This window comes from Ignavibacteriota bacterium, from assembly GCA_016708125.1.
GTDB lineage: Bacteria > Bacteroidota > Ignavibacteria > Ignavibacteriales > Melioribacteraceae.
Map to the genome: position 1 here is coordinate 2540829 of JADJGF010000001.1, position 115343 is coordinate 2656171.

Genomic DNA, 115343 nt, shown 5'->3' on the forward strand with positions numbered 1-115343 from the left:
GGGTTGTTTTTAGCATTCTATGTTGGACCAAAGATTATTACTTACTTAAGAAGAAAGCAAATTGGTGAAACTATAAGAGAATTAGGTCCGCAAACACATAAGCTTAAGGCTGGAACACCAACAATGGGCGGAGTAATAATAATATTTTCAGTAGTTGTACCAGTTTTACTTTGGGCTGATATAAATAGTTCATACATTATTCTTGTTTTAATTGGAACATTATGGCTGGGGATAGTTGGATTTGTAGATGATTACCTAAAAGTTGTAATGAAAAAATCAAAAGGATTAATTGCAAGATATAAACTATTAGGTCAAGTAATAATAGGGCTTGTAGTTGGATGTGCAATTTATTTTTTACCAGAGTTTAGTGAATATAATACTCAAACAACTTTGCCATTTATGAAAAATCTAAATTTCGATTTTTCATTGTTTTATATCCCTATGGTAATTTTTATTATTACTGCGACATCAAATGCCGTAAACTTAACAGATGGTTTAGACGGATTAGCAATCGGATCAATGGTAATAGTAATGCTTGCAGTTGCTATACTTAGTTACGTTTCTGGAAACAGAATTTATGCAGATTATTTAAATGTAATATACTTGCCAGGTTCCGGTGAACTTACAGTTTTTATTGCAGCCTTTATTGGTGCTGGTTTGGGATTTCTCTGGTTTAATTTTTATCCAGCGCAAGTATTCATGGGCGATACAGGCTCTTTGGCTTTGGGTGGAGCTTTTGGAATTATAGCTATCTTAATAAAAAAAGAATTACTAATTCCCTTACTGGGCGGTGTATTTTTTCTTGAAACAATATCTGTAATAATTCAAAGACTTTATTTTAAGTACACAAAAAAGAAAACCGGAGAAGGTAAAAGAGTTTTTAGAATGGCTCCAATACATCACCACTACGAGCTTATGGGATGGGCAGAACCAAAGATTGTAATTAGATTTTATATCATAACAATAATTTTAGCAATTGTAAGTTTAGCATCATTCAAAATACGTTAATGGATATACTAAATAAAAAAATAAGCATTCTTGGTGCTGTTAGAAGTGGAATAAGTGCTGCAAAATTAGCACAAAAAAAAGGTGCTATTCCATTCGTTAGCGATATGAGCGATAATTCTGAAATTAGAAAAAATATTTCTGTCTTAGATGAACTTAATATTGAATATGAACTTGGGCAACATTCAGAAAAAATATTTGATTGTGATTTTATTGTAACAAGTCCTGGAGTTCCGTCAAATTCAAAAGTAATTGTTGAAGCAAATTTGCGCGGGATAAAAATTGTAAGTGAAATAGAATTTGCATATTGGTTTTGCAAAGCAAAGATTATTGCAATTACTGGAACAAATGGAAAAACTACAACAACAAGTTTGTGTGAGCATGTTTTGAATAATTCCGGACTCAAAGCTTATGCAGCCGGTAATATAGGTTTGCCTTTTTCAGAAATTGTTGATGATCTGGGAAAAAATGATTTTGTGGTTTTAGAAGTTTCAAGTTTTCAGCTTGATTTTATTGACCTATTTACACCTGACTTTGCAATAATGTTGAATATTACTCCAGATCATTTGGATAGATATGAAAACAGATTTGATCTTTACATAAAATCAAAAATGAGAATTATTAAGAATCAAAATGAACAACATACTTTTATCTATAACGGTGATGATGAAAATATTCCTGTGGGTTATGTATCAAGCAAAGTTAATCTATCAGCTTTCTCAATTGAAAAAAACATAAGTAATGGTTGCTTCCTTGATGATGATTGGATTGTTTATGCTCAAGATGATTATGAAGAAGACATTTGCCAAGTTGAAGATTTGTTGCTTAAAGGCGACCATAATTTAATGAACTCAATGGCAGTAATTAATGTTGCAATGAAAATTGGAATCGATAAAGAATTAATAAAAACTTCACTTGGAACGTTTAAAGGTGTTGAACATAGATTAGAGTTTGTAAAGGAAATTAATGGAATCAAATTTATAAATGATTCAAAGGCAACAAATGTTGATTCTGTTTGGTATGCATTAAGAAGTTTTGAGGAGCCAATTTATTTAATATTAGGCGGTAAAGACAAAGGCAATAATTATAACGATATTAAAGAAGAAGTTAAAAAAAGAGTAAAAAAAATATATGCAATCGGTTCTTCTTCACAAAAAGTTTTTGATTTTTTCAAAAATATTAAGCCGGTAGAAATAGTTGATTCCCTTAATACTGCTGTTAAAAATGGATTGAGTGAAGCTTCAGACGGTGATATTGTATTGCTATCACCGGCTTGTGCAAGTTTTGATATGTTTAAAAATTATGAAGATCGCGGATTTCAATTTAAATCAATTGTGAATAGTATAGAATGAAGAATTTAGCTAGAATACTTATTGGTATTGTATTGTTTCTAATCGTACTTGGAGCAATAGTAATTTTCTCCGCAAGAGGATATACATTTTTTATTTCTCATATAGGAAAAGTTGTTTTCGCAACTGCTGCTTTTGTTTTATTTGCTGTAATTCCTTACAAGAATTATAAAAATATTAGTAAATATATGCTTGTTGGAATTATTCTAGCTCTAGTTTACACACTTTTCTCACCGGCAGTAAAAGGTGCATCAAGATGGATGAATTTGGGTTTTATGAGCTTTCAACCTTCTGAGTTTGCTAAAATATTTTTACTTATTCATTTGGCAGTACTTATTGAAAAAAAAGGCGATACAATAAAAGATTTTAACAATGGCTTAAAGTATATGCTGCTTTGGATCGGGGCTGTATGTCTTTTAATTTTTGTTCAGCCGAATGTTAGTACAACAATTATTGTTGCTTCAACTTCTTTTGTATTACTTTATGTTGCCGGGGCAAAAGTTTTACATTTAGGCGGAATAATTGGCGGTGTTGGAATAATTGGCGGTGTTGGTGCAATGGCATTTCCGCATTCTAGAGGAAGAATTTTAAGTTTCATCCATAGCATTACCGAAGGTGGAAGTATAAATCTGCAAGTTCTGCAGTCAAAAATTGCACTAGGCAGTGGCGGACTTTTTGGATTGGGAATTGGAAAGAGCAGACAAAGTGATTTATTCCTTCCGGAACCCCATAATGATTTTGTGTTTTCAGTCGTTGGCGAGGAACTTGGTTTTTTTGGTGCGTTAGCAATTTTATTCGCTTATATGGCAATATTTTTTGTTGGACTTTTAATTGCAAAAAAAGCAAAAGATGATTTTGGTCAGCTTTTGGCTTTTGGCATTTCATTTACAATTGTAATGAGCGCATTCATTCATGTTGCTGTTGGGCTTGGACTTTTACCAACAACCGGTATAACATTACCGTTTATAAGTTTTGGCGGAACATCCATAATAATATTTTCAATCTCATTAGGGATACTAATTAATATTGCTTTAATATCTGATAAATTCAGAGAAACCAGACGGGCAAGAGCATGAGCAGTAAAAATTATAATTTTATTTTTGCTGCCGGCGGAACCGGTGGACACTTATATCCCGCGGTTGCTGTTGCTGAACAATTAAAATTACTGATGCCAAATTCTAATATTCTTTTTGTAGGGACAAAAAATAAAATTGAAGCAAAAGTTATTCCGCAGCTTGGTTACAAGTTTAAAACAATTTGGATAAGTGGATTTAGAAGAAATTTAACAATTAAGAATTTATTATTTCCAATAAAGTTGGTAATTGGTTCTGTTCAATCGTTCATAATTAATTTTAATTATAAACCTAAAGTTGCAATTGGTGCTGGAGCATATGTTTCAGGTCCAATTATAATAATGGCAAAATTATTTGGAGCTAAAGTTATCTTACTTGAACAAAATAGTTTTCCGGGTGTAACAAATAGAATGCTTGAAAAAAGAGCGGATCAAATACATTTAAGTTTTGAAGATTCAAAAAAATATTTTAAGTATCAAGAAAAATTAAAACTAAGCGGAAACCCAATACGTACAACGTTAAAACTATTTGGTAAAAAAAAATCTTTGCAACATTTCAAATTATCTGAAAATAAAAAAACTTTGCTTGTATTGGGCGGAAGTCTGGGTGCAGCATCAATAAATTTTGCAATAAAAGAAAATTTAAATTTTCTATCAAACAATAATGTCCAGATAATTTGGCAAACTGGTGAATTGTATTATGATGATTATAAATCTCTTACAAATGAAAATGTAAAAATATTTCCCTTTATAACAGAAATGGAAAAAGCATATTCCGCATGCGATTTAATAGTTGCCAGAGCAGGTGCAACAACAATTGCAGAAATTGCATATTTAGGATTACCAGTTTTATTTATTCCTTCTAAAAATGTTGCTGCAAATCATCAATATAAAAATGCTAAATCTTTATCTGATAATTATGCTGCATTGTTAATTGAAGATTCCGAATTGAATCTGAAATTAGGCAGTTTAATTTTAAAATCAATTACGGATGAAATTTTGCTAAATAAATTAAGCAAGAATATAAAAAGTTTTTCGAAACCTAATGCAGCAAAGGTAATTGCAGAAGAAGTAATAAAATTAGCTGAATTAAATAAAAATTAAGAGTGCGTGAATGTTAAAAAATATTATTAAAAAAATTCATTTTGTTGGAATTGGCGGAATAGGAATGAGCGGGTTAGCAGAAATTTTAGTTAATCAAGGATTTAAAGTTTCCGGATCTGATTTATCATTAACAGAAATTACCGAAAGATTGCAGTCAATTGGTGTGGAAATTTTTCAAGGGCATTCCAAAGAAAATATTAAGGATATCGATTTGGTAGTTTATTCATCGGCAGTTAATAAAGAAAATCCGGAAGTTAAAGAAGCAATTGACAGAAAAATTCCAACAATAAAAAGAGCGGAAATGCTTGCTGAAACAATGCGAATGAAAAACGGAATCGGCATTGCGGGAACTCATGGTAAGACAAGTACAACTTCAATGGTTGGATTGGTTTTAACAGAAGGCGGAATTGATCCAACAATTATTGTTGGCGGAAAATTAAGCAGTCTTGGTGGAACCAATGCCAGATTGGGAAACGGTGATTATATTGTTGTAGAAGCTGATGAATTTGATAGAACATTTCTTCAACTTACACCAAGCATTGCAGCTATTACAACTTTAGAGAAAGAACATTTAGATACTTATAAAGATTTGGATGATATCAAATCTGCATTTATACAATTTGCAAACAAAGTTCCTTTTTATGGTTTTGTTGTTTTGTGTTTAGATGAACCGGCACTGCAAGATATCATTCCCCATATTAACAAAACTATTATTACGTATGGCATTTCTCCGCAAGCAGATGTGAAAGCTGTTGATATTAGCTTTGATAAAAACCAAAGTAGCTATACAGTTATTTACAAAGGTGAGGAATTAGGAAAAATAAATTTAAATTTGCCGGGATTACACTACGTTAAAAATTCTCTTGTAGCAGTTACTATTGCAAAAGAAATGGGAATAAGTTTTGAAACTATAAAAAAAGCTCTCGGTGCTTTTTCCGGTGTTTATAGAAGATTTGAAAAAAAATATGATGAGAAAATTTTAGTAGTTGATGATTATGGTCATCATCCAACTGAAACAACCGCAACATTGTTGGGAATAAGAAGCGGATGGAAACGAAGAATAGTTGCAGTATTTCAGCCGCACCTTTATTCAAGAACGAGAGATTTTTACGCAGAATTTGGAAGATCATTTTTAAACTCAGATATTTTTATTTGTACAGATGTTTATCCGGCAAGAGAAAAACCAATTGATGGAATTTCTGGAAAATTAATTGCAGATGCCGCAAAAGATTTTGGTCATAAAAATGTTATTTACGAATCGGATAAAAATAACATACCAAAGTTACTTAACAGCATTGTAAAAAATGATGATATTGTTATTACTCTTGGTGCCGGCGATATTTGGAAATATGGTGAAAAGTTTATTGAAGAATATAAATTAAAACTAAAAGATGAAAACAATAATTAGAATAAAACATTCAATATTATTATTTCTGCTAATTTCAATTGTAGGATTACTTGCATTTTCATTAGAGAGCAGTGATTTAAACTCCATCAATAAATTAGAGATAGAAGGAGCAAATTACTTAACAATCAATCAATATCTTGAAATTGCTAATCTTACTAATTTTAAGAAAGATCCCAATATTAATATTACAGTTATTCAAGATCGTTTGGAAAAACATCCATATATAAATAATGCAGATGTATGGCAGGCTGAACGCGGTGTTATAAAAATTATTTTGTATGAAAAAAAATTGGAAGCTTTACTTTTAACAAATACCAAACAGTTTTTGATAACAAATAAAGCAGAAATAATTCCATTTTTTGCATCCACAAAAAACATTGATCTGCCTGTAATAGTTAATCTTAAAAATGCAAATAACATTTTAGCTTTTCGTAATGCCGGAAAGTTTGAGAATTTAATAAAAGCATTAAATATAATTTCTGCGTCTGAAATTTATGATGAAGAATTAAATAACAGAATTTCTGAAATAAATTTTAACGAAGGGAACGGAATTACACTGACAATTTCCGATTTAGAATTTCCAATTTATCTAGGAGATGACTCAGAAATAGAAAAGACAATTTATTTATCAAAAATCATAAAACACATTCGACGAAATAGATTATTTGAATATATGGATTATCTTGACTTAAGATTTACAGATTTAGTTTACTTGGGTTTTGATAATAAAATAGTTGCTACAGAGGAAACAATATGAAAAAAAATATTATTGCGGGATTGGACTTGGGAACAACAAAAGTCGGTGCTGTTATTGCTGAACAACTTGATAACAAAATTGATATTCTTGGTTTTGGAGTTGCACCATCGGATGGATTAAACAGAGGACTTGTTGCCAATATTGCAAAAACTGCAGAAGCAATAAAACAAGCTATGACTATTGCTGCAAACCGCGCAGATATTGATGTTAGAGCAGTAAACGTTGGTGTTGCAGGCGAACATATTACAAGTTTAAGACATAGAAATTATATTACAATAAATAACCAGGATAAAGAAATAACTCAAGCTGATATTGACAGACTGAAAGCAGATGTTAAAACTATCAGAATTCCGGCTGATCGACAAATACTTCATATAATTCCTGAAGAATTTTATATTGATCATCAAGGCGGAATTGAAAACCCAATTGGAATGTGCGGAAGCAGATTAGAAGCACTCAATCACGTTGTACTTGCTTCAATTCCCGCAATGCAAAACATAAAAAAATCTGTTGAACGAGCCGGATATACCGTTCAAGATTATATACTTCAACCAATTGCATCAAGCGTTTCTGTATTAGAAGAAAATGAAAAAGATCTTGGAGTTGCGCTTATCGATATTGGAGGAGGCACAACTGATATAGCGGTGTTCCATGAAAAAAGTATAAAATATACAAAAGTTATTGGCGTTGCCGGAAATCAGGTTACAAATGATATTAGAGAATCACTTGGAATTGTAACAGAAGAAGCCGAAAAGCTAAAAAAAGAACATGGCTATGCTTTAGAAGAAGCAATTATTAAAGATGAAGATATTTATATAAAGGGTGTTGGTGCGCGCGGAAATATTAAAATTCCGGTTTCACTTCTAACACAAATCATTCATGTAAGAATGAAAGAACTTTTTACTTTGATTGATAATGAATTGCGCCAAGCCGGATTTAAGAATAAAATAAAAGCTGGAATTGTATTGACCGGCGGCGGTTCATTATTAAGTGGTGTAACTGAATTAGCTGAATCTGTATTTGGATTACCAACAAGAATTGGTGTTCCCTTGGATTTAGGTGCTGGATTATCAAACGAAATTGAAAGTCCGGAATTTGCAACTGTTGCAGGTTTAATTAGAGGAATGCCCGGCACAACAAGTTCACAAGCAATGTTCACAATTAAAAATAAAACAAATGTAAAGGATTTAGGAATTTCCAAATTCTTTAAAAAAGTTCAAGAATTTTTTGACGAATTATAAATAAAAATACAACAAGGAGGAATCATGCCCAGTTTTGTAACACTCGATAAGGAAGATATGTTATCAGCCAAACTTAAAGTTGTTGGAGTTGGCGGCGGTGGCTGTAATGCTATTGAAAGTATGATGCAGCGCGGCTTAAAAGGAGTTGAGTATGTTGCTGTAAATACAGATGCTCAAGTTCTTAAAATGAGCAGTGCAAATCATAAAATTCAAATTGGTAACAATATTACAAGAGGGTTAGGCGCAGGAGCTGATCCTAATGTTGGCAGAAAAGCTATTGAAGAAGATAGAGAAAAAATTACAAAAATTCTTGAAGGCAGCGATATGGTTTTCGTTACTGCCGGAATGGGCGGTGGAACCGGAACAGGTGGTGCTCCTGTAGTTGCATCAATTGCAAAAAGTTTAGGTGCATTGGTAATTGGAATTGTTACAAAACCATTTAAGTGGGAAGGTAAACGCAGAATGCTCAATGCTGATGAGGGAATTCATGATTTACGAAGAAGTGTAGATAGTTTAATTGTTATTCCGAATGATAGATTATTAAGCATTTTAGATAAAACTGTTTCCGCAAGAACAGCATTTGAAAAACCAAATGAAGTTTTATACGAAGCCACAAGAGGAATTGCCGATATTATTACAATCCCCGGAATTATAAATGTTGACTTTGCTGATGTTAGATCGGTAATGAATTCGAGCGGTGAAGCTTTAATGGGTGCCGGAACTGCAAGCGGCGAAAATAGAGCAATTGAAGCAGCACAAAAAGCAATTTCATCACCTTTGTTAGATGGAATTAGTATTAAAGGTGCAAAAAACATTTTATTAAATGTCACAGGCTCCGATGATCTTACAATGCAGGAAATTGATGAAGGTAATAAAGTTATTTATGAAGCGGCAGGTGAAGAAGCTAATGTAATATTTGGCTGGGTTGCAAAAGATGAAATGAATGACAGCGTTTCATATACTGTAATTGCAACAGGATTTGGAGCAAGTGCTAAAAAGGAAAGTAAAATAATTAACGAGAAAAAAGAACAAGTCGAAGAAAAAGATAAAAAATTTGCGGGTTATACAGTTGAGAATTTTGAAATTCCAACTGCGTCTGAAGAATTAGATACACCAACAATATTTAGAGTGAAAGGAACCAACAGAATTCTATCTGAAGAAAATCTTGTACCAAGAAGCGGATTTAAAATTGATCAGTTGGATGCATTTGACGGAGTGAAAGTTGAAGATAATAAAGATGAAAAGAAAAACAGAGGTGGTTCATCATTTTTAAGAATGATGATGGACTAATATATTTTTCAAGTTTCAAATAATTAAAAAAAGGCTGTCGTTGATTTCATCCTTGTTGTGGTAATCTCGTCAATTACCATCCGAAATCAGTACAGCCTTTATTTTTTGCGAAATTATAAATAATTTAACAATTTTTAATTACGTCAAATTTCGGTAAATTTATCGCTTAAAAGAAATCAATTTTATGAAAAAAACGATTTTAATATATATTTTTGCAACAATCAGTTATTTTGCTCAGTCAGAATCTCAAGTCGGGTGGATTGCAAAATTTGGCGGAGCCGGAGGTTTTTCTCCAGTAATTTTATTCCCAAATTATGATGAAGTAAATCTTCAAATTTCAAAACTTGGAATGAATAATTTGAGCGGTCCTTTGTATGCTTGGGGCGGAAGCGGCTATGCTTATGTAATGATTATAGATAATTTGAGATTTGGTGGAATTGGATATAGCGGATTTCAAACAGAACAATCAAATGTTAATTCATTTGAAAATGAAGTTGAATATTCTTTAGGCGGCGGCGCAGCAACTATAGAATATACAATGCCTTTTGTAAAAAATATCGCTCTTTCTGTTGGGTTAATGATTGGCGGAGGCAGTTTGGAAATTGATATTTATCAAAATAGAAATGATAATAATTGGGATAATATTTGGGATTTGGCAGCTAATAATGTTGTTGATCAAAACAAAAATTATCAAATTTCAAATTCGTTTTTTCTGTTGGCTCCAACAATAAATGCAGATATTCCGGTTACAAGATTTTTAGCAGTTAGAGCTGGTTTAGGATATCAAATTGCAATCGGTGACAATTGGGAAATTGCAAATCAACAAAAAATAATTAACGTTCCTTCTGGATTAAACGGAAATAGTTTCTTTATTCAAACTGGAATATTTATAGGACTTTTTGCTTTCTAAAAAATTATGAAAAACTTGTTAGTTACCGGCGGTGCCGGATTTATTGGAAGTAATTATATCAATTCACTACTTGGTGAAAGAGATGATTTAAGGATTGTAAATATTGATAAACTTACTTACGCGGGAAATCTTGAAAATCTGCAAAAGGTAGAAAAAAATCCAAACTACACTTTTGTAAAAGGTGATATCGCAAATAAAGAATTGATTGATTATCTTTTTCAAAAATATAAATTTAATTACGTTATTAATTTTGCAGCTGAATCTCATGTAGATAGAAGTATTTTGGGATCGGAAATATTTTTTACGACAAATGTAATTGGTACAAATGTACTTTTAGAAGCAGCAAAAAGATATAATGTTGAAAAATTTCTTCAAATATCAACGGATGAAGTTTATGGAAGTTTGGGCGAAACTGGATTATTTACTGAGCAGACACCGCTTTCTCCTAATAGTCCTTATTCTTCAAGCAAAGCTTCTGCTGATATGATGGCACTTTCTTTTTATCATACCTATGGATTACCAGTTGTTATCACTAGATGTTCAAATAATTACGGACAGTTTCAATTTCCGGAAAAATTAATTCCTTTGATGATAATAAATGCTTTGAATAATAAAAAACTTCCGGTATATGGTGATGGCTTAAATGTTAGAGATTGGATTTATGTTATTGATCATAACAAAGCAATTACACTTGTTTTAGAAAATGGAAAAATAGGAGAAGTTTATAATATTGGCGCAAGTAGAGAAATGAAAAATATCGATATTGTAAAATTGATATTAAATAAATTGGGAAAGGATGAAACGCTTATTGAATATGTTAAAGATAGGCTTGGTCACGATAGAAGATACGCAATAGATTCAACAAAAATTCAAAGTGAATTAGGTTGGTCACCAAAATTTGACTTTGAAAATGCGATAGAAAATACAATAGATTGGTATATTGAAAATAAAAATTGGTGGGAAAAAATTATTTCAGGAAATTATAGAAATTACTATCAAACACAATATGGAACTAGATAAAAAATATGTATAGAAATTTAACTAAGATTTTATTCCTAATATTATTTGTAAATTCATTAGAAGCTCAAATTTCATTAAATGATGGTGGATCATCCAGTTCTAATTCAATTTTAACACTTCAGCAAATTTCTGTTACAATAGGTGGAGAGTTTATTGTTAATGGTACTTTCCCTGCATCCTCAACAGAAAGAGTAGATCATTTTTTATCAAGATTATATAACGAAGCTAAAGTTAGATCTATTTCTTCTGTAAGCGAAGTTTATCAAAAACAATTGTTAGAAGAAGAATTTGCTAAGTTTGCTTGGAGAGGTATTAAACTAATAAGGGTTAGTGGTGATGAAATATTCCTTGACTTAGCAAAATTTAGATTAACAGGGGATTTTAAATATAACCCTTATTTAAAAAATGATGATGTGATTGTTTTCCCGGCACTGGATCTAAGCAGAAACTTTATAGAAATTACTGGAGCAGTTAATAAAATTGAATTAGAAAATAAATTTGAACCATTTAGATTTCAATTTTTGGAAGGTGATAAATTATCTGATGCAATTCAATTTGCTCAGGGAATTAATCTTGCATATGAAAATGTAAAATTTGCTGAAATTTCAAGACTCAATTATAATGGTTTATCAGAAGAAATTATTTTAGTAAATATTTCGGATGATACGAATCTGCATGCTGGGGATAGAATAAGAATTTTAGCTGATGATACTCAAAAGAAAAATTTCAAAATTTTAATTGAAGGAGAAGTAAACCAACCAGGTTATGTTTACATTACTAAAGATAATACTACAATCAAGGAAATTATTGAAAAAGTAGGTGGCTTTAAATTAGGTGCAGATCTTGATAGAGCGGAATTAATACGTGGGGCAAATATTTATAACTCTCCAATTTTTTCCGAAAGGTTTGAAACTATTATGATGCAAAGAATGGCAAATATTGAAATTGAAGATTCACTATCATTTTTGGTTGACAATGAATTAAGATATTCCAGAGGAAACTTATCAATTGATTTCAAGAATATATTAGACAGTAATTCATTAGATAGTAAGTTTATTGTAAAAGACAGAGATTATATTTTTGTTCCAGAAAAAGTAAACTTAGTATATGTATTTGGACAAGTTGCAAGTCCAGGATATATTGAATTTGTTGATGGCAAAAACATTGATTATTATATTGAAAAAGCAGGCGGTATTGGTAAAACAGCCAAAGGAGAAATTTATTTAATTGAGGGTACTACCAGGTCTTGGATAGAAATTGATGAAGATGTATCGTATGACATAAAACCTGGGGATTATATTTGGTTACCTAAAGAACCTCACAGGAGTTTCAATTATTATCTGAATCAAATAGGAAGTATAGCCGGTATTGTTGGAGGTGTTGCAACAGTTATTGTATTGTTGTTACAACTTAAGAAATAAATTTAATTTTTGACAAATAAATAAGGCAATTAATCAATTATGAGTGAATCTAGAGGTTTAGATTTGTTGGATTATCTGGTGTTTATTTTAAAGTGGAAAAAGTTGTTGATATCATTAACAATTTTTACAATTATTTTTTCTTACGTAACAATTTATTTTCTAATAGATGAACAGTTTGAATCAACTTCTGTTGTTATAACTTCTGAAAATGAAAATACTAGTGGATTAGGTTCACTTATGAAGAGTTTTTCAAATCTCCCTATTGGAATACCTGGACTTAGTTCATCTGGTGCTGATACGGATCTTTTTACAACAATAATTTATAGTAGAACCAATTTGCTGAAAATAATTGATCGGTTTGATTTGTATAAAGCATATAAAGAAAAAACAATGGAAGAAACTATAAAGGTTTTAGCTGGAATAATAAATGCTGAGGAAACAAAAGAGGGTGCATATGAGATTAAAATTAGAGACAAGTCGCCACAAAAAGCTGCTGATATGGTTAATTATATTGTGAAACAACTTAATGAAACACTTATTGAATTAAACATTGCTAAGGCTAAAGATAATAGATTATTTATGGAAAAGAGATATGAAGAAATTAAGAGTAGTTTAAAAATTGCAGAAGATTCTTTAGTTATTTATCAGAAAAATAGCGGAATTTTATTAGCCGAAGATCAGTTACAAGCAAGTTTTGAAGCTTATACCAAACTTGAAGCAGAATTAGCTTCGAAACAAGTTGAATATAATATTTTAAAAAAACTATATGGCGAAAATTCCCCGCAAATTGAAGCAGCAAAAATTTCGCTTGAAGAATATCAAATTAAACTAAATAAAATAAAAAATGGAAAAGACGGTTCTAATTTAATACTGTCTTTAACAAACTTGCCACAAAAATCAATGACCTATCTTAGATTCTATCGAGATGTTGAGATATATAACGCAATGTTAGAATTTATTATTCCAGTATATGAACAATCCAGGTTTGATGAACAAAAAAATATACCTCTTTTGCAAGTTATAGACAAAGGTATTCCAGCCGAAAAAAAAGCCTTTCCTCAAAGAGCTTTATTATCAATTTTAATAACAGTTATAGTATTACTAATGGTGCTTTTCATTATTATCATTCGTGAATTATTAGATAAAACAACGAACGATAAGGTTTTATTGATTAAAAACGAGATTTTTAAATTTAAGAAGTACTAAATTTTGAGCACTCATTGGGAACAATAATCGAGAACAATCTAAGATTTTGGGAATTAGATTTTAAATGGAAATTATTTTTATTGAGTTTATTATCTGCAAGTTCTCTTATTTTTTTAATGCAAATAGGTAATGAGTTTCTAATTTTATTTTCAGTTTTAGGTTTAATCACATCTTTAGTTTTTATTTTTAACTTTAAAATTACTTTTGTGTTTTTGCTTGTTTTACTATTTACCCCGTTTCATTTTTTTAGTTTACATTTAATAATATATTTCACTTTTATTCTTTTTATTTCGCTCCTAATCACGCATGAGAAAATTGTATATTCCGAATTTAGAAATACTTATTTATCTGCAATTTTAATTTACGTCATTTTTTGTATTCCTTCTTTTCTTAATACAATTGATCCAATAATGAGTTTATTTAAAGCAAATAACTTAATTGCTATGATTCTAGTTATGACTTCCATACCAATAGTCCTAAAAAGAAGAACTGATCTCTATTTTATTCTTTATATATATCTTTTACTTACAGCTATTGATAGCATTTATGTTATAGTAAACGGGATAATAACCGGTGGGCGTGTTTTTGGATTTTCAGGAGTTTTTTACGTAGATCTAAGTGGAATTGGGGCATTAATTAGTATAATTCTATTTATTTATGAAAGACATATGAAGAAAATTATATTTGGTCTGCTTATGATTTTAATAACTACAGGACTTATATTTACTCAAACAAGAAATGCTTGGCTATCAACAGGTCTCTCATTATTTATAATAATACTTTTATTACTTATAAAGTCTGTTAAATTCTATGTGAAAAAATCTAAAATAATAAAAATATTAACAGTTATTATTGTAACAATTATAGGAATTTATTTTATATCAAGTCAGGCAAGCGCAGGAATAGAAGATAGAATTTCCTCAGAAGAATCATCCCAAGTAATTACAGATGATCCGGGTTCTGTTTCCAGTTCTTATGTTTCTAGGTTATTTATTTGGCATACTGCTTACAATGCCTTTGCTCAACACCCGTTTATTGGTATTGGTTTTTATTCATTTTCTTTTTCATCTCATTTATATTATACTATTCCCAAATCATTTTATAAGACATTTGTTATGGAGCGTACACCACATGTTACTTGGATTGCCGTTTTAACTGAAACTGGAATTGTCGGTTTAATTGGGTTTATCTTTTTAGTTTTTACAATTATTAAAATTGGTATAAAAGAGCTGAACTTGGTAAGTAAACCTGACGATGCTAAAATTACAGTTGTTATTATCGGCATACAACTTTATATACTAATTTCTATGTTTATGACTGATGCGTGGCTTTGGGGACAGCAGGTTGTTCTATGGGGAATAACTTTAGGAATGTCGGTATCAAATTACAATTTATTACTTGCCAACATGAAGCATGCTGAATGAACAGTGAAAGTAAAAATTCTATTTGGTTATCAATTCAATATATAGTCACACTAATTTCGTCTTTAATAATGCTTAAGTTGAATATAACTCATTTCGGTAGTGAAATATTCGGAATCTGGCTATTATTTGCATCAATTTGGGGAACAGGCTCTGCTATAGATTTTGGATTTGGGACTGCTATTATAAAATTTACCGCTCAATTAAAATCTGATGAGAGGAAATTAAACGGATTATTATCATCGAGCTTCTATTTATTTTTAACTTTGGGTATTATTTTATTAGTACTAATAAATTTAATAGGACATATTTTTATAATTTCGGAAGTAGTTCGGTCAGTAGGAAATAACAATTCTGAGCTTATCAATATTTTTACTTTATTAGGTTTTTCCTTTTTAATACAATACGTTTCAATTTTTCTAAAATCAATATTTGAAGGAATGAATGATTTTAAATTAGTAAGTAAAATAACTATTTTTCAATCTCTAACAACACTTTTATTTGTTACAATTATTTACATATTTAACTTATCAATAATTTGGCTTGCTATTGGTTATTTATCCACTTGGTTTATTATTTTATTAGTTTACATTTATTATCTTAAAAATATTCACAAAAGTATAAAAATTAAATTGTCATTTTTCGATTTAAACAATTTGAAAGGAATAGTTGGATTTAGTGTTTCAATACAATTCACTTCCATTTTTACAGCTCTGATAGATCCAGTAATAAAATTTTTAATAGGTAATTATTTAGGTACAAGCCATATTTCCTTTTATGAAATAGCAAGAAGATTTGCCCAAGCAATGTCTGGCTTATTTTTTAACACTTTTAGAATTATACTACCCAAAGCTAGTATTTTAAATACAACGGATGAAAAACTTAATTTTTTAAGAACTGATGGAAAGAAATTTTCAAAACTTGGGATTACATACTCAGGAACAGCATTTGGTTTATTTCTTGCTCCACTTACAATTTTGATTAAATTATTGTTTGGTATTGATGAACCTATAATAATTTTTTTAATTCTGGCTTTACCTGAATCTGTAAATAGTTTTGGATATACAATCTATATCTTTTTGATTGGTATTGGTAAGGCACATTTTATTGCGTTGGTGCAATTGACAAATGTACTTTTAATATCTAGTTCATTGTTCATTGGTTTTTATATCTATAATACGGTTCTTGGTTTGTTTGGTTATTTTATTACGGTTGTTTTGGTGAACATTGGTATGTTTTTATTTGTTCAAAAACTAACTAAGATAGATTTAAAAGAATTTATTTCCTCTACGAAGGTTTTTAAACTTGTTTTTCTTGTTTCTTGTATAATCATTTCAACATTCTTAATATATTTTAAATTTGTACCTTTCTATGTACCAACAATTTCAATTTCTTTTATTATGTCATTTGTTTTCTACAATGACATAAAACTTTATATCAATTTTTTCTTAAACAAGACGGAAGTAGAAGTATGATTAGAAGAATTATTTTAAATATTGTTAATTTTTTTGGTTATACAATAACAAGAATACCAACAATTGATCTTAAAATAGAAAAGGGTGACTATTTATGGCTGCAAAATATGAATATCAACACTATTATTGATGTTGGAGCAAACAATGGAGAATTTGCTCAAAAAATAAATAAGATTCTACCTGAAGTTGAAATACATTCTTTCGAACCATTAAAAGAATGTATAGAGGAACTTAAAGAAAATCTTGTTGGGATTAAAAAGATAAAATTCTATAATTACGCGCTTGGAGAAAAAGATGAAGAAAAAATTTTTTATCATAATCAGTTTGCCCCCAGTTCCTCTTTTTTGGAAATGAAAGATTTGCACAAAAATGCATTTCCTTATACAAGTACTGTATTTGAAGAAAAAGTTAGCGTTAAAAAATTGGACAATTTTATAAATGAATTAATTAAATCAAAAGAAATTCTATTAAAAATTGATGTTCAAGGTTATGAGTTGAATGTATTAAAAGGCGGTTATAAATTTCTTAATGAAGTTAAAATTATTATACTTGAAGTGAGTTTTCATGAATTGTATAAAGACCAGCCTCTATTCAATGATATTTACACTTACTTGGTTGAAAAAGGATTTAATTATTACGGCAATTTTGAACAATTAATAGATCCGCATAACGGTCAGATTTTACAAGCTGATGCAATTTTTATTAAACAATAATCTAAATTAAAATGATAGTAAAAAAGTATTTAGTTTCAGCAATCGTTTCAACTTATAATTCAGAGAAATTTATTAAGGAAAAATTAGACGATTTATTAATGCAGACAATTGCAGATAAGTTAGAAATAATTATTGTTAACAGCGGCTCACAGCAGAATGAGGATAAAATAATTGACATGTATTTGAAGAAGTATTCGAATATTAAATATATAAAAACAGAAGAACGTGAAACCATTTACAAAGCATGGAATAGAGGAATTAAAATTGCCAAAGGTGAGTTTATTACTAATGCTAATACTGATGACCGATTGAAAAATGATGCTTATGAAATATTGACTAATTTTCTTTTGCAAAATAATGAGTACGCTCTGGTTTATGCTGATCAATATTTAAGTACTAAAGAAAACGAAACATTTGAAGAAGCAAAATTTAATAAAGTAATTAAATTCCCAGATTATAGTCATGTTTATATGCTTGAAAGGTGTATTATTGGTTCACAGCCAATATGGAGATCATCATTAAATTTTAATGATAATTTTTGGTTTGATGAACAATATGAAGTTAGTGGTGATCATGAATTTGAATTGCGCGTTTCAGAAAAATATAAAATATACCATTTGAGAAAGTGTCTTGGTGTTTTTTATAAATCACCTAATAAAACAAATAAAGAAACTGAAAATTTAGAAAGAACCAGAGAAGAAGTTAAAAAAGTTACAAGTAGATATATTAATAGATTTATTTCTTCTGCTTCTATTGAAGAATTGACCAGAATAAAAAAAAAATACAGAATTAATCTTTTAATCCCCATATTGTTTTATGAAGCATTTATAAGGTTAGAAAGAATAACAATTAAATCAATTTATCCCAGATTGACGAAACATTCTATTGAGTTTATTTACTATTTAAATATACTTGTTTATCAAAAATTTGAAGATCAAGAAAGAGTTTTAAAATTGAGTAAAAAATATTTAAGATTTAAAAAATCGGATAGAATAAAAGAAAAATATTTGGACCTTATTAATGCGGAGAGATAGTTGGGAAATAAAATAGGAATAGGAATTATTACATGTAATAGAAGTCATTTCTTCAAAGAATTAATTTCTTCCATACCGGAAGTAGATAAAATAGTTGTAGTAAATGATGGAAACCCATATGAAAATAATTTGTATCCTTCTAAAATTACCGAAGTTATTCAACATAAAAACAATAAAGGTATTGCAAAGACTAAAAACGATGCACTAAAATATTTATTAGATCATGAATGTGAACACATTTACTTGTTTGAAGATGATATAGCTATAAATGATTCTTCAATAATTGAGAAATATATTAAAGCAAGTGAGATTTCAGGAATTCAGCATTTTAATTATGCATATCATGGTAAATGGAATAAGACAACAACAGGAAACCCCAATCCTAAAAAAATAATTAGATATTCTGATAATGTTAATATTACTTTGCACGATATGTTAACAGGTGCACTTTCTTATTTTAGAAGTACTGTTTTGAAAAATGTTGGTTTAATGGATACTCGTTATAAAAACGTTTTAGAACATGTTGATCATACATATCGAATAATTAAAAGTGGTTTTCATCCCCCATTTAGATGGTTTGCAGATATTGAAGAGAGTTTTTATTTATTACGTGAATTAGATGAAGATTTAAAAGAAAGTATAAATGCTCAAAATATGTTTTCGTTAAAAATTCGTGCAAGAATCTTTGATACATACTTTAAATTTAAGAATGGATTCAAACCATCGGATGTTCCAATTGATATCGAAAGTGACGTTGAGGAAATTCTTAGGGAAATTAAAAATAAATTTTCTACAAAATAGAAATTTTTTTTAAAAAATCTAAGAACTAACTTATTAAATTTTTTGCAATACAAAAATGAATACAAAAATCTGCGCAACAGTAATTCTATACAATCCTGATGAGAATATATCTGATAATATAATGACTTATATTAATCAAGTTAATCTTATTATTATTATCGATAACTCTGATAAATTGAATAATAGCCTATTTGATAAGTTTAAGATTAATGAGAAAGTAATTTACGTAGTTAATGGTAATAATATTGGAATTGCGGCAGCATTAAATATAGCTGCAAGAAAAGCCAGTCAAAAAGGATTTTCGTTTCTCTTAACAATGGATCAGGATAGTAGAGCTCCTAAAAACATGGTGGAAAATTTATTAAATATCTATGAGAAAAAAGAAAATGTTGGCATAGTTTCTCCATTACATTCAAATAGGTATAATACTCATCTCAAGTTCGAAAATGAAATTGATGAAGTAAAGATTGCAATGACATCTGGAAACTTACTTTCACTTGAAGTTTTTAAAAAAGTTGGAGAATTTAGGAGTGATTTTTTTATTGATTATGTTGATATAGAGTTTTGCTTTAGGTTACAATTAAATAATTACAAAATAATTAGAGCGAATAGAATTATTTTGGAACATAATGAAGCAGACTTATCTTCAAAAAAGATTTTTAACAAAACATTTTATCCACTTAATCATAAACCATTTAGACTTTATTATAAAACGAGAAATTTACTATATCTTAGATCAATGTATAAAAACTCACTTCCTCATTTGCTGAAAATTGAATATGACTCATATTTTCGAACAATAGTAAAAATTATTCTTTTTGAAAAACAAAAGTTTAGAAAATTTACATCGATTCTGCTTGGTATTTGGGATTATTTAATTGGAAAAAGTGGAAGTAAATTTTAATAAAATTAATTTGATTCAAAAGTAAAAGAGTTAATAAAGTCTCAAAAAAAATATTTGTATAAAATGAAACCCAAAATCACCATAATAATATTGAACTGGAATGGTTTAAATGATACTCTTGAATGCTTGGAATCATTAAAGAAAATAGATTATGAGAATTATGAAATAATTGTTGTAGATAATAATTCCTCCGGAAATGATGTTGAAATTATTGAAGAAAAATTTGGTGCTTGTATAAAAAAAATAATTGTATCTTCAGAGAATATTGGCTTTTCCGGTGGTAATAATTTAGGAATTAAATATGCTTTAGAAAATGGGGCTGATTTTATTTTATTATTAAACAATGATACAATTGTTGAATCTGATTTTTTGGTAAATCTATCTGATACTTTAAATAAATATGAAAATATTGGAATTTCTGCTCCTCTGATTAATTATTTTGATAAAAAAAGTATTGTTTGGACAGTTGGTGGGAAAATTAGTAAAATTCGCGGATCCGGTTTTGCCTACTCTAATGAAAACGAAAATCAAATAGAAAAAAAAAATAGAGAAGTTACTTTTGCTTCTGGTTGTTGTTTATTGATTAAGAAAGAAGTATTTGAAAAAATTGGTATGCTTGATGAAAAATTTTTCTTGTATGTCGAGGATACGGATTTTTGTTTTCGCACAATAAAAGCTGGTTTTAAAATTATTATTAATCCCAATTCTAAAATTTATCATAAGGTCGGTAATTCTACTTCTATGAATTTAAAGCAAATTCCACTATACTATGAAACAAGAAATCGACTTTATTTTGCAAAAAAAAATTTCAATATTTTTTTCATTGTAACTTTTTTATACATATTTGTAACTATGTTATATAAATCTATTATTTGGTTTTTTAATGGTAAATCAGAAAATATAACTTCAATAAAACTTGCATTTAGGGATTTTGTAGAAGGCAATTTGGGTAAATTAAATAATGAAAAAATTTTAGCAGGCAAATGAGAATTGGTATTGATGCTCGTTTGTTAAGCACGAAAATTAGGGGAACCGCAAGATATTTATCAAATCTTATTGAATATTTACCTCAATTTGATAATAAAAACAAATACTTTATTTTTCAATACGAAGATTTGGGACAAAAAGATAAATACTACACTTATATTCCAATAAAAAAAAGCAAACTACCACGACAGATACATGAACATTATTGGCTGAATTTCAAACTTCCAAAACTAATTTTAGAAAATAAAATCGATATTTTTTTTACACCATACATTTTTGTTCCGTTAATTAAAAAAAAATGGAAAAATGTTATCGCGATTCATGATACTTTAACAAAAGTTTCAAAAGAATATTATACTTTTTATTATAGAAAATATATGGATTTGCTTGTACCATTATCTGTTAAAAGAAGTGATGCAATAATTACAGTTTCAGAATCTGCAATGAATGATATAATCAAATTTTACAAAGTTGATCCAAATAAAATTCAATATTTACATTTATGGACTGACGACAAGTATAAACAGATTAAATTAAGTTTAGACAAAAAAAAATATTTAATGGAAAAATATAATCTCCCGCAAAAATTTATTCTTTTTGTTGGTGTTTTAGAGGAAAGAAAAAATATAATTGGAATTTTAAAAGTAGCTGAGATTTTACTAAAACGCGGAATTGATATAAATTTTGTTTTTGTTGGAAGGGAGGGATTTGGTTTTCATAAAGTATCTGATAAATTTAAAAATAGCTCAAAAAGATTTCTTCATCTTAAAGAGGTGGATGATAGCGATCTTGTTAGTATTTATAATATTGCAACTTTATTTTTTTTCCCGACTTATTATGAAGGATTTGGACTTCCACCACTTGAAGCTATGAAATGCGGATTGCCGGTTATAGCTTCAAATAATTCTTCAATTCCGGAAGTTGTTGGAAATGGTGGAATTTTAGGTGATGCGGAAAATTATGATTTTTTCGCTGATAAAATAAGTTTATTGTTGAATGATGAAAATTTATATAATAACATGAAACAAAATGCATTAAAGCAAGCAGAAAAATTTACGGCTGAAAATCATATAAGAAAACTTCTTGGAATTTTTAATAATTTAAATAATCATTGACGAGTAATTTATAATTTTATAAAGAATATTTTTACTTAATGAAAATAGTTCAAACAAATAAAGCATATTATCCTAAAGTTGGTGGAATTGAAACAACAATTACAACTCTTTCCGAAGGGTTGGTTAATTATTTTAATGCTGATGTTCAAGTTTTAACTTGTAGCGGAACAAGAACTTTACAATCTGTAGAAAAAATATTAAATGGTGTAAAATTAAAGTATTTATCAACATTTGAATTTCTTGCATCATTACCAATAAGTCCAGGTTACTTCAAAGAAATTGCAAAATATTCCGGGGATATTTTACATATTCATGAACCTTTTCCATTAGCTGATATTGCTTTACTTACTAACAGTAAATTAAAAAATAAATTTTCAAAAATTGTTGTTTCATGGCATAGCGATATTGTACGTCAAAAATGGGTATTATCAATCTATAAGAAATATCTTTTTGAGTTTCTGCAAAATGTTGATAAAATAATTGTTAGTAATCCAAATCTTATAAAAAATTCTGATTTTCTTCCTTACTTTAAAGATAAGATTGAAGTAATACCTATTGGTGTTGATCTTAATTGGGTTGACTCTTGTCAAGAATCAAATGAATTATCAAAACAAATTCGGAAATCCAATAAAGGACCAATTGCATTGTTTGTTGGCAGATTAGTTTATTATAAAGGATTAGAATACCTAATTGATGCAGTTAATTTAGTACCCGATATTTCACTGATAATTATTGGCTCGGGTCCGTTAAAAAGTTATTTGAATAAAATGATAAATAAGCTGAACTTATCATCAAGAATAAAAATAATTCCTGAAGTTGATGAAGTTACTTTACATAGTTATTACAAAGCTTGTGATTTATTTATTCTTCCATCGGTTGAAAAAAGTGAAACTTACGGAATCGTACAAATAGAAGCTATGGCGTGTGGAAAACCAGTTGTTTGTACAGATTTAGGTACAGGCACAACATTCATTAACCAAAATGAAATAACAGGTTTTGTTGTACCGCCGCGTAATTCTAAATCTTTAGCTGAAGCAATTTTAAAGCTTGTTCAGAATGTAGAGCTAAGAGAGATTTTGGGGAATCAAGGAAAAGAAAGAGTATTTAAAGATTTTACTTCCAAAAAAATGGTTACTGAAACATATAGAGTTTACCAAAATCTATTAAAAAAGTAAGATGTTTTTACAATTAAATCTTACTCAAAACATTAACTTGATATTTACTAAAATGCATATTAGATATTTTCATAAAATTAACTGAAAAGAAAATTCACTATTTAATAATTTTTTACAAAATAATAGAAATTCCAGAAAACCTTTAAAATAATGTATTGTTGCTAAATTAATTTAAATACTGTCTCAAAATCTCACAATTTCTTTCGAATATAAAAATGCTAATAATAAAATGATTTTTTAAGTCACTTTTATAATTTATTTTACTTAAATAAAAATTTTGTGTCTTGTTTTAAATCACAATTTATTTATTTGTCCATTTTAGTTGACTTTTTTCTTGGTTTGTAAATGTAATTTCTACTTATTGAACATATAAAAATATTTTATCTCACTCTTAGGAGGCTAATTTTATGAAAGTTCCGTTTCTCGATTTGAAAGCTCAATATAATAGTATTAAGGATGAAGTTTTACCGGCAATCCATAATGTTCTTGAAAATACAGCATATGTTTTGGGAAAACCGGTTTTTGATTTTGAAACTCGTTTTGCTAGTGAACATGGTGCAAAACATTGTGTTGCTTTAAGTTCCGGCACAGATGGAAATCACGTTGCTTTATGGACATTAGGCATTGGACCAGGAGATGAGGTAATCATTCCTGCAAATACATTTATTGCAACAGCTTGGGGAGCAACTCTATGCGGCGCAACTCCGGTTTTTGCAGATTGTCATCCAGAAAGTTATAATATCGATCCCGCAAAAGTTGAAGCTAAAATTACTCCCAAAACCAAAGCTATTGTTGCTGTTCATTTGTATGGTCAGGCAGCCGATATGGATCCGTTAAAAGAAATTGCAAAAAAGCATAATTTATATTTATTAGAAGATGCTGCCCAATCACACTTTGCAGAATATAAAGGCAAAAGAATTGGAGCACTTTCAGATATTGCTTCTTATAGTTTCTATCCCGGTAAAAATCTTGGCGCATACGGCGAAGGCGGTGCAATTACAACTAATAATGATGAACTTGCTGTAAAATCTAAAATGCTTAGAGATCATGGCGGTAAAGAAAAATATAACCATGAAATTTTAGGACATAATTATAGAATGGAAGGAATTCAAGGGGCTGTTTTAGGTGTAAAGTTAAATCATTTAGATAAATGGACAAATGGACGTAGAAAAGTTGCAGCAAAATATAAAGAATTACTTTCTGATATTAGTGGCATTATTCTTCCTCAAGAAATGGAATACGCAAAACATGTTTATCATCTTTTCGTAATTCAAGTTATCGGAAATGATGGAGAAGTTAGAACTGCAAAAAGAGATAGATTACAGAAATTCCTTGGTGAAAATGATATTGCAAGCGGATTACATTATCCGTTACCATTACATCAACAAAAATGTTTTGAAGGATTGGGATATAAATATGGAGATTTTCCGGTAACCGAGCAATTGGCAGAACAAGGTTTATCATTACCTATGTATCCTGAATTAACCGATGAACAAATAAATTATGTTTCAGAAAAAATTCATGAATTCTTTAAATAATATAAATTTTAGAAAGAGGTTATAATGAAAGTTGGCATAATCGGCTTAGGCTATTGGGGACCAAATCTTGTTCGTAATTTTATGTCGCATCCGGAAATTTCCCAAGTGTTTGGTTGTGATTTAAGTGATGACAGATTGAATTTTATTAAATCAAGATTTCCATCAGCAGAAGTACTTAAAGATTATAACGAATTATTAAGAAAAGATCTAAATATTATTGCAATTGCTACTCCGGTTGATACTCATTTCAAGTTTGCAAAAATGGCTCTTGATGCTGGTAAAAATATTTGGGTTGAAAAACCTTTTACCGCAACTTCGGATGAAGCAGTTAAATTAATTGAGTTAGCAGATAAAAATAATTTAAAAATTTTCGTTGATCACACTTTTATATATACGGGTGCAGTACAAAAAATGCGTCAGCTTGTTGATTCAGGTGAAATGGGTGCAATTAGATATTTTGATTCTGTCAGAATAAACTTAGGTTTATTCCAGCATGACGTAAACGTTATTTGGGATTTAGCTCCGCACGATTTATCAATAATGAATTATCTTCTTCCAAACAATAAAGTTGTTGCGGTTTCAGCTCATGGAATTGCAAATTATTATGATCACGAAAATGTTGCACATCTTTCTGTTTATTTTGAAGACAATTGCTTCGCTCACTTTCACGTAAATTGGACATCTCCCGTAAAAATTAGGAAAATGCTTGTCGGCGGCGATAAAAAAATGTTAGTCTTTGATGATATGGAAAACTTTGAAAAAATTAAAGTTTACGATGCCGGCGTTCAAATGTCTTCTAAAGAAAAAATTCATGAAGCTTTAGTTCAATACAGAATGGGTGATATGTATTCTCCAAAAGTTAAGGCAACAGAAGCATTAACTTTAGGTGCTGCTGAATTTATTTCTGCAATTAAAGAAAACAGAACTCCATTAACAAGCGGAATTGACGGTTTAAATGTTGTGAAAATTTTGGAAGCAAGCGAAAAATCAATTAAAAATAAAGGTAAACTAATTGAAATTGATCAGTTAGAATTAGCAAAATAATTTTGGATTTTTTTATGGAAAAGAAAAATATCAATAATGTAAAATTAGGTAAAGATGTTAAAATTTTTGATTTCGTAAATTTATACGGTTGCTCTATTGATGACGGAACTAAAGTTGGAACTTTTGTAGAAATTCAAAAAGGTGCTTCAATCGGTAAAAATTGTAAAATTTCTTCTCACACATTTATTTGCGAAGGAGTTCATATTGGTGATGGTGTTTTTGTTGGTCACAATGTAACATTTATAAATGATAAATATCCTCGCGCTGTAAATCCGGATGGAAGTTTACAAACTGAAGCTGATTGGAAATTAATTGAAACTTTTGTAAAAGACAAAGTTTCAATCGGATCTTCTTCAACAATTATGGGTGGAGTTACAATCGGTGAAAATTCAATAATTGGTGCAGGCGCAGTTGTTACAAAAGATGTTCCGGCAAATGTGGTTGTTGCCGGTGTTCCCGCAAAAATTATCAAAAAATTATAATCATTTCATAAAAAGCCGTTTAAATTGAGCGGCTTTTTCTTTAATATCTCTTCATTTTAGATAAAAATATCATTTACAAATACTATATTTAAAAGTTTATATAAAACATATTCTTTAAAAGTATTTGCTTCGGCGTGCATAAAAAATTAGAAAAAATATTTGTCGTAGGAATTGATTTTTTAACCATAAATCTAACTTGGTTAGTTTATTATTTTGTTAGAGTTCAGTCTGGGCTTTTCAATATTTTTACATCTCCAGAATTTTTTCTCAGCATGATAATTATTTATTTCTATTGGCTGTTGATTTTTACTTTTGTTGGAATGTATAGAACTTGGTTTGCAAGCTCAAGATTTGATGAATTAACATCTCTGTTCAAAGCTACTTTTGCCGGGATTTTTATTTTATTTACATTAATTCTTTCAGATGATATACTTCATAATGAGCAAAGCGGAAATAGATTTTTAATATTTTTTTATTGGGGAATGTTTCTTCTTTTTGTTGGATTTGGACGTCTATTTGTTCGAAGTCTTCAGAGAAAATTATTAATAAATGGAGTTGGCAGACGAAATGCAATAATTGTCGGGTTTAATTCTAAGGCAAAAGAAATTCACAGAAAAATTCAAAAGTATAAAGGATTAGGTCTTGATGTTGCAGGTTATGTTGCAGTTCTTGATAAAAATATTGGGAAAAAATTTGACGGCGTTGAAGTAATTGATAGTGTTCACAATATTGAAAAAGTTATACATCAATTAAATGCGCAGGAAATAATTCTTTCGCTTGATAAGCACGAAGACGAAATTTTAATTGAAGTTATTTCTAAATGTGAAGATGAAAAAGTTAATCTTAAAATCGTTCCGGATTTGTATGAAATAATTAGCGGACAAGCTAAAACAATGCAGATTTACGGATTTCCGCTCATTGATATTATGCCGCAATTAATGCCCGAGTGGGAAAAAAAAGTTAAAAGATTTTTAGATATTATTTTTTCACTTTTAGTATTAATTGTATCTCTTCCAATAATAATTATTATTACAATTTGGATAAAACTTGATAGCAAAGGTCCAATTATTTTTAAGCAAGAGAGAACCGGAATGAACGGAAAAGTGTTTAAGGTTTATAAATTTCGTTCAATGGTTAACGATGCAGAAAAAAAATCCGGTCCGGTTTGGTCATCTAAAGATGATCCAAGAATTACAACCGTTGGCAAATTTATTAGAAAAGTTAGGATTGATGAAATTCCGCAAATGTTTAATGTGTTAAAAGGTGAAATGAGTTTAGTTGGACCAAGACCGGAAAGACCATTCTTTGTTGAAAAATTATCCAAAGAAATTCCACTTTATAAAAGAAGATTAAAAGTAAGACCCGGAGTAACCGGCTGGGCGCAAGTTAAACATAAATACGATGAAAGCATTGAAGACGTTAACACAAAATTAAGATTTGATTTATTTTATATTGAAAATATGTCGCTTAGAATGGATTTTAAAATTTTATTTAGAACTATATTTGTAGTACTATTTGGCAAGGGACATTTCGAGTGAAATCAATAGTAATAATTCCAACATATGATGAATTAAACAATATCAAAAAACTTATCACGGAGTTGATAAATCTTTATCCGGATTTGGATATTTTAGTTATTGATGATAATTCACCGGATGGAACCGGAAAATACGTTGAAGAATTAAGTAAACAAAATTCAAAAGTAAAATTAATTTCCAGAACCGGAAAATTAGGATTAGGAACAGCTTACGTAGAAGGTTACAAATATATGCTGAATAACGGCTATGATATTGCGTTTCAAATGGATGCTGATTATTCGCACGATCCAAAGGAAATAGCAAATTTCAAAAAATATATTGATGAATATGATTTGATAATCGGAAGCAGATATATTCAAGGTGTAAACGTAATTAACTGGCCTATGAAAAGATTATTGCTTAGTTATTTTGCAAATTATTATACAAAAGTTATAACCGGTTTGCCACTTAAAGACAGCACCGGCGGATTCAAATGTTTCAAGAGAAAAGTTTTAGAATCAATAAATCTTGATGAAATAAAATCAAACGGTTATGCATTTCAAATTGAGATGAATTACAAAGCTTGGATAAAAGGATTTAAGTTGAAAGAAGCCTCAATAATTTTTATGGATAGAGTTGCCGGAACTTCTAAAATGTCAAAAAAAATTGTAAAGGAAGCAATCTTCAGAGTTTGGAAATTACGATTTAGACACATGCTTGGAATTTTAAAATAATACATGATTGATTTATCAATAATAATTGTTAATTATAATGTTAAAGAGTATTTGCTTAATCTCCTTGATTCTATTAAGCAAGCTTCAAAAAATATAATTACGGAAATAATTGTTGTTGATAATAATTCTGATGACGGAAGCATTCCCGCAATAAATGAAAAATTTCCTCAAGTAATAACAATTCAAAATTTAACTAATGTTGGATTTGGAGCCGCAAATAATCAAGCTTTAGAAATTTCCAAAGGAAAAAATATTTTACTAATAAATCCGGATACTTTAGTTAGAGAAAATACTTTTGAAGAAATGATAAAATTTCTTGATCAAAATCCAAAAGTTGGAATTGCCGGATGTAAAGTTTTAAATCCCGATGGAACTTTGCAACTTGCTTGCAGAAGAAGTTTTCCAAAACCTTGGGTTTCGTTTACAAAAGTTATGGGATTGAGCAAACTTTTTCCACAAAGTAAATTATTTGCAAAATATAATCTTACATATTTGGATGAAAATAAATCTTATGAAGTTGATGCAATTTCCGGTTCGTTTATGATGCTTACGCGTGAAGCATATGATAAAGTCGGCGGATTTGATACTGATTTTTTTATGTACGGCGAAGATTTGGATTTGTGCTACAGAATTCAAAAATCGGGATTAAAAGTTTTTTATGTTCACAATACGGAAATAATTCATTACAAAGGTGAAAGCACAAAACGCAGTAAAATTGATGAAACAAAAATTTTCTATAACGCAATGCATTTATTTGTTCGCAAACATTTTTCATCTTCTTTCATTGTAGAAATTATTCTTCAGTTTGCAATTATTTTAAGAAAAACTTTTGCTTTTGCAAATAAAAATAAATTAATTCTTGTTTCCGTTATTGCAGATTTTCTGCTATACATTTTCCTCACTTATTTTTCGGAACAAATTCACACAAATGATAATTGGCCCGGATTTCCAAATGTTTATAAACCTTGGGTTTATATAATTCCGGCAATTATTCAAATTTTAATTTCAAGTTTTAGCGGAGTTTACAAACGAAACTCTCTTTCCGTTTTAAAAACTTTTATTGCATTATTTATTGGATTAGTTACAATTGCTTCGTTAACATTTTTCTTCAAACAATTTGCGTTCAGCAGAGTTGTAGTTTTATTAACGTATATTTTTGCCACAATTATTTTTTCTTTGTGGAGAATTTTATACAAATTAATTTGGCTGAATAAAACATCAAACAATGATTTACCATTGCGCACTGTGCTTGTCGGAATTGACGAAACGGCAATTAATTTTCTAAATAAAATAAAATCAAACTTAACAATTCAGTATAAGTTAATTGGATTGATTGGATTAAATATAAAAGACATTGATAAGAAAGTTGAGAATTTAAAAGTCATCGGTTCGATTGAAAATTTGAAAAAAGTAATTCGTGAATATCAAATCAGCAACGTAATTTTTTCAACGGAGAGTATTGGTTTTGATAAAATTTTTTCAACAGTGGCGCAGTGCCAAGGTGAGAATGTAAATTTTTTAATGTCCGGCAGCGAGCTTGATTTTATGGTTGGAAAATCAACAATCACTCATATTGAAAATGTTCCGTTGTTAAAAGTTGAATATAATATTTCGATGTTTATTCACAAATTTATAAAGAGAATTTTTGATATAATTCTTTCTTTCATTTTGATGATTTTAGTTTTTCCGTTTGTGTGGATTTATGCAAAAATTAATTTGCGAAAAACTTTTTTAATAAATTCACTTCTGCAAATTCCAGAAATATTTATCGGAAGAAAAAGTTTTGTCGGACCTAAAAGTGATAATTTCTATCAAGAATTATTCTTAGGCAAGAAAGGAATAACCGGACTTTGGTTCACTGAAAATATTGATGAAAACGATATTGAAGAAAAAAATAGAATAAATTTATTTTATGCAAAAAATCAAAATATATGGTTAGATTTAGAAATAATAGGGAAATCTATTTCTAAAATTTTTGAAAACTTGGAGAAATAATGGCAAAAAATATATTGGAATTTGAAAAACCGATTTTTGAGCTTGAGAAAAAAATTGAGGAAATGAAAAAGCTTGAAGATAATCTTGATATTACCGATGAAATTTCGAATTTGGAAAGTAAAGTAAATCTTCTTAAAAAAAACATATATGAAAATTTAACACGCTGGCAAAGAGTTCAGCTTGCTCGCCACTCAGAACGACCTTATACATTAGATTACATTTTTTTAATGACTGAAAATTTTATTGAACTTCACGGCGATAGACATTTCAAAGATGATAAAGCAATTGTCGGCGGATTTGCAATGATCGGTGATCAAAAAATTATGTTAATCGGGCATCAAAAAGGTAGAGATACTAAATCAAATTTGGAAAGAAATTTCGGTATGCCGAATCCCGAAGGTTACAGAAAAGCATTGCGTTTGATGAAACTTGCCGAAAAATTTAATATTCCAATTGTAACATTATTGGATACGCCAGGCGCATATCCCGGAATTGAAGCCGAAGAACGAGGACAAGCGGAAGCAATTGCTAGAAATTTATTTGAAATGAGCAGGCTAAAAGTTCCGGTAATTGTTGTAATTATTGGTGAAGGTGCAAGCGGCGGAGCTTTAGGAATGGGCGTTGGCGATAGAATTTTAATGTTGGAAAATACTTGGTATTCCGTAATTAGTCCGGAATCTTGCTCAAGTATTTTATGGAGAAGTTGGGAATACAAAGAACAAGCGGCAGAAGCCTTAAAGTTAACCGCACCCGATTTGTTAGAATTAAATATTATTGATCGAATAATTCCCGAACCTCTTGGCGGCGCTCATAGAGATCATAAATTAATTGCTGATACTTTAAAACAAATTTTGTTGGAAGAAATTAATCAACTCAAAAAAATCAAGCCGGAAAAACTAATTTCAAACAGAATTGAAAAATTTGGCAAAATGGGAGTTTACAACGAATAATTATGCTCTCTCACACAACTTCAATTAGAGTTAGATATGCCGATACTGATAAAATGCAATTTGTGTATAATGGAAAATATCTTGAATATTTTGAAGTTGGAAGAACTGAACTTTTGAGAAATTGCGGTTTGGCTTACAGTGAATTGGAAAAAGTTGGTTATCAATTACCGTTGATTGAAGCCGGTTTGAAATATAAAATTCCGGCACATTATGATGATGTTCTTCAAATTACAGCAGCAATTTCGGAATTATATTCTGCAAAAGTTCACATTGAATATTCAATAAAAAGAGAAAACTCCGAAGAAATTTTAGTTACGGGATTTACAACGCATATGTTCATTAGAGAAGCTACAAAGAAACCAACAAAACCGCCGGAAATTTATATAAATGCTCTCAAAAAATATTTTGAATAATTTCAAAATGAAAAATTCCAATGCTTGATAAAATTAAACAATTAACCAAAGACACAGCGCTTTACGGAATCAGCACAATTATTGGAAGATTTCTCGGTTTTATTTTAGTTCCGTTTTACACAAATGTTTTCTCGCCAACGGAATTCGGTATTCAATCATACATTTACGCATTTTTAGCTTTTGCAAATATTGTGTACATCTACGGAATGGATGCTGCATTTATGAAATTTGCAACCGTTGATGAAAACAATAAGAAAAAAGTTTATTCAACCGGATATATTTTTGTAACAATTACAACTTTAATATTTTCAATTTTTCTTTTTGGTACATATAAATGGATTGCAAACGAAACAGATTTAACAAATTATTCGCACATATTTTTATATGTAATTGGAATTTTATTTCTTGATACCGCAACATTAATTCCGTTTTCAAATCTACGTTTGGAAAGAAAAGCTTTCAAATTTGCATTAATAAAAATTCTAAATATTCTCATAAATGTTTCATTGAATTTTATACTTATTCTAAAATACAAATATGGAATTGAAGCAATATTCATAAGCAATTTAGTAGCTTCTGCGTTTGCGTTTGTTGTTCTCATTTCGGATATTTTTAGAAATCTAAATTTCACAATTGATAAATTTTATCTTAAAAAAATGTTGTTTTTCGGAGTAACATATTTGCCCGCAAGTGTTGCTTCAATGATTGTTCAAGTTATTGATGTTCCGATAATTCGTGAATTAACAAACGAATCAACTTTGGGAATTTATAGAGCAAATTACAAACTTGGAATATTTATGATGTTGTTTGTTTCAATGTTTCATTACGCTTGGCAGCCGTTTTTTCTTACGAATGCAAAAGAAGAAAATGCAAAAAAAATATTCTCTAAAGTTTTAAGCTTGTTTTTAATTTTCACAAGTTTTATGTGGATTGTACTTTCTCTATTTATTGATGACATTGCAAGTTTTCAATTTTATCACGGAAGAAGTTTAATAGGCAAAGAATATTTATCGGGAATTTATATTGTTCCAATAATTTTACTTGCTTATATATTTCACGGACTTTACATAAACTTTATTGCCGGAATTTATTTAGAAGAAAAAACAAAATATCTTCCCGCAATTACCGGAGTTGGGGCGTTAATAAATATTGTAAGCAATTTTATTTTAGTTCCGGTTATTGGAATTTTCGGCGGCGCGATTTCAACATTATTAAGTTATGTTTTTATGTCGATTGGAATTTTTATTGTTTCCCAAAAGTTTTACAAAATTGATTATGAATTTTCTTTGATTTTAAAAGTAATTTTTACAATAATTTTTATAAGCGGAATTTTTTACTATTTTGTTTTTACAAGTGGAATTACTTTTTCGATAAAAATTATTTTGTTGGGAATTTATTTTCTATCATTTTTAGTTTTTAAAATTGTTAACAAGAAAGATATTATTTCAACAATAAATTTAATTTTCAGAAGAAAAAAATAATTTCGTTTAAATTACTTTTTTAAACTGCAAGTTTTTCATTTACATATTTTTTTATAAATTCGTTTAGTTAATCTTCCATAATAAATATCCTTATCTTATGAAAAAAGTCAATTTATTAATAAAACGTATTTCTAATTCATTTTCAGATATTCCGCTTCCTACTTATTCTACTGAAGGAAGTTCCGGAATGGATATTAGAGCAGCAGTTGAAAATGAAATAATTTTGAAATCTGGAAAAGTAATTTTAGTTCCGACAAATTTATCTGTAGAAATTCCGCTTGGATATGAAATTCAAGTTAGACCGAGAAGCGGATTAGCTGCAAAAAATGGAATTGGAGTTTTAAATTCTCCGGGAACAATTGATTCTGATTACCGAGGAGAAGTAAAAATAATTTTATTTAATTTTGGCGAAGAAGATTTTATAATTAAACGCGGCGATAGAATTGCGCAGTTAGTTTTAGCCGAAGTTATTTTAGCAAACGTTAACGAAGTTGAAGATTTAAATTCATCTCAAAGGGGAGAAGGTGGATTTGGTCACACCGGAAAATCTTAGGATGAAAAAATAAAATGTGTGATTTTGTACATTTACATAACCATTCGCATTACAGCTTGCAAGATGCGGCTTGCACAATTGATTCATTAATTTCTGCAACTCAGAAAAACAAAATGAATGCGCTTGCATTAACCGATCACGGCGTAATGTATGGCATTTCCGAATTTTACAAAAAAGCAAAAAAGGCAAGTATCAAACCAATAATTGGTGTAGAAGCTTACATCAATTTTGAAGGTACACGTTTTGAAAAAAACGAAAGTGCAAATCCTAAGAAAAAATCTAAACAATATAATCACCTTGTGCTAATTGCAAAAAATGATATTGGTTATAAAAATTTAATTAAACTTTCTACACAAGGTTTTACGGAAGGTTTTTATTATAAGCCTCGTATTGATTTAGATTTGTTGCGAGAAAAATCGGAAGGTTTAATTTGTACTTCTGCATGTTTAGCCGGACCGGTTGCCAGCCATTTGTTAAATGGTGATTATCAAAAGGCGAAAGAAAATTCCATTATTTTGAAGGAAATTTTTGGTGATGATTTTTATTTGGAATTGCAAGATCATGGTCAAGAAGAAGACAAACCGGTTTTAGAAGGAATTCCAAAACTTTCCAAAGAATTGGGAATTCAGATGATTGCGACTAACGATATTCATTATATAGAAAAAGAACACGCAATTGCTCATAATATTTTACTACTGCTTTCAGACAAAACCGGAAATAAAGATTACAGAGATTTAAGATATAGAACAGATGAAATCTATTTTAAATCTTCAGAGCAAATGAAAGATTTGTTTAAATCTTACAAAGGAGCAATTGAAAACACTTTAGCAGTTGAAGAAAAAGTAAATGTTAGTTTAGATTTTGAAAAATTTCATTATCCGATTTTTCCAATTCCCCAAGAATCAAATGCAAAAGATTTGGATGAATATTTTGAAATTCTTGCCCGCGAAGGTTTGAATAAAAGATTTTCTAAATTAAATACAAATATTGAAGATAGATTTAAATACGAAGTTGATATAATAAAATCAATGGGTTACGCCGGATATTTCCTAATTACTCAAGATTTTATTAACGCTGCAAAGAATAAAAAAATTCCGGTTGGTCCCGGAAGAGGAAGCGCAGCGGGAAGTTTAGTCGCTTATTCTTTGGGAATCACAAATGTAAATCCACTTGAATATGATTTATTGTTTGAAAGATTTTTAAATCCATCAAGAAAATCAATGCCCGATATTGATATTGATTTTGCCGATGATCAGCGCGGTGAAGTAATTGATTACGTTAAAGAAAAGTATGGTGAAAATTCTGTAAGTCAAATTATTACTTTTAATCGACTTTCCTCAAAAGCAGTTTTGCGAGATGTTGCAAGAGTTTTAAATATTCCAATTCCCACGGTAAATAATATTACAAAATGGATTCCATCAAAGTTTGGCAGAGTTTTTACAATTGATCAAGCGTTAGATGAAGTTCCCGAATTAAGATGGGTTAATGATTCTGATGATGAAAATATTCAAAATTTAATAAAGTATGCAAAGATTTTAGAAGGCATGAACCGTAATGCCAGTAAGCACGCGGCTGGCGTTGTTATAACTCCGGGAGAAGTAAGTGATTTAGTTCCGTTAGCTTCTGCTGGTGCAAACGGTGATTTGGTTACTCAATATAATATGAAGGAATTGGATTCTGCCGGAATTCTTAAAATGGATTTTTTGGGATTGCGGACTTTAACAATTATCCGAGATACAATTGATTTAATTGAACAAACGCAAAATATAAAAATTGATATTGATGCAATTCCAATTGATGATGAAAAAACTTATAAATTATTTTGGAACGGACAAACAACCGGAGTGTTCCAGTTTGAATCTGCTCCGATGAAAGAACATCTCAAAAATTTAAAGCCAACATCAATAAAAGATTTATCCGCGATGAATGCTTTATATCGTCCGGGACCAATGGATTTTATTCCCGATTTTATTGATAGAAAACATGGCAGAAAACCAATTGAATATTTGCATCCTTCGTTGGAAGAAATTTTAAGTGAAACATATGGAATAATTGTTTATCAAGAACAAGTAATTCAAATTGCAAATAAAATTGCCGGAATGACTTTAGCCCAAGCCGATATCTTAAGAAGAGCAATGGGTAAAAAAGATCTTGATGAAATGCAGAAACAAAAAAGTAAATTTGTTGAAGGTGCCGTAAAAAATAATATTCCTCAAAAAATTGCGGAAGAAATTTTTGTTGTAATTGATAAATTTGCAAATTATGGTTTTAATAAAAGTCACGCAGTTGCTTATTCTGTTGTAGCTTATCAAACTGCATATCTCAAAGCAAATTTTACTGCTGAATTTTTGGCAGCAAACTTAACAAACGAATTTGGCAATCCGGATAAAGTTACATTGCTTTTGGAAGATTGCAGAAAATTAAAAATTCATGTAATGGTTCCGGATATAAATCGCCCATCGGTTAAATTCACTGTTGATAAAGATAAAATTGTATTTGGAATGTCTGCAATAAAAAATGTTGGAGTAAATGCAGTTAAAGCAATTGAAGATTCGCATAAAAATTTAGGAAGAAATTTTAAAAGTATTTATGATTTTACATCAAACGTTGATACAAGAATTGTAAATAAAAGAGCTTTAGAAGGATTGGTTTTAGCCGGAGCATTCGATTCGGTTAAAGGAGATAGAGCAAAAAACTTTTCATCAATTGAAAGTGCATTATCGTTTGGCGGTAAAGTTCAATCAACAAAAGAAACACAAAGAGACAGTTTATTTGGCGATGTTGAAGAAATAACTTTTTCTGAACCCGAATTGCCGGAAGTTGATGCTTGGGATCAAAAATTTGCGCTTGCAAAAGAAAGAGAAGCACTTGGATTTTATTTATCAGATCACCCATTAAGAAAATACGAAGCAGAATACAATTCATTTTCTACAATAAAACTTGGTGATCCCGATACTTTTAATAATTTGGATTTTGTCAGAGCTTGCGGAGTTGTGACATCAATTAGAACAAGAATGGATAAATCCGGAAAAAACATGGCATTTTTCACTCTTGATGATTTTACCGGTTCTTGCGAGTGTATAATGTTTGGAAAAATTTACAGTGAAATTGGAAGTTTGATAGTTCCGGAATCCACAATAATGGTTATTGGAAAATTGGAAAGTAGCGGCGACGCGGTAAAACTTCACGCTGAAGATGCAATCTCTTTGGATAAAGTTGCTCAAAAGTTTACAAAAAGTTTAGGAATTCTTTTTGACTCCGAGAAACATAATCCGGAAACTGTTAAAAAAGTAAATTCACTTTTTAATAAAAATGAAGGTAATATTCCCGTTTTGGTTTATGTTAAAATTAATGGTTCATCAAAAAGATTTATTATAAACAATAAAATTTCCATTAATGAATCTCTCATTAAAAATTTGTACGAGTTGTTAGGAGAAGATGCCGTTGCATTTCAAACGATGTAAAAATCGCTTTAAATATCTTTCATTGATTTAGCTTTTTTATTTTTATAACTTTTGCAAATAAATATACAAACAAAAGGAAAACATGACACAAAAATGGGCTTTAGTGTTAGGTGCATCAAGCGGATTTGGCGGTGCATCTGCAATTGAGTTATCAAAGAATGGTTATAATATTTTTGGTATTCATTTAGATCGACAAAGCACAATGCATAATGTTGATCAAATAGTTAAGAAAATTGAAAAAAACGGACACCAAGCTGTATTCTATAATATGAACGCTGCAGACCAACTAAAACGAAATGATACACTTGATGAAATTACAGAAAGATTTGCCGTAAAAGAACATCCGCTTATAAATGTTCTAATACATTCTTTAGCATTTGGAACTTTAAAACCTTTTATCACAAAATCACCGAATGATTGTATTTCTAAATCCCAAATGGAAATGACTCTTGATGTAATGGCTCACACTTTAGTTTATTGGACACAAGGATTGGTTCAAAGAGATTTGTTGGCAAAAGGAGCAAGAATTTTTGCGTTAACAAGTGCCGGATCTCAGCAAGTTATACCTACTTACGGTGCAGTTTCTGCAGCAAAAGCAGCGCTTGAAGCTCATATTCGTCAGCTTTCTGTTGAATTAGGACATATGAAAGTAACTGCAAATGCAATAATGGCTGGCGTTACAGATACTCCTGCTTTAAGAAAAATTCCCGGAAACGAAATGATGATAAAAGCTGCAAGGGAAAAAAATCCAATGGGAAAATTAACAACTCCTGAAGAAGTTGCAAAAGCAATTGTTTTGTTTTGCAGCCCGGAAGCTGATTGGATGACCGGAAATGTAATTGGTATTGATGGCGGCGAATACAACGTTAGTTACACCGGCGATATTATTTGTAAACCAATAAAATAGTGAGATAATTTATGTTCGAATTCGGTTTTACGGAAGATCAGCAAATGCTTCGAGAAATGGTAAAAGATTTCACTAACAAGGAAATTAAACCAATAGCTTCAAAAATTGATGAAGATGCAAAAATTCCTGAATCATTAATTAACAAGTTAGGTGAGTTAGGAATTTTAGGAATTTCATTTCCGGAAGAATATGGCGGAGGTGGTTTTGGTGAAGTTGGTTATTGTATTGCTCAAGAGGAAATTGCAAGAGGTTGTATGGCAACTGCAACAACAATTGGCGCACATCAATCAATTGGCGCAAATGTAATTTATCTTGGCGGAACTGAAGATCAAAAGAAAAAATACCTAACACCTTTGGCAAATGGAGAAAAATTAGCGGCATTTTGTTTAACTGAAGCACAAGCCGGATCGGATTCCTTTAATTTAAAAACAAAAGCTGAGAAAGTTGACGGAAGTTGGATTTTAAATGGCGAAAAATTATGGATAACAAACGGCGGAACTGCCGATATTGTTTCTGTATTTGCAAGAACACCAAAAGGTATAAGTGCGTTTATTGTTGAAACAAATACCCCGGGTTTTCATGCCGGACCGCCTGAAAAGAAAATGGGAATAAAAGGAAGTTCAACAAACGCAATAACATTTGATAATGTTCAAATTCCCGAAGAAAATTTAGTTGGCTCTGATGGAAGAGGTTTTTTACTTGCAATGAAAACTTTAGATGCCGGCAGATTAGGATTGGGTGCGGCTTGTTTAGGTGCGGCAAAAGAACTTTTAGAAATGTCTGCAATTTATGCGCAAGAAAGAGAACAATTTGATGAACCAATTAGTCACTTCCAAGCCATTCAATTTTATTTAGCTGAAATGGCAACAATGATTTATAATATGGAATCCATTGTTTACAGAACAGCCGTTGATTATGATAATGGAAAAAATATTTCTAAACAATCTGCAATGGTTAAACTTTATTGTTCAGACTCGTTAGATGAAATTGCTGATAGAGCAGTTCAAATCCATGGCGGTATGGGATATTCAAGAGAACTACCTGTTGAAAGATTTTACCGTGATTCAAGAATAAATAGAATTTTTGAAGGAACAAATGAAATTCAAAAAACAATAATTGCAAGAGATGTTTTAAAGAAAAAAGGAATTATGTAATTCTAAAAAGGAGAAAAATTTTAATGAAACCATTTACGTTTACTGATGATAATTTTGAAAAAGAAGCTATAAATTCTGAAATACCCGTTGTTGTTGATTTTTGGGCTGCTTGGTGCGGACCTTGCAGAATGATTGCGCCTATTATTGAAGAACTTGCTGTTGAATTTGACGGCAAAATAAAAGTTGGAAAATTAGACGTTGATGTTAATCAACAAACTGCAATAAAATATGGAGTAAGAAGTATTCCAACAGTATTAGTTCTTAAAAATGGAAATGTTAAAGAAACAATAATTGGAGCAGTCCCAAAATCAGTATTTCTTGATAAATTAAAAACTTTGTAAATAGTTGAGGTTATCTCTTCTGAATATTCCAAATTTATATTTTGAAAAATAATTTATCGAAATTATTATTTTTGGCAATATTAAAATTAAATTTTATATAGAGATAACCTCTTAAATTTAATGAGGTAGAAATCATCAAAAAATTTTTTCTCATCTTACTTTTATTTTCACAAATAACTTTGCCAGCTCAAAAGTTCGAAGTAAAAAACTACAATAAAAATAATTCTAAAATTCCTTCCAATACAATATTAAATAATCTCATTTGGGAAAAACTGTTATTGAATTATTTTTTGAGTTGATACTAATTTTATGAATTGAATTTGAAATGATTACTTGTTTATTTTACATATTGTCTGCAAATATTGAAGCTAATGAGTAAATAATATTTGTATATTTTAGGAGAATTTTTTAATATTCAACATCGATGTATAATTTAATAATAGTAACACACTTAAAGACGGAGGTCTTGATGAATAGTTGTTAAACATTTTATGTACAAACGCTTAACAAAAAAACTAATTTAGGAGAAAAATATGAGTCGTAAAATTATTTACGTATTATTACTCTTTGCCATACTTCCAATTTTGGTATTTGCCGGCGATGGAAGAATTAAAGGTAAAGTAACAGATTTAACAACAGGTGAAGCATTAGTTGGAGCAAACGTAGTTGTTATTGGAACTAGTTTTGGTGCTGCGACTGATGTTAATGGGGACTATGTAATAATGAACTTAGATGCTGGTCAACATACAGTTAAAGCCAGTTATTTAGGTTTTCAAAGTATTACAATTACAAACGTGAGAGTAAGTTTAGATTTAACAACTGAAGTAGATTTTCAATTACCTGCCGAGGAAATTTCAGTTGGTACAGTTACAATTGTTGCACAAAAACCACTTATCACAAAAGACGCTACAAGCTCAATTAGAAATGTATCTGGTGAAGATATATCAAATTTACCAGTTAGGGGAGTTACAAATATTATTGGTTTACAAGCTGGCGTTGTTGTTGATGGTGGCAATATTCATATTCGTGGAAGTCGTCCTGATGAAGTTGGTTATTATTTAGAAGGAATTAATATTGCGGATCCGGAAGATGGCGGAAGAGAAATTACTCTTTCTAATGATGCTATTGAAGAACTTCAGGTTGAATCTGGTGGATTTACTGCTGAATTTGGCGGATCAAATGCAGGTATTATTAGATCGCAATTAAAATCCGGAACAAATGATTATCACGCAAGTGTTGAATATATTACAGACAATGTTGGATTTGATTCAAAAGATAATTTTAAAAACCAATCACAAAGATTAGGTGCATATTGGTATGGTTATAATGAAACTAGTTTTTCATTAAGTGGACCTGTTCTTGAAAACCAAATTAAATTTTTCTACAACTTAAATTATAACTTTGATAGAAGCCAAGCAAAAAGAGCATATCCTGGTTTTGATTTAGGGCTAATTAATGATGGTTTTGGAGTTGATACAATTAATTTCTTCTATCCAGCTGGTGTTCGTCAAAATCAGTTAAGAGAAGCTTTTACCCACTCTGGTTCTATAACAATGGATTTCAATCCAATCTTAGTTAGGCTTACTGGAACATATTCTGATGGTTGGAATGATGTTGGCGGTGACGGAGTGTTTGACATTTTAAATAATAGAATTTCAACAAATGATTGGTCAAACGGAAGTTTCAGCTTAAAAGTTAAACATGTTGTTACTCCAAATTTATTTTATGAGTTAACAGGTGGATTGTCAATGAGCCAAGGTGAAGTTTCTGATCCTTATTTAGGAACTGACTATTGGGCATATGGTGATAGTATTGCTAACTCAAATGCAGGTAATGTTTGGGTAAGAAAAGCTCGTGAATTAGCAACTTGGACCAAACAAGGATTAACTGCTGCAGACAGACGTTATATTGAACCAACTGATTTTTCAGTTTATGGTTATACATTTGATGCAGATGGTGCAGTTTCTCAAAACAGTTCAAAATTTGATCAACTCGGTTTAACCGGAAGATTTGATTTAACGTACTTACCATCTAAGCATCATAACATTAAAATTGGCGGTGAGTTTAAACAATATACTTTAAGAAACTGGTCAACTTCAGGATCACAATCAGGTTTTGCAAGAACACTTGCAAATAATCTACTAAAAGCATATGGATCTAACCCAACCCAAGCACAAATAGATGCTGAAAAAGCAAAAATTTTATATACAGCAGGTGTTAATAATTATGGTTATGACGTTTATGGTAATGAATTTGATGGCGATGGAGAAGTAAACGGTGTTGACGGAAAATTTTATGCACCACACAAACCGGTAGAAGCAGGTTTCTATATTCAAGATAAAGTTGAATTTGACGATATAATCTTAAACCTTGGTTTAAGATATGACTATTTTGATATGGATAATATGCAGTTAATAAACCCTGAAATGCCTGAAGATGGAGTTTCTGATACATGGAATAGTGGAGAACTAAATCTTGCAGGATTCAAAGACGTAGCTTCATTCAGCGGTTTAAGTCCAAGATTAAGCGTTTCATTCCCTGTTACAGATAGAACAGTTTTTCATGCTGGATTTGGAAAATATGTTCAACAACCTGCATTAGATGAAGCATATCTTGGCTATCATCAACTAGCTTATCAGTTAGGTCAAAGCTTTTTCTTCTCTGATCCAACTGGTCAAAATTTAAGACCAATTAGAAAAACACATTATGAATTTGGTTTCAGACAACAATTGACGGACTTTTTAGCTTTTGATATTACAGGATTTTATGATGATGTTAAAGGACAAGTGTTCTTCAATTTACAGAGAACAGATGCTAACTCAACTTATGAATCATATAATATTAAACAAAACGGTGACTTTGCAACAACTAAAGGTGTTGAAATACAACTAACAATGAGAAGATTCCAAAGATTAAGCGGTTCTGCTTCATTGTCACTTCAAGATGCTGCTGGTACCGGTACAAATCCTAACAGCAACTCTGGTATAGTTGGTGCTCCTTTAGATGGTGTAACAATTTTCAAACCTAATTATGTTGCTCCTCTAACTTATGATAGACCACTAAAAGGTAATATTTTCTTAGATTACAGATTTGGTGTAGACGATGGTCCTGCAGTATTTGAACAATTAGGTGTTTCAATTCTTGCTTCATTTGCAAGTGGTCATCCTTTTACGAGAGGAACTGGTAGTGCCGGTATGGAAACTGACTCTAGATTTAGAAGCCCATTAGAGCCGCTAAATTCATCCTTAACTCCTTCTACGTTTAATGTTGATCTCAAGATTGATAAATCTTTCAGATTATTTGATCAATTATATGCAAATGTTTATGTAAGAGTATTAAATCTTTTTGACAATAGAAACGTTGAAGATGTATTTAAAAGAACAGGCGCTGCTGATGATGATGGTTATTTAGCTGATCCTACTTTAGGCGGAAAAAAGATAGAAGATTACGGACCGATATTTAATGATATATATCAAGCATTAGAAATAGATTACCAAGGTTACTATTCAAATGCTAGACAAGTATTGTTAGGCATAAGATTAGAGTATTAATCAAAACTGATTATTAAAGTTATAGGAGAAAATTTATGAATAAATATAAAATAAATACTCTTCTCATATTGCTGATTTCATTTTTTATGGCAATGGAAGTTTATGCTGAAGGAGAGTTAAATACTAAAGGTAAAACCCTTAGTAAAGTTACTGGGTCACCATCAAGAACTCGTTTAAATATTAACAATATTTCAACTTGGATATATAATGATGGAAATTCCGATCTTGACCCAAATGGTAATTCGGGTTTAATATTCCCAAAAGGAAGTAATAAAGGCGCAGTATTTCAATCAGGATTAGTTTGGGGTGCAAAAGTATCCGGAGAATTAAGAGTAGGCGGTTCAACATATTCTCAAGGTTTAGTTCCCGGTGCTGTTGTAAATGGCGAACGTGAAGATTCAGACGCTGATCATGTTAGAATTTATAGAGTTAGACCTGATTGGGAAGATGGAAGTATGGTTAGTGAAATTAATGATGGAGAAGGTGCTGAAGCAGATATCAGAGCACAATATGAAAAAGATTGGAACGAATGGCCAGCTGAATTTGGCGCACCTTATGAAGATGTTGATGCAGATGGTTCTTATGATCCATCAATAGACATTCCCGGATTCGCTGGTGCAAACCAAACAGTTTGGTTTGTTGCTAATGATTTTGATGTTGCAACAGCACAAAGTATGTATGGTTCTGATCCTATGGGAATTGAAATGCAGGCTACTTTCTGGGGTTATTCTTTAGGTGGAGCCTTAGGAAACGTAATTTTTAGAAAATACACACTTATTAATGAAAGTTCAAACGTTTTTGACTCAATGTATGTGTCTATGTGGTCTGATATTGATAACGGTTTTGCAGGCGATGATCTTTCAGCTTGCGATGTTGACCGTTCTTTAATGTACTGCTATAATGGTGATGAAGATGATGATGGTATTTATGGACCAAATCCGCCGGCAGTTGGATTTGACTTTTTCCAAGGTCCAATTGTTCCGGGAGAAGCAACTGATCAGGCAATATTCAAAAACAAAAGAATATCTGGTTATAAGAATTTACCAATGAGCGTGCATTATTTCTTTATTAATGGTCATCCGGTTTACAATGACCCTGATTTAGGTGAATATGTTACAGGTACTTTGCAATTTCACAACCTTTTTAGAGGACTTATAACAACTTCAGGCGAACAATTTATTGATCCAACAACCGGTGAAGCTACTATGTTTACATTAGCAGGTGACCCAATTACCGGAACAGGCTGGGTTGATGGCGTTCTTGAAGCACCGGACGATAGACGTCAAGGTATGGTTGCAGGTCCTTTTACTATGGCTCCTGGTGATACTCAAGAAGTTGTAGTTGCAGAATTAGCTGCAGGAGCTACACCGGGTGTTAATAGATTACAAGCTATTCAGTTATTAAGAATTTATGATGATATTGCACAATCTATTTATGACAACTTTTTTGAATTACCTTCACCTCCTCCTTCTCCAATAACCACAGTAACAGGTTATGAGAATGAAGTAATTGTTAATTGGGGCGAAGATCAAACAAGAGTTGATGATATAGAATTAAATTATAAAGCTACAGGTATTGCTAATAGAGGTGAGTTTACTTTCCAAGGATATAATCTTTATCAATTACCAAGTAGATCAGCTACAAAAGAAGAAGCTGTAAGAATTGCTACTTTTGATATTGTTGATGAAGTAAAAGTTATTCTTGATCAAGAAGTTGATCCTGAATCAGGCGTTACTTTAATGTTACCACAACAATTTGGTGATGATAATGGTGTTCAACATTCTTTCCAAGTTACAAAAGATTATATTAGTGGCGAACAGCTTGAAAACGGTACACCGTACTATTTTGCGGTAACGGCATATGCATATAATCCTGATAGTATTCACGTACCAAATACGCTTGAAACACCTTTAAATATTATGGAAGTTGTTCCACAGAATCCAAATCCTGGTTACACTTTACCGGATTTTGAATATGGTGATGGTTTAGAAGTAACACAAACTTCTGGAACGGCAAATGCTGTTGTAACTGCTAAAGTAGTTGATCCTATGGCTTTAACGGGACATGATTATGAAGTTTTCTTTGATCAACAACACTATTATTTTGATAAAGATGGAATTTGGAAAAAAACAAATTTCTCAGATTCTGTTGGTGCAAGTTTAGGTAAACCCGGAGATCAAGGACCTTCAACAATTTCCCCTTTACCTGCAATTTATGCCCCAAATAATACATTAGATCTTCACTTTACTGTTAATATTCTAGCACCGGATTATAACTATGCTGATGCTGTTCAATTAAAATTCCCAGATGGAATTAAAATTAATAGCGTTAATACTATATCAAGCAATCATGATGCAGATGGTATTGTTAATGGTCAAGTTGTTACTTGGGGTTCACCAGATACAACAGGTGATGGTCCTTTTGTTGGCGGTGAAGATTTAATTGTTAACATAGATTTTGTAGAGCCAACTTTTACGGTTGATTATGTAATATTTGATGATGGTTGGTCAACACTTTATGCACTTGATACTGGCGATTCAACATATCTTAATTTAGGAAATGGTATCGTTGATGGACTTGGAACTGTTACTTTAACCGGCGAAACTGGCTATCAATTTAAAACTGAAAAACATTGGAATGTTAGAGATTTAACAACCGGCTTACCTGTTGTTGAAGATCAAAGAGTTTTAGCTGGTGTAAATGTTTATACCGGTGTTGCAGAAGGTGTTAACGGCGCTCCTTTGGCTGATGGAATTCAAGTTGATATTGATGGATTATATGATACTCCAATTAATACTTTTAGTGTTGCATTTTCAGCTCCGTTAGATGAGGATGGTGTTTATAGTGGCGATTCTAGATTATCAGGTTCACCATCTACTGCAAATAATGCATCTAGAATAGTTTTTGTAAATTACACTTATTTTTCAGGTGTTATTTCTAGCTGGGCATATGATAACTTTGGTGGTGTTGGTGCAACAGATATTGAAACTTTGCAACAAGATTATGAAATTAGATTTACTGGTGTTTGGGATAGTACTGAAGTTAATGGACAAAAAGTTCATTACATAAAAGAAGGCGGACAAATGGCAACTTGTTTTAGAATGACTGATGCTGCCTCATTAGCTACAAATCCGTTAAATCCAAATCCTGGTGTTGCTGAACCATTCTTAATAAGAATTCCTTTTGAAGTTTGGAATGTTGATGATCCTGCTAATCCGTATCAAGTTAACTTTACTTATCGAGATCGTGCAAGAACTGGAACAGAGAATCCATTTTATTCATGGAATATGTCAAACAGAATGTATGCAATTGTTGTAAATTCCCCTTACAATCCTGAACAAGTAATTCAAATAGATGGTGGACCGGATGAATTCAATGCCAAAGCAACTTGGGTGTGGGTATTTTATGGATTGAATTACCATCCTGGGGATGCTGTTAAATTTACATATGCAAATCCATTACAATTAGGTAAAGATACATTTAGATTCAAAGCTCCTGTTACTACATATTCAGCTACAAATGCAGCAACAGATGTAAAAAATGTTAATGTTTTCCCAAATCCATATTATGGTGTGAATCCAAATGAAATAAACAAATATCAAAGATTTGTTACATTCAATCATCTTCCATCAAAAGCAAAAGTTAGAATATTTAACTTGGGCGGTCAATTGGTAAGAACTTTAGACAAAGACGATGCTTCTCAATTTTTAAGATGGGATCTTTATAATGAAAGCAGTTTACCAGTTGCAAGCGGAATGTACATAGCATATATCGATATGCCTGAACTTGGTAAAACAAAGATATTAAAAGTAGCAATAATCCAGGAAACACAAATTCTTGACAGATTTTAGTGTTTAATATTAAAGGAGAAAAAAATGAAGAAAATAAATTTAATTTTTATGATTCTAACGATCATTGCTACTAGCTCACTTTTTGGCCAATCTGATAGAAATGGAACAGCTGGGGCAACCGAGCTTTTAATTCCTGTTGGTGGTCGTGGTGTAGCAATGGGTAATGCAAATTTAACTAATTCAGTTGGCGTAGATGCTATTTTCTGGAATCCTGCAAATATTGCACGCTCTAATAATTCAGTTGATGTTATGGTTTCTCATATGAACTATATTGCTGATATTGGTGTTCAATTTGGAGCAGTAGGTGTAAATTTTGAAGAATTTGGAAGTATTGCATTTAGCATTAAATCACTTTCTGTTGGTGATATTATTAAAACAACTGTTGAAAACCCAGATGGAACAGGTCAAACTTTTGCTCCTCAATATTCAACAATTGGGTTGTCATATTCAAAAATGTTAAGTGATAGAGTATCTGTTGGTTTAAACCTAAACTATATTAACGAAACAATTGATTTGGTTAGTGCTTCTGGTTTTGGTTTTGATGTTGGCGTTACTTATGCAGATTTAGCAGGAATAAATGGTTTTGATATGGCTGTTATACTCAAAAATATTGGATCAGATATGTCTTTTGATGGTTCCGGACTTTGGATTCAAGCTGTAAATGCGCAACAAAGACGAGATGAGCAATTCTATAAAATAGAAGCAGCAAGTTTCTCTTTACCAACAACACTTGATATTGGTTTAGGCTATACCTTATCAATTGACGCTCAAAATAATCTTAATTTTGTTGGTACATTTGTTAACCATAACTACTATACAGATCAGTATAAAGTTGGTGCTGAATATAGTTATGATAACTTACTCTTTTTTAGAGGCGGTTATAATCATACTACAGAATTTGAAGCTTCTGAAACTCTATACAAATTTAGTGCTGGTTTTGGTATTAACTATAATTTGAGTGGTGTTGGAGTTCAAATTGACTATGCATATTTACCAACAGAGTTCTTTGATGATACGCACCTAATTTCTTTATCATTAGGTATTGAATAATTGCACTGTTAGTTTAGTCAATTATTATTAATTTTCCTGAGTCTATTAATTTAGACTCAGGAATTTTTGTTTTAAAAGGTTGAATAACTAATGTATGAGGAACTATGAAATTTAAATTATACTATTTATTTATCGTTTTTTTAATCAATCCAATTTTAATGTTATCTCAAGAACAAATTGGTTTTGATTTTGATTATGCAAAATTTGAATACGATGATGAAAATTCTTACCTTGAAATTTATTATTCTTTAACCCAAAATACTTTTGCATTAAACAAAACAGATTCCGGAAATTTTATTTCCGCAAATATTAAAATTACTTTAACAAATGAAAATAATGTAAAAACACTAAGCGAAAATTATAATCTGAAAACAAGTATTGATACTACCTCTTCAAATTATCTAAACGAAGATTTAGTTGGAATTTTAAGCTATAAAATACCACATGGTAAATACAATTTTGAAATTATTGCTTTGGATAATTATTCGCAGAATAACACCAAAAAAATAAATGAAGTAATTGAACTCATACCGCTTGAAAAAAATAAAATCCACATTAGTGATATTCAACTTTGCTCAAACATAATTCATGAAGATGCAAATCCCAATTCAATTTATTTTAAGAATAGTTTAGAAACTATACCAAATCCTAAAAGTGTTTACGGTTCCAAATTACCGGTATTGTTTTACTATCTTGAATTTTATAATAAGCAGAAAGAAAATTTTAACGATTTGAAAATGAAAAGGATTATTTATAAAAATGAAAAAATTCAACATAGTGATGAGGAAAAAATAACATTAGATAATAATTCTATTGTGAAAGCCGGATTTGTTAAAATATCAAAATTTTCTTCCGGAACTTACACACTTTCCGTAAATATTGTGGATTCGCAAAATCATTTACTTGCAAATAGCTCAAAGAAATTTTATGTTTTTAATCCCGGTATAAAAGACGATGAGAAAATTGAATCAACAATTTTGGCGGGCAGTGAATTTGATTTGATGACTGAAGATGAATGTGATTATAATTTTGAAATTTCCAAATACATAGCAGCAAAATCTGAAATTCAATTGTATGAAAAACTTTCGCAAATTGAAGCTAAAAGAAAATTTCTTTTTGATTTTTGGCGTAAGCGAGATATTGATCCTAACACACCATCAAATGAATTTAAAGTAAAATATCTTGAAAGATTAGATTATGTCAATTCTGATTTTAGTAATAAATTTAGGGAAGGTTACAAAACAGATAGAGGCAGAGTTGTATTGATGTATGGAAGACCGGATAGAATTGATACGTTTGAAAATGAATCAACAATTAAACCTTATGAAATTTGGTATTATGATAATATGGAAGGAGGAGTATTATTTGTGTTTGGCGATACCATGGGAATTTCAGATTTAGAATTACTTCACTCAACTAAAATGGGTGAATTAAGAAATGAATCTTGGGGAGATAGAATTTCAATTTATGATACAAATCAATAATTTGAAATACAATCATTTAAACTAAAAAGAATGAAAAAAATATTATTACTATTTTTAGCATTTGTACAATTAACTTTTTCTCAAAATTCCGTTAAATTTGATTTTGATTACGCACAATTTCAATATGATTCAACAAGTAACTTTTTAGAAATATATTACTCATTTTATCCCGCAGATTTTAAATTGCTTAAAGAAGATGGACAAAATCTTATTAAAGCAAAAATGCATATTCAAATACAAAACAACTCAACTGATGAATTAGTTGTAAATAAAGATTGGGGTTTATCTCAGCCGGTAAAAGATTCTGCGGATCATAAAAATGGAAAAGCACTTTTAGGAGTTGTGGGATTCAATTTAAAAGCCGGTTCGTATAATATTGATATAAGCGTTGAGGATATAACTAATAAAAATAGTAGAAAAGATTATTCAGAAAGTATAAATGTAAATCCGCTTTCCCGCAATTCAATTGCGATAAGTGATATTGAATTAGCGACAAGAATTGTTAACGAAAACGCAAATAAAAATTCCATATTTTACAAAAACACATTAGAAGTTTTTCCAAACCCATCAATAATTTATTCTGATAAATCACCGGTACTTTTTTATTATGCGGAACTTTATAATTTAAAAAATAATTCATCACCCAAAATTAATTTGGAAAAAAAATTATTTGACAGCAAAAATAATTTGATTTATGAAACCTCTAAAGAAGTGCATACAAATAGAACATCAATTGTAGAAGCGGGAATTATTAATTTAAAAAAATATCCAACGGACACTTATACTCTCGTTTTAAAAATAACGGACGATAATTCAAAGAAATATACAACATCAAGTAAAAAATTCTTTTTTGTTAATCCGGGAATTTCAGTTGCAAAAAATTCAAAAAGCAGCTTAAATTATATAAATACTGAATTTGGTGTTTTGGAACTTGAAGAATGTGACGACCTTTTTGAAAAATCAAAAATAATTGCTGATAAATTCGAACTTGAGGAATATAAAAAATTTGATTCATTAGAAAAGAAGCGTGAATTTTTATTTAATTTTTGGAAGAAAAGAGACGAATCTCCGGAAACTCAGCTTAATGAATTTAAGAAAATTTATTTATCAAGAATTGAAGTTGCGAATTCAAGATACAGAACTTTATCAACTCCGGGTTACAAAACAGATAGAGGTCGAGTTTATTTACTATACGGCGAACCGGATGAAATTGATAGATTTCCAAATGAGACCGATACAAAACCTTATGAAATTTGGGCTTTCAACAGTATTGAAGGCGGAGTAGTTTTTATTTTTGGTGATTTCAGCGGCTACGGACTTTATGAATTACTTCATGCCACCAAGCGCGGTGAGCTTCAAGACCCAAATTGGTTTAGCAGAATTAGCACAAATTAATTTTTATCATGCTTAATAAATACAAATTAGAATATTATTTATTCATCATTTTAGGAAAATTATTAAGTGTTTTTGGAATTCGTAACCTAAAATATTCCGCAAAATTTCTCGCATTTATCTTTTTTCATATTTTAAAAATTAGAAGAAAAGTTGTAAAAAAAAATCTCTCAATTGCATTTCCACTTCTTGATAAAAAAGCAATCAAAAAATTAGCATTTAAAAATTATACAAGTGTTGCAATTACATTTTTGGAAATCCTAAATATTGAAAAAATGAACAGGGATGAAATTCTATCAATGTTTTCTCAAAGTTATGATGATATTGTTCAAAATAAAATTTTTCAAAATCCAGTTTATCAAAAACAAGGATTTATTTTATTAACCGCTCACATTGGAAATTGGGAGCTTGGAGCAATTGCTGCGGGAATTTTTTTACAAAAATCAATAAATGTTTTAGTCAAGAATCAGAAAAATATTTATGTAAGAGATTGGTTAAAAGGAATTAGGGAAAAGTTCGGCAACAAGCAAATTACAGTTGGTACCTCAGTTCGTGAAATATTTAAAGCTCTAAAAATGAATCAAATAGTTGGAATTGTTGGCGATCAAAGAGGTCCGAGAGAAGGATTGAAAGTAAACTTTTTTGAAAGACAGACTTCGGTTTTTACCGGTACTGCATCAATTGCGTTAAAAGTTAATTGTCCGGTAATTGTTGCTTTATGTGTAAGAAATTCAGAGCATAAATATGATATCATTTTTGAAGAAATGGAAATTCCGAATAATCAACTTTCTGCCGAAGAAAAAATTCTATCCTTTAATCAAAATTATATGAGCTTTCTTGAAAAAACAATTAAGTTGTACCCAGATCAATGGTTGTGGATGCACAACATCTGGAAATACTAAAAAAATAAAGTCATCAATTCTCAAAAGATTTTCTTTTTCTTGTTATATTTACCCAATTAAATTTTTAAAAAATGAAAATAAATTTTAAAGAAATAATAAAAACCAATATTTATATAACTTTTTCAAACAGTGAAACTGTTAGATATAAATTTAACTTAACACAAATATTGCTTTATATTATAACATTTATAGTTGTTGTTAGTATGGCTACAATTTTTGTTCTAAGTGTTACTCCGTTAAGAAATGTTATATTTTTTTACGAGAATAGTGAAATAAAAAACCAGGCTGAAAAAACTGTTGAATTGGAAAAGAAAATTATTTTTCTAACTAAGGAACTTGAATCAATTTCTTCCACAAATAAGAAATTGAAGTACGCATATCTTCTTGCAACATCTGATTCTATTGATACAACTGATGCTATTTATGATAGCTTAAAATATGAACCGTATAAAAATTTACCTTATGGCGGAAACATTTTATATGTGTTTAATTCGCTAATTGACAAAATATTCTTGAATCAAAGCGAGGATAAAAGTATTTTTATTAAACCAAGTAAGGGATTAATTATTAATGAATTCAAACCGGAAGAAGGACATTTTGGAGTTGATTTTGCAGTTGCATCCGGTTCATCAATATTTGCTGCATCTGGAGGATTAATTATTTTTGCCGATTTTACTTTGGATGATGGAAATAAAATAATAATTCAGCATGAAAATGGATATATTTCAATCTATAAACATTGCTCATCAATTTTGAAAAATGAAAGAGATTTTGTTGTACAAGGTGAAATGATTGGGCTAAGCGGAAATACCGGAAAAAATACAACCGGTCCGCATCTTCACTTTGAAATTTGGAAATTAGGAAAACCAGTTAATCCAAAGGAATTTTTTATCAAATGATAGGAATAAAAAATATGACTAAAAAAGAGAATGGATATTCCGAAGATGTAAGTATTTTAAGTGACGGAGTAAATATTGAAGGTAAAATTACAAGTAACGGTAATGTAAGAATAGATGGCAAAGTTAATGGAGACGTAATTGTTAAAGGAAATCTTACTCTTGGATCTGCGGCAGAAATAAAGGGACAAGTTTCTGCAAAAAATATGACAGCAAGCGGAAAAGTTGAAGGTGTTTTGAAAATTGAAGAAAAACTTACACTTGAAGCGTCATCAATAATTAAAGGTGATATTATTACAAAAATTTTGGTTGTTGTTGAAGGTGCAAAATTTGATGGTAAAAGTTCAATGACACATTCACCTTTAGAAAATTCATATTCACAAAGTGGAACAAAATAATAAAATAATAAAATCCTACAAAGAAGTAGGTCCGTATTTAGGATTAGGAACACAATTAGCGGCATCAATTATTTTAATGTTCTTTTTAGGCAGATGGCTCGATTCAAAGTTTCATATTGATCCGGTCTTAACAATTATTTTCAGTTTTTTTGGCGGATTTGTTGGAATTTATAATGTTATTAAATCCACAATAAAATTAAACAAAAAGAAAAAGTGAAACGTTTTCTAAATCAAATCATTTATTTATATTTAAGCGTTTTCATAATCATAGCAATTCTATATTTTACAAAAACTATCGCATCAAAATTTCTATTTTCTGCAATCTTAGCTGGAATTATTAATTTAATAAATGCATTTGCGGCAGTAAAATTATTTCAACTTTCATATAAGAAAGGCGGATCTTCCTTTTTAATATATAATCTCGGTGGTTTGGGAATAAGATTAATCTCTTTACTTATCATATTTCTACTAATAATAAAACTCTTGAATATTGATGAATATGCGTTTATATTTATATTCTTTTTATTTTACTTTATTTCATTAATACTAGAAGTGTTTTTTTACATTAAATATAAAGAAAATATCAAAATTTGATGTATTCTGAAGAAATTAAAACCGTTACTGATAGTCTACATACAACCGCAAGTTCGCAAGGCGAAGGTGGAACTGGTTGGATTATGCATCATATTATGGATAGTAATACGTTAGATTTCGAACCGTTTTTTACTATTCCATTACCTCATTTAAGCTTGTTTGGATTTGATATTTCAATTACCAAACATATTGTTTTTATGTGGATTGCTTTCGCACTTTTAGTTTTGATTTTTAATTTTGTTGCAAAATCTTATAAAAAATCATTATTGCCAAAAGGACTTTCAAATGTTATGGAAGTTCTTGTTTTATTTGTCAGAGATGAAATTGCAAAACCAACAATAGGAAAAGGTTACGAGAAATTTCTTCCATATCTCTTAACCGTATTTTTCTTTATTCTTGTTTGTAATTTCTTGGGATTGGTTCCTTATGGAGCAACGGCAACAAGTAATATTTCAGTAACAGCAACTTTAGCAATTATTTCTTTTATTGTTATTCAGGCTGGCGGAATGATGAAAAACGGTGCATTCGGATATTTCAAAGGATTAATACCAAGCGGAGTGCCGGGTTGGTTATTGCCAATTATGTTTGTCGTAGAAATTTTGGGATTATTTACAAAACCTTTTGCTCTTGCAATTAGGTTATTTGCAAATATGACTGCAGGACATATTGTAATTATGGCTTTATTAGGATTGATTTTTATTCTGCAAACATTTTTTGTAGCTCCCGTTTCGGTAGCTTTTGCTTTATTTATATATTTACTTGAAATTTTAGTTGCATTGATTCAAGCATATATTTTTACAATGTTGTCATCTTTATTTATTGGGATGGCAGTTCATCAAGACCATTAATAATTATTTAATTTTAGGAGGAAATAAATGGAATTTGCTTATTTAGCCGCTGGACTTGGAGCAGGATTAACAATTTTTGGTGGAGCATTAGGAATTGGAAAATTAGCTGCATCCGCAATGGAAGCAAGTGGTCGTCAGCCAGAAGCTGCCGGTGATATCAGAACTTCAATGATTATTGCAGCTGCACTTATTGAAGGTATTTCACTTTTTGCACTTGTAATTTGTATTCTTTTAGCTCTTAAGTAGAAAAAAATATTTAATTAGAGGAAAATTATTATGATTGCATTTCCTGCTTTCATTATGTTGCTATATTCCGGCGGAGAAAGTTCCGGAAGCCTATTAGATGTTAATCCGGGGTTAATTTTTTGGACTGTTGTAACTTTTGTATTATTGCTTTTAGTGCTAAAAAAAATGGCATGGAAACCAATTCTTAATTCACTAAATGAACGTGAAAATTTTATAAAACAATCGGTTGAAAAAGCAGAAACTGCAAAAAAAGAAGCTGAAATTTTGCTTGAACAAAACAAGTTGAATTTATCAAAAGCTGAAAATGAAGCTCAAAAAATTATTGCACAAGGAAGAGATTATGCCGAAAGTTTAAAATCTCAAATTCTTGATGAAAGTAAAATTGAAGCAAAAAAAATGATAGAAAATGCATCATTGGAAATTGAAAGAAAAAATGCCGAAGCCTTTAATAATCTTAAAGAAGAAGTTGCTTCTATTGCAGTAAAAGCTGCTGAAAAGATTTTGAGAAGTAATTTAGATAAAGAAAAACAAGAAAAAGTTGTTAATGATTTTATAAACGATTTATCGAAGAATTAGTAAATGAGTGAATTTATAGTTTCAACAAGATATGCTAATGCACTTATGGGAATTGCGGAATCAAACAATCTATTCTCAAAAATTGTTGAAGATATTAAATTTATTAATTTAACATTAACCGATTCAAAGGAATTACGAAATCTTCTTCATAATCCAATTGTAACTCCGCAAAAAAAAGTTTCAATTCTTGATGAAATTTTTAGTTCACATGTTTTAAAAGAAGTTATAACTTTTTTAAATTTTCTTGTTGAAAAAGGAAGAGAAAATCTTTTATTCGATGTTACAAAAAGATTTTTAAGTTTAGCTGATGAAAAATTAAATAATGCAAATATTAAAATTATTAGCGCTATTGAATTAAGCAAAATTCAAAAAGAAAGTATCGAAAAAAAAATTAATGAAATGCTTAATAAAAATGTAATTGCTAAATATGAAATTGATAGTACGATAATTGGCGGATTTAAAGCAAAGTTTAACGATACAATTATTGATGCTTCGATACAGCATCAATTAGAATTATTAAAAAAGCGTTTGTTTGATCAAAGTTACTTAAGTAATTAATTTAGAATTTTTTTATAAGGTAAAATAATGGCTCAAGTTAGACCTGATGAAGTTTCTGCAATTTTGAGAAAACAATTATCTGGTTTTGATAACGAAATTGATATTTATGATGTGGGAACTGTATTGTCTGTTGGAGATGGAATTGCTCAAGTTTATGGACTATCTCAAGTTATGGCAAGTGAGCTTATTGAATTTCCTAATGATATCATTGGAATGGTTCTTAACTTAGATGAAGATAGTGTTGGTTGTGTTCTGTTTGGAGATAGTTCACTAATCAAAGAAGGTGACGAAGTAAAAAGAACAAAACGCGTTGCGTCTATTCCAGTTGGTGAAGAATTTTTAGGAAGAGTTATAACTCCGCTTGGTATTCCGTTAGATGGAAAGGGACCAATTCAAGCAAAAAAATATTTGCCAATCGAAAGAAAAGCATTAGGTGTTGTTGCACGCCAACCGGTTACTGAGCCTTTACAAACCGGTATTGCAGCAGTTGATGCTATGATTCCTATTGGAAGAGGACAAAGAGAATTAATTATTGGTGATAGACAAACCGGCAAAACGGCTGTTGCTATTGATACAATTATTAATCAAAAATTTACACATACAGAAGAAGCAAGTGCAAATGGAATTAAACCAGTTTATTGTGTTTATGTTGCTATCGGACAAAAAGCTTCTACTGTTGCACAAGTTGTAAATAAATTGGAAGAACATGGTGCAATGGCTTATACAACTGTTGTTTCTGCAGCAAGTTCTGATCCGGCTCCATTGCAATATATTGCTCCTTATTCCGGTGCAACTTTAGCAGAGTATTTTAGAGATAATGGAAAACATGCTTTAGCTGTTTATGATGATTTATCAAAACAAGCTGTTGCATATAGAGAACTTTCATTACTGTTAAGAAGACCTCCCGGACGTGAAGCGTATCCCGGTGATATTTTTTATCTTCATTCAAGATTATTGGAAAGAGCCTCAAAACTTAGTGATAAATTAGGCGGTGGAAGTTTAACTGCTTTGCCAATTATTGAAACTCAACAAGGTGACGTTTCTGCGTATATTCCAACAAACGTAATTTCTATTACCGACGGACAAATTTATCTTGAACCAAATTTATTTAATGCCGGAGTTCGTCCCGCAATAAATGTTGGTATAAGCGTTTCCCGTGTTGGTGGAAATGCACAAATTAAGGCTATGAAAAAAGTTGCCGGAACTTTAAAATTGGATTTAGCTCAATATAGAGAATTAGAAGCATTTGCAAAATTTGGTTCTGATTTGGATCAAGCAACACAAAGAACTTTGGCAAAAGGTGAAAGATTAGTTGAACTTTTAAAACAAGGTCAATACAATCCAATTCCGGTTGAAAAACAAGTTGTTAGTATTTTTGCCGCAACTAATGGTTTTATGGATAGTATTAGTGTTAAAGATATTAAAAGATTTCAGAAAGAAATGCTTGAATATATTGAAGTAAATAATAAAAGTGTACTTGAAGAAATTAGAACTAAGAAACAATTAAATGACGAAATTATTGAAAGTGTTAAAAAAGTAGTTTCGGAATTTATTTCAAAGTTTAAGAAAAGCGAATAAATAAATTTTAAATGGCAACCTTAAGAGATATAAAGCAAAGAATTAGCGGTATTAAAAGTACTCAGCAAATTACTAAAGCAATGAAAATGGTTGCAGCCGCAAGATTACGTCGTGCTCAAGAAAATATTATTAATGCAAAACCTTATGCAAGAAAAATGGCTGAAGTTTTAAGTCATCTTCTAAAAAGTATTGGAAGCGAAAATCAATTATTCTTAGAAAGACCGGTAAATTCTGTTGCGCTTGTCGTTGTTACATCTGATAGAGGATTGTGCGGCGGTTTTAACATGAATGCAATTCGAATTACCGAAGAAATGCTGAATGGCGATTTGAAAGATCTAAATGAAAAAGGTAAAGTTGAACTTTATTGTGTCGGGAAAAAAGGTAATGATTATTTTAAATCAAAAAGTAAAATAAAAATTGCCGGATCATTTCCCGGAATATTTTCTAAACTTGAATTTGAATTTGCAGCATCTTTTGCAAACGAATTAACTTCAAAATTTTTATCCGGAGAATATGATAAAGTTATTATTGTTTATAATGAATTTAAATCCGTAATTCAACAAAAAATAACTTCCAAACAATTTTTACCAATTCAAAATATTGTAAACGAAGAAGAAAATCATAAAAATTTGATTGAGTATATTTACGAACCAAATCAAAAAGAAATTGTTGATTCTTTATTACCGCGCCATTTAAAAGGACAAATGTGGACAGTGCTTTTAGATTCTTATGCTGCAGAATTAGGCGCACGAATGACAGCAATGGAAATGGCTACAGAAAACGCAAAAGAAATGATTAGAACTTTGCAAATTAAATTCAATAAAGAAAGACAAGCTGCAATAACTAAAGAAATTTTGGAAATAGTTTCCGGTGCAAATGCACTTAAATCTGCGTAAATTGTTCTTAAATTTATTTAAATAAAATGCTCGAAGATATTACTTTAAAATTAGAAAAAGCCTTAAAAAAAGTAACCGGGCAAGGTAAAATTACGGAAGCCAATATTTCTGATACATTAAGAGATATTAGGCGTGTTCTTTTAGATGCTGACGTAAATTATAAAGTTGCAAAAGATTTTATTGATCAAGTTAAAGAAAAAGCTTTAGGTCAAGAAGTTCTTGTTTCGGTTAAACCCGGTCAACTCATTACAAAAATTATTTATGATGAGTTAACCGAATTAATGGGTTCAACAAAGCAAGATTTAACTTTTAATCCAAATGGACCAACAATTATTTTAATGGTTGGATTGCAAGGAAGCGGTAAAACAACATTCAGCGGAAAACTTGCAAAATACTTAAAAGATAAAAATAGAAAAGTTTTGCTTACAGCTGCGGATGTTTATAGACCGGCGGCAATTGATCAATTAAAATTATTAGGCAAGCAAATAAATGTTCCGGTTTTTAGTATTGATGGAAGCAAAGATGCAGTAAAAATTGCGGATGAATCAATAAAATTTGCAAAAGAAAATTCCTTAAATACAATTATAATTGATACAGCCGGAAGATTGCATGTAAATCAAGAACTTATGGATGAAGTTCTTGAAATTAAAAAAGTTGTGAATCCAACAGAAATTTTATTTGTTGTTGATTCAATGACCGGACAAGATGCTGTAAATTCTGCAAAAGCATTTAATGAAGTTGTAAATTTTGATGGAGTTGTTCTTTCAAAACTTGATGGTGATTCAAAAGGCGGATGCGCGCTTTCTATAAAAGCTGTAGTTCAGAAACCTATAAAATTTGTAAGTCTTGGTGAAAAATTAGAAACGATAGAAATTTTTCATCCGGATCGTTTAGCTTCAAGAATTATTGGTCGCGGAGATGTAATTTCTCTCGTTGAAAAAGCTCAACAGCAATTTGATGAGAAAGAAGCCGAAGATTTAGAGAAAAAATTACTTACAAATAAATTTGACTTTGAAGATTTTCTTAAGCAAATTAAGATGATAAAGAAAATGGGTTCTTTAAAATCGTTGATTAATATGATTCCGGGTGTAAGTTCGGCAGTGAAAAATGCAGAAATTGATGATAAACAGCTTGTTAGAGTTGAATCAATAATTCAATCAATGACAAAGGAAGAAAGATCAAAACCTAAAATTTTGAATGGAAGCAGAAGAAAAAGAATAGCAAGAGGAAGCGGAAATTCGATACAAGATGTAAATCGTCTTATTAAACAATATGACGAAATGCAAAAAATGATGAAACAATTTAATTCCAAAGGTGGAAAAAAACTCCTTGGAAATCTAAATAATTTGAAATATAATTAATGTAATATATCGGAGGATAATTTAATTTGGCAGTAAAGTTAAGATTATTAAGAATGGGCAAAAAAAGACAACCTATTTATAAAGTTGTGGCAGCAGATGTTCGTTCACCAAGAGATGGAAAGTATATTGAAGCTATTGGGTCTTATAATCCCAAAAGCGATCCGGCATCAGTTGAACTAAATGAAGAAAGAGTTCTTTATTGGTTAAATTGTGGTGCTCAGCCAACAATTACAGTTAAAACTTTGTTAAATAAAGAAGGAATTTTACTTAAAAAAGAACTTAAAAAACAAGGTCTTGCAGAAAGTGAAATAGCTTCAAAGTTTGAAGAATGGAAGAATGTTAAAAATTCTGTTTTAGCTGATAAAAAGGTAAAAGCTGATAATAAGAAATTAGAAAAAGCTGAAGCTGAAAAGAAAAAATTAGCGCAAGAATTGAAAGAGAAAGAAGCTGAATTAACAGAAGTTAAGGATACCGCTTCTGGGGAAGTTTCTTAAAAGAAAATTAAACAATATCTTTTAGTGTAATTTTCAATTAGGAACTTTGTGTAATTAAAAGAGTATCCTATTCTCAAATTTATCTAAAGGTAGTCTCATGAAAGAATTCGTTGAATTTATAGCTAAGCACTTGGTCGATAGTCCTGATGGTGTAAGCATCCAGGAATCTATTCCCAACGAAAATACTGTAGAGCTTACCCTTAAAGTTAGTGCTGATGATGTTGGTAAAGTCATTGGTAAACAAGGTAAGACTGCTCAAGCAATGAGAACTCTTCTTACAGCGATTGCTGCAAAAGAAGGAAAAAGAGCGATACTAAAAATTCTTGACTAATTGATTGAATGATTTTTTTTTAATAGCGGAAATCATTGATATTTATAGTTCTGATGGTTCTGTTATTATAAAATCTTTCTCTGATTTTCCGGAGCGTTTTTTAAAGCTTAAGAAAGTCTATATTGATTTTTTTGGCAAAAAAAAAGAATTAACGGTTGTTAAATCCAAAAAGATCAATGAAAATTTTGTATTAAAATTTGAAAAATTTAATACAGCCGATGATGTACGATTTTTAGTAAATAAAAATTTGTACGTGGATACTGATAATCTCTTTAAACTTCCGGAAGATTCCTTCTATATTCATGATCTAATTGAAAGTGAAGTTTATTTGGGATCAGTGTTCTTTGGAAAAATGATAGATATTATAAAATTGCAAAATAATGATGTTTATGTAATTTTGAACAATAACGGCGAGGAAGTATTAATTCCTGCTATTCAAAAATATTTTGATCGAATAGTACCTGAAGTAAAGAAAATTTATCTTTCAAAAGAAGCGGAAATATTTAAAGATGAGAATTGATATAATTTCAGCAGTTCCGGATTCCTTAGAAAGTACATTAAAGACAAGTATTATTAAACGCGCCGTTGAAAAAAAATCAGTTGAAATATTTGTTCATAATTTAAGAGATTTTGCATTTAATAAACATAAACAAATTGATGATAAACCTTTTGGCGGAGGTCCGGGAATGTTGCTCAAACCGGAACCTTTTTTTGAATGTATTGAACTTCTCAAAAAAGAACGAAATTACAATCATATAATTTTTACAACTCCAAAAGGAAAAATTTATAATCAATCATTAGCAAATAAATTTTCGCTTGCAAAAAATATTATGATTATTGCCGGGCATTATAAAGGAATTGATGATAGAGTAAGAGAAAAATTTGCAACCGATGAAATATCAATCGGTAATTTTATTTTAAGCGGCGGGGAACTGCTTGCATTGGTAATTACTGATTCTATTGTTAGAATTTTACCCGGTGCAATTGGCGATAGCGAATCAATGTTGAATGATTCATTTATGGATGGAGAAATAATAGAAGCTCCTAATTTTACACGACCGGCAGAATATAAAGGAATGAAAGTTCCAGATGTTTTACTTTCCGGCAATGAAAAAGAAATAAAATTGTGGAAAGAAGAACAATCAAAAAGTTTAACAGAAAATTGGAAAAAATAAATAGTTTGGAGTAGAAATGGATAAGTTAAAAGAACTAATTGGTGAACAAAAAACAATTGATTTCCCCGAGTTTGCATCAGGCGATAAAATTAAAGTTCACGTTAGAGTTATTGAAGGCAACAAAGAAAGAATTCAGCCTTTTGAAGGCGATGTAATAAGCATTAGAGGAACATCGACTAACAGAACTTTTACAGTTAGAAAAATTTCAAGCGGTGTTGGAGTTGAAAGAATTTTCCCAATGAACTCACCAAAAATTGCTAAAATTGAATTGGTAAGAAAAGGTAAAGTTAGACGTGCAAAATTATATTATTTAAGAAATCTTGCCGGAAAAGCTGCTCGTATAAAATCTAAAAATATATAATCGGAATTTATTAAGTCCGGTTTTGCCGGACTTTTTTTATTTTTCTAAAATGAAGTTAATAGCTCCCAATAATATTTTTTCCTCAATATTTTATTTATCAATTGAAGAAAAAAATAAACCCGAATTAATACTTAAAGATTCTTCTTTAATTCTAAAGGAATTGAACCAACATCAAAATGCGCTAGCATTTATTCCGTCTTTGGATTTGATAAATCATAAAGAATTATTTGTCTCACAAAAATTTGTTATCGCATTTGAAGCTTACATTTCAAACACCTATTTATATTTTGCTCATGATAATTTTAATAAACTTTTACTAAAAGGCGATATTAGTTCTAATGAAGTTTTACTTTCTAAAATTATTTTTAAGGAAATTTATAACATCCAGCCGGAAATTGAATTGGATATAAATGATAAATTTCATGATAATAAAAATTATCTTGTTTCGGGGAATTTAAATTGGATTAACAATAGATATAAAATTGGAACAAGTTTTTCAGAACATATTTCAGAGTTTATTGATTTTCCTTATGTGAATTATTTATTGGTTTCAAACTCAAAATCAGAACTTGAAAAATTTCATTCGTTAAATGAGAATTTAATAAATAATATTTCAAAAAATTTTGTAGAAAATGTACAAAAAATTAATTTGGGTGAAGAAATTAATGAATTCATAATTTCAAACCAAAGTACAGTTTTTTTTGATTTTAATTCAATTGCAAATGAAAGCTTTACAGAGTTGATAAATCTTTTATATTTCAGAAAAATTATTGATGATATATTTGATGTAAAATTTGTATAGAAAACCTCCCTAAAAAAGGGAGGTTAAATGTTTAATTTATTGCAGTATGAGAAACATTTAAAACATTTGGATTTCTTCGAATTGCTTCTAACATATTATTTGTAGCCGGATCAACAAGTTTCATAGTACAAAGTGCAACTAATCCGCCATCAAAAATAATATTTTCAACTTCCTCAATATTAATATTTCCTTGTCTAAGTACATCCATAATTGAAGCTAAAACTCCGGGTTTATCATAATGTTTTACAGATAATTGATAATATGAATTTGATGATTTAGCTTTATTTACCCAATGAGCAATTGTTCCGCTTTCAATATATTGCATAATTATTTTTACGGTTTCTGCGGCAACAGCATTTTGTGCTTGCTCTGTTGATGCACCAATATGGTGCGTAACATAAACATTTTCAAGTTCTTGTAATTTGGATGAAACGGCTCCATCTTTTCCTTCCGGTTCACCGTTAAATACATCAAGACATACTTTAATATTTTTTTCTTTAACTGCTTTTATTAATGCTTCTTCATTAATAACTTCTGCACGAGAAGTATTAATTAAAATTGCACCATCTTTCATATAGCTGAACATTTTATCATCAAACATTCCTTTTGTTTGAGGCGTAACTGGAAGATGCAAAGAAATTACATCGGCTAATGGTAAAATTTGATCGAATTCAGAAAAGTCTTTATACTCAACACCTTCAATTCTCGAAATATCTTTTCCGTAAACATTCATACCTATTGCGTTGGCAATAATTGCAACTTGTTTTCCAATATTTCCCATACCAACTATTGCTAATGTTTTTCCGTTTAAACCTTTTGCTTTAGAATACTTTGCTTTATTCCATATGCCATTTCTAAAATCACTAACGTTTTCCGGAATTTGTCTATCCATTGATATCATTAATCCAATTGCTAATTCTGCAACGGCATGAGCATTTTTTCCCGGACAGTTAGCAACATAAACTCCTCTTTTATTTGCAGCAGCAACGTTAATATTATTATAACCAGCTCCGGCTCTAACAACTAAATTTAAAGATTTTGATTCAAGAATAGTTTTCTCATTTACTTTTGTTGAACGAACAACAATAATATCAACATCTTTAGCGGCTTCCGGCAAATCATTTTCACCTAATTTGGGATTGTAAATTACTTCAAGATTATTTTTTCTTAATTGTTCTAAATAAACTTCTGGTAGCGAGTCAGCTATTAAAACCTTCATATCATTTGCCTCTTAAATTATTTCATCATTGGAATTTTTATATTATTTTGTTTTGCATTATTGATTGCTCTTTCATAACCCGCATCTGAATGACGAATTATTCCCATTCCGGGATCGTAAGTTAAAACTCTATTCAATCTTTCTTCGGCTTCCTTTGTTCCATCCGCAACAATTACCATTCCGGCATGAATTGATTTACCAATTCCAACACCTCCGCCGTGATGTACTGAAACCCAACTTGCACCGCCAATTGAATTCAGTAAAGCATTTAAAATTGGCCAATCTGCAATTGCATCACTGCCATCTTTCATTGCTTCAGTTTCACGATATGGCGAAGCAACCGAACCGCAATCAAGATGATCTCTACCAATAACAATTGGAGCTTTTACTTTTTTTTCTGCAACAAGTTGATTAAATATTTTTCCCATTTTAGCTCGCTCGCCATAACCCAACCAACAAATTCTTGCGGGTAAACCTTGGAAGGCAACTTTTTCTTGTGCCATTTTAATCCATCTGATTAAAGCATTATTTTCCGGGAAAGTTTCAATAATAGCATTATCTGTTTCATAAATATCTTTTGGATCACCGGAAAGGGCAGCCCAGCGAAACGGACCTTTTCCATCGCAAAAAAGTGGACGAATATAAGCCGGCACAAATCCGGGAAAATCAAATGCATTACTTACGCCATTTTCTTTTGCTTCTCCGCGAATATTATTTCCGTAATCAAAAGTAATTGAGCCGTGTTTTTGAAATTCCAACATCGCTTCAACATGTTTTACAATTGTGTGCTTTGCTCTTTTTATATATTCTGATGGATTTTCTTTTCTTAAGATTTTTGCTTCTTCAAAACTCATTCCCATTGGAACGTAACCATTTAAAGTATCATGAGCTGAAGTTTGATCTGTTAAAATATCCGGAATAATTTTTCTTTTTAATATTTCGGGAAGAATTTCTGCCGCATTACCAACTAATCCAACAGAAATAGCTTTTTTATTTTCTTTTGAATCTAAAATAATTTTTAAAGCATCATCAAGATTTTCTGCAATTACATCTAAATATTTTGTATCAATTCTTTTTTGCAAACGTGAACGATCTACATCAATTCCTAAAAAAGCTGCGCCGTTCATTGTTGCAGCTAAAGGTTGAGCGCCGCCCATTCCGCCAATTCCGGCGGTAAGCAAAAACTTTCCTTCTAATGTTCCATTAAAATGTTGCCGAGCGCATTCCGCAAAAGTTTCATAAGTTCCTTGTAGAATTCCTTGAGTTCCAATATATATCCAACTTCCGGCTGTCATTTGTCCGTACATTGTTAAACCAAGATTTTCCAATTTTCTAAATTCTTCCCAATTTGCCCAATCCGGAACTAACATTGAATTTGAAATAATTACACGCGGAGCGTTTGTGTGAGTTTGAAAAATTCCAACTGGTTTTCCGGATTGAACTAAAAGTGTTTCATCATTTTCTAAATTTTTTAATGATTCAACAATTGCATTATAAGCATCCCAATTTCTTGCAGCTTTGCCGGAACCACCGTAAACAATTAATTCATCCGGATTTTCAGCAACATCCGGATCGAGATTATTCATCAACATTCGCAACGCAGCTTCTTGAATCCAACCTTTGCAACTTATTTTTGTTCCGGTTGGAGCTTTAATATTTTTAGTTGACATTTTAATCGGCAAAAATTGACAAAATATTATTATACTGTTTCAGCATATTTTTATAAAACCATTTTGTAAGAAACCAACCGGATTTAATTTTGGCTTCCAGATGTTTTGTATTTTCTTTAAGCTGAAAAGTTAATCTTGTTTTTTCTTCTTTGGTTAATTTTACTGTTTCACTATTTGAACTGAATTTATCAATAATAGATTTAAAAATATTTACATCTCTTGCAAATCTATCGTCAGTTTCCATTTGCTTAATAGCTTGTTTGGAAAACGTTGTTACAATTTTTTTTTGATTACTATCAAATTCAAATTCGTAATTTTTAAATAATTTTTTCATAATCTAATTTTTTAAGGAAAGTAATTTATCTCTGGTTTTTTGATAACCCGGTTTAATTATATTGTAAATATATTTTAATCTTTCTTCATGTGGAAGAAACGAAGATTTCATTGCATTGATATTAAGTTTTTCAATATCATCAAGTGTAATTCCAAATTTTTGTGTCGCGATTAAATATTCCTTTGTAAGAGTTGTATCACTCATTAATCTATCATCAGTATTTAGAAAAACTCTAAATTTTTTCTTATAAAAAATGCTGAACGGATGATTTTCCAAAACATCAACCGCACCAGTATGAACATTGCTTAAAAGACAGATTTCTAATGGCAGTCTTTTATCTAAAACATATTGAGCTAATTCACCGAGAGCAACAACTTCTCCGTTTTTATCAAGAATAACATCTTCTAATAATCTTGTTGCATGACCAATTCTATGAGCTCCGCAAAATTGAATTGCCTGCCAAATTGATTCTTTACCAAAAGCTTCGCCGGCGTGAATTGTAATATTAAAATTTTCTCTTTGAATAAATTGAAAAGCATCCAAATGATCTTTAGGCGGATAACCACCTTCTTCACCGGCAAGATCAAAACCAACTACACCTTTACTTCTATAATTAACTGCAAGCTCGGCAATTTCTAAAGATTTTTTCATATTTCTCATTCCGCATAAAATAACTCCGTAACCAACGCCAAAATCTTTTTTACCCCTTTCCAATCCATCTAAAACAGAAGTTACAACGTCATCATAATGTAGATTTTTTTCTAAGTGTAAAATTGGAGCAAATCTGGTTTCTACATAACACACGCCGTCTTTATGCATATCTTCAATCATTTCATATGCAACTCTTTCAAGAGATTCTTTGGTCTGCATTAAAGCGCAAGTATGTTCAAATCCTTGTAAATATTCAACTAAATTTCCTTTGTTTGCACCGCGATGAAACCATTCCGCAAGTTCTGCCGGATTTTTTGTAGGAAGTTTTTTATAATTTTGTTTTTCGGCAAGTTCAATAATAGTTTCCGGTCTTAATCCGCCATCGAGATGATCATGAAGTAAAACTTTAGGAACTTCTCTGATAATATTTTCAGTGGTCATATAAATCTTATTTAGTTATTTAAAAATATTCTTTTTAGAATGTAAAAGCAATTTAGGTTAAAAGTGATGCTGATAATAAATAATTATTTACGAATAAGAATTAATTAAAGCAAAATATTTAAGAATATGTTAATTTTATTTCATTAAAAAAATTATTTAATAGATAATTTTTAAGAAAAGAATTCATAATAAAAAAGAGGTTTAAATGAAGAGGACTGTAAGCATAATTTTATTATTTTCAATGGTATTGGGATTCTCCGCATTTCAATGTTCATCAACTGAATTAACAAGTGCAAAACTTTATATTCAACAGAACAATTATGATAAAGCGATGGAATCTTTAGAAAAGGAAGTTCAGAAAAATCCTAAAAGCGATGAAGGTTTTTATTTACTTGGATTCATAAATGGTGAAAAAGGAAACGTTCCAAAAATGTTGGAAAATTTTGATCAATCATTGAAAATCAGTAATAAATTTGAAAAGAATATTATTGAATCAAAAAAATATCATTGGGCTGATAATTTTAATAAAGGCGTTCAACTTTTTAATAAAGGTGCAAAAGCCGGTGATACGGATAGTGCAAAAATAATTTTTGATCAGTCAATTGAAAAATTCAACAATGCAATTGCATGCGAACCGGATTCCGCAGATACATATTTAAATTTAGCTTATGCTCATTTAAATAAAGGTGATAGAGATGCAGCAATTGTTTCGTTCAAGAAAATTGTTGATTTAACTAATAGTGCCGAATCATATGCACAGCTTGGAGAAATTTATCTTCAAAAAGGTGTAGAAATTAAAGAAGCTGGTGATAAAGAAAAAGGAATGGATTATTTTAATCAAGCAATTGGAGTTTTAGAAAAAGGCAGAAAAGAACATCCGGCAAATGGCGATATTTTATTGCTTCTTTCAAATTCATATATTGCTGCTGAAAAATTAGATGTTGCAAAAGATGCTTTCAAAGCCGGTGTGGAACAAGAACCGGAAAATAAAATTTACAGATATAATTACGGTTCATTATTGTTAAATGCTAATGAATATCCGGAAGCTGAAGTTCAGTTGAAAAAAGCTATTGAATTAGATGCAAATTATGAAAATGCTCTTTATAATTTGGCTGTAACTTATGTTAAATGGGGAGCAACAATTAGAGAAGATGCTGAAGCAAAAGAAACAAAATCTGAAGAATATAAGACAAAATTTGAAGCTGCATTACCATTACTTGAAAAATTCCTTACACTTAATGAAAAAGAAGGGGCAGTTTGGGATTTATTAGGTAAAGTTTACGCAAATCTTGGCATGGGTGCAAAATCTGAAGAAGCATTTAAGAAAGCAGATATGTACAAATAACTAATTATTTAATAATTATTAAAAAGCCCATATTTTGTCAGCTTGACAACCTATGGGCTTTTCATTTAATTGAGGCATGTAATGGAAAAAAACAACGAAAATAAAGCGCAGCAAATTAACATTGAATTAGGTGAAAAAGAAGCTGAAGGAATTTATTCCAATTTAGCAATAATTACTCATTCACCGGCAGAGTTTATTATAGATTTTACTCGTGTTGTACCTGGTGTACCTAAAGCAAAAGTACATGCAAGAATTATTACAACTCCGCAGCACGCAAAAATGTTGTTAAAAGCTTTGCAAGATAATATTTCAAAGTTTGAAAAAAGGTTTGGAGAAATTAATATTGAAGGACAATCATCTCCGCAATTTGGATTTCCTAATCTTAACAAAGATGAAAGAATAAATTAAAATAATCTAATACAAATAGATTTATTGCCGATAATAAACGAAAAAGATAGAATAAATATTGTACAAATTTTTCAAACATATTATCATGGCGCTGATTTTTAGTGCAATAAATTGGAATGCCCACTTTTCCCAATCTTTAAATTTTCAACACTATTCAACAGATAACGGTTTACCTCAAAGTACAGTTTATGATATTGTTCAAGATTCTGCCGGATTTATTTGGTTTGGAACGGAAGCCGGAATTGGCAGATTTGACGGAATTAAAGTTAAAACTTATAGTTTAGCCGAAGGTTTAGTCGGCACAAATGTTTGGTCACTTTTTATGGATAAACATGGTACGCTATGGATTGGAACAAACGACGGTTTATCACTTTTATTTGAAGATGAAATTAGAAGTTTTACAACTACAAACGGATTAAGTGATAATTTTATATGGGGAATTACAAACGATAAAGATGATAATATTTGGGTTGCAACAAGATACGGCGGTGCGTGCAAATTTGAAGGAAAAAAAATTACTCAATTTACTGAAGAAAATGGTTTTCCAAGCAATGAACTTTCAGATATAATCACAGATTCAAAAGGGAATATTTGGTTTTCTTCATCCAACAAAGGAATTATAAAATATAACGGCAAAAAATTTCAAGTATTTAATTCAAATAATGGTTTAAAAAGTAATAATGTTACAACAATTTTTGAAGATAGTGACGGACTTTTATGGATTGGTACAGATCGTGGTATTTCTACATTTAATGGAAAAAACTTTTATAATTTTTCGTCGCAAGAAGGTTTTCCGGAAGAAGAAATAAGTGTAATTCTTGAAGATGCAAACGGTAATATGTGGTTTGGTTTATATAACAATGGAATTCTAAGATACGATGGAAGAAAATTATATCGCCATGAAGGATTACAAAGTGACGAAATTAGATCCGGTTTTGTTGATAGAAGAGGCGATATTTGGTTCGGAACTTTTTTAGGCGGTGTAAGTAGATTACCGGCTGATTGGTTTGAAATTTATTCAACTTCAAATGGATTAGCCGATAGAGCAGTTTATCCAATTGCGCAAGATGAAAATGGACGAATGTATTTTGGACATTACGGAAGAGGCGTTACGGTTTTAGATAATGGATATTTCAGTAGATTAACAACAGCTTCCGGACTAATTGGCAATGATTTAAGCTCAATTTTATTTGATAATAAAAAAAATCTTTGGTTCGGAACATTATCCGGAGTGACAAAATTTGGTAAAGACAGAGTTCAATCTTTTGATCAAAATAACGGACTTAGACATGATAAAATTTTAAAAATTTTTGAAGATAGTCAAGGTTATATTTGGTTAGGTGCAGCCGAAGGAATTAGTAGATATTCTCCGCAAACTGGAAGTATAAGTGAAATTTTAACTGACATTCAAGGTTTTAAAAGGTTTGAAGTAAATGATATAATAGAAGACAACATAGGAAATATTTGGTTTGCAACACATTACAGCGGACTTTTAAAATATAATGGTAAAAATTTTCAGCAAATAGATACTGCTAACGGATTATCAATAAATAATATTTTTTCTATAATGCAAGATGAATATGGATATTTCTGGCTTGGAACAGACGGTGGCGGAATTATTCGTTATGACGGGAAAAAATTTCGAACAATAACTGAAAAGGATGGATTATCATCAAATGTATGCTATTTTATTTTAGAAGATAATCATAAACTTTATATTGGAACTCTAAACGGATTATCAATTTTAGATAACAAAAAAATCAAAGATGAAAATAAAATTAAATTTAGATATTTAACAAAAAATGAAGGAATTCCAGATAAAGAATTAAACCAAAAATCTTACTTTAAAGATAAAGACGGTTTTTTATGGTTTGGAACAATGAAAGGCCTTATTAAAATTAATCCAGATAAAGAAGCACTTGATGAAAATCCTTCTGTTTTTCTAACTAACGCAAAAGTTTCAGATGGTCAAAATGAAATTCCATTTAATCCTTTTAATCAAAATGAATTAGACTATAATCAAAATAATATTTCTTTTGAATTTTACAGCATTTCATTCGCAAAACCAGAAGAAACAATTTTTGAAATTAAATTGGAAGGTATTGAAAATAATTGGTCGGTAACTAAAGAACACACGGTAACTTACAGAGCACTTCCATCCGGAAATTATAATTTTTGGGTTAGGGCAAGAAACAGCGATAACGTAACTGGAGAAGCAAGAATTTTAAGTTCATTTACAATTTCACCTCCTTTCTATAAAACTTGGTGGTTTATAACATTGTCAATTTTAAGCATTCTCGGATTTGCTTATTACATTTATTACTACAAAACTTTACAAGTTCAAAAAAGAAATGAAGCTCTTGAAGGAATGGTCAAAAAAAGAACAAGTGAACTTGAAATTGAAAAAAATAAAAGTGATGAACTTTTGCATAATATTTTACCGGCAAGTTTGGTAAATGAATTAAAAATTAACGGAAGGGTAAAACCAAGAAAATTTACAAACGTATCAATTTTATTTACCGATTTTAAAGCTTTTACTTATACAACAAGCGTACTTCCGCCGGAAGAATTAGTAAATGAATTGAATGATATTTTTAAAAGTTTCGATAAACTAATTGATAAATATGGTTTAGAAAAGTTAAAAACTATTGGCGATTCCTATATGGCAGCATGCGGAATTCCAAATGAAATTGAAGATCATGCGGTGAGAATTGTTTATGCAGCAATTGATTTTCAAAGATTGATTAAAGATAGAAATAAAACTTCCGGAATAAAATGGGAAATGCGTTTGGGAATTCATTCGGGCAGTGTTGTTGCCGGAGTTGTTGGAACTAAGAAATTTACGTATGATATTTGGGGAGATACGGTTAATATCGCAAGCCGAATGGAAAGTTCGGGAGAACCCGGCGAAATTAATATTTCCGGCTATACTTATATGCTGGTTCGTGATCATTTTGAATGTGAATATCGCGGAAAAGTTGATACGAAAGGAAAAGGCAGCATTGATATGTATTATGTAAAAGGATTAAACAGAGAAAATATTATTCTTAAAAATAAAACTACGCAAAATACGCAAGTCCAATTTAAACATATCGGTTAAAACTACGATTATAATCAATATTACAATAATTTATTAAACGGAATTCAAAACTTGACTTCTGATATTATTCCTTTTAATTGAATATCGGTAATATTTACATCTTTGAGGACAATAATGAAATTATCAGTAAAATTTACATTTTTATTTTTACTTAACTTTTCTTATCTATTAATATATGCGCAGGATTCCAACCATGTAAATTATAGTTTGTGGTTAGAGAAACCAGTGAGCTTCGGCACAATTGATACAAAAGTTGACGAAGGTTCATTTAAAGAAGGTGAAGGATTTACAATTCCGGAAACCGTACTTCCGTCAAGTCCAATCGATTTTTCAATGTATCAAGATTTATATAATGCATTAACCGGAGGAATTTTTAGTTTAGAATATGGCGCATTAGATAATGATATAATTATGAAAATCTTTATTAGGAATTTAGAACAAAATGCTAATACATATTTAAATTTAGGCATTGATGATGATACATTATTCTCTTACTTTGAAATAAGAATTTGGGAATTGCCGGATTCTAATTTCTATCCCGAAGAAGCAAGTTATTATTTTAACGAAGGATTTCATGCAAATTTTTCTCTTCCAAAATCTGATTATTTAAAGAACTTTTTAAATCTAACCGGAATAGGAACTAATGATAGTTTAGCATTTGCATTTTTAGAAGAAGAGACAATAAATTCTAAAAAAGTTGATGATTGGAACTTAGAAGGAATTCAAACTTTTGAAACAGAAGATTCGGTAAAATTTAAAGCAATTCATCTTTCACGCATTGGCGGCGGGCGCAAACGAACAATTGTAAATCCAAATACTGATACAACTACCGGAATAAAAATAAATCAGTTGGAAGGAATTCCACAAAATTTTGAACTTTATCAAAATTATCCAAACCCATTTAATCCAAGTACAAAAATTAAATTTTCAATTCCTCAGACAAGAACAAATTTTACTTCAAATATTTTAATAAAAGTCTATGATATTCTTGGCAGAGAAATTACAACATTATTAAATGAAAGAAAACAATCTGGAAATTATGAAATAACTTTTAATTCATCTTCCTTAATCGGCAATAAAGGAATTACAAGCGGAATTTATTTTTATACAATGCAAGTTGATGATTTAAGATTTACGCGAAAAATGATTCTTACAAAATAAAATTTTAGGGCAAGTTAAATGAAACTTAAAAAAAATAGTTTACAAATATCTGCATTATTAGCAGCATTATTTTTAAATGCATGCTTTGATAAACCGGGAGAATTTGTTAGTCCAACTTGGGATGTAGATTTAAATATTCCAATTACTAAAAAAGAATTTACGTTATTAGAAATTGTTGAAAAAGATAGTTCATTTTTAAAATCTTCGCAAGATCCGGAATCTTTAGGATTAATTTATTTTGGAGATGAGCAGCCAATAAATTCAGCAAAAATAGAAAATCAAATATATTTAAATTCTTCTGTATCAAATTTTTCACAGAAACTTGGAGCATTAAAAGTAAGTATTCCAATTCCAACGGCAACAAATATTAGAGTAGAAGAGTGGGCAGAAGATGTTACAAGCGGTTCCACACAAGTGTTTCCTGAACAAGAAGGAAATGTAACAATTGATATTGAAGGTATTAAAACAGTTGAAAAAATATTTCTTGATGAAGGTGAACTTAAGTTAATTATGTTTAATAATCTCCCAGTTGATATTGTACTTCAAGGAATTATAATACGAAATAAAATTGATCAAAGTATAATTGCTGAAAGAACAAATACAATTGATAATTGGGTTAGAATTCCTAAATACCAAATTGACTCATTAAAATTTCCATTAATAAATGTTGAAGTTTCAAATCAGCTTGAATATGTAGGAACAATTTACAGTATTGGAAGCAGTGGTGTTGAAGTTGTAATTCCACAAGAATCCGGAACAACAATTTTAGCACTTTTTGATAATCTCATAATATCAGCCGCAACTGCGCCATTGCCAATTCAATATATTGAATCAACAAAATCAATTGAGTTAGATGATTCTACTTTTATTGAAACAGCCGAAATTAAAAATGGAAGCGCAAGTTTGGTTTTTAATAATAATATGGATGTAAATGCAAATGCTAAAATAACATTTGATAATTTATTGGATGCAGACAATAATAAATATTCTTTAAATGTTCCCTTACATAGAAATGAACAAAATAAAAATGTTGATATAAGCAGTATGTCCGGATGGAAAATTGTTTCTAATAATCCTGGTGAACTTACAAATCAATTAACTTATACGTATGAAATAATTACAGATTCAACTGGTGAATTATCAACAATTACAAAAAATGACAGCATTTCATTCAATTTTAGTTTTGATGAAATTGTATTGAAATCAATTACCGGAAAATTAAAACCAACTCCATTCAATATTAAAGAAAGCGGATTTAAATTAGACTTCGGTGATTTTGATAACAACTTAGATTTTCAATCGGCAATATTTAAAAATGCAAAAATATTTTTGAATTTAGGTTCGTCATCAAATCTTAAATTTAAAATAAATGGTTCAATTTCATCTTCAAACGGAAGTGCTTCAAAAGAAATAGCTTTAGAAGATATTTTATTACCATCAAATGATGGAGTTAGTGTTGATATTTCATCATTATTGAGCGGATATACAAAAGATTTGCCGGATAGTTTTAAAATGGTTGGTCGTGGAATTGTAAATCCTAATTATGAAATTGGAACAATAAATTCGGAAGATTCTCTTTTTGGTGATTTAAAATTTGAAATTCCGTTAAATGTTGGAATATCAGCCGGAACGTTTGTTGATACTATCGATATTGAACTTGGCGATCTTAATGATGATGATATTGATAATGTAAATTATGGTGAAATTACATTTAATGTTGAAAATACGATTCCGGTAAATATTTTATTTACAGCGGTAGTTCTTGATTCTAATTATAATGAAATTTTACAATTGCCAACATCGAATAATAATCTTTCGTATTTGGAAATTCCCAAACCGGTTATGTCTGAAGACGGCGAAGTTTTAAGTTCCGGAAAATCAGAACAAGTGCTTAAACTTTACAATGAAGATATAATTAAATTCATTCAAAATCCTTTGATGAAAATTATGTTTTCGTTTGATACTGCAAACACAACCGGAGAAAATGTAAAGTTTAGAACATCGAATAAAATTAATTTTAGCATAAAAGCCAAAACAAGTTTTAAAGCTGATTTTAATGAGGTAGATGAATGAAAAATTTAATAAATATTCTAACATTAACTTTAATAATTTCTTCCGGAAACTTTGCACAAGGATTTGGTTCTTATGGATCAGTTGATGCAAAAAATATTTCCTTAGCGGGAACAAATGCAATATCCGCTACGGGAGTTTATGCAATTGGAGTTAATCCCGCAAATTTAGTTTTGGAACAAGAACACTCAATAGAAATTTCAACAGTTTTACCTTTTCCAAATTTAAATATTTCTGCAGGGAATGATTTTATAACTTTAGATGATTACCAATATTATTTTACCGGCGAAGAAAACGGCTCAGGACAAATTATTGGAAAATATTTAGACGACGCAGAGAAAAATAAATTTCTCGGATTGTTTGAAAATGGATCAATGATAAATTCTAATTTTGGAACAACAATTTTTTCGGCATCAATTTATCCATCAAAAGAATTAGGAGCTTTTGCATTTTCAATACAGGATTGGGTTAGCGCAAATGTAAGTCTTCCCAAACAAATTTTTGAATTAGTTTTATTTGGCAATGAAACTGAAAAAGTTTTTGATTTGCAAGACATGGATTTGAAATCTTGGTATTTGAGAAATTATACACTTTCTTATGCTAAGGATTTATCCTTTCTATTTCCGGATGCATTTAAATCTTTCAGTGCTGGTATAACTTTAAAAATGGTTCATGGATTTTTCTATGCCGGTGTTGATGAAATAAATACAACTTTACAAACCCTGAATAATTATAATATTCAAGTAAATGGCGATTCTAAAATGTTAATGGCAGCTTCTCCCAGTTTTGGAATTAAATATGATTTTGAAGATGATGATGTAGAAAAAGAGAAAAATATTGGATTGTTTAATAAGCCAGCCGGAACTGGCTTTGGAGTAGATTTGGGTTTTCACTCTGAATTAAATAATGCTTGGTCAATAGCTTTTGCGCTTACGGATTTAGGCAGTATAAATTGGAATAAAGAAGCAATTGAATATTCTTCTTCTGCATCTTACTTATTAGAAGATATTACAGATGAAACACTTTTAGATTCTTTAGGTGAAGCAATTACCGGTGAAGGAAAATTTATAAATGAATTTTCTACAAGTCTGGCAACTGCAATGAAAATTGGTGTGGGATTGAAAGTGGATAAATTTCTAAAAGGAAATTTTCCCGGTAAATTATTAGTTGAATTTAATTATCATCAAGGATTTAACGAAATGCCGTCTAATTCATTGGAACCAAGATTTTCATTAGGCTCACAATGGTCTCCGTGGAATTGGTTTAATGTAAGAAGCGGTGTTTCAGTTGGCGGATTTGACGGATTTAATTGGGCTTTCGGACTTGGATTTAATTCCGGTTTAATTGATTTTGATTTTGCAACTTCATATGTTCATTCTTTATTTGATGGAAACAATGCGAAGAGATTAGGTTTTGCAATGTCAAGTAGATGGAAATTTTGAAAAGAAAAAGATGAAATAAAAATAATAAAACGTAGATAACACAGATTTTTTAGGATATTCGTAGATTTAAAATAAATACTCTATTAAAATTATTTTTTAATTCTTATCAAATTAAAAATTCCAGCCAAGAAAAAAATAATATTTGCAAGCCAAGCGGTAATTAAAGGATTAAAAACTCCGTTCTTACCAAATGCTTGACTAACTTTCATGAATACCAAATAAACAAAAGTCAGCAAAACATTTATTCCAAATTGAATTGCCGTTCCGCCCTTACGTTTATTGGCTGAAATTGTTAATCCAAACATTATAACAACAAAACTTGCAAAAGCAAAAGCAATCCTTGAATGATATTCAATTTCAATTCTTGTCGGATCAGTTCCGGCATTTAGCTGTTCCGAAGCATATTTTTTTAATTCATCCAAAGTCATTTCATCCGGAATTTTTTGTTTCTGTAATATTTCTTCAGGAGTAAAACTTAGAAAACCAACTTCCAATTTTTCAAAATTGAATACAGAATCTTTCCCGCCAAAGAAAAATCTTTGTACGCCCTCATTCAATTGCCAAATATTTTTAGTCGAATCAAAACTCATTGATTGTGCATCAATTCTTGAAATCATTTTCGTGATATCTTTTTCATCAAACTCTTGAATGCTTACTCTATTTGCTTTTCCCATCTTAACATTAAAATAAGTTATCGTTACAATTCGTGTTGCAGAATCTTGAAAATAAATATTGCTTCCGGAACTTATCATATTTTTGTTAAGATAATTTTGCTCGATAAAAATCCTTTGTTTGTTTGCCTCGGGAACAACATATCCGCCAAAATAAATTGCAATTAAACTTATTAGTAATGCAGTTGACATAAATGGCAATGTGAATCTGTAAAAGCTTACTCCGCTTGATTTAATTGCCGTAAGTTCATTTTGATTTGATAATTTACCAACTGTGAAAAGTCCGCCTAACAATACGGAAACCGGAAGCATTAATCGAATTATTTCCGGGATAAAAACTATGTAATATTCTATAACAATTTTCGAATGTGCGTTTGCGTCAATAAAATCATCCAACTTTTCCATCATATCGATTACAACAAATATTAATGTGAAAGTTAGCAAACCAAAAAGTACAGTTTGAATAAATTGCTTAATAATATATCTATCAATTATTTTCAGAATTAATTCTCCAACTTTTGGGAATAAATTTTTTGAGAAAATCTAAATTAAGTTCAACTCTTTCACGCGCACTTTTTCTAACTAAAATAATTCCAAGAATTCCTAAAACAATGTTGGCTGTCCAAGTTCCCAAAAATGGAGACAGTAAACCTCTATCAGAAAGTTTTTCTCCGCCAATTAAAAAAGCCCAATAAATAAGGAAGAAACCCAAACTAATTCCGGCGGCAACACCAAATCCTCCTTTTCTCGTCATAGTTCCAAGCGGCGCACCAATAAGTACAAACACAATGCACGCAAAAGGAATTGAATATTTTTTGTGTATTTCAACCCAATAGCTGTTCATTCTTTTTTCATTTGAGTCAATTCTTCTTAGAACCGGCGAAAGTAAATTTTTTGTCGCTCTAATTTTATCTTCAACATGAAAAAGGCTAATTCTATAATTTCTATTTCTTTTTTCAATACTTGAAAAGTGAGTTGTATCCTTTAAAAATTCAGAAGTAATTTGTTTATCGAGATGTTTTATTTCTATCTCATTTAATTTTCCGATGCTATCAGCCAATGCTAAAATTGCCGGAGCTCCAAGTTCTCTATCGCCGCGTCTTCCGCCAAGCGCAGATTCTCTAAGCGAGAATTGATCTGCCTCCATTGCAATTGTGTGATTCTTAAATTCCAATTTTCTATATGGTTTCAAATTATTAATATTTGATGTATGAATTTCTCCATCAAACAAATTTAAAATTAATTTTCTTTTATCTGCTGTAAAATAAATTTCACCGCGTTGAGCAGTTACAACATTATAACTTTGAGCAGATGAATAATCATAAATTGTAAGATTTTTCAATTCATTAGTTTCCGGATTTACTTCGCGCGCCAATAAAGAATATCTTGGCATTTCTTGAGAAAAAACTCCCGGCACTAAAGATAATGTTGGTTTTTGATTTGATATATCTTGAGTTAAAACTCTTAACGCATGATTTGCTTCGGGGTAAACATTATTGTTAAACTGAATTAATAGAAATGCAATTAAGATACTTCCTATAAATGGCGGAATCATCATTTTGTATAAACTAATTCCGGATGCTTTCATAATTGCAACTTCATTATTTTGTGCCATGCTTCCAAAAGCCATAAGTGTTGCGATTAAAACTGCCATCGGAACAGCAAGAACAAACATCCAGCTTAAACTGTAAATTATTAATTTTGAAATCACAATAAAGCTTAAACCTTTGCCCACAAGCTTATCGGCAATTTTCATTAAAAATTGAAGTATGAAAACTGACATTAACGTAAACAATGCAAATAAAAAAGGCAGCAGTAAATTTTTTGATATATATCGAAATAAAATCATTTTCATTAATAATAATTATTTATCAAAAATAAATAATCTTTTCCACATTTTATTTATGAATTGTAAACTCGCTTATTATAAATTCTATCATAATTAAAAAGATTTTCTTAAGTTTAGCCAGTGTTTTTACATCTTAATAATAAGGAGAAATTGTGGAAGCTGTACTTAATTATATTAAGAATAATAAAGAAAATTACATCAGTGAATTGAAAGATTATTTGAGAATTCCCAGTATTTCTACTTTAAGTACTAATAAAAAAGATATGATAAATTGTGCGGAATTTGTTTCAACTAAACTTAAAGATGCCGGAATGGAAAAAGTTGAAATATTCAAAACCGAAGGTCATCCATTAGTTTATGGCGAATGGTTAAACGCACAGGGGAAACCAACAGTTTTAATTTATGGTCATTATGATGTTCAGCCGGTTGATCCAATAAATTTGTGGAAGTCTGATCCTTTTGATCCGATAATTAAAGATGGAAAAATTTGGGCTCGTGGAGCAAATGATAATAAAGGACAAAATTTTGTTCACATAAAAAGTGTTGAAGCTTTTATGAAAACTGAACAAAAGCTTCCGGTAAATGTTAAATTTTTAATTGAAGGTGAAGAAGAAATTGGAAGTGAAAGTTTAGAAAAATTTTTAAAACAAAATAAAAATTTGTTAAAGTGCGATGCTGTTTTAATTTCGGATACAAGTTTATACGCAGAAGGAATTCCCACAATTAATTATGGTTTGCGCGGATTAAGTTATATGGAAGTTGAAATTACTGGTCCGAATAAAGATTTACATTCCGGAAGTTTTGGCGGCTCAGTAGCAAATCCAATAAATGAGCTTGCAAAAATTATCAGCCAACTTCATGATAAAAATGGAAAAGTTACAATTCCAAATTTTTACAAAGATGTTCTTCCGTTTACAAAAAAAGAAAATGAAAATATTAAAAATCTAAAATTCTCTGAAACAAAATATGCAAAAGAATTAGGCGTAAGTGAATTACAAGGTGAAAAAGGATTTAATACTTTGCAAAGAATTTGGGGAAGACCAACTTTAGATTGTAACGGAATTTTCGGCGGGTTTACGGGCGAAGGAGCCAAAACTGTATTACCTTCAAAAGCGACGGCAAAAATAAGTATGCGTTTAGTTCCAAATCAAAATCCAAAAAATATTGCAAAAGAATTTACAAATTATATAAAATCACTTGCGCCAAAAAGTGTGAAAGTAAAAGTTACTGATATGCACGGTGGATATCCGGTTGTAATTCCGCTTGATGATCCGGCAATCAAAGCTGCATCAAAAGCTACGGAAAAAGCATTTGGCAAAAAAACTGTGTACACAAGAGAAGGCGGATCAATTCCAATAGTTGTTGATTTTGTTAATCAACTTAAAGCTCCGGCAATTTTAATGGGATTAGGTTTAGATTCCGATAATATACATTCACCCAATGAGCATTTTAGTTTAAAAAGTTTTGAACTTGGTGTATTAAGTTCAGCATACTTTTTTGAAGAATTTTCACAATTAAAAAAATAGTTAGGAAAGCAAATTGAGTCAAATATATTCATACTTTAAAAATAGATTTACGAATTTGATTTTTGCGGATGATGGAACAATTAAAATTTATACATCATTGCAAGTTGAAAATGATGCAATTAAATACGGTGTTGGAATTTACAACAGATCGGAATCTGCAGTTTTAAAATTAATCGGAAAAGATGTTTTAGATTTTCTGCAAAGAATTTCAACAAATAATGTAATTGGTTTAGAACCATTTCATTACATAAGCACTTTGTTTACAAATGAAAAAGGAAGATTGATTGATAGAACTGCTTTAATAAGATTGGAAGAAGAATATTTTTTGGTTGGAAGCAAATTTAATGATTCAATGCTTACAAGATGGATTGACAAATATATAATAACGGAAGATGTAAAGTTAGAAAATTTCACAAATAAGTTTTTGATACTTGATATTATTGGTCCGCAAGCTGAATCTTACTTAACATTAATTTGCGGAAAAGAAGTTGATGAACTTGATAATAATAAACTTCACAAAGTTGAGATTGATTTTTCAACCGCATATTTATTAAAGAAAAAAGCTTTCAGCGGAGAAATTATTTATTGGTTAATAACTCAAATAGAGAACTCAGAAAAACTTTTAGATTATTTGTTGAATCACAAAAGTGTATTTGATTTAGAAATGATTGGTGAAGATGCGTTTGATAGATATAGAGTAATTAACAAAGTAGTAAAGGGCGGAAGAGAAATTACAGATAAATATAATCCGCATGAAGCAAACCTTACAAATGAAATAAGTTTTACAAAAGGATGCTATATTGGTCAAGAAGTAATTGCAAGATTAGAGACTTACGATAAAGTTCAAAAGCAATTAAAAAGATTTACAATAAATTCAAATAATATAAATTTGCCTGCAGAATTAATAAATTCGGAAAAAGAAATAATTTGTACAATAACAACATTAACAAAAAATATTGAGCAGAATAAATTTGAAGGTTTAGGATATTTTAAAAAATCTATTATTGAAAAAAATACAGAGATTGAATTAATGTTGAATGAAAATTTAGATCAAAAATTTACAATACGATTATTAGATTAAAAATGAAAATATATACTAAAACTGGTGATGACGGAAGTACAAGTTTATTCGGCGGAACAAGGGTTGCGAAAAATAATATTAGAATAAATGCATACGGAACAATTGATGAGTTGAACTCAGTAATTGGAATAGCTATAGCAAATAAAATTAGTGTTGAAGTTAAATATGAATTAGAAAAAATTCAAAACACATTATTTCAAATCGGATCGGAACTTGCTTCACCGGAAAATGTAAAAAGCGATATCATCAAAAAAACATCGGAAGATGATATAAAATATTTGGAAAGTTTGATTGATAAGTTTGATGAAAAATTACCTCCGTTAAATAATTTTATTTTACCCGGAGGAAATAAATCGGCTTCTTATCTTCATCTTGCAAGAACAATATGCAGAAGAGTAGAAAGAATTATTGTTGAGTTGAAAGAAAAAGAAAATATAAATAATAATATATTAGTTTACTTAAATAGATTTTCTGATTTGTTATTTGTTTTAGCTCGCTATGAAAATTTTGTTACATCAACACCAGAAATAGTTTGGAAAACCCGGGGGTGAAATTGGCTTCGACGGGGTTATTTGTTCTTTGAACTGCGCACCGTGTTCTCCGTAGACACGTTAAACGACGGGACAAAGTCGAGACGACGACTATAACTACGCATTAGCTGCTTAATTTATTAAGTAGCCGTTCGCCTAATTTGTGTGCGCCGAAATTAGGATGAACGCTGTTAGGTGCACTAGTGGATTCGAGTTCTCTGGTAGATGAAGCGAAACTTTTACAGTGATAGAAAATTAAAACCATGTTTGTTTGGGTTTGGTTTTCGAAATTTAAATAACAGACTATGTGTGTAGACGTTCACTGAAAGGTATCTTCGGACGCGGGTTCAACTCCCGCCACCTCCACCAAATATCAATAAAAACAATAACTTACAGACATTTCTTACATTATTCTTACAATTTATTGGTTAAAATCAATTAAACAGTTATAGAATCATTTCATAAAACATTTAATTTATAAAAAAATAAGTAACTATTTTTTTGAAACATTTCATTCTAAAAACCACTTACAAAATGAAAAACATTTCAATTAAAAATGAAGTATTATGTTAATTACTACAAAGAAAGATTTCTTCTTATTAAAACAAATTTGTGAATATAATATTCTTAATGTTGATCAATTGGCATTGATAAATAATTCCGGGAGAAGAATCATTCAAAAAAAAATCGCAAAATTTTCAAAGCACTATCTGGTAAATTTAAAACAAAGATACTCTTCAGAAAATCATGGTCGTCCGGAAAATATTATTTCAATCAGCGAGAAAGGAGTTAAACTTCTTCAAAATGAAAATTTAATTGATAGCAAAATTCCAGTTGAAAGATTTATAACTGATAAAATTTATAACATTGAACATGAGTTATTAATAAATTGGTTTAGAATATTGTTAAAGAAAATCGAAAGTAAATGCTCAAATATTAAAACTGAATTTATTTCATCAACAACACCATTTATTCCGTTAAACAAAAATGGACAACCTTTAATAACTGAAAATCTATCGCTAGAAAATTCAAGTGTTACATTAATTCCCGATGGAGTTTTTTATATAAAAAGTGAAAAACAAAATAAGAGTTTACTTTTCTTTTTAGAAGTTGATATGGAACCGAATCACTTCAGAATCAAGGATTCAAATCAAACAGTATTGCAACCAAAATCCAAAATTATCAAGCTCATTTTCAGTCAAAAAAATATCTGAGATATCAAAAAAAATGGAATACAATTTTTAATGGTTTTAGGTTACTTATTTTAACAAACACAACAAAAAGAAAAGTAAGTATTTCGAATTTTATAAATTCTGATAGCTCAAATGATTTCGTTTGGGTAGCTGATCAATACGAAATGTTTGAGAAAGGATTGGGTGGAAGAATATGGTCAAGAGGAGGAAAGTTATCAATACCGCAAGAATCTATTCTTGGTCCAACGATAAATTTTGAAGAAAGAATTATCCAGCCTAAATAATATTTCAAATCTATTAGAACATAATAAAATCATTTCTCTCAAAATTATTCAACAAATTTTTGTTCGTTAAGTCATTTAAAAAGTACGTTAAGTCCCTCAAAATTGTACATTTAATACATAAAAAAGTACGTTAAGTATGTGAAATCAGTACATTTAACGAACACCTAATATCCTTTTAAACCTATATAAAACAATCAGTTATAAAGAGTTCGTTAAGTCGACTATATATATAAATGAGTCATGATTTTTATTGATTTAGAAGAATAAAATAGTTTATTTGTTGATTATAAAAAAAATAAGTTTAAATGAATTGTAATTAGTTTATTCTAATATTTCGTGAGTAGGAAATGAATAATTTGCTAATGAATGTCTTTCATAAGATAGAAACATTAACTGAAACTAAATCTATTTTTCAGTATTCAGCAGAGGTAATTGTTTCTGAAATTGTGAGTGTAATTGCTGAACCAATTAAAAAATTAAATTTATCCATAATCAGAAATTCAGTAGTTATTGAGAGAGGAAAATATTTTGTAAATAATGATTTAATTGTTTTGGATGAAGGTAAATTAATTATTGAAGCTGGTGTTCAGTTATTTTTTGGTAAGTCTTGTGGAATAGTTGTTTTAGGAAGTTTAGAAGTTAAAGGTAATGCAGAGGATCTTGTTGTAATTACTGGTGATAAATGGAAGAATATTACTTTTGTTGAAAATTCGATTGACATAAGGATTAAAAGTTTTCTTAAATATGTTGTTATTCATGGAGGGAATGGGTCTTCGAAAAATCCTCGAGATGAAAAATCTTATTTCTTTGAAAAGGAAAAAAGTAGGGGCGGAAATATATTTTCGAAAGGTAGAAATTTATTGTTAGATCATGTTATTATTAGTAATGGCAAAGCTGAAAGTGGTGGAGGAATGTTTGTATACAAAGGTATATTGGAGATGAGAAATTGTATTGTTTGTAATAATGAGGGAGTTAGAACCGGTGGCATAGAAATTTATAATCCTTCATTCAATAAAAACACAGTTTCAAATTTAAGTAATGTAGTTATTGATGGAAATAAAAGTATTGATTCTGCCGGAGGTATTTCAATAAATAAAGGTACAATTATTTTAGATAAATTATTTGTTCAGAATAATTATTCCGAAGAATTTTGCGGAGGTATGATAATTAGAAATACATCAATAAATCCATTGGAAAGTGTTAATGTGGAATTTACTCTTTTGAAGGATTCAGTAATTATGAATAATAGCGGTTCGACTAATGGAGGGCTATATTGTTCAAATTGTTTTTTAATTGAAAATATTTTTAGTAATAATAAAATTTCGAATAATATTGCTAGAGATTCTAATTCTCATGATTTTGAGCATCAAAAATTTATAAATTAAAAACCCAGTTAAATTTTTAGAGTAAATCTTCTATTACAGTCTCTGCAGATTCTTATTTTTTTTGTTCCGGTTTGTGTTTGTCTATATCCTTTCTTAGTTGTATTAGTTCCGTTGCAATACGGGCATTTGAATGGTCTTGCCAATTTATATTCACCTCCTAATAAAAATAATTTACATTACCCTATATAAAATTAGAGTTGGGTCTTCACGCCTAAAAGTTTATAAATCGGATACGTCATTTCATGACTTACTCATCGTAATCCGACTTTATAAACTTTTCCCTTTTCAAGGTCGGCTAACCCAAAGATGTATTATTACTTATTTTTTTCCCTTGTTTTTCCAACGGGGTCTCATTAAGTGAAGACCCCGCCGGAGTTAGAGAGGTAGGGCAAGGAGGAAAAGAAAATGGAATCGAAGATGTATTCAAAGAAACTTGTAAACACAATTAGGCAAATTGAAGCCGCAGAAACAATACACGAATATTTCGATGTAGTGGATTTCGGAATCGATGTAGTACTTTCTTGGTACGGAATCGTTGAAGAGTGGAATGAAGATGAATGCAAAGTATTAAAAGATTGTTTGCTTTCAAAAGCTTATTCAGATGAAATAAAAGAAGTAGATAGAATCGTTGAATTTGAAAACGATCCTTTGATTGCTTCGATCCCGGATAGGGAAGCTCCAAGTCTAAAGCTTCTAATACTTGAACATGCGATTTGGAAGAAAGAGATGGCAAATAAGAAGAAAACCGTTGAGAATCCTAAGGATTCTCAACTAAGTGTTGAGGTGAGAAAATGAATGGAAATAAACCGGTAAGGGTTTTTCGGGCGGGAGCGATTAAGGCTTCCGTTTTTGAAAATTCAGCATTTGTTAAAGGGGTGAAGTCAAAGATATTTAATGTGATAGTAAGTAAGACTTATAAGGATAAAGATAATAACTGGAAATCAACGAACAGTTTTTCAGTTTATTCTGAATTGCCAAAAGTTATTTTGGTTATGCAGAAAGCTTATGAGTTTGTAGTTATAAACACTGATAAAGAAGCGGGGGAGGAAGAAGAAGATGAGATGTGAGAAGAACTAAATAGTTCTTCTTGCACAACTTAAAATGATTTTCGGGTTTTGATGTAAGTCATTACTTTCAAGTAATGACTTTACTTTTGATTCAATTCTTTCGTTGACTGCAACAACAATGATTCTATCGAAATTTGCTTCCAAGCATTTTTTTATATTTGTTAAAATATCGGATCTTCCGGTTTCAACTTCGATAGCTATTCTTATATCATTTTTTGATGCTACAACATCGACATATTTTCCGTCACCGATTGATTTTTCAAAAGTTATATCAAAACCCTCATTCTTTAATATCTGTGCATATTTATTTTTCCAGAATTCGTGAGTTATTCCGCCTTCACGAATATCTTGTAATATTGGTTGATCGATATTTGATTTACCAATTTTGGTTAATTTAAGTACGATAACCCTTCCGCTTTTCGTTGGAATTTCTTCGGTTTCAATTAGTTGTTTTTTGAGTAATGAATTTTTTAATTCATTACCTTTTCTTCTACTCCATTGTAATCTTCGGTAACGTTCTACTACACCGGATAATTTATTTGAATGAATATCATGAAGTAAGATTTGTTCTTCCGAGGTTATTCCAACCTCTTTACTCCGTTGGTCATCATTTTGCGGAATCTGTCTCTCTTCGGCAGTGGTTAATGTTTCAGAGGCGGAACAAGCGGAATAAGGTCTCATTAGATCACTTATCATTAGATCACTTACTGAGCCCTTTCTAATAGGAATATAAGGGACATTTATGAGAAATGGTTTGTGCCATCTCCCTTGAATTTTAGCAACGGCTTGTCCGGTGTCAAGCCTTCCTAAAATTTTTTTATCAGAAGATTCTAAAAGAAGCGCACTCGCAGCTGAGTTAACATCTTTTGAATCCTTAAGGTTTAATACAATTGTACACCAAGTATTTCCACGAGCCGGTAAGGATAAAAGACTCGGGCATTGATCAATAATGATTACGGATTCGCCAAGTTCTCTGATTTCTCTTATAATTACATCGGTAATTGATTCACCGCCGACAAGATCACTTTTATCTTTGCCGATAACGTGATGGGCTTCTTCAAGTATTATTGCATGATCAAACTCCTCACGTTTCTGAGAAGGAGATGAAAGTCTGTAATGATGTATCCATAATAAAATACTTTCCACTAAAAATATTTTATCTGTATTAGTAAGTGAATCCATCTCGAGTATTACTTGTTGACTTAATAAATCAACCATATTTGATTGTTGTCTTACATTGAATGTTTTTCCGGTCTCACCAAAAGTTAAGGCACCAAGAGCTCTTAGAGTACTGCTCATCCAGCCGGATTCTCTGCCTTTAACGTCAGTGTGCTCAATAGTATTTAGTAAATCTTTTAGAGTCGGATAATTTACAACCGGTTTATTGTTGTATAATCCAAAATCATTGTAAGTTTTATCTAGAGCTTTTTGTAATAAATACATTACTCCTTCACCGACAAAAGTAGCATGTGCAATTATTTCAATTAACTTTTTTAACCAAGTTTTCGGAGAAGTACCTGGAGGAGGAATAAGAGGATTAAATCTAAATGGAGCAACGTCTCTTCCAACGGTATAAACTCTAATATCCTTGCCAAAACTTTCAGTTACAATATCCCGGTAATTTCTTTTCCAATCCAAAACAAGAAAAGGTTTATTTTTATGTATAAAGTTCTTTAGAACTTGAAAACATAAATTAGTTTTGCCCGAACCCGAAGCGCCGACTATTAGCACGTGTTTTATCCAGTCATTTTCTCTTAAGCAAAATGGATAGAGTTTTTTACCGGCGTACATGATTTCTCCGATAGGGTATTCACCGCGAACGTTTTCAGCCGGAGGCGGAGCTAATAAATTATCTGCATTGTCTGAAGAAATTTCAGTATTCAAATTGTCTAAATAAAGTATGTTAAGAATTTGTTCGATTTCTCTTTTACCATCAATATCTTCGACTAAATAAGCACGCCATAGACTATCAATTTTCTCACCAAGTATTGGTCTTAACTTTACGCAAATATCTTCGACTAACAATTCTAATAACCTCCGGATAACATTTTGGATCTTCTCTGAACATTTTTATATTCGCCGAGTGTTTCAAGTAATTCTTTGTAAAGCATGTTTTGATCTTTCCAGCAATTAAGCATTTCTTTTTGTTTTTCTAATTCCAGTTTTTGAATACTTGTCTTAAAGTCGGCTCTTTTCTTTTCAACCAATTGATTTGTAAACATTGGCCAAGACTCTAGATTCATAACTCCCACATCACACTCCCTTATCATTTTGTCTAGATCTTTTACTTGATCATCTCGAATTTTACTTCTTTGTTCGATTTGAGATTTAAGATGATTTACCGTTGTTCCCAAGAAATTTAATTTATCATTTGTTATCATATCGGCTATATCGGTGCCGGATTTGTAATTATTATTTGTTGTTTCAAGAGTTGAAAAGTAAGTTTTCTTTTTTGAATTATTTATCAAGTAATTTGAGTTTATTGGTAAGGCATAATTTTTTGAATCATTGTTTTTTATGCTTTCATATTCTTTTGTCTTTGGTAGGTATTGATAGTTGAATATCATTGGTATCACCCGTAATAAAATATTGTGATACTAGTATATAAACTTTTCGGTTTTTACTACCTTTTAGTAGAAAACTCTTTAGAAAATTTTAATCTGACCTGCACATGCTCAAACTTAACGACATCAATAAAAACCTCATGATCGCCATTCAACTTAGAATCAATATAAAAATAATTACTTAAAATATATCTAACACTACCCGGACTCTTACCAACCTCCCTAGCAATTTTCTTAATCGGAACTCTATCAAAATAATCCTCAAAAATATTAACTACAACATCCTTACAATCAGAATCAACAATAACATCTCTGCCAATAACTTTATAACCAAAAGGAGGACGATTCATAAAACGGGCATTAGACTTTGCTTTTTCTCTACCGCGATTTATTCTCCATTGCCTAAGATCAGTCTCAAACTCTGAGAACACAGCCCTTATCTTTTGAAATGCTTTTTCAAAAGGGCTGTCAGCCTCTCGTTCATTAACCAATAATAATTTTATTCCCTTCATAGAAAGATGAGTATCAATCCAACCAAACTGCAAAGTATTTCTTGAAATGCGGTCAGATTCAGTTGCAATAACAGTATTAGGCTTATCTACATCAATACGGTCAAGAAGATCCATCAAACCTTTTCTCTCGGTTAACTTAGTTCCACTCATTGAATCCGTAAATTTTTCAATAATCTGAATATCATTATTTTCACAATAATTTTTAATCTCATCGAATTGAGCATCCAAAGAATAACCTTTTGCCTGTTCACCGGTACTAACTCTTAAATACACAAAAGCTCTTCTCATTTAATATTAACCTCCTTTAACCTAAACACTAAATCACCGCGTTCAATAAACGCCTCAAGCACATCACCGCAAACCAAGCGCAAACTTTTCGCAAGACCTCTCGGAATGGTAATCTTAAACTGACCGTTGGACTTTTGAAATTGGATTCTGACAAGATTATCACTTAAGCGGGGAAGCCGTTTAACTACATTATTCTGGAATTTTTGAATCGCAGCCATATAAATTTTATATGTATAGACTTATATATAAATCTATCGATAAACATGGCTTAAAGAGGGTGGGGAAGGAAAGTCTAACTTACTGCCCCCAAAATTATTGAAAGAAAAAAAATTACTACTGAAAAATGAAAATTAAAATATTACCACAAACAAATGATAAAATAAAATAATCATTCTGAAATAGTGATTACTATTCCCAAGTAAAGAAATATGATTTCAACTGATAAGTAACAAAACCGAAAAATATTTTAATCAGCAGTAATTACCCAAAAGTTATGACAACCAAAAACAAAACATTAAAAAACAATGAAAATAATTTTCAAGATGAAGCAATGAAATTATTAAAAGAAGTAAATCAAAAATTGGATTACATAATAAATTTACTTAGGGATGAAGAACTAAAATATCCGTTCCATAATAACTACCAAGATTTCATTGAACATAACGATCATAAAAAGTTATAGGTCACGCACAAATCAAACTCACATTCACAACAACTAATTAAATTACAGCAAGCATATATCTCCATGATCAAAGAATCGGGATTGATAAAGCTGCTGTTATTTAATTATAACAACAGAAGTTTTCAATTAAAGAAAACAGTTATTTGGCCCGTTCCGGCTGAAATAAGCCCAAATACGACCAAATCGCCTAGATGAAAGACTGCAATCCTAATTCTACAAAAAACTAAGAAAATAATTCTAAAATACTTTGCAGACTCAATAATAAATCACTTGAGTCTGCAAACTTAAGCGGAGGAATATAAAATGAACTTAATCGAAAAACAAAATAATGGGACACTTTTCATTGACCCATCAAACAAAATTAAATCAATGTTAACGGAAAGAGAAGTAATGGAATTACTAACAAAATTAGATGAAGAAATTGAAAAGGATTCTTCATTAAATCTCAACATGTGGTCATTAAATTTTAACAACAAAGAAATATTTGGATTACTGGATGCAAGAGCCGGACCAAATGAAGAAGATCTGTTAAGAATAATCTTTTCCGAAGAATTCTGACCCGAAACACTAAACTCAAATAAATAAAAACAATTCATACAGACTCAATTAACATTACTTGAGTCTGTATAAAATAATCGGAGGTAAGAAAAATGAACATATTAAAAAAACAAAATGAAGGCTCACTATGCATAGTAGCCACAAGAGCAGTAGCAGCAAAACTGACACCTGAAGAAATGCAGGAAGCACTTCAAAAACTTGAAGTAAAAATGCAAAAACAAGATCCGCTTAACCCGGATCTTTGGACAGTATACGTCAACAACTATAAACTTTGGGGTATACTTGATCATAGAGCCGGACCAAACAGAGAGGATTTACTAACTGTATTATTCCCGGAAGATTATTAAATCTTCCAATTTATTTTTTTACAGCCTCAATCACAAAGTACTTGAGTCTGTAAAACGAGGTGGAAAAGATGGAATTACAAGAAAATAATACACTAGGAAGACTATATGTTATATATTCAAGGAAAGTAGCTTCAATATTAAACCAAGAAGAAAAAAAACAATTATTGGAAATACTAATCGAGAAAATCAACAACGAAAATCCGCAAGATATGGAAACATGGACTGTTAAAGTTAATAAGCATGAAATTTGCGGAATTTTCGATAAAGATGATGTTAACTTTTCCGCCGATTCACTAACTGTAGTATTCCTTAACGAATACGAAAACCCAAAATTTTACATTTAACAATTTAGGAGATCAAGCATCAAAACTTGACAGTTGTTTAGCCTTATAGTAGTTTATAAGTATGAAAAATACTTCAATGAACATCATACCCACAATAGCAGAAATTCAAAAAGCCGCTAATAAAAACCTCATATTAAAATTCTCAACCTTTGCAAAGTTAAAAAACATCAACAGAAACATGGTTTATCAATTAAGAGATTCAAACTCAATCGATACCATAAAAATTGACAAAGTTGAATTCGTAATAATGAACGACAAAGCAAAGAAATACCAAAAATCCAAATAACAACAAACCCTCAAATTAAAACCAATCACAAAGTAAAATAGTATTGGAAATTACTATAATAGGAAAACTATGACCAACTGCTAAACAACTGCAAAGTAAAAGTTTGATCTCCTCAAAAAAAAGGAGACCAGAACAATGCAGCACCAAATCCAAGAACAAATTTGCCAGTGTAATGACGGCAAATACAGACTAAAATCCAACTGCACCGAATTTAACGATGAATGGTATGAAACAGAATACCTAAACGAACAAACAATAATCTTTAACCATGAAAGATTTTGGATAGATGATTGTATCTACTCAGAATACTTAAACAAATACTTACCCGAAGATGAATTTTACGACTCTCACTACTATTGTACTGGATGTGATAGATACTATCACCAAAATGAAGAAAGTGAACACGTATACAGCGGAACAAGTTATTGCAGTGAATGTTACTATCAAAATCACACATACTGTCATAATTGCCAAGAACCAATAACCAACGATGAATCATATTATTCAGAAATCACAAACAACGATTATTGCGATAACTGCTACCACGATTTACACAGCTACTGCGAAAACTGCGGAGAAGATTACTGGAGTGACGACGGCTGTGACTGCGGAGTATCAATACATAATTACTCATACAAACCAAACCCAATATTCTTCAATAACTCAAAAGAGAAAAGCAAATATTACATAGGTGTAGAACTTGAAACAGAATCCAAAGGAAACGACAGGCAAAAATGTGCACAAGAAGTATGTGATATTTCTGAACTATTCTACTTAAAAAACGACAGCAGTATTGATGACGGATTTGAAATAGTAACACACCCATTCAGTTTTGAATGGTTCAAAGAACATAAAAACATATTCAAAAGTCTACTGGAAACCCTCAGAAGTAATGGATATAGATCATATAACACAACCACTTGCGGAATACACATCCACATATCCAAAAAATATTTATCCGGACTGGACTTAGCTAAACTGCATTTATTCTTCTGCCAAAATGAAGGATTTATAAAAACAATATCTCAAAGAAATCCAAACAACCTTGACCAATGGGGCAAGATAAAAAAAGATAAAAAAGCAATTTATGACCAAAGTAAAAAAAAGGGAGGAAGCGAAAGATACACCGCAATAAACCTTCAAAACCAACACACAATAGAATTTAGAATATTCAGAGGAACACTAAACGACTATTCATACTTCAAAAATATTGAATTCATAGCTGCAATATGCTCCTATGTGAAAACAACCTCACTACAACAACTAACATCAGAAACATTTTACAACTATGTAAAAAAAGACAAAAACTTCAAAAACCTAACAAAATTCATGGAGTCAAAAAAATGTGCATAATAATATTAAACACAAAAGAACACTTAACAAAAGAACTGTTAAATGAATGCTGGCAAACCAACAGCGACGGAGCCGGAATAATGTACGCAATAGATGGAAAAATAAACATCTTCAAAGAACTGAAAAATTTCAATACGTTTTATGAATATTACTCAACACTAAGAAAGGAATTTAAGAAAACAAAAATTGCACTTCACTTCAGAATAGCAACATCCGGAAACATAGATCTTTATAATATTCATCCGTTTTATGTAAATGAAAATCTCGCATTCATGCACAACGGAATAATAAACATACTGCTACAGAAAAAATCCAAAATTAGCGACACAATAGCATTCAACCAAAAAATACTAAAACAACTACCGCAAAACTTCCTAAACAACCACGCATTAGTTGAACTTATTTCAAGGTACGCAGAAAGATCAAAACTACTATTTATGAACAACCACGGCAAATACTGGATAATAAACGAACACCTTGGACATTGGGACAAAAAAGGTAACTGGTACAGCAATTACAGTTACTGCGAACTGCCATTCCTAAAACAACAAAACATAACTTGGACACACGATCTACTCGACTACGAATTTTGCCAATACTGCGGAATAGAATTACTTGAAGAAAGGGAAGTGGTAAATGAAACTTGCTACGGATGTATGCAAAAATTTGCAACTGAAATAGGGATATTCTAATATTTTTATTTAGGTTTCGTTAAAATGAGTTTATAAAAGTTAATCTAATTTTTTCAAACTAAGCCTACATTGAAACTACCGAGAAATACTCGGTAGTTTATTTTAAATTGAGTTCATTTGATTTTAAAGAGTAGAGTAAAAATCCTTTCTAAATAGAATTGCCTTTTAAATTGAGACTGTAAAATAACTTGTACAAATGTGATTTTAATAAATTAAAAATCATTAAATCTATTCTTAAAAATAAATGAAAAATCCAACTACCATAGTAATGTTGGAAAGAACAAATGTCCAACGTTGAAATGAGTCATTATTTTTGGTCAAAAAGTAAGTTTTTAAGAAAGGCTTGCCATCCTAAAAATGTTAGGATTTTAAGAAGATAAAAATAAAAAGGGATTTTTGGGGATGATGGAGATGATCACTTCTTCCGAAATTTTTGAAAGAATGACTAAAAGAATTTTTTCATAATAAACAATTTAAAACTCTGTCATTTAATTATTTTTAATATTTTAGTTGCTAACTTTAATTATTTTTCATATTTTTGAATTAACATTAATACTAAGGGTCATACTATGACAAGAAATGAGTTAATAATAAGAATTCAAGAAGAAATCCCTCAAGAATTTATTTTACGGATGCTAAAAAGTATTCCATATTTGTGGGAAGAATCGTTTAATTCATGTCGTAGTGAACATACGGATAAAACAGCCAAAGAATTATTTCCATATAAAAGAAGAGCATTAATTGAAGATTTTATGTATGAAGTTGGGAAAACAAATCCCGCCTTTAAGACAACTCAAATTGAAAATAGTGTTGGTAATTCAACTTTTTATGCACTTGAAACTGAAAGTTTTATAATTATACAATCAGTTGCAAATGGATGGAGTAATATACCACGGAAAGCTTTGTTTCGAGAAGATCTTAGTCAAGGTAATTTATTTGAAGAATTTTTATACAGTTCTAAACTAGAAAAGAAAATTTGTTTAATTTTAACTCATGGAGCTGAAAAACCATATTCCATTAGACCAGACTTCATTAAATTTTATATTGAGAATACTGGTTCAATATCATTAACTGATTTAATCATACCTCAACCTGAAATTATAATAAATGAAAAAACTGAATTAACTCTACCTAAATTAAAAGTTATTTAAAATATTAAATAAAGGAGTAGCGCTATGAATGATATTAAATCATTCAATCCAGAAAAATTAATCGAGGCGCGAGAGTTTAGAAAAATTACTAAAAATGAATTAAGTAAAAAAATCGACGTCTCAGTTCAATCACTTGTTGCATATGAAAAAGGTAAAGCAATTCCATCTTTTGATAGCATGAAAAAGTTAGTTGAGGCTTTAAGATTTCCTTATCAATTTTTTTTCCAAAATTCTGTAAGTGATAATGTTTCTAAAGTATTCTTTCGATCTTATGCTTCAGCAACTAAAAGTGAACGTAAAAGTCAGATATATAGAATAACTTGGCTTACTTCTGTTCTTTCCTTTATTGAAAAGTATTTCGAGTTAAATAATGCTAACATTCCAAGTGATTTTTATTCAAATCTTAGCTTTAAAGAAATTAAGGAAGAACAAATTGAATATTATGCAAATAAACTCAGAATTTACTGGAAAATAGGACTTCAACCAGTAACAAATATGATAAATCTTTTAGAAAGTAATAGTATCATAGTTGCAAAAGGTAATTCTGAATCTTCAAAAATTGATGCCTTTTCAAAGGTTGATCCTTTAACCAAAAATCCACTCGTTTTTTTAAGTTCATATAAAAATAATTATTATAGAACTAGATTTGATGCTGCACATGAATTAGGTCATATTATTCTTCACTCAAATCTTAGAAAAGAAGAATTAACAAATGAAAATTTAACTTACTTAGAAGATCAAGCAAATTATTTTGCAGGTGCATTTTTAATGCCAGCTGAGACATTTTCCAGAAATTTCTTTTATCCTTCTTTAGATGAATTTCTCAGATTAAAAAAATTTTCAGGTATGTCAGTAGCAGCATTAATAATGCGAGCTTCAAATCTTAATTTTATTTCAGAAGAAACAAAAACTAAATTATTTATGAATTATTCGAAGAGGAAATGGCGAACAAATGGTGAACCTCTTGATAATACTATTTTGCCAGAAGAACCAAAGTTTTTATCTCTATGTATTAATGCATTATTAGAAAAGAAAATACTAAAAGTCGGTGATATAATTGAGCAATTAAATTTGCCATTAGATGAAATAGCCAACTTGATAAATTTTGATTTTGCTAACTATAAAGAAAAGGAAAATCCTTACTTTATTGAAATCAAAATTAAAAAGAATGAAAATCAAAAAAGAAATTTGCAAATATTTGAATTAACGAAAAAAAAGGAAAATTAATATTGAGTTTAGTAATTAATTATTTAATTTCTATCAATAAAAAAGCCAAATTAGTTGACGCTAATCTGGCTTTTTAAACAAAAATTCCACACAATTAAATAATAAGACTTGCAGTGTGGTAGCGGGTGAAACTATTTAAATTGATTATTTAAAATACATTTCATCCCTAAAAAAAGCAAGTCCATTTTTCTTACTTTATGAGGATCTATAAAATGGATACCCCAAATGAGAAGAACACCGATGGACTAGTCAAAGTAGTTACTACAAAGATTAGAACTCGTAATGGCAAAATTATTTATGCAAAAGATTTCGGGCATAAATGTTTTGTTTTTTACGCAAAATCCAAAGGTTAATATCTGACCAGCTTCGGCTGGTCTTTTAATTTGAATAAATATTAAAAAATTAAAATAAATATTTTTTATTATAAATGTTTGATATTTTCTTGTTCATGAATTCTAAAAAAATTCGACTAATTAACATTTCTATTCTTCTTATAACATTACTTCTAATTTTTATTTCTGATACACTACTATTATTTCGCTTCGGATTGCCAATTGGGGAATGGGATCACGAACTACATTATAAGCACAGAAATAATATCTCTACTTTTTGGGAAAATGAAAATTCAAAACCACTCACAACAAACAGTCATGGTTTTCATGATGACGAATTCCCATTAAAAAAGAAAAAGAGAGAATTAAGAATATTGAATTTAGGGGATTCCATTACAATGGGACTTCATGTAAATAAAGATTCAACTTATTCTGCTTACATGGAAAAAATTCTAAAATTTTCTTTAAATTTCACTTATCACAAAAAAATCTATATAAAACAAAACTAAAAGTTTAAGATAATTACTATAGCATTAAATTTGTAATCTTAACTCATCACCAAATCTCTATAAACAGCTAAGTGACTTGCCGAACTTCTAAGAGATTTTAATACGCTTTTTATTTGACTGCTATAATTTTTGAAATCGCTGGAAAGGATTGTATATATTTTTTCACATTCTTCTGAATTTGAAGGCAGCATTATTTTTTGTCCTTTTATTTCTAAACTATCATAAAAGAATTTGAAAAGTTTTAATTGTCCATTACTGCTTAGGCTTACTGTAATTTTCTTATTCCCTTGTGTAAAAATTACATTGTAGGTATTAAATAAGTTTGAATCACCGGTTTTTGCAGTTTGGGGAAATTTTGCCGGAAGATTGGGAATATTAAAATCTTCTAAAGTTACATTTTCTGTTAATGAAAAATATGAATGTATTTCCGGAAAACGTTCTTGAATTAATTTAACCGAGGTTTGATAATCCGGTTTTTGTTTTGTTTTAGAAGTTGTTACTGAACTTGCTTTTTCATTTCTTTTGATTCTTTGTTCACTTGCTTCTTTATAAAATTTATCTAAGTCTTTTTCATTTAATCCAATTATGTCGAATAATATTTTATCTAATTTTCTTCTATCTACTTTTTTGATTTCTTCATAAATAGTTTCTTGTGGTCTATTTTTTAATGAATTATAAATTTTTATTAATTCAACTTTAAATGGAACTAAATATTTTGGATCAATAATCAAATTCTTTTCAACAACAATTACATCAATATCTGTTAACCCTTCTCCCATTTGACGAGCAAAAAGTTCAAGGAAATATCTGAAAAGTGTGCTGTTCATCAAAAGAAAAATAATATTACTTTCTTCTTCGTATTCAGTTTTTATACAAACGTTGTAATTAACTTTATCACAAAAAACTTTAGAAATCCTATTGTCAATCAATCCATATTTTTCATGAATTTTTGAAGGGAAAATAAAATCGCCAATTACTAAATCTTCACCAAGATTAAACCAATCTCTTTCGTGATTTTTAACTGTGGAAATTCTTTGAACATTTGTTGGTCGCTGATGTAAATTAAATTGTTTTTCGGCAATATTTACATAATCTGCAATTTTTATTTTATTCTTTTTAAGTTCTGCCAAAGTATAATTGCAAACCAGAACATGATATTTTAAATTGCTTTTGTCTACATCAAGATTATTTGCCTCTTTTTGAGTTTTAAATATTGGTTTGAAAAATCTTCTTTCTAGTAAATGATGATTATTTGTAAGCTCACTAAAATACCATCCTAATTTTTCCCAATTTATTTTACTTTTTCTTTTCTCAAATCCAAAATGAAGTTTAAATTCATCATCAGAAAGTTTACTAACTTTTTCAGTTTCATCAATAACATAAAAGAATTCATTCGCTCCAGATTTAATACCATATTTAACATCAACAATTTTACTTAAAGGAATTAATTTATCTCCGGCGGCTTCAATTATTTTATTATAAATTTCCGGCGAACGAAGATATTTTGCTCCCCAATTTCCGTTGTAATATTTTTCTTCAATAGTACTTTCTTCTTTTAACTCCTTTTGTATTTTTGTAATAATTAAGTAATCATCATTTTTGGTTGTCTTTTTTGTTTTCTCAATATTAGTTACAAATTTGTTAATATTTTCAAATCGATTTACATCGTCGCTTTTCCCTATAAGTTCTTTATAATCTTTATAAATTCTTACAAACTTTACAACATTATTTTCTCTTAAATCTGCATCCAAACATTTTTCAACAATTAAGATTACCGTATTGATTGATGCGGTTTCAAAACTTCTTACTTTTTGATTATCTATAATTGCAATTATTTTGAAATGATCTAAAAGAAATTCTTGTAATCCGGTTCCGAAAGCAACATCAAGCCAACTGCTAGAAATAACGTAACCTAACTTTCCACCAACTTTAAGAAATGAAGCTGTGTGCATTAGATAATAAACATACAAATCACTTTGCTGATTTATCTTTCTGATTTTGTGTTCCTTTTTTGCGAGATCAGTCCACGTTTCTTTATCTTCAATTAATTCTTGTCGTATATAAGGCGGATTGCCAACGCACGCATCAAATTCCGGTATTTTTACTTTATTGTATTTTTCTTTTGTTTCTTTAACATCAAATAAATTTGACTTATTCTGAAAAATTAAATTCTGAAATGAGTTTTGCTTAATATCCGAAAAATCTTTTGTAATAATTGCCGGATAGTTATGAAGTTCTTTAATATCCAAAAGAGAAAGATTCATGCTTGCTAAAAGTACCGGGAATGGCGCAATATCAATTCCCCAAAGTCTTTCAAGTAAATGAATGTGTTTTACATTTGGATCGAAATATTTCATTAGTGCATAAGCACGAACCAAAAAAGTTCCGGCACCGCATCCGCTATCCATTACAGTTTTTGTGTTTTTATTTATGCAGAAAGCATTAACAATATCAACTTCATTTGTACTTGTAAAATGCTGACCACGATCATGTTGTTCTTGGTTATCAATAAGTGTATTATAAATTGAACCAATTATATCAAGGCTTAGATCATGAAATTCAAGATTTTTAATTTGCTCAACATTAGATTTTAATTCCGGCAAATATTTTTTTGGATAAGTAAATTCATCCAACACAGATTGTTTGAATATTGATTCATAATCATGAACCAAAACATCATTAAATCTTTCTCTCAATAATTTATTTAATAATTCTTTGTCTTCCGGAATTGTAAGAGTTTTAAGGTTCAGTTCGGGAACATCACGCTGAAGATAAGAATAAAAAATGATTTTCAAATACAGTAAATAATTCGCCAGTTGTGATAAATTGTAAATATCATCATCATGGAAATTTATTGTTACATGAAAAATATCTTGCGATTGTAAGTATTCTCTAATTTTCTTTTTAAGATTATTATCTTCCTTTATTCTTGGAATCATCTCATCACTCATTTGAGCAGAAGCTTCCAAAATGTATGAAGATAATTTATTGATAAATTGCTTATCAATAGAATCCCAATGAATTTCTTGAATGTTATGAACTAAATTGCTTAAATCAGTTAAAAAGGATTTAATAATAGGCTGTAATTGTGTTAAATAAGTTTGAGAAATTACATCATTATCATTTCTAACATTTGGCAAATAATAAAGCTTAATTTTACGTTCAAGAATTGTTGTGTTTGGTTTGAAAGTTTTAAATAAAACCAACTGACGAGGTGTTCCGGTAACGCAATATTCAATGCCATTATTAAGTGCTTTTGTCATTGCATCTTTTACAAGAATTTCATCTGTCGCATCCCAGCTTGAATTTTTAAGTTCAATAAAAACTTTTTTAGAAGAATCTACCGAAGAATTAATAATTGTATCACTGAAACGATTTTCACCAATTCCAACGTTTTGTTCTTGATTAGCAGAAGTAAATTTTAGCTCTGGATTTTCTTTAAATATTTGATTGAAAGTTGTAAGTAAAACACCTTGAAAAGTTCTTTCATTAGCTTTGTAGTTGGACATAAGTTTTGAATTATCATATATTGCTCAGAAAAATAAACAATTTCAGACTTTAATTAAATGATTTTTAATGAAAATATTATCTGAAAGAAAACAATTATTGGTTCGATTTCAAGGCAATTTTATTATATTTGCCTTGTAATAGAACCAAGGATAAATATGGATGAGCTAATTAAAATATTTAAAGATCATAAAGGTTATGCCCGTATGATTGATTTGAAAAAAAAAAGAATTCATACACGTACTATAAAAAAGGCTGTAGATACAGGAATACTTGAGAAAATTAAACCTGGGCTATATAAACTTAATAACTATCCTTGGGATGAATTTGAGAGTTTTATTGATATTTGTAAAGCCAATAGAAATGCCGTTATTTGTCTACTGTCTGCAGCTTCACATTGGGAACTTAATACATTTAACCCAAATCAAATAAATGTAGCTGTCCCGCATAGTACAGATAAATTTAGTATTGATTTTCCTCCGGTAAAGGTTTTCTACTATGCAGATAAGTATTATCCGGATGGAATTGAAATAATTAAAACAAAAAACGGATCATTTAAAGTTTATAATAAGGAAAAAACTATTTGTGATCTATTTAGATATCAAAAAAAGGTTGGTGAAGATATAGCAATTGAATCCCTAAAAACGTATATCAGTAATAAGAAATTGAGAAGCATCCCAAAACTACTTGAGTATGCTGAAAAAAATAATGTAGCTAAGAAAATTCAACCTTTACTTAAGGGAATGTTGAAATGAAGCAGATAAAAAATATTCCCATTTCTGTTAAAGAAAAACTTAAAAATATTTCTACAACTTCTGGAAAGGATTTTAACAAAGTACTAAGACAATATATTCAAGAAAGATTTTTGTATCGATTATCAAAATCTGCCTTTTCTGAAAATTTAATTCTTAAAGGTGCACTACTTTTTTTAGCATATAACATAAGCAGATCAAGACCAACAAGAGATATTGATTTCTTGGGGAATAAAATATCTAACAATGCAAAAGATATTAAAAGCATCATTAAAACCATTACCGTAATTGACTGTGAGGATGGACTTAAGTTTGACCAAAATAATATTGAAGTAGAAAATATTGTTGAAGAAGGGGATTATCATGGAGTTAGAGTAAAAATAAATGCAAAACTTGGGACAATAAAAGACAGAATACAAATTGATATTGGGTTTGGAGATAAAATTACTAATGGACCAATTGAAATTGAATATCCAACAATGCTTGATATGCCAATTCCCAAATTAAAAGTATATTCGCTTGAGACAGCAATTGCAGAAAAGTTTGAAGCGATTGTATCATTACAGCTTCAAACAAGTAGAATGAAAGATTTTTACGACATTTATTTTATTGCAAGTAAAAATGAATTTGATCTCTTAAAGCTAAGCCAAGCGATAAAAATTACTTTTGAAAATAGATCAACAAATATTGAAGATTCAAAATACATTTTTGAAGAAAAATTTAAAGAAGATAAAATAAAAATTGAACAGTGGAAATCCTTCATCGACAGAAGTGAATTAAAGGATGAAATTGGTTTTTCTTCTGTTGTTGACATTATAAAAAAGTTTATTGAACCGGCATGTAATGTAAATTCTAAAAGTAAAACATGGAATCCTCCAAAAGCAATCTGGAACTAATCAGATCTCCCTCAACCAAAATATTTATATACTAGTAGTTCGATTAATACGTTAAGTGGAGTTTATACGTGATTAGGTTATGGATATAAAGTCATATTTGTTGGAAAAAAGAGAACACATAAATAGCCAGTCAAGTAAGATTTCAGACTATACAATTTTTGATTTTAACTATGTTCCGGAAAATCCACTGATACGAGAAGAAACCAAGCAGATTATTGATGCTTTTCTAAAGTATGAAAAAACAAACATTCCGGTTAACCAGGTTATTTTTGGATCACGTGGAAGCGGTAAAACATTAATGATAAAATATTTGGAACAGATTTTTAGTGAAGAATCTTCGCTAAATATTTTGTATGCAAATGTTAGATATTATTCTACTTCTTTTAAAATTCTTGCGCATTTATTAAATGTAAGTTCAAGAGGTTTATCTCTTTCTGAATTATACAACCGGTTTAGAGAAAAGTATAATTCAAAAACAATAATCATACTTGATGAAGTTCATTTATGGGCTCCAAAAGAACGGCAAAGGGAATTACTGTATTTTCTTTCAAGAGATAACAGAAACTATATGATTTTAATGTTAAGTAATGATCCCAGATTTTTAAATGAAATTGATCAAAGTGTAAAATCAACACTTCAACCCGAGTTAATTCACTTTCGAAATTATGATGCCGATGAAATAGAAAAAATTCTAAATGAAAGAACAAAAACCGGCTTAAAAACAATTGAAGATGGAATAAATTCAAAAATATCAGCTTATACAGTAAGAGAAGCAAATTCGGATGTAAGGGTTGCACTTAAATCTTTATTTTATTGGGCAACCAAAGGCGAAGAGAAAATAGAGCAATGTTTTGAAAATGCCAGACGGGACATCTATGTTGATCTGATTGGAGATCTTTCGGATACTAATCTTCTTATTCTCAAAGCCGCTTGTCAGATTGTTGATAAGTTTGCAAAAAAGGTTCATATGAGTTATGTGGATTTGGCAAGGAGCAATCGGGAGCAAGCGTGCTCCTATGTACATTTTTATAATCAATTATCATATCTTCAATCATTAGGGCTAATTATGATGCTCTCAACCAAAGTAAATAAAACATATGCAAATAGAATTACAATTCTGTGCAATGAGAAAATTGTGCATCATGTTTACAAATTGAGATATAATTAAGGTTTCATTTTGGGATCATTTTTTTGGCGAGAATATATTTTAACAAATTCATTGTAAACATCATCAAGTGATAAATTTGAATCAATATTTTCAATTACTTGATCATGAAAAGGTGTAAAAGAATCGTCAATAATAATTTTGTTTAACTTTAAATATCGAAGAATTATTATAAATCCTTGACTATAAGGTTGAAATAAAACATCGTCAGCTAAATTTATTCTTTCATACAAATATTCAGAAGAATATCCATGATATATTTTGATATATTCTAAATAGAATTGGTAGGTTAAACTGTCAAGACTACCATCGAATTCATCTAATAATAAATCAGCTGATATTTTATTGTTTTCGGATGATAGATCTACTAAAAATTCATCATCGATAGTAAGGTAATTTATAGTTGTACAACAACTCCCTAAACTAAATACCAATAAAACAAAGAATAAATATTTTTTCATTCTAAACCCAAAATGAAGGAATTAAGTCAAGATCATTATTAGAAGCTAATGGCCTACCAGTATCCAAATCAATTCCCGGGATATCTAACTCAGTAATCGGTTCCCCATTCAAATAAATGTAGTTAAATGATTTCTTCAAAATAGGGATTAAACGTGAATAATAATGAGGTAATATATCATCAAAATAAATGATTTTTGGTTTTTTGAGAAAATTTAAATCCCGGTCTACCGGTTTTGTTAAAACTAAATACATATCCTTATTTGCTCGAAGTTCACTATAATCTTTAAAAAGAAATACATCAATAATTCCGATTATTTTATAAATAAATGGATGTTCTCCTTCAGCAATTCCGAACATTCTATGTAACCCATTTATCCATCCTAGAATATCATTATTAGAATACTTTTTATTATAAGTTTTTTCAATCATTTTGATAAAATAATCCAACACTATATTTATTTCTGGAAGAAACGTTGGGTTTAGTAACTGATCATGTAAATTTGTGTTATTTAGATTAAGTGCAGATCCACTTGATTCAGTAAGATAATCATATAAAAGCACGTCTAATTTCATTTCAAGAACTCTGTGTTCCTCTTGATGTTCGTGGTAATCTCCGACCATATCCCTTATAAAAGGATGAATAATGCCATCGGCTACAATATGAGCAATGTATCCAACAAAAAAGCAGAATGCATATCTAATCTGTTTTTTTGTTAGTTTAGATTTATTTTTATTCAATTTATCCAGTGCATAAATTGGTAATTGGTAAGTTTTTTCATAGTGGAATTTATCAGCTAAATCACTTTCTGTTGTAAAGAAAAAATCATCGTCTGCTATACTCGCATAAGGTAAATCCGGAGCCACAGACCCGATTTGAAAAAAGTCCATTCCGGATTGCAATACCAGCCTAAGATTTGGAGGAAGATCTTGCAAAAGTGTATTTTTTGCTAATAAAATATGAGTTATTCCACTTGGCATAAATTAAAACATATCTAAGTCAATAAAATCATAAATTAACTTAATTATTTAATATTGTCAATAAAACATTAAAATACTAAATATATTTAAATTCATTGAGTGTGTAGGGTTTATACGTTATGTAGTTGCCAAATATCTTGATAATCATTTAATAATATGTTACTACTTAAAAATGAACTGATAGTCAGAGTTAGTACTGATAATTTTACGTATAAACTCAGCACCCTTAAGTTTCCACACCGCAACAATCCGGACAAAAATAATTATAACTTGGAGGTCTTTCTTGCTCAATTTCTTGCCAAATTGTATCAAAGTTAAATACAGAGTCAAAAAAATAGACTATTCCTCTGCCTTGCTAACGGTTCAAAATTGGGCTTTTTTTTATTCAACTTTTCAGTTTATTTTAAGGATAGATTTGATGATTTTTAATATCTAAATTTCCTATTTACAAAAAACTTTACACTCTATAAAATTTAGTTTTTTATTAACTGAGTTACATTTGTTATAAATACCTCCTCAGTCATTTTACCCTTTTTAACTTTTCTAGCCCAAAGCATAATTTGATCTTTATTATCTTCATCTTTAATATCATTAATCCATTCAGCATAATTTGTGTAATTAAACTCCTTTTCATTATCCCCATCTAGCCAATCTGAAATTTCAATAACTTCATTCAGTTTTTTAAGTAGTGCTTCATCTTTGAAATTCATTATTTTGTTATTTGATAGAATACACAACAATCCGCCAACTAATAAATTAGAAAGATAACCTAAGTTCTTATAAAATCTTGAAAAATACATTGGAAGGATTGAAAGTGCATCAATTTCAAAATTTTTAAGCAGTCTTAATGCTATTAAATTATTGATTTCATTTTTTAAAATAGTAGATTGAATTCTGTCTATGATCAATGTTCCGTTTCTTACAACTAAATCTAATTCCAAAAAGTTAATTATGCCTTCAGCTATTGCTAAAGTGGTAAGGCTATCTTGTGATAAATCAAAAAGATTCATTGCCAGATTAAATTGACCATGCTTTGTAAATTCAATAGCCATATTCTTAATAATGTGATGTTCGTTAGAATCATTTCCAATCATTTTAATAAAAACAAATGCTTCATCAATTCTTTCCTGTTTTGATAGCTCAATGGCAATTTCACTAAATAATTCAACTTTGTTAGGAAAGTATCCAATCATATCAATGACATTGAAAACCTTTCTAATATTACCTTGCTTTGCCAATTCTAATGCTATACTACTTAATTTACCGGATTTATATTCCCCTTCGTTTTCACTACTATTAATTATTTTAATTGCCTCATCATAATTTGAATCAGATTTACTTATCTCGCCTTTACTGAACATTATTCCGGAAAACTTTATTAAGGAAATAGATTTCCAATAATCATCTTTAATTTTATTGAAAATATCTAAAGCAAGTATAATGTCTCCACGGCTGTATAATTTACAAGAAATTTCATGTAGTATTTCAGATTTTTTAAATTCATTTTCAATCAACTCAAGATATTCAAGTGATTCATTTAACTTTCCTTGTTTAAAAAGTTCCTCACAGACTAGAATTAATAAACTTGATTTATCAAACTCATCATCAATCTGAAAAATATTTATCAGAGTCTCATTGAATACTTTTTTTGATTCTAAGTCATTTCCTAATTTGAAATATACTTCAGAAATTCGTAATAATAGTATATAATTAAAAAACTTATCTTTTGAATATTTTAAATATTTAAAGCATTGTTCAATTGTTTTTTGATTTAGTAATTCATCAGTAAAGCACGTTAAAATTTCCAACTTAAAAACAACAATTTCTGTCTTGTTTATAAACTTCAGCACTTCATCAAATAATCCATGTTTTAATAAGAGTAAGCATATGTCATAAATTACAATATCATCTTTAAAATTATTTTCTAATATATATTGAATCACACTTATTGAATTTTCTATTTTCCCACTTTCAAAAACTCCATTCAATATTCTAAATAAAGTGAAATCATCAAATCTACTTTTAACCACTAAATTTAAAACTTCTTTTACTTTCCCTTGTTTGCATAATACAAATGATATCTTTTCAATTAAATCATGAAGATGCTCAATTTTAATTTTATCAACTATTTTTATGGATTTTTCTAAAAATAGTTCTGTCGACCAGATTTTACCCTTTTTAAATATTTTTTCAGAAATTACTCTTGAATATTTATATCCAAAACAATTTTCCTTAAGATATTCCAAAATCTCTAAGGCCTTATTTATATCTTCATTACAAAATAATTCGGTAATTATTTCAACTAATAAATCAAATTTTAAACCTGCATCATTAATTCTTTTTTCTAGCTTTATTGATTCTTCAACTTTTCCTTGTCTTAAAAACTCAATGATAATATTATAAATTGCTAAATCTTTCTCGTTATAATGTTCTATACTTTCTGCTGCCGTTATTGCATCTTCTAGCATCACTTCTGCCAAACTTAATTGATCAGTATTAAATAAATCCTCAGCTAATTTTGTTAGTGTTAAGGATTTAAGATAATAATCTGATATATTTCCTATATATTTTTCTGATTCTACAGATTTACCTCGCCTAAGCAGAGTCAATACATTATCTTTCAACGCCAGTGATTTCTCTTTTTCATTTGCAAAATTGTCAATGATATTTTCACTAGCTTCTTCTTGCCCTTGTAAAAATAACTCTCGACTAATTGCTAAGTAGGTTTCAAATTTTTCATATTCATTTTTTGTATTGCTTGTAATTTCAATAGCGTTTTCTAAAATTTCTTTGGATTCATCGAATTTCCCTTCATTAAAAAGTAGATTAGAGTATTTTATCATAATCCTGGAGATGCACAATTCATCATCTATCTTATCTAAGATATTTATTGCTTCTTCAATTCTAGCATGATCAAGGAAATGTATAACCACTTTTTCTAATGCTAAAGATTTTAGAAGGGAGTCTTCAATATTTTCTGCAATTTCAAGTGATTTTTCAATTCTTTTTTGATTTAACAATTCACTTGAAATCTCTTCTAAACAGTTATTTTTAGTAAAATTATATTCAATTTTTTCTGTAATATTAATTGCTGATTCCAGAATGAAATCAGCCTCTTCATAATTACCCTCTCGGAATTGTAACTTAGAAGCTGCAATAAATAATTTAACTTTATCTTTACCATTGGTTTTCTCAGTAAATAACGATAACAGTTTAAAAAATTGATAATTGAAATTATCTTTTAATAAACTATTAAATTCGTAAAAATTAGATGGTTCTACTTTTTCTATGATAAAACCCCAATAAGATTCATCCAATTTTGATATAACCAATATAATATAACCCAAAGGTAATACTCTTTCTATATCTAGCAATGAATTATCTTTAGGTAAGTTTTCTTCCATATCATTAATTATTAACTCTACTACTTCATTTCTTTCTTTATCTGCTGCTCTATTCAAAAGTTTAAAGTATAAGATTACTCGATCTTTCACTTCGTAGTTCTTTATCCTTTCTAAAGCTTTTCTATAGTTTTGTTCTCCTCCTTCTTTTATCCATCTCTTTATCTGTTCTAGACTATTATTTGAACTCAAATTTAGTCTTGCAGCTTCTATTCCTATCTCTATCAGTTTATATGAGTCGCCCTCCCATGCTCTTAAGCCTAGTTCAACTGCTTGAAACCCAGCTTCGTATTGTTCTGTTACTTCAATCTGCTTCTTCTGATATTCTTGATTTATTATTAACTCAAATAATTCTTCTTTCTCATTTTGGTTATATAAGTGTACTGAATAATTTTTTAATGGATACAATAGATCTTCCTTAACCTTGAATTCCTTCCACTTTCTACAAAAGTCTAATATTTTTAATTCACATTGTCTAATATCCAACTTTTTCTCTTTTGTTAAGTACTCTCGCATACTTTCATGAAATAATTGATATTTTTTCTCTTCTGTTGATGGATTATCCATAAGCACTTCTTGCAAGGCTGTTATGACTCTTTCTGATGTTGCTGGCCCATACCCTAATATTATCTCTAACTGATGTTGTGTTAAATAGTCCTTAGCTGCAGCAAATGTATATAAGCTTCTTAAGATGTAATCTCCATCCTTGAACATTGAATATCTTTCGATGAAGAGTTTATAAAATTCGTCTATTTTTGTTGGTAGTTTTATTCCATCCTTTAATTTTATTTCTCCTTCTTCTATTGCTAGAGTTAGCATTTTGAGATATAATGGATTTCCTTCTGATTTCTTTAATATCTCTTCAACTTGTTCTTGGTTGATGGCGTATTTGTCTGTTACTTCATATAAGATTGCCCTAATATCTTCTGCTTTTAGCCCTTTAATCTTTTCTTTTTTCTTATAGTCCACTGACTGTCTGTTGTAGAAGTTTTCAACTTCTCGAGTCCATCGGCTTCCATAAACTATTAATACATCCTTGTAGGTATCATTTATTATGTAGTTAATTATTTCATTCTCATTTCCCTCATCTAATCCATCAATAAATATTAGCACCTTTACTCTTTTTTCCATTTTACTTATTCTTCTTAGTCGTTCTTCTAATTTCTTCTTCTTTTCATCATTTGTTACACCCGGGTCAATTCCGGTCTTAAATTCTCCTTCAAGTCTTTTATTTAGATAATCTAGCATTTCGCCCGGTTTTGAATAATCTGTTCCTCTCTTTATAAAGTAATCAATTAACAATACATTGCTTTTTATTTCTGATTTTATCTCCTTGAAAATTTGAGCTAAAAGTGCACTTTTTCCAACTCCTGGATTACCGTACAAGAATAGATAGCCTTTATCATTTTTATTTATCCATTCTTTAATTTGTTTTCTTTCTTGTATTCTACCTTTAAATACTTCAGTTAACTCTTCAATCCTTTCTTTGAATTCTTTAGTTGTTTTTAATTTCCAAGCGTCGGTGTTTAATACACTTTGAAATTCTTCATAGATTTCTTTATCTCTTATATGTACTGCCTCTGCGTAATTTAGAAAACCTACTTCCTTCTTTCTTTTCAAGTCGTTGAAAAAGACATACTTCATTAAATACTTGTTTTCATCTTTGACCATTTTTCTATTATACAAAATTGGAAATAAGTCTAGCTTTTCTCCATCGTCTCTTACTAAATATACATGATTAGCTGTTTGTTTACCTTGTCCTTCATTGCTTAATTCTAACTGAGTTTTATTTAACCATTCTGCTGAAAGCCAATCTTCTAGTATTGGATTCATTATTTCTAAATCTTTTTCACATTCTTGGTCATTGGGTGTTGCTCCATGAGCATATTTATTTCTCAAACTGATAACATTATCAACATTTTTTTTGTCCCATATTGTAAAGTATGTTATGAATTCCGGAATGAAAGTCTCATATTTATTCTTTTTCATTTCTTTGATGATTTGTCTGCTGAAGTACTGCCATGTACCTAAAGAAGGTACTCTTAAACCCTCAACCAGTAATCCTTTAATTCGTTCAGATACTTTTTTGTGTCTAAAGTAGTCGGAAACTATGACTGCCGTATGGGTCTTTAATATTGACTCAAAAATGTCTATTTGGCGATGTATTCTTCGAAATGGTTGGCTTTCTGAATTATACAACTCTATAATATTGCTAATTTGGGGATGATTCATATTCTACTCATTTGCTAATTAATTATTACCTCTTAATTAACTTGTTATTTTTACCTTATCCCTCAAGGTGCCATATTAGTAAATCAATTTTTTTTATTAGTTCTTCTTTGGTTTTATTTTTTGTCTCAATTACACCTTCAACTAATTCAGTTATGGTAATCTTTGCACCCCCAAGTAAGCCACCAAGTGATTGAAGATAATCTTCAAGATTTTTAATAGAGTTTACTGATTTATTATTTCTACTATAAAGTTCCCATTTATCAACTTCTACTAAACTTACAATCTCTTGGATTCCGTTGAATATATTAAATAATGGATCTCTCATTTTGTGAAACGATTCCGAAGATTTTTGCAATAAACTTTTTGCATTTTCACAATTCCCAATCATTCCGTCGTATCTACCTTTTAGTCTATTGTAGAATGCTTCTTGGTAAGAATTTTTCGGTTCTAATGAATTTAAATAATTTGTTATTTCATTTATATACACTTTCCGCGCTACACTACTATCATCTAATGTCAATAAACACAGATATCCTTTGATTATCCCCTTCTTAGCAAAGAAAGGATCCGAAAGTTTGTTCTTTGAGTCTTTACACAAATTTATTCCTATCCAAATATTATCTGTATCTTTTTCTATCACTCCCTTCCTAATTAATAACTCACCTTTCTTTACATTTAGTGAAGGAATTAAATGATTAAAATTCAATTCAATAAGTAGTTTTATATCTTCTTCATAATAAAAAAGTGCCTCATCGAATAATCCCATTTTCACACGTAAATCACCTAGACTAACATAGGTATAAGCTAATCCTAATTTATCTTGTTTAATTTCCCGAATTTCATTTGCTAAATTCAAATGTAATTCAGCATCTCCTAAAGAATACAAAAGGGTTTCAAGATGTCCTAATGTATTTACAAGTCTATCTATTTCTGATCTGATTCCACTTTTTGAATAATAAAATTCTGATTTTTTGTATAACTGTCTACATTTATTGAGATCATAGTCAAAACGTCTTTCCCAAAAAAAACCTAAAGAAAAATATAGTTCGGCCATCACATAATCTGGCTGATTATTGTTATTCAAAAGTTTTTCAATATCATTTGCAAGGCTTATTAATGAGTCTTTGATATGTTTATCAAATTGGGATAGTTTAGTATAATATATAAGAAGCCATGCTAAGAATATTGAATTATAAATTTCGTTATCATTAGTTAAAAGTTTATTCTCAATTTTACTTGCTATTTCAATTGTTTTTGAGTCACTTACTCCAAACATTTGAAGATGGCATTCACCCAAAATAAATATTGATAACAATTCTTCATTTTTTTTATAATTATTACTTGACTTTATCTGATTCAATGCCTCATTTAATTTACCAAGCTTCATTGATCTAAATGCTTCAGCGTAAGATGAGTTAACGTCAACATTGAAAATAGATGTTAATATGATATTTAAATCTTCAATAATTATCTTCTCTGACCAATTAAAAATGGGACTAAATTGAGTGAATATATCCTTTCCAGGTTCTGATAAGATAACTTTAGATAGTTTTTCACAATTTGAAATAATAACATCAGATGATTGCATAAGATTTCTATCAATTTGAATATGACCTTTTATAAATAGTTGGTCACCTCTATGGTAACCGACGATGGGTTTAATTATGTTGCAGTGTTCCGGTAATCGCTTTTCAATTTCATTTTCTAATTTTGTTCTTTTTTCTTGTTTTATAGCTTGATTCATTAAATTTTTATAATTTTCATAGAATTCTGGAATAGCTATTTTAATAAGGTAAACTCCAAGACCAATTGTGATAAATCCCATAAAAATGGCAGAAATTGCATCTAAATGTGAGTTCTCGTAACTATTTTTGAGAAGTAAGTTTAAACCCCATGTAATTATTAAACTTATTCCCAAACTTAATTCTAACAAACCATCACCCCTTAATTCCATTGCATCTGCTTTTAATTCTGAGCGATGAGTTTTTTCAGCAAATCTATTCTCGTATCGAAAAACAAATTCACTTAATAAAAATGAAAAAAACATGACAAAACTTGCAATTAATAAATATTCAGTTTTAATTGATATTATTTGGGCTTTATTCTCAGAAATTATCCAATTTGCGATACTTTTATCCATCCATCCAAAATAGAGTAAGGAACCAATTAATACTTGAATTGCTTGTACAACAAGTGATAATCCAAAAATTAAAAGTCCACCAAAAATTATCATTCCCAACAAATCTAATAAAGGTTGGCGATCTATCGGATATTTATCTTTGGCAGATTTCCGTGAAAATTTTCCACCTAAAACTAAAAAACCATGTTCAGCTATATCTATTAATCCATGTAGTCCATCAGCAATTAATGGAGGGATAGAGTATATTAATCCTGTTATAAGTTTAACTGACGCTTTTAAAAAGTAGCTACCAACTACTACTATAGAAATTAATATTTCCTCTTTTAAAGTCTTTTTATTCATATGATTTACAATTTTAAAATTTAACTAATATGAGTAAATTTTTTTTATCTTACTATATTTATAAACTCTATAATTCTAGGTCGACATTGTAAATAGAAAATCGAATATTCAAATTTAAAATTATAAAATATATTAAGATATTTATAGTTGAAACTTTTTAAAAGTGTGCAGAGTTTATACATCAACTGAATTTCCAAAATATAATCGTTTGTAAAAATTGTTTTACCACTAGACAGTGGACAGACATCTGCAATTATTATAGCTATTTTTACGAATTAACTCCACGCTCTTTAAAACAATAAAAATTATAAATAAAAAATTGCAAATGCGTTATTATATAAATGATCAATTAATTAAAGATGTAATGCCCCCTAATAAACAAGTGAAAATAAGTAAAAAAGAGTAGAGAAAAATTAAGCAACATCTTTATATTTATTAAATTTTTCCAAATCCTTTATCCCTTTTTTCGTAAATCTCGTAAGTTGTTTTTCTAAGTGTTCAATTTGATTTACTGCAGAGTGTAGATTTTTTTCAAATTTTATTGCTTCATTAATTTGTGTTATTGCATTATTGATATTGTTTGCTTTAAGGGATTCGTATAGTAAATCTAGATGATATTTTACGAGTTGATCGTATTTGTTTACTGCTAATTCAAGATTTAGCAGTTGTTTTTCGATATCTAATTTTTTCCACTCAATTCTTAGTTGTTTTTCGATTTTTGTTTTTTCTTCCGGAGGTAAGTTTTTAAATTCTTGTTGTAGATTTTCAAAATTCTTGATATCAAAATCTGATACTTTTCTTACCATTTCTCTAAGTGATAGTATTTTTGAACTAATTTGTCTTTCCTTTGGAATTATTGCTTTTATTTTTTCTGCAATTAAGAATTGACCTTTTTCGGAATCCTTAAATTCCGTGATGATTTTTTTTAAGTTTTGGAAATCTTCAATTAGTTGTTTTGAGTCTTTCCCGGTTTCATTGGTAATAATTGCCAATTTCTTTTTAATAAAATTTTCTTCTTCCTTTTCTTCTTTAACTTGGCTTATAAATTCAGTGGGTTTGGAGATAATATTTTTGAGATTTTTAGGAGATTTTTTTTCAGATTCAGAAGGTTCATCTTTGTTAGAGAAGAATAGCTTAATAATCTTATAAATAGATATTACCACAGCAATTAAAATAACAGAATGCAGCCATCCCATGTACTCATTATCTTTCATCCAGTCAAAGTAACTTGGAGCAATAGATCTAATAGAAAAATAAGTTACAACAAGAGATATTGAAATTGCTCCAATTGCTTCCATACCGGTAGATTTAATACCGTGGTAAATTACAAATCCGACTAAGAAGATAAAGATGGTTGCTGCTAAAGGGCCAAAGGATCGTAAATTAAAACCTATAATAGATTCGCTTATAACTAATCCTATTGCCAGCACCAAGCCAATAGCAACAACCATAGCTTTACCGCCTCTGGAGTCGAAGATTTTACCAATAGTTACTTGAGAGAGACCAACAAAAAGTATTACGTATATAATAAAATCAATTATTGAAGAATAGGAATCATAAATTTCTGAAAAGTTGGTTGTTTCAAAAGGGGAGAGTATTTCTGTGAGTAAATTACCACTAGCGAATGACGAGTTTATTAAGATTGAAAAAATTATAAAAGAACCAATTATGAAATATTTATTGACGATCATCAGAGACCTAAAATCGTTCAAGTATATAAATATTTCTATTTTATATTAATATAAATTATGATTAAAAAAGATAATAATTTAATTATTAAAAGTGAAGATAAATGCGATATTAAATATGCTTGCCTTGAAAAGGAAAATCACTGCTGTTATATTGAAAAAAGTATTGACAATGAACTTTTA

The 115343-nt window shown here is 29.8% G+C and carries 99 protein-coding genes and 1 other RNA gene (2 of these 100 cut by a window edge); 85 read left to right on the forward strand and 15 right to left on the reverse strand.

Going from position 1 to position 115343, the window contains the following annotated elements; translation table 11 throughout:
* The 57 genes from IPH62_11125 to IPH62_11405 form a co-directional block, all read left to right on the forward strand.
* On the forward strand, window positions 1-1008 hold the 3' portion of the coding sequence (locus IPH62_11125; GenBank protein ID MBK7105823.1) for a phospho-N-acetylmuramoyl-pentapeptide-transferase. The gene continues 102 nt to the left of window position 1, outside the view; 1008 of the gene's 1110 nt are visible here — the last part of the coding sequence; its start codon lies beyond the left edge, outside the window; its stop codon occupies window positions 1006-1008.
* Window positions 1008-2357 (forward strand): UDP-N-acetylmuramoyl-L-alanine--D-glutamate ligase, encoded by a 1350-nt coding sequence (locus IPH62_11130; protein MBK7105824.1) that lies wholly within the window; start codon window positions 1008-1010, stop codon window positions 2355-2357. The genes IPH62_11125 and IPH62_11130 overlap by 1 nt, the downstream gene beginning before the upstream one ends.
* Window positions 2354-3430 carry an FtsW/RodA/SpoVE family cell cycle protein gene (locus IPH62_11135; GenBank protein MBK7105825.1) on the forward strand — a complete coding sequence of 359 codons (1077 nt, stop codon included), beginning with the start codon at window positions 2354-2356 and terminating at the stop codon, window positions 3428-3430. Before IPH62_11130 ends, IPH62_11135 begins: the two co-directional genes overlap by 4 nt.
* The gene (gene murG, locus IPH62_11140) at window positions 3427-4530 is read left to right on the forward strand and encodes an undecaprenyldiphospho-muramoylpentapeptide beta-N-acetylglucosaminyltransferase (GenBank protein MBK7105826.1); all 1104 of its coding nucleotides are present in this window, start codon (window positions 3427-3429) and stop codon (window positions 4528-4530) included. Before IPH62_11135 ends, murG begins: the two co-directional genes overlap by 4 nt.
* A gap of 10 nt (window positions 4531-4540) precedes the next feature.
* Entirely contained in the window at window positions 4541-5938 is a 1398-nt protein-coding gene (locus IPH62_11145) for a UDP-N-acetylmuramate--L-alanine ligase (protein MBK7105827.1), read from the forward strand.
* A complete protein-coding gene (locus IPH62_11150) occupies window positions 5922-6695 on the forward strand; it encodes a cell division protein FtsQ/DivIB (protein MBK7105828.1) in 774 nt (257 codons plus the stop codon). The genes IPH62_11145 and IPH62_11150 overlap by 17 nt, the downstream gene beginning before the upstream one ends.
* The gene (ftsA, locus tag IPH62_11155) at window positions 6692-7936 is read left to right on the forward strand and encodes a cell division protein FtsA (protein ID MBK7105829.1); all 1245 of its coding nucleotides are present in this window, start codon (window positions 6692-6694) and stop codon (window positions 7934-7936) included. Before IPH62_11150 ends, ftsA begins: the two co-directional genes overlap by 4 nt.
* 24 nt (window positions 7937-7960) lie before the next feature.
* Complete coding sequence (gene ftsZ, locus IPH62_11160; protein MBK7105830.1) at window positions 7961-9226, forward strand: cell division protein FtsZ; 1266 nt, start codon at window positions 7961-7963, stop codon at window positions 9224-9226.
* Window positions 9227-9410: 184 nt separating this feature from the next.
* A complete protein-coding gene (locus IPH62_11165; protein MBK7105831.1) occupies window positions 9411-10136 on the forward strand; it encodes a hypothetical protein in 726 nt (241 codons plus the stop codon).
* 6 nt (window positions 10137-10142) lie between these two features.
* Window positions 10143-11156: a dTDP-glucose 4,6-dehydratase gene (gene rfbB, locus IPH62_11170; protein MBK7105832.1), complete on the forward strand. Its 1014-nt coding sequence runs from the start codon at window positions 10143-10145 to the stop codon at window positions 11154-11156.
* 5 nt (window positions 11157-11161) lie between these two features.
* A complete protein-coding gene (locus IPH62_11175) occupies window positions 11162-12577 on the forward strand; it encodes an SLBB domain-containing protein (GenBank protein MBK7105833.1) in 1416 nt (471 codons plus the stop codon).
* Window positions 12578-12616: 39 nt separating this feature from the next.
* A complete protein-coding gene (locus IPH62_11180; protein ID MBK7105834.1) occupies window positions 12617-13783 on the forward strand; it encodes a hypothetical protein in 1167 nt (388 codons plus the stop codon).
* Between the two features lie 410 nt (window positions 13784-14193).
* Entirely contained in the window at window positions 14194-15207 is a 1014-nt protein-coding gene (locus IPH62_11185) for an O-antigen ligase family protein (protein MBK7105835.1), read from the forward strand.
* A complete protein-coding gene (locus tag IPH62_11190) occupies window positions 15204-16679 on the forward strand; it encodes an oligosaccharide flippase family protein (GenBank protein MBK7105836.1) in 1476 nt (491 codons plus the stop codon). Before IPH62_11185 ends, IPH62_11190 begins: the two co-directional genes overlap by 4 nt.
* Complete coding sequence (locus IPH62_11195) at window positions 16676-17392, forward strand: FkbM family methyltransferase (protein MBK7105837.1); 717 nt, start codon at window positions 16676-16678, stop codon at window positions 17390-17392. The genes IPH62_11190 and IPH62_11195 overlap by 4 nt, the downstream gene beginning before the upstream one ends.
* 11 nt (window positions 17393-17403) lie before the next feature.
* Complete coding sequence (locus IPH62_11200; GenBank protein MBK7105838.1) at window positions 17404-18426, forward strand: glycosyltransferase; 1023 nt, start codon at window positions 17404-17406, stop codon at window positions 18424-18426.
* Window positions 18427-19227: a hypothetical protein gene (locus IPH62_11205; GenBank protein ID MBK7105839.1), complete on the forward strand. Its 801-nt coding sequence runs from the start codon at window positions 18427-18429 to the stop codon at window positions 19225-19227. It abuts the gene before it with no gap.
* Between the two features lie 55 nt (window positions 19228-19282).
* Window positions 19283-20131 carry a glycosyltransferase family 2 protein gene (locus IPH62_11210; GenBank protein ID MBK7105840.1) on the forward strand — a complete coding sequence of 283 codons (849 nt, stop codon included), beginning with the start codon at window positions 19283-19285 and terminating at the stop codon, window positions 20129-20131.
* Window positions 20132-20194: 63 nt separating this feature from the next.
* Window positions 20195-21118 (forward strand): glycosyltransferase family 2 protein, encoded by a 924-nt coding sequence (locus IPH62_11215; GenBank protein MBK7105841.1) that lies wholly within the window; start codon window positions 20195-20197, stop codon window positions 21116-21118.
* Complete coding sequence (locus tag IPH62_11220; GenBank protein ID MBK7105842.1) at window positions 21115-22233, forward strand: glycosyltransferase family 4 protein; 1119 nt, start codon at window positions 21115-21117, stop codon at window positions 22231-22233. Before IPH62_11215 ends, IPH62_11220 begins: the two co-directional genes overlap by 4 nt.
* Before the next feature lie 38 nt (window positions 22234-22271).
* Window positions 22272-23408, forward strand: coding sequence for a glycosyltransferase (locus IPH62_11225; GenBank protein ID MBK7105843.1), 1137 nt, complete (start codon window positions 22272-22274; stop codon window positions 23406-23408).
* Between the two features lie 407 nt (window positions 23409-23815).
* Window positions 23816-24946, forward strand: a complete 1131-nt coding sequence (locus IPH62_11230) for a DegT/DnrJ/EryC1/StrS family aminotransferase (protein MBK7105844.1) — start codon at window positions 23816-23818, stop codon at window positions 24944-24946.
* A 24-nt stretch (window positions 24947-24970) separates the two neighbouring features.
* Window positions 24971-25990, forward strand: coding sequence for a Gfo/Idh/MocA family oxidoreductase (locus tag IPH62_11235; protein MBK7105845.1), 1020 nt, complete (start codon window positions 24971-24973; stop codon window positions 25988-25990).
* A 14-nt stretch (window positions 25991-26004) separates the two neighbouring features.
* Window positions 26005-26472 (forward strand): N-acetyltransferase, encoded by a 468-nt coding sequence (locus IPH62_11240; GenBank protein MBK7105846.1) that lies wholly within the window; start codon window positions 26005-26007, stop codon window positions 26470-26472.
* 134 nt (window positions 26473-26606) lie between these two features.
* Window positions 26607-28010, forward strand: coding sequence for a sugar transferase (locus IPH62_11245; protein ID MBK7105847.1), 1404 nt, complete (start codon window positions 26607-26609; stop codon window positions 28008-28010).
* Complete coding sequence (locus IPH62_11250) at window positions 28007-28723, forward strand: polyprenol monophosphomannose synthase (protein MBK7105848.1); 717 nt, start codon at window positions 28007-28009, stop codon at window positions 28721-28723. The genes IPH62_11245 and IPH62_11250 overlap by 4 nt, the downstream gene beginning before the upstream one ends.
* A 3-nt stretch (window positions 28724-28726) precedes the next feature.
* Entirely contained in the window at window positions 28727-30718 is a 1992-nt protein-coding gene (locus tag IPH62_11255; GenBank protein ID MBK7105849.1) for a glycosyltransferase, read from the forward strand.
* A complete protein-coding gene (locus IPH62_11260; GenBank protein ID MBK7105850.1) occupies window positions 30718-31668 on the forward strand; it encodes an acetyl-CoA carboxylase carboxyltransferase subunit alpha in 951 nt (316 codons plus the stop codon). Before IPH62_11255 ends, IPH62_11260 begins: the two co-directional genes overlap by 1 nt.
* 2 nt (window positions 31669-31670) lie before the next feature.
* The gene (locus tag IPH62_11265; protein MBK7105851.1) at window positions 31671-32081 is read left to right on the forward strand and encodes an acyl-CoA thioesterase; all 411 of its coding nucleotides are present in this window, start codon (window positions 31671-31673) and stop codon (window positions 32079-32081) included.
* A 20-nt stretch (window positions 32082-32101) separates the two neighbouring features.
* On the forward strand, window positions 32102-33562 hold the full coding sequence (locus IPH62_11270) for an oligosaccharide flippase family protein (protein MBK7105852.1): 1461 nt from the start codon (window positions 32102-32104) through the stop codon (window positions 33560-33562).
* A gap of 97 nt (window positions 33563-33659) precedes the next feature.
* The gene (gene dut / locus IPH62_11275) at window positions 33660-34115 is read left to right on the forward strand and encodes a dUTP diphosphatase (GenBank protein ID MBK7105853.1); all 456 of its coding nucleotides are present in this window, start codon (window positions 33660-33662) and stop codon (window positions 34113-34115) included.
* A 14-nt stretch (window positions 34116-34129) separates the two neighbouring features.
* The gene (gene dnaE / locus IPH62_11280) at window positions 34130-37579 is read left to right on the forward strand and encodes a DNA polymerase III subunit alpha (protein MBK7105854.1); all 3450 of its coding nucleotides are present in this window, start codon (window positions 34130-34132) and stop codon (window positions 37577-37579) included.
* Between the two features lie 82 nt (window positions 37580-37661).
* Entirely contained in the window at window positions 37662-38486 is an 825-nt protein-coding gene (locus IPH62_11285) for an SDR family oxidoreductase (protein ID MBK7105855.1), read from the forward strand.
* A gap of 11 nt (window positions 38487-38497) precedes the next feature.
* Complete coding sequence (locus IPH62_11290; GenBank protein MBK7105856.1) at window positions 38498-39640, forward strand: acyl-CoA dehydrogenase family protein; 1143 nt, start codon at window positions 38498-38500, stop codon at window positions 39638-39640.
* Window positions 39641-39663: 23 nt separating this feature from the next.
* Complete coding sequence (trxA, locus tag IPH62_11295) at window positions 39664-39981, forward strand: thioredoxin (protein MBK7105857.1); 318 nt, start codon at window positions 39664-39666, stop codon at window positions 39979-39981.
* A gap of 533 nt (window positions 39982-40514) precedes the next feature.
* Complete coding sequence (locus tag IPH62_11300; protein MBK7105858.1) at window positions 40515-43532, forward strand: TonB-dependent receptor; 3018 nt, start codon at window positions 40515-40517, stop codon at window positions 43530-43532.
* 35 nt (window positions 43533-43567) lie between these two features.
* The gene (locus IPH62_11305) at window positions 43568-47383 is read left to right on the forward strand and encodes a hypothetical protein (protein MBK7105859.1); all 3816 of its coding nucleotides are present in this window, start codon (window positions 43568-43570) and stop codon (window positions 47381-47383) included.
* 48 nt (window positions 47384-47431) lie between these two features.
* Complete coding sequence (locus IPH62_11310; protein ID MBK7105860.1) at window positions 47432-48433, forward strand: PorV/PorQ family protein; 1002 nt, start codon at window positions 47432-47434, stop codon at window positions 48431-48433.
* Window positions 48434-48537: 104 nt separating this feature from the next.
* Window positions 48538-49917, forward strand: a complete 1380-nt coding sequence (locus tag IPH62_11315) for a GWxTD domain-containing protein (GenBank protein MBK7105861.1) — start codon at window positions 48538-48540, stop codon at window positions 49915-49917.
* Window positions 49918-49947: 30 nt separating this feature from the next.
* On the forward strand, window positions 49948-51312 hold the full coding sequence (locus tag IPH62_11320; GenBank protein ID MBK7105862.1) for a GWxTD domain-containing protein: 1365 nt from the start codon (window positions 49948-49950) through the stop codon (window positions 51310-51312).
* 8 nt (window positions 51313-51320) lie between these two features.
* Entirely contained in the window at window positions 51321-52211 is an 891-nt protein-coding gene (locus tag IPH62_11325) for a lysophospholipid acyltransferase family protein (protein MBK7105863.1), read from the forward strand.
* Window positions 52212-52282: 71 nt separating this feature from the next.
* Window positions 52283-53110 carry a M23 family metallopeptidase gene (locus tag IPH62_11330; GenBank protein ID MBK7105864.1) on the forward strand — a complete coding sequence of 276 codons (828 nt, stop codon included), beginning with the start codon at window positions 52283-52285 and terminating at the stop codon, window positions 53108-53110.
* Between the two features lie 14 nt (window positions 53111-53124).
* Entirely contained in the window at window positions 53125-53505 is a 381-nt protein-coding gene (locus tag IPH62_11335; protein ID MBK7105865.1) for a polymer-forming cytoskeletal protein, read from the forward strand.
* A complete protein-coding gene (locus tag IPH62_11340) occupies window positions 53492-53722 on the forward strand; it encodes an AtpZ/AtpI family protein (protein MBK7105866.1) in 231 nt (76 codons plus the stop codon). The genes IPH62_11335 and IPH62_11340 overlap by 14 nt, the downstream gene beginning before the upstream one ends.
* Before the next feature lie 376 nt (window positions 53723-54098).
* Complete coding sequence (gene atpB, locus IPH62_11345) at window positions 54099-54947, forward strand: F0F1 ATP synthase subunit A (protein MBK7105867.1); 849 nt, start codon at window positions 54099-54101, stop codon at window positions 54945-54947.
* Between the two features lie 27 nt (window positions 54948-54974).
* A complete protein-coding gene (gene atpE, locus IPH62_11350; GenBank protein MBK7105868.1) occupies window positions 54975-55193 on the forward strand; it encodes an ATP synthase F0 subunit C in 219 nt (72 codons plus the stop codon).
* Between the two features lie 54 nt (window positions 55194-55247).
* Complete coding sequence (gene atpF, locus IPH62_11355; GenBank protein MBK7105869.1) at window positions 55248-55769, forward strand: F0F1 ATP synthase subunit B; 522 nt, start codon at window positions 55248-55250, stop codon at window positions 55767-55769.
* Window positions 55770-55772: 3 nt separating this feature from the next.
* Complete coding sequence (atpH, locus tag IPH62_11360; GenBank protein ID MBK7105870.1) at window positions 55773-56327, forward strand: ATP synthase F1 subunit delta; 555 nt, start codon at window positions 55773-55775, stop codon at window positions 56325-56327.
* A gap of 24 nt (window positions 56328-56351) precedes the next feature.
* Entirely contained in the window at window positions 56352-57905 is a 1554-nt protein-coding gene (locus IPH62_11365; protein ID MBK7105871.1) for a F0F1 ATP synthase subunit alpha, read from the forward strand.
* Between the two features lie 11 nt (window positions 57906-57916).
* Window positions 57917-58801 (forward strand): ATP synthase F1 subunit gamma, encoded by an 885-nt coding sequence (gene atpG / locus IPH62_11370; GenBank protein MBK7105872.1) that lies wholly within the window; start codon window positions 57917-57919, stop codon window positions 58799-58801.
* Window positions 58802-58827: 26 nt separating this feature from the next.
* The gene (gene ffh, locus IPH62_11375; GenBank protein ID MBK7105873.1) at window positions 58828-60162 is read left to right on the forward strand and encodes a signal recognition particle protein; all 1335 of its coding nucleotides are present in this window, start codon (window positions 58828-58830) and stop codon (window positions 60160-60162) included.
* 26 nt (window positions 60163-60188) lie between these two features.
* A complete protein-coding gene (rpsP, locus tag IPH62_11380; GenBank protein MBK7105874.1) occupies window positions 60189-60656 on the forward strand; it encodes a 30S ribosomal protein S16 in 468 nt (155 codons plus the stop codon).
* Window positions 60657-60753: 97 nt separating this feature from the next.
* The gene (locus tag IPH62_11385) at window positions 60754-60987 is read left to right on the forward strand and encodes a KH domain-containing protein (GenBank protein MBK7105875.1); all 234 of its coding nucleotides are present in this window, start codon (window positions 60754-60756) and stop codon (window positions 60985-60987) included.
* Window positions 60988-60991: 4 nt separating this feature from the next.
* Entirely contained in the window at window positions 60992-61507 is a 516-nt protein-coding gene (gene rimM, locus IPH62_11390; protein MBK7105876.1) for a 16S rRNA processing protein RimM, read from the forward strand.
* Entirely contained in the window at window positions 61497-62162 is a 666-nt protein-coding gene (trmD, locus tag IPH62_11395) for a tRNA (guanosine(37)-N1)-methyltransferase TrmD (protein MBK7105877.1), read from the forward strand. Before rimM ends, trmD begins: the two co-directional genes overlap by 11 nt.
* Window positions 62163-62178: 16 nt before the next feature.
* The gene (gene rplS, locus IPH62_11400; GenBank protein ID MBK7105878.1) at window positions 62179-62523 is read left to right on the forward strand and encodes a 50S ribosomal protein L19; all 345 of its coding nucleotides are present in this window, start codon (window positions 62179-62181) and stop codon (window positions 62521-62523) included.
* A gap of 49 nt (window positions 62524-62572) precedes the next feature.
* Window positions 62573-63325 (forward strand): hypothetical protein, encoded by a 753-nt coding sequence (locus IPH62_11405; protein MBK7105879.1) that lies wholly within the window; start codon window positions 62573-62575, stop codon window positions 63323-63325.
* Window positions 63326-63356: 31 nt separating this feature from the next.
* On the opposite strand, the gene IPH62_11410 is transcribed toward IPH62_11405, so the two are convergent.
* From IPH62_11410 to IPH62_11425, 4 genes are all read right to left on the reverse strand, one after another.
* A complete protein-coding gene (locus IPH62_11410) occupies window positions 63357-64544 on the reverse strand; it encodes a phosphoglycerate dehydrogenase (protein ID MBK7105880.1) in 1188 nt (395 codons plus the stop codon).
* 17 nt (window positions 64545-64561) lie between these two features.
* Window positions 64562-66214 (reverse strand): urocanate hydratase, encoded by a 1653-nt coding sequence (hutU, locus tag IPH62_11415; GenBank protein ID MBK7105881.1) that lies wholly within the window; start codon window positions 66212-66214, stop codon window positions 64562-64564.
* 1 nt (window position 66215) lies between these two features.
* The gene (locus IPH62_11420) at window positions 66216-66458 is read right to left on the reverse strand and encodes a hypothetical protein (protein MBK7105882.1); all 243 of its coding nucleotides are present in this window, start codon (window positions 66456-66458) and stop codon (window positions 66216-66218) included.
* Between the two features lie 93 nt (window positions 66459-66551).
* The gene (locus IPH62_11425; protein MBK7105883.1) at window positions 66552-67640 is read right to left on the reverse strand and encodes an adenosine deaminase; all 1089 of its coding nucleotides are present in this window, start codon (window positions 67638-67640) and stop codon (window positions 66552-66554) included.
* 205 nt (window positions 67641-67845) lie between these two features.
* Here IPH62_11425 and IPH62_11430 point away from each other — a divergent pair, with 205 nt between their 5' ends.
* The 6 genes from IPH62_11430 to IPH62_11455 all read left to right on the forward strand — a co-directional run bounded on the left by IPH62_11430 (window position 67846) and on the right by IPH62_11455 (window position 77166).
* The gene (locus tag IPH62_11430) at window positions 67846-68985 is read left to right on the forward strand and encodes a tetratricopeptide repeat protein (GenBank protein MBK7105884.1); all 1140 of its coding nucleotides are present in this window, start codon (window positions 67846-67848) and stop codon (window positions 68983-68985) included.
* Between the two features lie 81 nt (window positions 68986-69066).
* Window positions 69067-69393: a DUF3467 domain-containing protein gene (locus IPH62_11435; GenBank protein MBK7105885.1), complete on the forward strand. Its 327-nt coding sequence runs from the start codon at window positions 69067-69069 to the stop codon at window positions 69391-69393.
* A gap of 58 nt (window positions 69394-69451) precedes the next feature.
* On the forward strand, window positions 69452-72493 hold the full coding sequence (locus tag IPH62_11440; protein MBK7105886.1) for a hypothetical protein: 3042 nt from the start codon (window positions 69452-69454) through the stop codon (window positions 72491-72493).
* A gap of 114 nt (window positions 72494-72607) precedes the next feature.
* Window positions 72608-73654 carry a T9SS type A sorting domain-containing protein gene (locus IPH62_11445; protein ID MBK7105887.1) on the forward strand — a complete coding sequence of 349 codons (1047 nt, stop codon included), beginning with the start codon at window positions 72608-72610 and terminating at the stop codon, window positions 73652-73654.
* Between the two features lie 18 nt (window positions 73655-73672).
* Window positions 73673-75727, forward strand: coding sequence for a hypothetical protein (locus IPH62_11450; GenBank protein MBK7105888.1), 2055 nt, complete (start codon window positions 73673-73675; stop codon window positions 75725-75727).
* Window positions 75724-77166 (forward strand): hypothetical protein, encoded by a 1443-nt coding sequence (locus IPH62_11455; protein MBK7105889.1) that lies wholly within the window; start codon window positions 75724-75726, stop codon window positions 77164-77166. Before IPH62_11450 ends, IPH62_11455 begins: the two co-directional genes overlap by 4 nt.
* An 89-nt stretch (window positions 77167-77255) precedes the next feature.
* On the opposite strand, the gene lptG is transcribed toward IPH62_11455, so the two are convergent.
* On the reverse strand, window positions 77256-78380 hold the full coding sequence (gene lptG / locus IPH62_11460; protein ID MBK7105890.1) for an LPS export ABC transporter permease LptG: 1125 nt from the start codon (window positions 78378-78380) through the stop codon (window positions 77256-77258).
* Window positions 78325-79686, reverse strand: coding sequence for an LptF/LptG family permease (locus tag IPH62_11465; GenBank protein MBK7105891.1), 1362 nt, complete (start codon window positions 79684-79686; stop codon window positions 78325-78327). The genes lptG and IPH62_11465 overlap by 56 nt, the downstream gene beginning before the upstream one ends.
* 152 nt (window positions 79687-79838) lie before the next feature.
* On the opposite strand from IPH62_11465, the gene IPH62_11470 reads away from it, so the two are divergent.
* From IPH62_11470 to IPH62_11505, 8 genes are all read left to right on the forward strand, one after another.
* Window positions 79839-81212, forward strand: coding sequence for a dipeptidase (locus IPH62_11470; GenBank protein MBK7105892.1), 1374 nt, complete (start codon window positions 79839-79841; stop codon window positions 81210-81212).
* Between the two features lie 13 nt (window positions 81213-81225).
* Window positions 81226-82293 (forward strand): hypothetical protein, encoded by a 1068-nt coding sequence (locus tag IPH62_11475; GenBank protein ID MBK7105893.1) that lies wholly within the window; start codon window positions 81226-81228, stop codon window positions 82291-82293.
* A gap of 2 nt (window positions 82294-82295) precedes the next feature.
* Entirely contained in the window at window positions 82296-82844 is a 549-nt protein-coding gene (locus tag IPH62_11480; protein ID MBK7105894.1) for a cob(I)yrinic acid a,c-diamide adenosyltransferase, read from the forward strand.
* Window positions 82837-83192, forward strand: a transfer-messenger RNA (tmRNA) gene (ssrA, locus tag IPH62_11485). Before IPH62_11480 ends, ssrA begins: the two co-directional genes overlap by 8 nt.
* A 197-nt stretch (window positions 83193-83389) precedes the next feature.
* A complete protein-coding gene (locus IPH62_11490; GenBank protein MBK7105895.1) occupies window positions 83390-84037 on the forward strand; it encodes a replication-relaxation family protein in 648 nt (215 codons plus the stop codon).
* A 610-nt stretch (window positions 84038-84647) separates the two neighbouring features.
* The gene (locus IPH62_11495; GenBank protein ID MBK7105896.1) at window positions 84648-85685 is read left to right on the forward strand and encodes a hypothetical protein; all 1038 of its coding nucleotides are present in this window, start codon (window positions 84648-84650) and stop codon (window positions 85683-85685) included.
* A gap of 405 nt (window positions 85686-86090) precedes the next feature.
* A complete protein-coding gene (locus IPH62_11500; protein MBK7105897.1) occupies window positions 86091-86480 on the forward strand; it encodes a hypothetical protein in 390 nt (129 codons plus the stop codon).
* Window positions 86477-86752: a hypothetical protein gene (locus IPH62_11505; GenBank protein ID MBK7105898.1), complete on the forward strand. Its 276-nt coding sequence runs from the start codon at window positions 86477-86479 to the stop codon at window positions 86750-86752. Before IPH62_11500 ends, IPH62_11505 begins: the two co-directional genes overlap by 4 nt.
* Window positions 86753-86758: 6 nt before the next feature.
* Here the strand turns inward: IPH62_11505 and IPH62_11510 are convergent, their stop codons facing one another.
* Genes IPH62_11510 through IPH62_11520 form a run of 3 tightly spaced genes read right to left on the reverse strand, consistent with a single transcriptional unit; the run spans window position 86759 to window position 90116 of the window.
* On the reverse strand, window positions 86759-88777 hold the full coding sequence (locus IPH62_11510; GenBank protein ID MBK7105899.1) for an ATP-binding protein: 2019 nt from the start codon (window positions 88775-88777) through the stop codon (window positions 86759-86761).
* 2 nt (window positions 88778-88779) lie between these two features.
* Window positions 88780-89319: a hypothetical protein gene (locus IPH62_11515; protein ID MBK7105900.1), complete on the reverse strand. Its 540-nt coding sequence runs from the start codon at window positions 89317-89319 to the stop codon at window positions 88780-88782.
* Between the two features lie 56 nt (window positions 89320-89375).
* Window positions 89376-90116, reverse strand: a complete 741-nt coding sequence (locus IPH62_11520) for a recombinase family protein (protein ID MBK7105901.1) — start codon at window positions 90114-90116, stop codon at window positions 89376-89378.
* Window positions 90117-90609: 493 nt separating this feature from the next.
* Between IPH62_11520 and IPH62_11525 the strand changes: the two genes are divergently transcribed.
* The 10 genes from IPH62_11525 to IPH62_11570 all read left to right on the forward strand — a co-directional run bounded on the left by IPH62_11525 (window position 90610) and on the right by IPH62_11570 (window position 97597).
* Window positions 90610-90798, forward strand: a complete 189-nt coding sequence (locus IPH62_11525; protein ID MBK7105902.1) for a hypothetical protein — start codon at window positions 90610-90612, stop codon at window positions 90796-90798.
* Window positions 90799-91101: 303 nt separating this feature from the next.
* A complete protein-coding gene (locus IPH62_11530) occupies window positions 91102-91356 on the forward strand; it encodes a hypothetical protein (GenBank protein MBK7105903.1) in 255 nt (84 codons plus the stop codon).
* 92 nt (window positions 91357-91448) lie between these two features.
* Window positions 91449-91703: a hypothetical protein gene (locus IPH62_11535; protein ID MBK7105904.1), complete on the forward strand. Its 255-nt coding sequence runs from the start codon at window positions 91449-91451 to the stop codon at window positions 91701-91703.
* Window positions 91704-91771: 68 nt separating this feature from the next.
* On the forward strand, window positions 91772-92047 hold the full coding sequence (locus IPH62_11540; protein MBK7105905.1) for a hypothetical protein: 276 nt from the start codon (window positions 91772-91774) through the stop codon (window positions 92045-92047).
* Between the two features lie 61 nt (window positions 92048-92108).
* On the forward strand, window positions 92109-92333 hold the full coding sequence (locus IPH62_11545; GenBank protein MBK7105906.1) for a hypothetical protein: 225 nt from the start codon (window positions 92109-92111) through the stop codon (window positions 92331-92333).
* Window positions 92334-92468: 135 nt separating this feature from the next.
* The gene (locus IPH62_11550) at window positions 92469-93686 is read left to right on the forward strand and encodes an amidoligase family protein (protein ID MBK7105907.1); all 1218 of its coding nucleotides are present in this window, start codon (window positions 92469-92471) and stop codon (window positions 93684-93686) included.
* Window positions 93677-94378, forward strand: coding sequence for a class II glutamine amidotransferase (locus IPH62_11555; protein MBK7105908.1), 702 nt, complete (start codon window positions 93677-93679; stop codon window positions 94376-94378). Before IPH62_11550 ends, IPH62_11555 begins: the two co-directional genes overlap by 10 nt.
* Before the next feature lie 569 nt (window positions 94379-94947).
* Window positions 94948-95529, forward strand: coding sequence for a hypothetical protein (locus IPH62_11560; protein MBK7105909.1), 582 nt, complete (start codon window positions 94948-94950; stop codon window positions 95527-95529).
* 24 nt (window positions 95530-95553) lie between these two features.
* A complete protein-coding gene (locus tag IPH62_11565; GenBank protein ID MBK7105910.1) occupies window positions 95554-96756 on the forward strand; it encodes an ImmA/IrrE family metallo-endopeptidase in 1203 nt (400 codons plus the stop codon).
* Window positions 96757-97183: 427 nt separating this feature from the next.
* A complete protein-coding gene (locus IPH62_11570) occupies window positions 97184-97597 on the forward strand; it encodes a hypothetical protein (GenBank protein ID MBK7105911.1) in 414 nt (137 codons plus the stop codon).
* A 38-nt stretch (window positions 97598-97635) separates the two neighbouring features.
* On the opposite strand, the gene IPH62_11575 is transcribed toward IPH62_11570, so the two are convergent.
* The gene (locus tag IPH62_11575; GenBank protein MBK7105912.1) at window positions 97636-101106 is read right to left on the reverse strand and encodes an SAM-dependent DNA methyltransferase; all 3471 of its coding nucleotides are present in this window, start codon (window positions 101104-101106) and stop codon (window positions 97636-97638) included.
* 156 nt (window positions 101107-101262) lie between these two features.
* Between IPH62_11575 and IPH62_11580 the strand changes: the two genes are divergently transcribed.
* From IPH62_11580 to IPH62_11590, 3 genes are all read left to right on the forward strand, one after another.
* Complete coding sequence (locus tag IPH62_11580) at window positions 101263-101859, forward strand: type IV toxin-antitoxin system AbiEi family antitoxin domain-containing protein (GenBank protein ID MBK7105913.1); 597 nt, start codon at window positions 101263-101265, stop codon at window positions 101857-101859.
* Entirely contained in the window at window positions 101856-102752 is an 897-nt protein-coding gene (locus IPH62_11585) for a nucleotidyl transferase AbiEii/AbiGii toxin family protein (GenBank protein ID MBK7105914.1), read from the forward strand. Before IPH62_11580 ends, IPH62_11585 begins: the two co-directional genes overlap by 4 nt.
* 79 nt (window positions 102753-102831) lie before the next feature.
* The gene (locus IPH62_11590) at window positions 102832-103920 is read left to right on the forward strand and encodes an orc1/cdc6 family replication initiation protein (GenBank protein MBK7105915.1); all 1089 of its coding nucleotides are present in this window, start codon (window positions 102832-102834) and stop codon (window positions 103918-103920) included.
* Here the strand turns inward: IPH62_11590 and IPH62_11595 are convergent.
* The 5 genes from IPH62_11595 to IPH62_11615 form a co-directional block, all read right to left on the reverse strand.
* The gene (locus tag IPH62_11595; protein ID MBK7105916.1) at window positions 103917-104378 is read right to left on the reverse strand and encodes a hypothetical protein; all 462 of its coding nucleotides are present in this window, start codon (window positions 104376-104378) and stop codon (window positions 103917-103919) included. The genes IPH62_11590 and IPH62_11595 overlap by 4 nt on opposite strands.
* 1 nt (window position 104379) lies before the next feature.
* A complete protein-coding gene (locus tag IPH62_11600) occupies window positions 104380-105357 on the reverse strand; it encodes a zinc dependent phospholipase C family protein (protein MBK7105917.1) in 978 nt (325 codons plus the stop codon).
* A 473-nt stretch (window positions 105358-105830) separates the two neighbouring features.
* Window positions 105831-110990 (reverse strand): AAA family ATPase, encoded by a 5160-nt coding sequence (locus IPH62_11605; protein ID MBK7105918.1) that lies wholly within the window; start codon window positions 110988-110990, stop codon window positions 105831-105833.
* A gap of 55 nt (window positions 110991-111045) precedes the next feature.
* Entirely contained in the window at window positions 111046-113472 is a 2427-nt protein-coding gene (locus IPH62_11610; GenBank protein ID MBK7105919.1) for a cation transporter, read from the reverse strand.
* A gap of 413 nt (window positions 113473-113885) precedes the next feature.
* Window positions 113886-115163 (reverse strand): hypothetical protein, encoded by a 1278-nt coding sequence (locus IPH62_11615; protein MBK7105920.1) that lies wholly within the window; start codon window positions 115161-115163, stop codon window positions 113886-113888.
* A gap of 57 nt (window positions 115164-115220) precedes the next feature.
* Between IPH62_11615 and IPH62_11620 the strand changes: the two genes are divergently transcribed.
* Window positions 115221-115343, forward strand: the 5' portion of a protein-coding gene (locus IPH62_11620; GenBank protein MBK7105921.1) for a hypothetical protein. The gene runs 108 nt beyond the window's last position; 123 of the gene's 231 nt are visible here — the first part of the coding sequence; its start codon is at window positions 115221-115223; its stop codon lies off the right edge, out of view.

What these genes read in the sequence shown, in the direction of transcription:
- IPH62_11505 (MBK7105898.1), top strand. Translation starts at nt 86,477, where the DNA reads ATGAATGGAAATAAACCGGTAAGGGTTTTTCGGGCGGGAGCGATTAAG.
- IPH62_11330 (MBK7105864.1), top strand. Translation starts at nt 52,283, where the DNA reads ATGAAAATAAATTTTAAAGAAATAATAAAAACCAATATTTATATAACT.
- IPH62_11480 (MBK7105894.1), top strand. Translation starts at nt 82,296, where the DNA reads ATGAAAATATATACTAAAACTGGTGATGACGGAAGTACAAGTTTATTC.
- murG (MBK7105826.1), top strand. Translation starts at nt 3,427, where the DNA reads ATGAGCAGTAAAAATTATAATTTTATTTTTGCTGCCGGCGGAACCGGT.
- IPH62_11565 (MBK7105910.1), top strand. Translation starts at nt 95,554, where the DNA reads ATGAATGATATTAAATCATTCAATCCAGAAAAATTAATCGAGGCGCGA.
- trmD (MBK7105877.1), top strand. Translation starts at nt 61,497, where the DNA reads ATGAGAATTGATATAATTTCAGCAGTTCCGGATTCCTTAGAAAGTACA.
- IPH62_11185 (MBK7105835.1), top strand. Translation starts at nt 14,194, where the DNA reads ATGAGTTTATTTAAAGCAAATAACTTAATTGCTATGATTCTAGTTATG.
- IPH62_11255 (MBK7105849.1), top strand. Translation starts at nt 28,727, where the DNA reads ATGATTGATTTATCAATAATAATTGTTAATTATAATGTTAAAGAGTAT.
- IPH62_11315 (MBK7105861.1), top strand. Translation starts at nt 48,538, where the DNA reads ATGAAATTTAAATTATACTATTTATTTATCGTTTTTTTAATCAATCCA.
- IPH62_11615 (MBK7105920.1), bottom strand. Translation starts at nt 115,163, where the DNA reads ATGATCGTCAATAAATATTTCATAATTGGTTCTTTTATAATTTTTTCA.
- IPH62_11270 (MBK7105852.1), top strand. Translation starts at nt 32,102, where the DNA reads ATGCTTGATAAAATTAAACAATTAACCAAAGACACAGCGCTTTACGGA.
- IPH62_11290 (MBK7105856.1), top strand. Translation starts at nt 38,498, where the DNA reads ATGTTCGAATTCGGTTTTACGGAAGATCAGCAAATGCTTCGAGAAATG.
- IPH62_11310 (MBK7105860.1), top strand. Translation starts at nt 47,432, where the DNA reads ATGATTCTAACGATCATTGCTACTAGCTCACTTTTTGGCCAATCTGAT.
- IPH62_11425 (MBK7105883.1), bottom strand. Translation starts at nt 67,640, where the DNA reads ATGACCACTGAAAATATTATCAGAGAAGTTCCTAAAGTTTTACTTCAT.
- IPH62_11210 (MBK7105840.1), top strand. Translation starts at nt 19,283, where the DNA reads ATGAATACAAAAATCTGCGCAACAGTAATTCTATACAATCCTGATGAG.
- IPH62_11285 (MBK7105855.1), top strand. Translation starts at nt 37,662, where the DNA reads ATGACACAAAAATGGGCTTTAGTGTTAGGTGCATCAAGCGGATTTGGC.
- ftsZ (MBK7105830.1), top strand. Translation starts at nt 7,961, where the DNA reads ATGCCCAGTTTTGTAACACTCGATAAGGAAGATATGTTATCAGCCAAA.
- atpG (MBK7105872.1), top strand. Translation starts at nt 57,917, where the DNA reads ATGGCAACCTTAAGAGATATAAAGCAAAGAATTAGCGGTATTAAAAGT.
- IPH62_11545 (MBK7105906.1), top strand. Translation starts at nt 92,109, where the DNA reads ATGAAAAATACTTCAATGAACATCATACCCACAATAGCAGAAATTCAA.
- IPH62_11530 (MBK7105903.1), top strand. Translation starts at nt 91,102, where the DNA reads ATGAACTTAATCGAAAAACAAAATAATGGGACACTTTTCATTGACCCA.
- rplS (MBK7105878.1), top strand. Translation starts at nt 62,179, where the DNA reads ATGGATAAGTTAAAAGAACTAATTGGTGAACAAAAAACAATTGATTTC.
- IPH62_11515 (MBK7105900.1), bottom strand. Translation starts at nt 89,319, where the DNA reads ATGATATTCAACTATCAATACCTACCAAAGACAAAAGAATATGAAAGC.
- IPH62_11150 (MBK7105828.1), top strand. Translation starts at nt 5,922, where the DNA reads ATGAAAACAATAATTAGAATAAAACATTCAATATTATTATTTCTGCTA.
- IPH62_11260 (MBK7105850.1), top strand. Translation starts at nt 30,718, where the DNA reads ATGGCAAAAAATATATTGGAATTTGAAAAACCGATTTTTGAGCTTGAG.
- IPH62_11555 (MBK7105908.1), top strand. Translation starts at nt 93,677, where the DNA reads ATGTGCATAATAATATTAAACACAAAAGAACACTTAACAAAAGAACTG.
- IPH62_11225 (MBK7105843.1), top strand. Translation starts at nt 22,272, where the DNA reads ATGAAAATAGTTCAAACAAATAAAGCATATTATCCTAAAGTTGGTGGA.
- IPH62_11195 (MBK7105837.1), top strand. Translation starts at nt 16,676, where the DNA reads ATGATTAGAAGAATTATTTTAAATATTGTTAATTTTTTTGGTTATACA.
- IPH62_11335 (MBK7105865.1), top strand. Translation starts at nt 53,125, where the DNA reads ATGACTAAAAAAGAGAATGGATATTCCGAAGATGTAAGTATTTTAAGT.
- IPH62_11445 (MBK7105887.1), top strand. Translation starts at nt 72,608, where the DNA reads ATGAAATTATCAGTAAAATTTACATTTTTATTTTTACTTAACTTTTCT.
- IPH62_11410 (MBK7105880.1), bottom strand. Translation starts at nt 64,544, where the DNA reads ATGAAGGTTTTAATAGCTGACTCGCTACCAGAAGTTTATTTAGAACAA.
- IPH62_11550 (MBK7105907.1), top strand. Translation starts at nt 92,469, where the DNA reads ATGCAGCACCAAATCCAAGAACAAATTTGCCAGTGTAATGACGGCAAA.
- IPH62_11190 (MBK7105836.1), top strand. Translation starts at nt 15,204, where the DNA reads ATGAACAGTGAAAGTAAAAATTCTATTTGGTTATCAATTCAATATATA.
- ffh (MBK7105873.1), top strand. Translation starts at nt 58,828, where the DNA reads ATGCTCGAAGATATTACTTTAAAATTAGAAAAAGCCTTAAAAAAAGTA.
- IPH62_11420 (MBK7105882.1), bottom strand. Translation starts at nt 66,458, where the DNA reads ATGGAAACTGACGATAGATTTGCAAGAGATGTAAATATTTTTAAATCT.
- atpF (MBK7105869.1), top strand. Translation starts at nt 55,248, where the DNA reads ATGTTGCTATATTCCGGCGGAGAAAGTTCCGGAAGCCTATTAGATGTT.
- atpB (MBK7105867.1), top strand. Translation starts at nt 54,099, where the DNA reads ATGTATTCTGAAGAAATTAAAACCGTTACTGATAGTCTACATACAACC.
- IPH62_11540 (MBK7105905.1), top strand. Translation starts at nt 91,772, where the DNA reads ATGGAATTACAAGAAAATAATACACTAGGAAGACTATATGTTATATAT.
- rfbB (MBK7105832.1), top strand. Translation starts at nt 10,143, where the DNA reads ATGAAAAACTTGTTAGTTACCGGCGGTGCCGGATTTATTGGAAGTAAT.
- IPH62_11235 (MBK7105845.1), top strand. Translation starts at nt 24,971, where the DNA reads ATGAAAGTTGGCATAATCGGCTTAGGCTATTGGGGACCAAATCTTGTT.
- IPH62_11180 (MBK7105834.1), top strand. Translation starts at nt 12,617, where the DNA reads ATGAGTGAATCTAGAGGTTTAGATTTGTTGGATTATCTGGTGTTTATT.
- IPH62_11405 (MBK7105879.1), top strand. Translation starts at nt 62,573, where the DNA reads ATGAAGTTAATAGCTCCCAATAATATTTTTTCCTCAATATTTTATTTA.
- dut (MBK7105853.1), top strand. Translation starts at nt 33,660, where the DNA reads ATGAAAAAAGTCAATTTATTAATAAAACGTATTTCTAATTCATTTTCA.
- trxA (MBK7105857.1), top strand. Translation starts at nt 39,664, where the DNA reads ATGAAACCATTTACGTTTACTGATGATAATTTTGAAAAAGAAGCTATA.
- dnaE (MBK7105854.1), top strand. Translation starts at nt 34,130, where the DNA reads ATGTGTGATTTTGTACATTTACATAACCATTCGCATTACAGCTTGCAA.
- IPH62_11455 (MBK7105889.1), top strand. Translation starts at nt 75,724, where the DNA reads ATGAAAAATTTAATAAATATTCTAACATTAACTTTAATAATTTCTTCC.
- IPH62_11570 (MBK7105911.1), top strand. Translation starts at nt 97,184, where the DNA reads ATGTTTGATATTTTCTTGTTCATGAATTCTAAAAAAATTCGACTAATT.
- IPH62_11215 (MBK7105841.1), top strand. Translation starts at nt 20,195, where the DNA reads ATGAAACCCAAAATCACCATAATAATATTGAACTGGAATGGTTTAAAT.
- ftsA (MBK7105829.1), top strand. Translation starts at nt 6,692, where the DNA reads ATGAAAAAAAATATTATTGCGGGATTGGACTTGGGAACAACAAAAGTC.
- IPH62_11585 (MBK7105914.1), top strand. Translation starts at nt 101,856, where the DNA reads ATGAAGCAGATAAAAAATATTCCCATTTCTGTTAAAGAAAAACTTAAA.
- IPH62_11325 (MBK7105863.1), top strand. Translation starts at nt 51,321, where the DNA reads ATGCTTAATAAATACAAATTAGAATATTATTTATTCATCATTTTAGGA.
- IPH62_11490 (MBK7105895.1), top strand. Translation starts at nt 83,390, where the DNA reads ATGTTAATTACTACAAAGAAAGATTTCTTCTTATTAAAACAAATTTGT.
- IPH62_11320 (MBK7105862.1), top strand. Translation starts at nt 49,948, where the DNA reads ATGAAAAAAATATTATTACTATTTTTAGCATTTGTACAATTAACTTTT.
- IPH62_11305 (MBK7105859.1), top strand. Translation starts at nt 43,568, where the DNA reads ATGAATAAATATAAAATAAATACTCTTCTCATATTGCTGATTTCATTT.
- IPH62_11560 (MBK7105909.1), top strand. Translation starts at nt 94,948, where the DNA reads ATGACAAGAAATGAGTTAATAATAAGAATTCAAGAAGAAATCCCTCAA.
- IPH62_11135 (MBK7105825.1), top strand. Translation starts at nt 2,354, where the DNA reads ATGAAGAATTTAGCTAGAATACTTATTGGTATTGTATTGTTTCTAATC.
- IPH62_11595 (MBK7105916.1), bottom strand. Translation starts at nt 104,378, where the DNA reads ATGAAAAAATATTTATTCTTTGTTTTATTGGTATTTAGTTTAGGGAGT.
- IPH62_11240 (MBK7105846.1), top strand. Translation starts at nt 26,005, where the DNA reads ATGGAAAAGAAAAATATCAATAATGTAAAATTAGGTAAAGATGTTAAA.
- IPH62_11605 (MBK7105918.1), bottom strand. Translation starts at nt 110,990, where the DNA reads ATGAATCATCCCCAAATTAGCAATATTATAGAGTTGTATAATTCAGAA.
- atpH (MBK7105870.1), top strand. Translation starts at nt 55,773, where the DNA reads ATGAGTGAATTTATAGTTTCAACAAGATATGCTAATGCACTTATGGGA.
- IPH62_11435 (MBK7105885.1), top strand. Translation starts at nt 69,067, where the DNA reads ATGGAAAAAAACAACGAAAATAAAGCGCAGCAAATTAACATTGAATTA.
- IPH62_11385 (MBK7105875.1), top strand. Translation starts at nt 60,754, where the DNA reads ATGAAAGAATTCGTTGAATTTATAGCTAAGCACTTGGTCGATAGTCCT.
- IPH62_11300 (MBK7105858.1), top strand. Translation starts at nt 40,515, where the DNA reads ATGAGTCGTAAAATTATTTACGTATTATTACTCTTTGCCATACTTCCA.
- IPH62_11220 (MBK7105842.1), top strand. Translation starts at nt 21,115, where the DNA reads ATGAGAATTGGTATTGATGCTCGTTTGTTAAGCACGAAAATTAGGGGA.
- IPH62_11520 (MBK7105901.1), bottom strand. Translation starts at nt 90,116, where the DNA reads ATGAGAAGAGCTTTTGTGTATTTAAGAGTTAGTACCGGTGAACAGGCA.
- IPH62_11580 (MBK7105913.1), top strand. Translation starts at nt 101,263, where the DNA reads ATGGATGAGCTAATTAAAATATTTAAAGATCATAAAGGTTATGCCCGT.
- IPH62_11265 (MBK7105851.1), top strand. Translation starts at nt 31,671, where the DNA reads ATGCTCTCTCACACAACTTCAATTAGAGTTAGATATGCCGATACTGAT.
- IPH62_11575 (MBK7105912.1), bottom strand. Translation starts at nt 101,106, where the DNA reads ATGTCCAACTACAAAGCTAATGAAAGAACTTTTCAAGGTGTTTTACTT.
- IPH62_11465 (MBK7105891.1), bottom strand. Translation starts at nt 79,686, where the DNA reads ATGATTTTATTTCGATATATATCAAAAAATTTACTGCTGCCTTTTTTA.
- IPH62_11450 (MBK7105888.1), top strand. Translation starts at nt 73,673, where the DNA reads ATGAAACTTAAAAAAAATAGTTTACAAATATCTGCATTATTAGCAGCA.
- IPH62_11590 (MBK7105915.1), top strand. Translation starts at nt 102,832, where the DNA reads ATGGATATAAAGTCATATTTGTTGGAAAAAAGAGAACACATAAATAGC.
- hutU (MBK7105881.1), bottom strand. Translation starts at nt 66,214, where the DNA reads ATGTCAACTAAAAATATTAAAGCTCCAACCGGAACAAAAATAAGTTGC.
- IPH62_11430 (MBK7105884.1), top strand. Translation starts at nt 67,846, where the DNA reads ATGAAGAGGACTGTAAGCATAATTTTATTATTTTCAATGGTATTGGGA.
- IPH62_11535 (MBK7105904.1), top strand. Translation starts at nt 91,449, where the DNA reads ATGAACATATTAAAAAAACAAAATGAAGGCTCACTATGCATAGTAGCC.
- atpE (MBK7105868.1), top strand. Translation starts at nt 54,975, where the DNA reads ATGGAATTTGCTTATTTAGCCGCTGGACTTGGAGCAGGATTAACAATT.
- IPH62_11175 (MBK7105833.1), top strand. Translation starts at nt 11,162, where the DNA reads ATGTATAGAAATTTAACTAAGATTTTATTCCTAATATTATTTGTAAAT.
- IPH62_11130 (MBK7105824.1), top strand. Translation starts at nt 1,008, where the DNA reads ATGGATATACTAAATAAAAAAATAAGCATTCTTGGTGCTGTTAGAAGT.
- IPH62_11525 (MBK7105902.1), top strand. Translation starts at nt 90,610, where the DNA reads ATGACAACCAAAAACAAAACATTAAAAAACAATGAAAATAATTTTCAA.
- IPH62_11165 (MBK7105831.1), top strand. Translation starts at nt 9,411, where the DNA reads ATGAAAAAAACGATTTTAATATATATTTTTGCAACAATCAGTTATTTT.
- IPH62_11145 (MBK7105827.1), top strand. Translation starts at nt 4,541, where the DNA reads ATGTTAAAAAATATTATTAAAAAAATTCATTTTGTTGGAATTGGCGGA.
- IPH62_11500 (MBK7105897.1), top strand. Translation starts at nt 86,091, where the DNA reads ATGGAATCGAAGATGTATTCAAAGAAACTTGTAAACACAATTAGGCAA.
- IPH62_11200 (MBK7105838.1), top strand. Translation starts at nt 17,404, where the DNA reads ATGATAGTAAAAAAGTATTTAGTTTCAGCAATCGTTTCAACTTATAAT.
- IPH62_11600 (MBK7105917.1), bottom strand. Translation starts at nt 105,357, where the DNA reads ATGCCAAGTGGAATAACTCATATTTTATTAGCAAAAAATACACTTTTG.
- IPH62_11495 (MBK7105896.1), top strand. Translation starts at nt 84,648, where the DNA reads ATGAATAATTTGCTAATGAATGTCTTTCATAAGATAGAAACATTAACT.
- IPH62_11230 (MBK7105844.1), top strand. Translation starts at nt 23,816, where the DNA reads ATGAAAGTTCCGTTTCTCGATTTGAAAGCTCAATATAATAGTATTAAG.
- IPH62_11610 (MBK7105919.1), bottom strand. Translation starts at nt 113,472, where the DNA reads ATGAATAAAAAGACTTTAAAAGAGGAAATATTAATTTCTATAGTAGTA.